Origin of the sequence: Hungatella hominis, from assembly GCF_014288005.1 — a bacterium.
GTDB classification, from domain to species: Bacteria; Bacillota; Clostridia; order Lachnospirales; family Lachnospiraceae; genus Hungatella; species Hungatella effluvii.
On sequence record NZ_JACOPB010000016.1, the window covers coordinates 1 to 115,343 of the forward strand.

Below are 115,343 nucleotides of genomic sequence, written 5' to 3' on the forward strand. Positions count from 1 at the left end.
GGCACCGTATTTAATGCCAGGACAAGATATATCATAATAATCAGATCCAGTACCAGTAATTGAGGTATGTACCGTCTTTGGCAGTGTGTTGATATCAGCCTTACCAGCTAAATCACTATTTACACGAACAAGAAACCTGCTTCCATTTTTTTCTGATATGTTATATGATTAAAGAAAAAGATGGAGGAGAACTATGGGAGAATTAACATCCGGAAGTTATAGGGTTATAGAAACGAACTCGGTAATACTTTATGATTCACAATCTGATTTGAAAATTAAGTTACAGCCGAGTTTGGTTTTTGCATTTACTGTTATTTTTAATTTTGAAAATAATGGAGAAGGTGAAAGAGACCTTGAAAAAATCACAAATGAAGAAAATCAGACAGTCACTTTAAAATGTATCAACTTTGATCGTCTTGGCGCAGGCACAACCGAACCGGTTGAATTAGCAACGGTAGGCGGAAAGAAAGTATTCATACATTTCTGGATATATATTCTATCTGAGAATGCAGATACGCGAAAAGTTGAATATACTGTGTATATGGAGGGGTAGGAAAATATGGGAGATGGATTAAGTCATAGACCTGTTTCTGATGAAACCGTAGCCACCCTGATAAGCTTAGATGGGTTTAACGATTTAAGTGAATCAACGCAGAAATTTGCGATATCAAGTATGAATACAAACAGGCAGAAAGAAGGGGGTTTAATGGGACGATTATTTGGAATCAAACCTGCTAATGCTGCTATGAATATTGCATTAATAATTTGTGTGTTATTATTAGTTATAGGATTAATTATTAATCAGTCTAATTATTGGGATAAAATTATTCCAATAGTAGCAGCAACAATAGGGTATTTGTTCGGAAAAGGCAAAGAGTAAAAAAAATAAATTAAAACCAACTATCATTAATCGGTAGTTGGTTTTTTATTGCCGAAAAGGCAGGAAGGAGTTTAATATGAAAGACACTATGATTTTGAAGAATGGAACAATTATTGAACTGGAGGCCGGCGCCAGCCTGAGCGCATTACAGGTAGCGGCCGCAGATCGTGCGGCCATGGTTGCCACCTGGGAGGCGCTGACGCTTGACAATCTCGCGGCGGTGCAGGTTAAGAATGGTGATGGGGTAGTGGTAGGTAATTATGCTGACCTCGTGCTTGTGTCTGAGACCTCCGTGGTGGCCGCTGACGGCACAGTGTTAACGACGTATAGCCTCCGCGAGAAAACACCGGAGGAAAAGCGTCTGGACGCACTGGAGGCAGGCATGGCAGTACAGGACGGTGCTATTAATGATCTTGGCGCGGCCGTGGGAACGCTGGCTGAAGGAGGTGCAGTATAATGGGGGCATTTTACGGGCTGCGGATCAGGCGCGGTGTTATTACGATTGATGAGATCCCTAATTTTTGGAGGGCCAAAACAGAAAAATGGTTGAAGGACAATCCGGAGGTGTAAGATGAGAAAAGCATATATTGCGATTCAGGGGGCAATGGCGGCAGCCGTTGCCTTCTTAAGTGACAAGTTGGGAATTCTTTTTCCGGTACTCTGTGCGCTAGCTACAATGATGATTGTGGACTACGTAACCGGCATGTTGGCAAGCAAGCGGGAAGCAATGGATTACCCCGAAGATCCCACTTATGGGTGGAGCAGCAAGAAAGGCGCGAAGGGAATCATTAAAAAGGTTGGATATCTATGCGTGATTGCCGTGGCTATGATAGTTGATTATGTGTTTACTACGGTATCCGGTACACTGGGCATGACTATGCCTGCAAGCACGTTTTTCGGGCTTTTAGTGGCCGTTTGGTATCTGCTTAATGAGTTGCTGTCCATCATCGAAAACGCCGGCAGAATGGGCGCTGACGTGCCTGAATGGCTATTAAAATATATATCTGTACTTAAGGATAAGATCGACAATACAGATTATCAGGGAGGCGGCCGTTAACGCCGGAGATGATCCGCGTATCTCCCGGCCGGCAGGGTTAGAGCCGGAGCTGTTGCGATATCGCAACGGTTGTAATATCACAACTTTTTCTGGGCCTGGGATTCCGGGCCCTTTTCTTTTTGAAGGAGGACGATTATGTTACCTATTACGAAACAGATCAAACAGATTAATTGCTATGCAAGTCAGAATCACCCAAAGTACATTGTAATCCATGAGACTGACAATTTTAACCGTGGCGCCGGGGCTGCCGCTCATTCCAGGGCGCATAATAATTGCAATCTGGCTACATCGGTTCATTATTACGTTGATGATGTAGCAATCTACCAGACACTCAACCATACAGACGGAGCATGGGCTGTCGGCAAGCAGTACGGCACGCCGCTGGTGGCTGGAGTCAATAACAACAACACGATCAATATCGAGATCTGCGTTAATCCGGACAGCAACTACGACAAAGCGCGGCTTAACTGTGTAGACCTGGTACGGCACCTGATTCAGGAGACGGGGATCCCCGCCGATCGGGTGATCCGGCATTACGATGCAAAGCGTAAATGGTGTCCGCGTAAGATGATGGACAGCCCGGAGTTATGGACGGACTTCTGCCTGAGGATTCGCGGACAGGCGGACGAGGTGAAGAGCTTCGAGGACGGCACCGGGAACTGGCATTTTACGATTAATGGCGAGTTGCAGAAAAACCGCTGGGTGAAATATAAGAATAAGTGGTTCTACGTGGACGATTACGGGAACATGGTTACTGGATACACTGTGATTGGCGGCCTGGCCTATGTGCTTAACCCATCAAAGGCTGATATGGAGACATATGGGGCGCTGATGGTAACGAATAACCTTGCACAGGGCAATCTTGAGGTGCAGTGGGTGGAATAGCAAACAACAGAATAATGATGTGACTGAAGCTCTGGGAGGAATCCTGGGGCTTTTTAAATTGAAAGGAAGGTATATTTTATGAAACTAAGACTTGTTAAACAGGGAGACTTTTTAGGAACGAAGTGTGATTTTTATGTAAATGAAACCGGTGATATCTTTATGAGCAGAACCCAGATAGGATACGCCTTGAAGTATAAAAATCCGAGCAAAGGTATAGAAGACATACATAACAGACACCATGACCGACTTGACACCATGAGCGTAAAAGTTGACCCCCTCAGTTTGCAGGGGTCAAATCCACATTACAGGAATGGCGAAAGAGCCTATATGTATCCCGAAAAAGGAATATACGAAATCTGTAGGTATTCCAGGCAAAAGGTTGCTGGGGATTTTTATGATTGGGTTTATGATGTTATTCAGTCCATCAAAAAGAACGGTTACTACATCGCTTCCGAGAAAGACGAGAAGTGGCTGGGAATCCGTCGTGAGACCAAAGAGGTACGCAAGGCCGAGACGGATCAGATCAAGTTATTCGTGGAGTATGCGAGGGCACAGGGCAGCCAGCACGCAGACAGATATTATGTGTCGCTGACCAAGCTCATAAACCGCAGATTAGGCATAGAGAGCGGCGGGAGGGACAAGGCATACCAGAGGACGCTGATGCACTTAAAATCAATGGAAACGGTGGTGGGGCTGCATCTGGCTACGCTGATGGCGGAGGGGCTGCCGTACAAGGAGATATATCAGGGCGTGAAAAAGTTTATCGAAGCGCTGTAGGAATCTCACGGCAGAACATTCCGCTGCCAGTTTGAGTGGTAAGAAAAGGGCGGTCCGCTTGGGCCGCCTGAAAACATGATCTGTATGTTATAAAATTTGTAATTGAAGCCATACTACTACTGTGCTTTGATATATAAATTGTAATCAGTATTTTATGCTTTACTGTAAAAGAGGGAAAATAGTTGAAAAGATATGATCCGATGATGGTGGGAAAAAGAATTAGGAGACAACGGATAATAATGGGATTGACCCAGGAAGAAGTGGCTGAGAAGATTGAACGGTCATATAAGTACTATCAAGATATCGAGCGAGGGACATGTGGAATGTCGATTAATACAATACTTAGTATTGCAGAATGTCTTCATATATCTATAGACTATTTAAATGAATAAGAAACTCGTTAATCAGAGCTGAAAGGCTCTTATTTTTATACCCGAAAAGGGAGAAAGGAGTCCGTATATGAAGGACACTATGATCTTAAAAAATGGAACTATTATTGAACTGGAGGCAGGCGCAAGCCTGGGAGCCTTACAGGTGGCGGCGGCTGATCGGGCGGCTATGGTGGCAACATGGGAGGTATTGACTCCTGACAATCTCACAGCAGTGCAGATTAAGAATGGTGATGGGTTAGTGGTAGGCAATTATACTAACCTTGTACTTGTGTCTGAAACGTCCATGGTGGCCGCAGATGGTACGGTGCTTACAACGTATAATCTACGTGAGAAAAACGACGAGGAAAAGCGCCTGGACGCCCTGGAGGAAGGAAAGGCGGTACAGGACGGGGCAATTAATGATCTTGGTGAAGTGGTTGGAACACTAGCAGAAGGAGGTATGATTTAATGGGAGCATTTTACGGAACGCGGATTAGACATTGTATTATTACAATCGATGATGTACCCAACTTTTGGAGGCCGAAAACAGAATCGTGGTTGAAAGAAAATCCGGAATAACTGACGGGAGAATGGCATGTACATAACTACAAACACAATCATTACGACAGCCAGTGTGATTACCGCGTTGGTTGTTATATTTTCAGCACTCTTCGCTGTTTATAGATGGTATCTTAGACAAGGACAGCAGGATCGGGAAATTAAAAATATCAAAGACGAACAGTGCCTTCTTGTTTACGGGGTTCTGGCCTGTTTGAAGGGAATGAAGGAACAGGGCTGCAATGGTCCGGTGACAGAAGCCATTAACAAGATAGAGAAGCATATCAATCAACAGGCTCATGAGTGAGCGGAAAGAGAGGGATCATTATGGATTTAGGAATTGCGTGTGTTGCAGGTATCACAGCGCTGTGCTATCTGGCCGCTATGGCGGCGAAAGCGACGGCGGTAGACAATAAGTGGCTGCCGGTAGTGTGTGGCGTTATTGGGGCAATCCTGGGCGTTGCAGGCATGTACACGATGCCCGACTTCCCGGCGGCGGACATCATCAACGCGGCGGCGGTTGGAGCTGTATCGGGGCTTGCGGCTACCGGTATCAACCAGGCGTACAAGCAGCTGACAAAATAAGCTGTTGCTAGATCGCAACGGTTGCAATATCACAACTTTTTAGGGCCTGGAATTCCGGGCCCTTTTCTTTAAGGAGGATTTATGATACCTATTACGAAACAGATCAAGCAGATCAATTGCTATGCAAGTCAGAATCACCCAAAGTACATCGTAATCCATGAGACGGACAATTTTAACCGCGGAGCAGGTGCTACAGCGCATTCCAGGGCACACAACAACGGCAATCTGTCTACATCGGTTCATTATTATGTTGATGATGTAGCGATCTACCAGACACTCAACCACACGGACGGAGCATGGGCGGTAGGGAAGCAGTACGGTACGCCGCTGGTGGCCGGAGTCAACAATAACAATACGATCAACATTGAAATATGCGTTAATCCTGACAGTAACTACGACAAGGCCCGGCTTAACTGCGTGGATTTGGTGAAACATCTGATCCAGGAGACGGGGATCCCTGCCGATCGGGTGATCCGGCATTACGACGCCAAACGCAAATGGTGCCCTCGTAAGATGATGGACAATCCGGAGTTATGGACGGACTTCTGCCTGCGGATCCGCGGCCAGGAAGATGAAGTGAAGAGTTTTGAAGACGGTGCTGGGAACTGGTACTTTACAATCAATGGTGAGCTGCAGAAGAGCCGTTGGGTGAAATATAAGAATAAGTGGTTTTACGTAGACGATGCCGGAAACATGGTTACTGGATACGCTGTGATTGGCGGTCTTGCGTACATGCTCAATCCATCTAAGGCTGATTTGGCAACGTATGGGGCGTTACTGGTTACGAATAATCTCAGTCAGGGCAATCTTGAGGTACAGTGGACAGAATAGTCATACTTGTCACCTTTGTCCCCTCTTTGCATATAATAAACTATAATTGATCATATATAAAAGAGGAAATAAATCATGTGTAATATATGTAGATGTCTCTGTGGTAACTGGCGTGGTTGTAGAAATAATTGCTGTAATAATTGCTGCAATAATTGCTGCAGATGCGTATGCAGCAATCCCTGTGATAATAATTGCAATAATAATTGGAATTGCAGCTGCAGCAATAACAATAATAATTGCTGTTTTGATCCATGTGCAAGAGAAAGAAAAGAAGCTTATGAGGCCGGATTTAGAGACGGCTGTAATAATGTTTTTTGCAGGCAGGATAACTGTGGTTGCTAATGATAGATACAAAAAAAGGCGGTCCATATGGGCCGCCTAATTGCTTTTTATTTTAAATATTTTAATAATTGGATTAAATATTCTCCGTCCAAATCTGTTTCGTCTCTGTCCAATGTTCTTTTCCCAAAAACGGTAAAGCCATTTGCTTTGTAAAAATCCAGCAGTTTACACTTTTCTTCACATTCTAAATATACGAATCTTCCACCAATTTCATTCTGAATTTCTCTAACTTTAGTAGTTGCCATTTGAAGCAAATCGGATCCTGAAATTAAATAATTATTTCCATCTGCAAAGTTTTTACCGAGTTGCGCTATTAATGGGGCTGGGACTATGTATTCCTTTGTAGCTGGATTAAACGAACCATGGTTTCCCATTCGCTTTGCGGTTGTATTGCTGATGGAATCTTTCGATACCCGAATATGCTTTGATGCTATGGTATAATAGCCGACCCAGCACTTTTCTCTTCCGTCATCGGACTTCCAATATACTAAAGTTGTACGTGATAGATATTGTTTTGAAAATTCAATGGCTTTATATTTTATAAATGTCTCCACATCTTTATTAACAGGGCACACAAAAGAGGAGAGAATAGATTTTACTTCATTCTCTCCCAGTTTAGATATCATATCGTTTAGTTTAATTTGAACAAACTCTGCCATAGTTATTGTACATCAAAGAATTCTTTGATTTTATCTCCTGTTAGTTCTGAACATTTTCTGCTGATCTGCACTTGCTCATAACTCATGTTTTTAGCATAATCCATTGCCTCCAAAAATGTATGAGCAAGACGCTGTTCTTTAATAGAGACATCTTTAAGAATGCTTTTCGTTGCCATACGTATCACCTCCCGAATATTGTTGGCACTGTTGCTATTATCTTATGTTAGATAACACAAAATCGTGTGTAATTGCATTATATGATACAATACACAACTATAAGAAACCTTATGTAATTTCATTATAACGTGTTTTAGCGAGAAGTCAACGGTTAAATATTGACAAAATGAGAAATTTATATTAATTTTTATTGATTTTACAGCAAAATGAGGAAATATAATAGTATTAGATAATTAAACGAACATACATTCGAGAATTAACTGATGTGATAACAAAACATAAGAATCTTGTGGTGTGGTGGCAGTGGTACTAACGCCTGGTTATGATGGGGCGCTACGCTGGCCGGGGCTGGCTGGATAATAGCAAAAATAATGTCGATAAATGTAGTGGTTTGACGATTGATTTCCATATTATTCCAATTTATCCTTAAGTTAGTAAAGATGCAGGAGGTTTATGCGATGAACAACAGAAAAATTAAGGAAGCTTTATGGGATTTGGGTGTTGGAAATAAATATAAGGGATTTCAATATTGCATCTATAGCCTGGAACTGGCGATGGAATCTCCTGACCGTCTAAACTACATAACAAAAAGCATATACCCAGATGTAGCGAAAAGGTATAAAACAGGGGTAAACTGTGTTGAGCGTGATATCAGAACAATTGCAGAGGTGGTATGGAAAAATGGGGGTAAGGAATTATTTATAAACGATTTGAATGGAGAGGTATTTGAGAAAAGACCTACAAATGCTAAGTTTTTGGAAATATTATTGCATTACATTTTATCAGATGCACCGTGTCAGAAATGCAAAGTAGCTGAGGATTACAAGGAACGGCTGATAAAACTGGAAGAAGAAAACAGAAGGCTGGAAGAAACAATAATGTGGATGCATGATCTGATATGGAAATTTATAAAAGAGTATAGAGGAAATAAATAAACAGCAAAAGGGCGGTCCATGCGGGCCGCCTGAAACTATATAATAGCAAGATTAGATATGGTTCTGTAAAAAGCCCCGGATTTCTCCGGGGCTATATCAGATTGTTATACACATCCAATCGGCTTAATGCGGTGGATTTTACAAAGGATAAAAATCATAAAATGACAGTTCACACAGCCGCCCACCGTTGTTGAAACCTTAAATTAAGGTATACATCATATCTCCACCTGCACTATCATTATATGTTGAATATAGAAATGTGTTAATGATCATTGACGCAACCTAAAAAGTCCTTTACAAAACTATATGTATGTGATATAATACGCTCGATTTTGCTTTTCTAATTTGCGGCTTAGCTGTATTGGCAGGCCGCATTTTGTGTAAAATTACAATAAAGTATAAAATGGTGTTGATTTATTTGTATATAGTGATATAATTCTTTTGTCAACCCTTCTCTTAGGTCGTCTAGGTATATCCCAATCCCCATACCTGGACGACTTTTATATGTGCATCGTACAACGTTATACCAGTCGGCTTCTGGTGTCTGGTGTGCGCTGTGTTAAGAACCACATGGCAGAAATATCCATGTTGAGGAGTATCTCGGCCATCTCGCGAGTCTCCTGATACTTTGCGTTTCTGACGGCCTGGGCGTGTCGCTGATATGTCACAATCATCTCAAAAAATAATTCGTCTGTTCGATTCATCTTTCACCTCCCATATTTTTTTGTTAAATATTCTGCCGCATATAATTTTGGCGGAAATTCACTATTGAATGGTTTACAGATATTTAAGAAAGGGCGCCTTTTGCAAACCATCTTAATACTCAATTAATTTTATACCTTTACTTGAAAGAAACAATGTAGTACTATATGATAAAGTCAGGACGAGAATACAAAGAGGGGGTTTGTTGATTTGAAAGAATGTATTAAACTGGTTGCCAACAACAAAAAGGCATACCATGATTATTTTATTGATGAGAAATACGAGACCGGCATAGAGCTGGCCGGCACGGAAGTGAAGTCCATCCGGATGGGCAAATGCAGCATCAAGGAAGCCTTTGTGAGAATCGACAAGGGAGAAGTATGGGTATACGGCATGAACATCAATCCATATGAAAAGGGAAATATCTTCAATAAAGATCCCTTAAGACCGAGGAAGCTGCTGATGCACCGGGCGGAGATCAGCAAGCTGGATTCCAAGATCGCGATCAAGGGCTATACCATCGTGCCTCTCCAGGTTTACTTTAAGGGCAGCCTGGTGAAGCTGGAGATCGGCCTGGCCCGCGGTAAGAAGCTCTACGACAAGAGGGAAGATATCGCAAAAAAGGATCAGAAACGGGAATTGGAACGTGATTTCAAGATAAGAAACCTATAATATGAGACGCAGTCTGCGTCCTGAAGAGCCCACGGGAGAAAACCGTGGCTTTTGGGGGTGCGGACGGCGTCTTTAGTCTTTCACGAATTTATTGTTTGTGGTATACTGTAGAAGACGAACATACAATAAGAGGAAAACTGAGAGGAGAATCGGTTATGGCGCTTTATGACTATTCAGGTGCTTTGAAAAAAGGAAGAAAACAGTATCAGGTTTCCGTGGCAAAGGGAGAGTATCCTTATCTTCCGGTGCTGGATGACATACTTTCCTACACAGATATCATTTCAGAAGTGAATCTGGGACTCATGGACGTCCCGCTTGATAAGATCGTGGGAACGAAAACAAAAGGCAGAACCAGTGCCTTTGCCAATAATTTTATGCCTCTGCTGGCAGAAAAATCGGAGTTTGGAGCAAAATGGGCGTATTTATACGACCATCAGATAGAAGAAGGGATTCATGACCCCATCGTTGCGTATGAGTTCATGAACCAGTACTATGTACAGGAGGGCAACAAGCGTGTCAGCGTGCTCAAATATGTGGGCGCGTTCAGCATTACGGCTTCGGTGACGCGCCTGATCCCCAAGAGAACGGATGACCTCGACAACCGCCTCTATTATGAATTCCTGGAGTTTTATCAGGTCTCCTTTAACTGTGATGTCTGGTTCAGCCAGGAGGGCAGCTACGACCGCCTGTTAAAGGCCATGGGAAAGGCACCGGAAGAGGTGTGGAGTGAGGATGACAGGATCTATTTTAAATCCGCCTATGACCAGTTTTCCAAGGCGTTTGGCGCATTTGGAGGAAATTCCTATGAGATGACGTGTTCTGATGCCTTCCTTGTCTATGTCGAGTTGTTCGGCTACGATGTGGTGAAGCTGAAGACAGAGGGCGAGATCACAAAGGATTTGACGAAGATTAAGGATGAACTTCTCCTGACCTCCAGAGGCAGCAAGATCGCCCTGGTAGAGCAGCCGGAGGAGGTGGAAGAGCTGGATAACAGCCCGTTAAAGATCATCAACTGGCTCCGCCCATCCCAGAACATTGAGCCGGAGATGCTGAAGATCGCATTTATTCACGCGAAGACCGCGGAGACCTCCAGCTGGACCTATGGCCATGAGCTGGGGCGTATGTACCTGGAGCAGGCCTTTGAGGGGCGGTTAAAGACGGTCGCATTCTTTGAGGCCGATACGGATGCGGAGATTGCGGGCGCCATCGATCTGGCGATCGCGGCCAGATGCAACATGATCTTTACGACGGCCTCCCAGATGATCGGTTTAAGCGTCAAGGCGGCTATCGAGCACCCGGAGGTAAAGATTTTCAACTGTTCCGTCAACATGTCGTACTCCTCTGTCTGCACCTACTATGCCAGAATGTACGAGTCGAAATTCTTAATGGGCGCGCTGGCCGCTTCCATGGCGCAGTGCGATAAGCTGGGGTATATTGCTGACTATCCGATCTACGGAACGATCGCCAATATCAACGCCTTTGCACTCGGTGCGCGTATGATTAATCCCTATGTCAAGGTTCATCTGGAGTGGGCGAGGGTAAAAGACAGGAGTGCCCGCGAGGAACTGGAGAAGGAAGGAATCACGTTCATCTCCGGGGAAGACATGATTACGCCCAAGACCGCATCGAGAGAATACGGTTTGTATAAAATAGAAGCGGATGGAGAACTCCGGAATCTGGCGACGCCGATCTGGCACTGGGGCAAATTCTACGAGAAAATCGTAAATACCACCTGCCGCGGCGGCTCTGATGTAAAGGAGATGAAGGGAAAGCAGGCCATCAACTACTGGTGGGGTATGTCCGCCGATGTCATCGACGTCATCTGTTCTCAGAATCTGCCGCACGGCACCAACCGGCTGATCACGTTTCTGAAGAACTCGATCCGGAGCGGAAGCTTCCAGCCGTTTGTGGGAACGATCTATTCCCAGGATGGAACGGTTCAGTGCGAGGAGGAGCAGAGGCTTTCTCCCGAAGAGATCATCACGATGAACTGGCTGGCTGAAAACGTGGTGGGTAAGCTTCCTGAGTTCGATGAGCTCACGGAGGAAGCACAGTCTCTGGTAAGGCTGCAGGGACTGACGATATACGACAATGCGGTGATGGAGGAATAATAGTTTGAAGATTCTGGTACTGGCTGATGAGGAGTCAAAATCCCTTTACGAGTACTTCTCACCCGAGAAGATCAAAGGGGTGGACTTAATTATATCATGTGGGGATTTGAAGGCCTCCTATCTGACTTTTTTTGCCACCTTCTCCCATGCGCCGCTTCTGTATGTGAAAGGCAATCACGACGGGCATTACGAGGAGCGGCCGCCGGAAGGCTGTGTCTGCATCGAGGATGACATCTTTGTGTTCCGCGGCGTGCGGATTCTGGGCCTGGGAGGTTCCATGGAGTATATTCCGGGAGCCGACAACCAGTATACAGAAAGAAGGATGGAGCGGAGAATTAAAAAGCTCTGGTGGAAGTTAAAGAAGAACAAAGGTTTTGACATTCTGGTGTCTCACGCGCCTGCATATCAGATTAACGATATGCAGGATCTGCCCCACCAGGGGTTTGAATGCTTTAAGGATCTGATGGACAAGTATATGCCGAAGTATTTTATTCACGGCCATGTTCACGCCAACTACGGCGGAGGGTTCAAACGCGAGGATACATACGGGAAAACCAGAGTAGTCAACGCATACGAGTATTATATCTTTGATTATCCGGAAAACGGAGAACAAGCGGCACAATAATTCCGGAAAGGGGGGAGATCCCATGGAGGTTTTTTACCGGCCTGAACTTTCTGTTCAGACGCTGTTGATGGATGCCAACTCTGTGCAGGAAACTGCGGAGAATCTGGCTGACTATATCAATCATCTGATGCACGCCGATTCGGTACTTTTAGTCCGTCTGGACAATCAGATGCGTTATAAGGAGGTTGGTTCCTGGAGAAGCAGAAAAGGCGAGGACACCGGTGCGGAGGCGGTCATGAGACAGTGGCTTCCCCAGCTGGTGGAAAGCTGGAATATGCGGGAGAAGCTTTCCGGTGAGGAGCTGGAGGCCTTTTTAAAGGCGCTCACACCTTTTACAGTGCCGGGAGGTTATCTGACGATTCTGCCGATCTGCAATAATATACGGTTTGTGGGATTTGCGGTATTTGGAAAAAAATCCGGGGAGGGAGACTGGACGGACCGGGAGCTGCCCATACTCCGGTTCCTGCTGTCCATTATCGCGGTGACATTTGCCAATAAGAACCTGTATGAAGACTATATGCTGCAGAACTGGGTATACAATACCATGATGGGCCGCATGCAGGCGAATCTGTATGTGACCGATATCCATACGGACCGGATTCTGTTCATGAATAAAACGATGCAGGAAGCGTTTGGCCTGGAGAATCCGGTGGGCAAGGTATGCTGGCAGATTCTTCAGAAGGGAAGCAGGGGAAGATGCCCCGGCTGTCCGGTACAGAGGCTGGCGGAGTCCGGGGAGGAAGGCGTTTACCGGCGGTGGGAGGAGTTTAACACTCTGACGGGCCGCTACTACGATAACTACGACAGCCTGATGAAATGGACAGACGGCTCCACCGTTCATTTTCAGCATTCTCTGGACATTACGGCTTCCAAAAAGCTGTCGAAGGAGGCCAGCACGGATGATCTGACCGGCCTTCTCAACCGGAGAGGCGGGAAGAACCGGCTGGCAGAGATGCTGAATACGGCGAGACATCAGGAGACGATTCTGACGGTCTGTATGTATGACGTCAATTCACTGAAGAAAGTCAATGATACGTTCGGACACCGGGAGGGGGACAACCTTCTGCGGATCATTGCCAACTCGGTGAAGAGCGTTCTGACCGAGGAGGACTTCGCATGCCGCTTAAGCGGAGATGAATTTCTCATAACGTTTGCAGGGAAGACGGAGCAGGAAGCCGCTGAAACGATCAAACTGGTGGAAGAGAGGCTGCTGGCTGTCCGCAGACAGGACCGGATTCCTTATGAACTGAGCTTCTGTACGGGAATTCTGGAACTGAGGCCGGAGCACACCATGAGTGTGACGGATATCCTGCGGGAAGTGGACGAGCGCATGTACGAGCAGAAGCGCCAGTATCACATGCAGCAGGGGAAGGAGTCGGTGCTGGCGGCAGCGGAGGCCCAGTGGCGGCTTTTAAAGCCGGAGGCATTTGACTACGATCAGCAGTACCTCTATGACGCGCTGGTGGAGAGTACGGATAACTATCTCTACGTGTGCGACATGGCGACCAATACCTTCCGGTACAGCAGGAAGCTGGTGGAAGAGTTTGCATTTCCGGGTGAGGTGATTCAGAATGCAGCCGATATCTGGCGCTCCATCATCCATCCGGCCGACTGGGAACGGTTCTGGGAATCGAACCAGGCAATCAGCGACGGGCGGACCGTGAGCCATGAGGTCGAATACAGGGCGAGAAACCGGAAGGGCCAGTGGATCAAGCTTCACTGCCGCGGTCATGTGGCTCAGAATTCCGCGGGAGAGCCCCGGGTATTTGCGGGATTCATATCGAATGAAGGCCAGTGGTTCCCGGAGTGGACCGAATAGAACGACGGGAGTAAAAGGATGGATTACAGATTTAAGCTGTGCTTTTGCAGGGATATCTATGATCATAAACAGAATAACAGAGCTTTTATGGAGGCAGTCCGCAGGAATGTGGACTGCCATCTCTTAAAGTGCGAAGATTACAGGCGAATTCTGGAGAGCCGGGGATTCTCGCGGGATGATGGAAAACGGATGACGGATGCGGGGGAGGTGCCGTGCATTCCGACCCTGTTTTTTAAGTACCACGATCTGCATTCCATGCCGGAATCCGCTATGGTGGTAAAGGCTACCTCCTCGGGGACAAAGGGAGTGAAGAGCCATATTGGATTTGACAAAAAGAGTCTTTTCTTCGGTGGAATCGCCGCATGCCGGGTCATCGCCCGCCACGGGCTGATTTCCCTGCGTCCTGTCCGCTGTGTGATTCTGGGGTTTCCGCCCGGAAAGGACAATCAGACGGCGATCAGCAAGACCCAGCGGCTCAGCACGATGTTTGCCCCGGCGCTGAGCCGGCGGTATGCGCTGCAAAAGGGAAAGAACGGATACCGGCCCGATTTTAAGGGGCTGATGGCAGCCCTCCGGCGTTATAGCGGAGGAAGGGCTCCGGTGAGGATTATCGGTTTTCCGGCATACCTCTATTTCCTGTTAAAGGAGATGGAGAGAAGAGAAATCTTTCTCCGCCTGCCCAGGCATTCCATGATTATGGTCGGCGGCGGCTGGAAGCAGTTTTACAAAGAGACGGTGGACAAGGCGGAACTATACCGGCTGTGTGAGAGGCATCTCGGTGTGCCGGAGAGTCATTTCCGGGAGTTTTTCGGAGCGGTGGAGCATCCGGGCGTATACTGTGACTGTCCGAACCACCATTTCCATGTTCCCGCCACCAGCCGCGTCGTAATCCGGGATGTGGATACGCTGGAACCAGTCGGCTATGGAAAGGCGGGACTGGTTAATCTAATCAGTCCGCTGGTTGAAAGTATTCCTCTGGTGAGCATACTGACCGATGATCTGGGCGTCCTGCACCGCGGCTGTGAATGCGGCTGCGGAATGGAGGCGCCGTACCTGGAGATCATCGGCAGGACCGGTGTCCCCGATATCCGGACCTGCGCGGCCGGTGCGGGAGAACTGTTAAAGGAGGTGGGACGTAGTGCATTCCATTGATCTGGAAAAAAAGACAGCGGCCGCACTGGAGAAGCCCCCTCTCTCCAGAACCGTGGTAATGAGAGCCTGCGGCCGGTTAGCCGGACTCTTGACCGGATGCGCGTATGACGGCGAGATCCGGGCGCGCGGGCTGGAGAAGCTTCTGACGAGAGAGAGAATCTGTCAGGCGGCTTCTTTCCTGCGGGAGGATACGCTGGAGAGAAGGGTGAAGACAGAGCTTTTGGGCCTTCAGAACCGTTTTCTCATGCCTCTGGGCGTCCTCATGCACGTGACCGCCGGCAATATGACCGGAATCGGAGCCTACAGCGTGCTGGAGGGCCTTCTGGCCGGCAATATCAATCTCCTGAAGCTCTCTTCCGAAGACGACGGGCTTTCGATGTTTCTGCTTCAGGAGCTGATCCGTATCGAGCCCGTGCTGGCGGACTATATCTATACCTTTCGGATTCCCTCCGGGGATCGGGAGAGGCTCTTAAAGCTCTTAACGCTCTCCGACGGCGTGTGCACGTGGGGCGGCGACGAGGCCATCCGGGGAATCCGGAGCCTGGCTCCCGCGGGGACGAAGCTGATCGAGTGGGGGCACCGCATCAGTTTTGCCTATGTCACCGAAGCGGGCCGCAGCAACAGAGAAGCGCTGCAGGCCATCGCGGATCACATGGTACGGACCAGCCAGCTGCTGTGCAGCTCCTGCCAGGGAATCTATGTGGAGGCAGAGGGGCGGGAGGCCGTGGATTTCAGCCGCCGTTTCTTGCGGCTGCTGGAACATTCCTATGAGGAGTATGGGAATAAAGAAGTGGGATTCCGGGGATGCAGCACCATCCGGATCTACCAGAAGGAACTGGAGTCCGCCATGACGGGGGAACGCATCTTCCGGGGACGCGGCGTCAGCGTCACCCTGTCGGAGGAGCCGGGGCTTCAGCTGTCGCTGATGTACGGCAGCTGCTGGGTGAAGCCGATGAACAGGGAGAAACTCCTAAAGACCCTGAGAAAGGACCGGGGACGGCTTCAGACCGCGAGGCTGGTCTGCCTGGAGGAAGAGGAAACGGAGCTGGTCCGGCTGCTGGCCGGAGCAGGGGTAAACAGGATTCTGACGGGACGGGATAAGGAGGCGGGAGAGCAGTTCGGAAGCCACGACGGCGAGTATCCGCTGATCCGGTATTCCCGGATTATCGAGACAGACGTTTCACTGTGAATCTGCCGGAGCAGGACGTTTGAGGCAAAACGCGGAAGGAAAGCCTTGTGACTTGAACCTAAAAAATTTTTAGGAGATCTAAAATATTTTTGTGCAATGTGATGATTTTTCAATACTATGTTAAGCTACAATGTCCATTGAAGTGTGCATTTTTTCGTGTTATGATAAAATAACAAAAAAAATTAGAAGACAAAAATAATTTTTAGGAGAGATGCGCGCATGGATCATCACGTGATAATGAAAAAGTACCGGATGTTTTTGTATGGAATGATTGTGGCCGCTTTAGGAATCAGCATGATCACAAAGGCGGAGCTTGGGACGTCTCCGATTACGAGTCCGTCCTATGTCCTGACGTTTATCTTTCCTTACAGCCTGGGAGTCTTCGTACTGGCGGTAAACAGTACCCTGTTTCTTTTCGAGTGCCTCGTTCTGGGGCGCAGTTTTAAAAAGATACAGCTGCTGCAGCTTCCGGCTACGCTGATCTTTTCCGCCTGTATCGACGGCTGGATGTGGGTGCTGTCATTCTGGACTCCGGTGTTCTATGTACAGAAGGTTCTTCTGCTTCTCGCCGGATGTGCGGCCCTGGGACTGGGGGTAGCGCTGGAGGTGGTGCCCGATGTACTGATTCTTCCGGGAGAAGGCCTCGTCCGCGCGATATCACGCAGGAAAAACTGGGATTTTGGCATTGTAAAGACATGCTTTGATATGAGCCTTGTCCTTACGGCCGTTCTTCTTTCCGTTCTGTGTCTGGGACATGTGGAAGGGATCAGAGAAGGCACAGTGGCCGCTGCCTTCCTGGTAGGCGGCATTTCCAAATTCTTTATCCGCCATATCACGGAATTCGACAGGAATCACAGAGCGCTTTTTGTGCGCGAGGAAGAGGAAATTCTCCTGGTGCCGGAAAAATAGAGACGGGCTGAAACGGTCCTTCGTATCCCATTGTGGAAGCGGAGGGCCGTTTACATTTTTCGGCTAATCCCCTTTATAATGTGACACCTGTCATATTACCGTCGGTTTTGTAATGGTATAATGATCCTATCGAATCAATGGAACATTTGAAAACAATCGGAAGCTTTAAGAAAGGACAGGATCATATGGAACAGAACCGGGTACTGGATGTGCTCACATCCAAAGAATTAACGTATGAGCAGAAGGTATTTTCACTGGCGAAGGAAGCGGAAGACAGCCTTTCCGTACTGGACATTCCGCAGAAGACCAGGCAGTATTTTGAGACGGGTGCTCTGAATGATTTGTTTGAGGGACATGCGCCCTACCGCCCGAGGTATATCATGCCGGACTATAAGAAATTTGTGAAACAGGGGAGCGAATTCCTGCGGGTAGAGCCTCCGAAGACGTTTGACGAGCTTCTCACGGGACTTCAGATCCTCTATCATCATGTGCCCTCCATCACGGGATTTCCCGTATATCTGGGAGAACTGGACACCATGATCGAGCCGTTTATCGAGGGAATGGCGGACGATGTGGTGAAGGAAAAATTGAGGCTGTTTCTGATCTTTCTGGACAGGACGATTACAGACAGCTTCTGTCATGCCAATCTGGGATCGAGACCGACCAGAGCGGGGCGCATAATTCTGGAACTGGAAAAGGATATTCAGAATACCGTTCCGAACCTGACTTTAAAGTACGATCCGGAGGTCACCCCGGATGAGTATGCGGAGTTGGCCGTCGCAACCTCACTTACCTGTGCCAATCCGGCGATCTGCAACGATGCAGACAACCGCACCACCTACCCCTGTGAATACGGGATATCCAGCTGCTATAACATTCTTCCGGTGGGCGGCGGCGCCTACACGCTGTCGAGGATTACACTGACCGAGCTGGTCAAGAGCGCGGAGTCCGTCGACCAGTTCTTACAGGAGCTGCTTCCCGACTGCCTGGAGGCGGTGGGAAACTATATGAATGAGCGGGTGAAGTTCCTCGTGGAGCGCTCCGGCTTTTTCGAGTCGTCGTTCCTGGTGCGGGAAGGGCTGATTGAACGGGAAAAATTCGTGGGCATGTTCGGTGTGACCGGACTGGCGGAATGTGTCAACGCTCTGATGGCCGACACGGGAGATCGGTACGGACACAGTGAAAAAGCAGATAAACTGGGACTGCAGATCATGGAGATCATTCGGAAATTCGCGGCGGATTTTCCGGCTGTTTATTCGGAGATTGGCCAGGGCCATTTCCTTCTTCACGCCCAGGTCGGCTTAGACAGCGACAAGGGAATCACCTCCGGCGTGCGTATTCCTGTGGGAGATGAGCCGGAGAACCTGCTGGATCACCTGCGTCACAGCGCCAGATTCCACGAATACTTCCCGACGGGAGTAGGCGATATCTTCCCCTTTGCCGTCACGGCCAGGAAGAATCCGGGAGCGCTGGTGGACATTGTGAAGGGGGCATTCCAGTTGGGCGTCAAATACATGAGCTTCTACGCGTCCGACAGCGATTTGGTCCGGATCACCGGCTTCCTTGTGAAGCGCAGCGAGATGGAAAAATACAGGAACCACGACGTCGTTCTTCAGAACACCACCGTGCTTGGCAGTAAGAATTACGACACCAATCACCTGGAGATGCGAAAGGAGCGTATGGCGTGAAAGCCCCGGTCAATAAGATCATCCCGGTCAGTGTGGTAGACGGCCCGGGCAGCCGGACCGCCGTGTTTCTTCAGGGCTGCAATATTTCCTGCGCGTATTGTCATAACCCGGAAACGCAGAAGTTATGCACAGGATGCGGTATCTGCGTGGACGGATGTCCGGCGGGAGCACTGGCCCTGAATGGTAAAATGGTGTCATGGGATGAGAAAAAATGTGTTTCCTGCGACCGGTGCATAGCCGTCTGTCCGAATTATGCCTCTCCGAAGATCCGGGAGATGAGCGCAGAGGAAGTCTATGAGGAAGTATCCGGAAATCTGCCGTTTATCCGCGGCATTACGGTATCCGGCGGAGAATGCTGCCTCTATCCGGAATTTTTAAAGGAGCTGTTTGGCCTCTGCAAAGGAGCCGGTTTGTCCTGCCTCATCGACAGCAACGGGATGGTGGATTTCTCCCTCTATCCGGAACTGCTGGAGCTTAGCGACGGCGTGATGCTGGACGTGAAGAGCTGGGATCCAGAGGTCTACCGGAGGCTGACGGGCGCAGACAATGCCGTTGTTAAAAAAAATCTGGAGCTTCTCTGGAGGAAAAATAAATTGGAGGAGATCCGCATCGTCTGTCTTTCCGGGGAAAGTGATTACGAGGAAGTGCTGAGAGGGATCGTCGGTCTCATGGGAAGCCCGGTCACAGCAAGAGTCAGGCTGATCCGGTTCCGGCCCTTCGGCGTCAGGGGCAGGCTGAGCGGCGCATCGGAGCCTGACGACAGGGTGATGCGGGAGCTGGCGGCATGGGCCGGCGAGATGGGATATCAGAATGTTGTGCTTACATGAGTCATGGATATACAGAAAAAAGGGGACTTTTCCTCGCAGTTTATGCGTGGAGAAGTCTCCTTTTTTATATACTTTATGCAAACCTGATAATCTCTATTTTCCAGATTTTACCTTATAGGATAAAGAGTCCGGCAAGCCGGACTCTCGCGCCGGAGCGCGGTCGCTTCAGCGGCCATATATCCTTAGCCCGGAGTGCACATCCTGCCCGGAGGGCTTTTGGTGTAACAGGAGTATTTTCCTGTTATACCATAATATAGCATTTAACATATACAAAATGCACAAAAATAGAGATAAAAAAGATACAAAATATAAAAATAGCTTAGGTATGACATGTGTCATAGCAGTAAAATTGACTGGCGTGTATGATAAAGCTACAGAAAGCAAGAAAAAATAAGCAGTTCGTTGTGATATAATGATGCAGACCAAAAAGGTACAGAAAGGAAGCCAGAAAATGAAGACAGAAAAAACATCTGGTCAGCTGAGAGAGCTTTTTCGAGTTGCATACGTAGAAAATCAGGACCAGGCAGTGAAACCCCATGAACTGGACCGGTTTTTAAATCCATGTATCACGATACGGACGGTGAAGAAGGGAGAGGATATTGTCCGGCCGACGGATAAGCTTCAGTCAATTATTATGGTTGTAAAGGGAGGGGCCCATTTCACCCGCGTTTCCACAGACGGAAACACCAATATGCTCGCGGCGGTCAACGCTCCGTTTTTTATTGGGATCACGCAGCTGGTATCAAACGATAAGGAGTACTATTCCCAGATCATTGCTGCAAAAAACTGTCTGCTCCTTTACATTGACTGCAACTACTTTTTAAAGGAAATCCGGGAGGACGGAGAGGCGGCCCTGGTGGTCATTCGGGATCTCGCCAAAGTGGTGGAGAGAAACCATACGAGGATGGACCGATTGGTATTTTTAAAAGCCTCCAACAATTTAATGGCATACATTGAAAGCAAATGGAATGAAGGCGAGATCAGCCGAAAGGACAGGCAGCTCATAATCAGGGAGCGCCACGGAGTGATTGCCGCGGATCTCAGCGTAAGCGTGAGAACGCTGTACCGTTCGATCAACAGCTTGAAAGACGAGGGACTTTTATCGGTACAGAAGGGCGGCGTTCTGTTAGTAAATGAAGCGCAGATGGAAGAGATGAAGCGCAGACTTGTAAAATTGGGAAAAATGTAATTAACATTTATAATTTATATAAGAGGAGAAGGAGAAAAGATTATGAGACATTACAAAAGGATCGTTTCAACATTACTGGCGGCAGGCATGGGACTGTCACTTCTGACCGGATGTCAGAGCGGCCAGCCGACAGGCGGAACTGCGGCAGCAGAAAAGACGGAAACAAGCGGAAAAGCGGAAGCGGCCTCCGAGGACGGCGAACAGGATAAGAAATCAGATCTGGTGGTCGGAATGATTGCCAGCGCGTTTGGAACACAGAGCTACAACGATGACGTACTCGCCGGAATGGAACTGGCCGAGAAGGAGCTGGGCGTGAAGGGAATTCCGCTGGAGGTTCCGGAGATATCCGACTCTGCAAACAGCCTGCGCACACTGATCAGCCAGGGCGCCAACTTCATCATGGTACCGTCTTCCGAATATAAGGATGGAATGCTGGAAGTAGCGGCTGAGAACCCGGAGGTCAAGTTCCTGTATCTGGCCGAAGCCATTGACGGCGGCGGAAACATCATGTCGGTTGCTTACCGTGAAAATGAAGCCGCATTCTTAGGCGGCGCGCTCTCAGGACTGATGACGAAGACCAACAACGTCGGCGCCGTTATGGCCGTTGGCGAGACACTGCAGTACCGCTATCAGTTCGGATTTACCGCAGGCGTCAAGGCCGTGAATCCGGAATGCGAGGTTCAGTCCGCATTTACCAACAGCTACACCGATGTGGGACAGGGAAGCGAGGTTGCGAAGATCATGTACAACAAGGGTGCGGATATCATCGGAACGTATTCCGGCGCGTGTAACCTGGGAGTCTTTAATGCAGCCAAGGATGCAGGAGAAGGAACGTACTGTTTAGGCGCAGCCAACGGACAGTTTGACAAGATGCCGGATAAGATTCTCGCTTCCGTAGTAAAACCGGCAGACCAGGCTATTTTATCCATACTGAAGGAATACCAGGAGACAGGCGTCTTCGATACGAGCGTACCGATGTCCCTGGGCCTGAAGGAGGGCGGCGTAAAGCTGTTATTTACAAACAATGAAGAGCTGTTAAAGCTGATCCCCGAAGATGTAAAAAGCACGGTCGACGAACTGAGTGAAAAGGTAGAGTCCGGAGAAATCAAGGTTCCTTCCAACGAAGAAGAGTTTAACAGTTTTACTTACCAGTATGCGAAATAGCCGCGTATCGAAAATCAGAGAACGGAGGTGCCTTTAGTGGGGAGCATCATTGAACTGAAGGGGATTACAAAACGGTTCCCGGGAATCGTTGCCAATGATCATATATCGATCAGCTTTGAAGAGGGAGAGATCCATACGCTCGCCGGAGAAAACGGAGCGGGAAAATCAACGCTGATGAACATCCTATACGGGCTGTACCAGCCCGATGAAGGGGAACTGCTGATCCGTGGGGAACCGGTTAAATTCAGCAATTCCAAGGATTCCATCAGACATAAGATCGGAATGGTTCATCAGCATTTCATGCTGATCCCAAAACTGACGGTGACGGAGAATATCATCGTCGGACAGGAGATCGGAACGGCCTTGAAGGTGGACCGGAAAAAGGCCGGTGAGACGATCGGCGCGCTGTCAGAGCAGTATGGACTGAAGATCGATCCGGGCAAGAAGGTGGCGGATTTATCCGTTACGGAACAGCAGCGTGTGGAGATTTTAAAGGTGCTCTACCGGGAAGCGGAAATCCTCATTTTCGATGAGCCGACAGCGGTGCTCACACCGCAGGAGATCGATGAATTCTGCGACATCCTGCTGAAACTGAAGGAAAAAGGAAAGACCATAATCTTCATCAGCCATAAGCTGGCGGAGGTGATGAAGATATCCGACCGGATCACCGTGATCCGGCTGGGAAAAGTCGTAGGAACCGTGGAAAAAAAGGAGACTGATTCGGCCGAGCTGACCAGAATGATGGTGGGGCGTGATGTAAACCTTGGAAGGCGCAGCCGACGCCAGTTTGAGAAGGCGGAAAACATCCTGGAGGTGAGGGATGTCAGCTATACGGTCGACAAAACAATTAAGAAACTGAAATCAATCAATCTGGAGCTGAGAAAGGGCGAGGTTCTCGGGATTGCAGGCGTGGATGGCAACGGCCAGGAGGAACTGGTAAATGTCATATGCGGGAAGCTGTTGCCCGACAGCGGAAGCGTTGTGATGAATGGGAAAGACATCACAAAGGACAAAATCCGGGACAGAAAGGACCACGGACTGGGGCTGATCCCGGAGGACAGGCACAGGGACGGTCTGGTTCTGGAATACAGCATTGCCAACAATCTGATTTTGGGCCTGCAGTACCATGAAACGTTTGCGAAAAATGGAATCTGGCTGAATTTCAAGAAGATTCACGACACGGCGGAGGAAATGAAGGAGCAGTTCGATATCCGCTGCGCCAGTGTCGATGTAAACGCCGGTACGCTGTCCGGAGGCAACCAGCAGAAGATCATCATTGCAAGGGAGGCCTCCAGGGATCCGGATGTGCTGATTGCGGTCCAGCCCACCCGCGGCCTGGACGTGGGTGCCATGGAATTCGTTCAGAAAACACTGCTGGAGCAGCGGGATAAGGGAAAAGGCGTGCTTCTTTTCTCGCTGGAACTGGACGAGATTCTTTCGGTCAGCGACAGGATTGCGGTTATCTTCAAGGGGGAGATCATCGACGTTGTGGACGCACAGAGCGTGACGCGCCAGGAATTGGGAATGATGATGCTCGGATCCGTAAAAGGAAAAGGAGGTGCAGAAGTTGGGACAGCAGGTTAAAACAGGAAAACAGATGCCGGCAAAGTTTCGGGAGGTAGGCCTTAATTTTCTGATCTCCTTGATTGCACTGGTTCTGGCAATTATAACAGGCGGAATTATCATCTGGCTGTTCGGCAACAATCCGTTCGAGGCGTATAAAGCGCTGATTCAGGGCGCCTTCGGCACACCGATGGCATTTACCCAGTCTCTGACGAAATCGGTTCCGCTTCTGCTCACGGGACTTGCGGTGGCTCTAGCCTATAAATGTACGGTATTCAACATTGGCGCCGAAGGACAGCTTCTTGTGGGAGCAATTGCGGCGGGCATTGCGGGAACCCTGTTTCCGATGCCGGGGATCCTAAATATTCCCTTCGTTCTGATCGTATCCATGCTGGCCGGCATGGTCTGGGCGTTTTTCCCGGCCCTCTTAAAGCAGAAGGCCAATGTCAACGTCGTAATCAGTACCATTATGTTCAACTATGTAGGCCAGTATCTGGTGCAGTACTTAATCCTGGGGCCGTTTAAGGCGGAGGGCGCTGCGTCGGCCACGAGACCGATTCAGGCCACAGCCATGCTTCCGAAGCTGCTGCCGTCGCCTTATGTGCTGAATCTGGGCATTGTGATCGCCCTGACAGCGGCAGTGGTCGTCTACTTCCTTTTAAACCGCACCTCATTGGGATATGAGATGTGTGCGGTGGGATTAAACAAAAATGCCTCCCTCACCAACGGTATTAACGTGGAGCGCAACATGTTCCTGGCCCTGCTGATGAGCGGCGCGTTAGCCGGTCTTGCCGGAGGAATTGAAGTAACAGGAACCATGGGAAAGGTCATCAACGGTTTCTCTGCAAACTATGGATTTAGTGGAATCCCGGTTGCCTTAATGGCGCGCAACAATCCATTTGCGATCATTCTCACGGCACTTTTAATGGGAAGCATGCGCAGCGGATCTCTGATGATGCAGTCCAGCGTAGGCGTCTCCAAAAACATGGTAGATATCATCCAGGGACTCGTAATCGTATTCCTGTGTGCGGAAAATGTGATTCGTTATTACATAAAGAAGGGGCGGGGAGGAAAATAATATGCTGAATTTCTTGATTTTTATGCTGGCTTCCACATTGCGAATGGGAACTCCGATCGCGCTTACCGCCCTGGGCGGGCTCACCTCAGAACGCTCCGGTGTTGTCAATATCGGTCTGGAAGGAATTATGCTGGCAAGCGCCTTCGGCGCGGTTCTGGGAAGCTATCTCACAGGGAATCCGTGGATCGGCGTGCTGACTGCCATACTGGTCGGTGTTTTAATCTCGGCGATACACTCGGTGATCTCCATTACCTGGGGCGGCAACCAGTCTGTCAGTTCCATGGCGCTGGTGCTGCTGGCAACCGGATTTTCCGGTGTGGGACTGAAGGCGGTCTTCGGGCAGCAGGGCAGCTCTCCGCAGGTTCCGAGCCTGGAGCATACGCCGATTCTTTCGTCGATTCCGGTGGTGGGAGGATTTTTATCCGATTTGTCCCCCTTCGTGTATATTGCGTTTCTGGCACTGATTCTGATTCACTGTATGTTTAAATACACCCCCCTCGGACTTCGGATCATCACTGTGGGTGAGAACCCGAAGGCAGCCGAGACGGCCGGCTTATCCGTTCACAAGATCCGGTATTTCTCCGTGATCCTGTCCGGTGTGCTGGGCGGGCTGGGAGGCGCGTTTCTCTCCCTCGGACAGATGAATTTATTCCAGGAGGGAATGGTGGCAGGCCGTGGTTATCTGGCTCTGGGAGCCGTTACTATGGGACGCTGGTCGCCGATCGGGGCCTTTGCCTCGTCCATGTTCTTCGGACTGTTCAGCGCGATTCAGCTCTACGTGCAGACAATCCCGGGAAATCCGGTGCCCAGTGAGTTTATCCAGATGATTCCGTATCTGGCCAGCCTTTTGGTTCTTGCCGTCAGCTTAAAGAAGAACAGCAGCGCAATGGGAATCGCTGCCAGCGGCAAGCCATACACCAAGTTCGTCCAGCAGCGGTAGCAAAAGTATTTATCAAAAAGACAAGGAGAATATGTTAAAATGTCACAAAAACCCAATATCATATTTATACAGAATGACCATCAGGCATATTACCATTGGGAATGGGAAAACGGTCCGGTACCGATGCGTCCGAACTTCATGAAGCTGGCTGCCGAGGGCGCCTGTTTCACTCATTCCTACTGTGCGACACCGCTGTGCGGCCCGACGAGGCGTACCATGCTGACGGGCCTGTTTGCCCATACCCACAAGCAGTATCACAACTATACGGACCCGCCATACGATCACGAGGTTTATCTCGATACGCTGGCGGAAGCGGGATACGACAATTACTATTTCGGCAAATGGCATGCAGGTCCAGGCGCGGCGAATGAACATCACTGCAGCGGATTCTCCAGAACCGATTACAGCAACCCTTATATTCAGCCGGAGTATAAGGAATATTTAAAGCGGTACAACTTACCGCAGGCGCTCCATCACATCGACCGTTACTTCGATATTCCTGAGATCAGCAGCCGCGGCGACTGGGCGGAATGCGCAGATGACGTGGATTACCAGTGCAAGGCCAACTGGTGCGGCGAGCACGCGGTGGGAAGCACACTCACTCCAAAGGAAACCCATGAGTCCTTCTTCCTGGCCACGCTGGCCTGCGAGCAGCTGGAAAAGCTGGCAAAGTCGGAGAGTGACCAGCCATTTTCCTTACGAGTGGATTTCTGGGGACCTCACCAGCCTCATTTCCCGACGCAGGAATTCCTAGATCTGTATCCGAAGGAAGATTTCGTTCTGCCGGAGTACGGCAGCTACCGGAACCGCCTTCAGGGAAAACCGGGCGCTTATCACCGGGAGAGAAGTTCACCATTCGGAAAAGATGACCAGTTAATCATTCCAAGCGCCGTAAAGTGGGATGAATGGACGGAGATTATCCGCCATGCCTTTGCACACATCACCATGCTGGATGCGGCAGGCGGTATGATCGTCGACAAGCTAAAGGAGCTGGGCCTGGATAAGAATACGATGATCATCTGGACAACGGATCACGGCGATGCGCTGGCCAGCCAGGGCGGCCACTTTGACAAGGGCTCCTATATGTCCGAGGAAGTCATGAGAATCCCCTGTGCGATTAAATGGGACGGCGTGATTCCGGCAGGCCAGGTTCGGGATGAACTGATCAGCACCATAGATTATCCGGTTACAATTCTCGACGCGGCAGGAACCGCCTTTACAAAGAATAAAGTACACGGCAGAAGCCTTTTGCCTCTGCTTACCGGAAAGACGGACCAGTGGGATGACGACCTGATGGCAGAGACCTTTGGCCACGGGTACGGAGAAGATATCAACAGCAGAATGCTGGTTCACGGCGACTACAAGCTCATCGCCAATAAGGAAAGCCTTGCGGAACTCTACAATCTGAGGACAGATCCGTTCGAGTTACATAATCTGTATGAAGATCCGGCCTTTGCCGATGTGAGGGCCGATTTGGAAAACAGGCTCCGCGTATGGCAGAAACGGACTGATGATCCGGTGGAGGTACTGTAGAAATGGATGAAAAAATCACGCAGATGCTGATTGAAGAGGCGGCGGAGGCCAGAAAACAGTCCTTTTCCCCCTTTTCCGGATTTGCCGTGGGAGCGGCGCTTATGACGGCAGAGGGGGCGGTCTACCGAGGCTGCAATATCGAGTGCAGCGGTCTGACTGCCAGCAACTGTGCGGAGCGCACCGCGTTTTTCAAAGCGGTCAGCGAGGGAGAACGGAATTTTAAGGCGATCGCCATAGTGGGCGGTCCCAGTGACAGGGATGTGGAAAGCCTGTGCTATCCATGCGGAATCTGCCGCCAGGTAATGGCGCAGTTCTGCGATCTGGATTCGTTCCGGATTATCGTTGCGGCAGACCGCACCCATTGGGAGGAGTGTACGTTAAGGGAGCTTCTCCCCCGGGCGTTCCGGAGACACTGTATGGCGGAAGGGAGCGAAGAATCATGAGAATGTATGATGTTATTATGAAGAAACGGGATGGAGGAGTCCTGACCGATGAGGAGATTGGGTACTTCGTAAATGGGTATACAGAGGGAGAGATACCGGATTACCAGGCATCCGCCCTGCTGATGGCCATCTATTTTCAGGGGATGAACGAGCATGAGACCGCTTGTTTGACTGGCTGTATGGCGGCATCCGGCGATGAGATCGATCTGTCACCCATTCCCGGAATCAAGGTGGATAAACACTCCACCGGCGGCGTGGGAGACAAGACCACCATGGTGATCGGGCCTGTGGCGGCTGCCTGCGGCGTTCCTGTGGCGAAGCTTTCCGGCAGAGGACTGGGACACACGGGCGGTACTCTGGATAAGCTGGAGGCCATACCGGGCCTCACAACGTCTCTGGACCAATCGAAATTCTTCGATATGGTGAAAGAGATCGGTATCGCCGTGGCCGGACAGACGGGGAACCTGGCGCCGGCGGATAAGAAGCTGTATGCGCTCCGGGACGTAACTGCCACGGTGGATAATATTTCCCTGATTGCGGCCAGCATCATGTCCAAGAAGATCGCCTCCGGTTCCGACCGCATTCTTCTGGATGTGAAGACGGGAAGCGGCGCATTTATGAAGACGCTGGACGATTCCATCGTGCTGGCCAGGGAGATGGTGGATATCGGCACGAACGTGGGACGGGAAGTCGTCGCCCTGGTCACCGATATGGACCGTCCTCTGGGCAGAAATATCGGAAATGCTCTGGAGGTCATGGAGGCGGTTGCCACACTGAAGGGCCATGGCCCTGAGGACTTCACGCAGATTTGTCTCGCCCTGTCGTCCAACATGCTGTATCTTGCCGAGATGGGAACCATGGAAGCGTGCACCGCCATGGCGAAAGAGGCGATTAAGTCCGGAAAGGCATTCGAGAAATTCTGCCAGATGGTGGAGGCTCAGGGCGGAGACGCTTCCTATGTGAGAAAGCCTGAGAAATTTACTGTCTCGCCGGTGGAATATGAACTGAAAGCAGAAAAAAGCGGCTATATTACCGCCATGGATACGGAGAAGATCGGGATGGCGGCCGTGGAGCTGGGGGCCGGCAGAAGAAAGAAGGAAGACTCCATCGATTACGGTGCAGGCATTATTCTGAATGCGAAGATCGGTGACCGTGTGGAAAACGGACAGACGATTGCCACGCTGTATACCTCGGCGGTAAGCCTCTTATCGGGAGCCATCAGCTTGTTAAAAGAGGCGGTCGTGATCGGAAAAGAGCAGCCGGAAGCGGAAAAACTGATCTATGCGAGAATCACAAAAGACGGCGTGGAACGATATTAGAGAGAGAGGATAGAATAACTATGACATATGCTGAGATGCTTCATTGCGTGGACCATACCCTGTTAAAGGCCTGTGCTTCATGGGAGGAGATATGCAGACTGTGTGACGAGGCGGTCGAATACAAGACGGCATCCATCTGCGTGCCGCCCTGCTATATTAAGAGAATCCGTGAGAGGTATCCCGACCTGACGATCTGTACGGTTGTCGGCTTCCCTCTGGGATACAGCGTGACGGCGGCCAAGGTCTGTGAAGTGAAAGAGGCTCTGGCGGACGGCGCGGATGAGATCGATATGGTGATCAATTTGACCGACGTGAAGAACGGAGAGTATCAGAAGGTTGAGGACGAGATCAGAGCCTTGAAGGAGGTCACAGGCGACCGTATTTTAAAGGTTATTATCGAGACGTGTTATCTCACGGAGGAAGAAAAGACTGCCATGTGCCGCGCGGTGACCAATGCGGGGGCGGATTTTATCAAAACCTCCACCGGTTTCGGAACCGCAGGCGCCCTGCTCTCCGATATCGGGCTGTTTAAGGCAAATATCGGGGAGAATGTTAAAATCAAGGCTGCCGGCGGCGTCAGAACGCTGGAAGACTTAAAGAATTATGTGGAAGCGGGCTGCAGCCGCGTAGGTGCCAGCAGTGTGGTAAAGCAGGTGGCAGAGCTTCAGAAGTAAAAAGTGGATCGGTGGTTCCTGTAAGAAAGTCCGGACCTGGCGAACGCGCCTGTATTTGGCGCGAACGAAGGGGCCGGACTTTTCTGCGGCTCACCATATTCCCTCAGTCATAAAACGGAAGTATAACCTGAATTTATAATACACATTACTTTTATGTAGTTGACAAATAGAAGCAAGGTTGTTATCATTAAAATTACTATACAAAAAGGCGGGGATATGAATGGAAAGAATCGTATTATCGTTGCTGGTTGACAATACTTCCGGTGTTTTGAGCCGTGTGGCAGGGCTGTTCAGCCGCCGTGGCTACAACATTGAAAGCCTTACCGTGGGTGTTACCGCGGATGAGAGATATTCCAGAATGACAGTGGTTTCCATCGGAGACCAGGAAATTTTGGACCAGATCGAGAAACAGCTTCGCAAGCTGGAGGATGTGCGCGACATTAAGGAATTGAAGCCGGGTCATTCCGTATACAGGGAGCTGATCTTAGTCAAGGTCCGGGCCAATGCCAGTGAAAGGCAGGCGGTCAGCGCTATCGCGGATATTTTCCGTGCCACCATCGTCGATGTCGGCAAAGATTCTCTGACAGTTATGCTGACGGGCGACCAGTCAAAGCTGGACGCGCTCATCAATCTGCTGGAAGATTATGAGATACTGGAGCTGGCGAGAACCGGTCTTACGGGTCTCTCAAGAGGGTCTGATGACGTCCGTTACTTACCATAGTTTTATGAAGTTAGCTAGAGGTATTGCCAAAGGCGGACAGAGAGTCGTCGGCATAGTTCCTTTAACAATAATAATATGAATACATATATGAGGAGGAAATAAAAAGATGGCAAAGATTTATTATCAGGAAGACTGTAACTTATCCTTATTAGAGGGAAAGACCATTGCAGTCATCGGATACGGCAGCCAGGGACATGCACACGCATTGAATTTAAAGGAATCCGGCTGTGACGTAATTGTAGGACTTTATGAGGGCAGCAAGTCATGGGCAAAGGCAGAGGCACAGGGCTTAACCGTTTATACAGCAGCAGAGGCAGCAAAGAAAGCCGATATCATCATGATCTTAATCAACGATGAGAAGCAGGCAGCCATGTACAAGGAATCTGTAGAACCGAATCTGGAAGAGGGCAACATGCTGATGTTTGCACACGGCTTCGCGATCCATTTCGGACAGATCGTACCTCCGAAGAATGTAGATGTTACCATGATCGCTCCGAAGGCGCCTGGCCACACCGTAAGAAATGAGTATGTGGTTGGCAGAGGAACACCGTGTCTCGTAGCGGTTCATCAGGATTATACAGGCAAGGCAAAAGATATGGCACTGGCTTACGCGCTGGCATTAGGCGGAGCAAGAGCAGGCGTTTTAGAGACAACCTTCAAGGTAGAGACAGAGACAGACCTTTTCGGCGAGCAGGCTGTATTATGCGGCGGTGTATGTGCACTGATGAAGGCTGGCTTCGAGACTCTGGTAGAGGCTGGATATGCGCCTGAGAACGCTTATTTCGAGTGTATCCATGAGATGAAGCTGATCGTAGACTTAATCTTCGAGAGCGGATTCGCTGGAATGAGATATTCCATCTCTAATACGGCTGAGTACGGCGATTACATCACCGGACCGAAGATCGTAACAGACGAGACTAAGAAGGCGATGAAGCAGATCCTGACAGATATCCAGGATGGTTCCTTTGCTAAGGACTGGCTGCTTGAGAACCAGGTGGGCTGTTCTCACTTCAACGCGATGAGAAGAAAAGAAGCGGAGCATCCGGCTGAGAAGGTTGGTGCTGAACTGAGAAAGCTTTACAGCTGGAATGACGGCGGCAAGCTGATCGATAACTAATTAGAATACGCGGGAGATGGAAGGTAACTGCCATCTCCCGCCTTTTTTTATTTCACAGGAAAGTTCGTCCTATGAAATAAAAACCCTCCGGGGGACAGCGTGCCCCGTTTTATCGGGCATGCGCACTCCGTGCTAAAGAAATATGGCCGCTGAAGCGACCGCGCTCCGGCGCGAGAGTCCGGCGAGCCGGACTATCTTGTATGGCGAATCGTAAGTATGTCTAAGGAGGCTGTGTGATGAAACATTTGGGAACGAAGAGAGTAGAGACAGAGAGGCTGATATTAAGACGGTTTACAATGGATGACGCGGATGCAATGTTCCGCAACTGGGCCAATGACCCGGAGGTAACGAAGTATCTGACATGGCCGGCTCACCCATCGGTGGAGGTTTCAAGAATGGTGCTGGAAAGCTGGGTGTCCCAATACGATGACAACGCAGTTTACCAGTGGGCGATTGTGCCCAGGGACATCGGTGAGCCGGTCGGAAGCATCGGCGTCGTCCATGGCAGGGATGAGATCGCAATGGTGCACATCGGCTACTGCATCGGGAAAAAATGGTGGCAGCAGGGGATCACATCGGAGGCGCTGGCCGCCCTGATCCGATTTTTCTTTGAGGAAGCCGGAATGAACCGGGTAGAGTCCCGCCACGATCCTCATAATCCCAATTCGGGCCGCGTGATGAAAAAGTGCGGAATGAAATATGAAGGGACCATGAGGCAGGCGGATATCAATAACCAGGGAATCTGTGATTTCTCTGAATACGGGATTCTGGCCGAAGACTATTTCGGCGGAAAGCAGGCAGAGAAATAGAGCGAACCACAGACAGTACGAGGGAATGGGGCCGGGCTATGCTTCTATCACAGAGATTCGTTCTCTGATATGGCTTCCGTTTACGGCCTCTTCGATCATGGCGGAAGCATAGTCCGCGTAGCTGATCACGCTTTCCCCCTTCGCATTCAGGAAAAGTTCTTCCCCGCCAAACAGATATTTTCCAGTCTCCCCGCCGTCCGCGCGGAAGTCACAGGCAGGACTCAAATAGGTCCATCTGACATCCCCACGTTTCCGGAGTTCATCGAGGGCCTGCCCCATGCTGCCCGCCAGAGGTACGAAGGCCTCGGGAAAGCCGGGTCCATCCATGACTTGCGCCGTATGATCGGGGGTGACGTAAAGGCTGCCGGCTCCGCCGACGACCAGCAGACGGGTCCAGGTACCGCTCAAAAGATCACATAGATGCTTTAAGGACGAGCTGTGCTGCGGCAGTGTTTCCGGAGTCCATGCACCGAAGGCGTCAATAACCGCGTCGAAGCCCGCCAGATCTTCCGGAACCAGGGAGAATAAGTCTTTCTGTATAACGTTTTGGGCCGAGCTTCTGTTTTCCTCTCGGACAACTGCGGTGACCTCGATCCCGCGTTCCACCGCTTTTTCAACAATCAGCCTTCCTGCTTTTCCGTTTGCACATACTACAGCCATTTTCATAGATTTCATTGATAAGATCCTCCTTAAAATGTAATTGGACTTGTTTTTTGGTGTTTATAGAATTATAATAGGACTGTACAGCAGAAATGTAAAGTAAGCACTTTTTTGTGCTATAGGTACCTAAAAGAAACTATGAATGAGTAGCCAAACAAAGCTGGAAATGGAGGAAACAATGGAAAAGACATTGCCGGCATGTCCGGTTGAGACGACGCTGATGCTGATCAGCGACAGATGGAAAGTGCTGATTATCCGAGATTTATTAGACGGTACGAAGCGTTTTGGGGAACTGAAAAAATCCATCGGTTCTATTTCCCAGAAGGTGCTGACCTCCAATCTGCGGGAGATGGAGGCGGATGGACTGGTGAACAGAAAGGTCTACGCGGAGGTGCCTCCCAGAGTGGAGTATACACTTACGGATACAGGCTACAGTCTGAAGCCTATTCTGGACGCGATGGTTGAGTGGGGGATGGAGTATAAGAGAAAGCTGAACTGAGTATAAAGATATGAAAAAAAGAGAAAATAGAGAAATAGAGAAATAGAGAAATAAGAAGGGACCGCCTGGGACAACAGATAACTGCCGTCTCCATGCGGTCCGAATTATGCAGATTTCGCAATATCCGGTTACGAGATCGGAAAACTGTCACAGAAGGATAAGAAATCCTCTAACGCTCTGGAAGTCCCCCCTGGATTATAGGCGAAGCCGATGGTACGCTTTTTGATCGGCCATTTCATGGGAATCGTGACCAGTGTCTTCTTGCCCAGCTCTTCCTGAACGAACTCCCGGATCACACAGCCGATTCCGAGGCCAATCTTGGCGAACTCGATCAGAATATCCATGGTGTTTACCTCCAGCACCTGGCCGAGGACGATCTGATGCTCGCTTAAGTATTCATCGATGTATTTTCTTGTCATGTTGTTCCGGTCCAGAAGCAGGATGTTGCCGGTCTGGAAGATATCTGTATTCCTGCCTTCCCGCAGGTATAAGTTGTCCAGATACGGCTTTGTGGATACGAAGATATCCTGAATGTTCATCACCGGGACGAAGATCAGCGGTTTCCTGCTGGACGGTTCGGCGATAAGCCCCAGATCGATGTGCTGCTGTTCCAGCATGGCGATGGTGTGGGTGGTGGACTGGCTCTCGATGGTGATCTTCACATGAGGATACTTTTCGATGAAGCCCTTTAAGTAAGGGAGCAGGATATACTTGCAGAGTGTGTTGCTCACTCCGATGCGCAGATGGCCGATATTAAAGTCCTTGATCCGCTTCAACTCATTTTCTCCACGGCTCAGTGCCTCGAAGGCGGATTCCGTATGGTGAAAGAGCAGTTCCCCCTCGCTGGTCAGCTGAACGCCTCTGGAATTCCGAGTGAAGAGGGAGACACCTAAACTGTCCTCCAGCTTGCTGATGGATTTACTGATGGCGGGCTGACTGATGTAAAGCTCCTTGGCGGCCTTGGAGATGTTTCCGGCCTTTGCCACTTCGTAGAAAATCTTATATTGCGAAAGGTTTTGTTCCATATATGCCTCTTTTCCTGGTATCCATTCCGGTTGGCTCTCTGCCTCGCGCGGCGCGCTCTGGTCCGTCTCCGTCCAGCCGGAACGGTATAACTGACTATTATATTAAGTATTCATATTATGTATTTCTATTATATCAATAAGTATGTTAGAATGTAAAGCAGAAAATGAGAACAGGGTTTGAAGGAGGATATAGATTATGGGAATGACAATGACCCAGAAAATTTTAGCGGCTCATGCGGGGCTTTCGGACGTGAAGGCCGGACAGTTGATTGAGGCGGATTTGGATCTCGTATTGGGGAATGATATCACCTCTCCGGTGGCTATCAACGAGATGAAAAAATTCGACACAGAGACAGTTTTCGACAAGGATAAGATCGCTCTGGTTATGGACCATTTTATCCCGAACAAGGACATTAAATCAGCGGAAAACTGCAAGTGCTGCCGTGACTTTGCATGCAGACATGAGATCAGCAATTACTTTGACGTGGGACAGATGGGAATTGAGCACGCGCTGCTTCCGGAAAAAGGACTTGTGGTAGCCGGTGATGCAGTGATCGGCGCCGACTCACATACGTGTACATACGGCGCGCTTGGTGCATTTTCCACTGGTGTGGGAAGTACGGACATGGCGGCCGGTATGGTGACGGGAAAAGCATGGTTTAAGGTACCATCCGCGCTGAAATTCGAGCTGGTTGGCAAACCCGGCGGCTGGGTCAGCGGAAAAGACGTCATTTTACATATTATCGGCATGATTGGCGTGGATGGCGCTCTCTATAAATCCATGGAATTCACCGGCGAGGGAATTAAGAACTTAACCATGGATGACCGCTTTACCATCTGTAACATGGCCATCGAGGCGGGCGGAAAGAACGGCATTTTCCCTGTGGACGACCTGGCGGTTCAGTACATGAAGGAGCACTCCAAACGGGAGTTCACCGTGTATGAGGCCGATTCCGATGCAGAGTATGACGAGGTCTACACCATCGATTTATCGGAATTGAAACCGACAGTGGCGTTCCCGCACCTTCCGGAGAATACAAAGACCATCGGTTCCTTCGGTGATATCATGGTGGATCAGTCGGTGATCGGTTCCTGTACCAACGGGCGGATCGACGATATGAGAATCGCTGCAAAGGTGATGAAGGGCAGAAAAGTGGCGAAAAATGTCCGCTGTATCGTAATTCCTGCAACACAGGAGATCTACCTGCAGGCCATGAGAGAGGGACTTCTGGAGATCTTTATCGAGGCGGGAGCGATCGTGAGCACACCGACCTGCGGACCGTGTCTGGGTGGTTACATGGGAATTCTGGCTGCAGGAGAACGCTGTATCTCCACAACGAACAGGAATTTTGTAGGCCGTATGGGCCATGTGGATTCTGAAGTGTATCTGGCAAGCCCGGCGATCGCGGCGGCCAGCGCCATCACTGGAAAGATTTCAGCGCCGGAAGAACTCGGCTTATAAGGAAAAAGGAGGACAGATTAATGAAAGCGACAGGTTCCGTTTTTAAATATGGGGACAATGTGGACACGGATGTCATCATTCCGGCCAGATATTTAAATATTACAGATGGATATGAACTTGCCAAACACTGTATGGAAGATATAGACAGGGATTTTGTGAAAAATGTAAAAAAAGGCGATATTATCGTAGCGAATAAGAATTTTGGCTGCGGCTCCTCCAGAGAGCATGCGCCGCTCGTAATCAAGTGCGCAGGGGTCAGCTGTGTCATAGCGGAGACTTTTGCAAGAATTTTTTACCGCAACGCCATTAATATCGGCCTGCCGATTATCGAATGCCCGGAGGCTGCTAAGGCCATCACTGCGGGTGACGAGGTGGAAGTCGATTTTGACAGCGGTATCATTACGAATAAGACGACGGGACAGTCCTATGAGGGCCAGGCATTCCCGCCGTTTATGCAGAAGATTATTTCTGCAGGGGGATTGATTCCATATATAAATCAGAAGTAGGGTACCGGAGGAGCCCGGATATACCAGAGACAGCATTCTGGCATATCCGGGCTTCTTTTTCATGATTTGCTTACTGCAGGCAGAATCTGCAGAGCGCGCTGCCCGTCACGAAGCGGGCTGAAATAATTTTTCCTATACACGGTGCGCAGGCAGTGCTATATTATATAGAAGAAACACATCAAAAACTGTCGAAAGGGAGGATATGCCGTATGACAATTCAATTTGCCGCGGAGGAAGACACAGGGCTGATCCTGCGATTTATAAAGGAACTTGCCGATTATGAAGGAATGCTTTCCGAAGTGGAGGCGACAGAAGAGCTGCTGCGGGAATGGATTTTCGAAAAGAAAAAGGCTGAGGTGCTGATTGGGAAGGAGGGTGGAGAACCGGTGGGATTTGCCCTGTTTTTCCATAACTTTTCCACATTTCTGGGCAGAGCCGGAATTTACCTGGAGGACCTTTACGTCAGACCGGAATACCGGGGAAAGGGCTGCGGAACCGCGTTCTTGAAGCGCCTGGCAGAGATCGCTGTGGAGCGGGGCTGCGGGCGCCTGGAGTGGTGGTGCCTCGACTGGAATAAACCGAGTATTGAATTCTACCGCGCCATGGGAGCCGTTCCCATGGACGACTGGACGGTTTACCGGATCGCCGGCGATCAGCTGAAGAAGCTTTCCGGACATGCCGGAGATTCAGAAAGGAGTGAATCAGATGGTGAAGACGAACGCCATGCGTATGCTGGACAAGGCGAAAATTGAATACAGAACAAAAGAGTACGAGGTGGATGAGAATGACTTATCGGGAAGCCACGCCGCGGACATGATGGGAGTGGATCACGGAAGCGTGTTTAAGACTCTGGTGCTGAAAGGGGAGAAGATGGGCTATTTGGTCTGCTGCATCCCTGTGGATGCGGAGCTGGATTTAAAGAAGACGGCCAGGGCGGCAGGCGATAAGAAGGTGGAAATGATCCACATGAAGGACCTTCTGGCCGTTACGGGATACATCAGAGGGGGATGTTCTCCCATTGGGATGAAGAAGCAATTCCCCACTTTTGTCGAAGAAAGTGCTGTTTTGTATGATGAGATCGCCATAAGCGCCGGATTAAGAGGCCAGCAGATCCTGATTTCCCCACAAACCCTGGTAACCTTCATCCGGGGAAAATTTGCTTCCCTGACGTTTAAATAGTTTACATAAAATAAAAACGCAAAAAAACACAAAATTTGCAACTTTAAATAAGTAACAGAAATGTAACAGATTTGTAAAAATTAAATAATAAATATAGATAAAAATATAGCTTACAACAAGCTTTTAAATGTAATATATATACAAAAAATATAAAAAGACCAGAAAACGCTCAAGGAAAATATCACAAAGATGTTAAATAAGTATTGACTTTGTTGACAAGACTCCTCTATAATACGCTCGTCACCCGGAAATGGCTGCAAAAGTCTGCGGCTTAGATGTATGAGAGAAAAGAAAGAGGAGTATGTATGCTGACATTGCGCTCAATTCTTCAGCATATCTGTCAGTTCTTTCGGGGACTGGCGGTGAAGGCCACAAAAAGGATGTATCGATCGTCGGCTGTCTTTATGGCAGGCGCTGCGGTGATCACCGTTGTGGCATTTACCTCGACCGGTTTCGGCAGCGGAGGAAAGAACGCCCTGACGGCGTTTGCGGAGACTCCGGGGCAGGAGACGGCGGCAGAAGAGGAAGATGCAGAAGAAGAGGAACCTGTTACGGAAGCAAAAGTACAAGTCCAACTTACCGAAATAAAGAAGCAGGGACAACTGTTAGCCGGTAATCTATTGGAAAAAGAAGTACAGCAGAAGCAGGAAATCCAACAGGAATCAAAAGAAGAGCTCGAACGTATCAATGAACAGATTGTCATGGATGCTAAGATAAAGGCGCTGGAGGCAGAAGAAAATGCCCGCCAGAAAGCTTTGGAAGAAGAAAGACGCAGGGAAGAAGAGAAGAAAGCGGCAAGCCGGAAGGCGGTTTCAGATGACGATTATCAGGTTCTGCTGCGGATCGTTCAGGCAGAAGCCGGAGTCTGTGACGAGAAGGGAAAGATTCTTGTGGCCAATGTGGTGCTGAACCGCGTGAAGAGCCAGGAGTTCCCGGATTCAGTTAGAAGCGTTGTCTATGAGCCTTCTCAGTTTTCACCGGTATCAGACGGTTCCATCAATTCCGTGAAGGTGACGGAGGAGACGAGGGAATGCGTGAACCGGGCGCTGGAAGGGGAGGACTATTCCGACGGGGCGTTATACTTCATGAACCGGAGAGGTTCCAGGAGCGGAGCTGTGAGCTGGTTTGATTCCCATTTAACGTATCTGTTCCGCCATCAAAATCATGAGTTTTTTAAATAAAAACATTGTAGAATATTCTGCTTTAGGTGTATAATATAGCTAAGAAATTTTATACATAAAGGAGAACAGGGCTATGATTTTTGACTCAGCGAAGAATCTTGATTTTTACAGAGGGCTTGGAATTGAAGGCAGATACGGCAAGGCAGTTGATTTCCTTCAGAATACCGATTTAGAGAACCTGGCACCGGGGAAATACGAAATTGATGGCAAGAACGTCTATGCGAATGTAACCGAATACACCACGATTCCGTGGGAAGAAGCGAAGTATGAATCGCACCATGATTACACGGACATCCAGTACATGATCACGGGTACTGAGACCATGACTTATGCACCGGTGGACGCACTGAATGTGACAGTACCGTATAACGAAGAAAAAGACTGTGTTTTATATGACAACGCAAATCCTGGATTAAAGGTAGTTGTCGGAGCAGGTGAATATATGATCTTTAATCCGTGGGATGGCCATAAGCCGAAAGCAGCAGACGGCGAGCCGGCCCCGATTAAGAAGGTAATTGTGAAAATTAAGGAAAATTAATGAGATATCTCATAACGGAGCGTTCCTTTCGCGGGAGCGCTCTTTTTTTGGTTTCATAGAGAAGTTCGTCCTATGAAACCAAAACCCTCCGGGGGAGGTGCACTCCGCGCTAAGGAAATTTGGCTGCTGAAGCAACCGCGCTCCGGCGCACGAGTCCGGCTTGCCGGACTCGTTGTGTGAAGGGAGGTTTTTGTTTCCGTAACCGTTCCAGCGAAAAATTCCCCCTGAATCAAAAAAATGTGGAGTTTTTCCCGGGCCATTTTCCAACTATAATGAAATTACAAAGAATTGAAACAGAGGAAAAATGAGGAAAATATAAAGGGGTGGAACCATGAAAAAGAAACGGCTGACATACAGTAACTTTTACTTTTACCTATTGCTCCTTGCGCCGATTCTGGCTGTCTATATCCTGTTTTTTGTTATTCCTGTGGTATCCAGCATGTTTTTCAGCCTGACGAATTTTAATGGAATCAGCCTGAAATTCAAGTGGGTGGGATTTAACAATTACGATGTGGCGTTTCATGACAAGGTGTTTAAGAAGGCCATGGTCAACACCTTTCTGTTCGCCCTGGGAGCGACAGTATTACAGAATCTGTTCGCAATCGTGTTCGCAATGGCGCTGAACACGAAAATCAAGTCCAGAAACTTCCTGCGGATGCTGCTTTTTGCACCGTGTATGCTATCCCCCGTGGTAGTGGCATTTATCTGGCAGTTTATTTATATGCCGGACGGCATGCTGAACCACCTGCTGGGAACCGACATCACCTGGCTGGGAAACAGAAAGACAGCGCTGTCCTGTGTGGTGATCGCTCATGTGTGGATGTGGATCGGATATTCTTCCACCATTTACATGTCCAACTTACAGAGTATATCGACGGATATTCTGGAAGCGGCGGCCATCGACGGAGCGGGGCCGTGGCAGAAATTTGGGAGCATCATCCTGCCGATGCTGGCTCCGGCCACCACCATCAATGTGACGCTTGCGTTTACCCAGTCCCTAAAGGTATTTGACATTGTCTACGCCATGACAGGCGGCGGACCGCTGAATTCCACGGAAACGGTGGGAACGTACGTGGTCGCCAATATGAACCGCGGCCTGCACGGCTACGCATCGGCTCAGACCGTACTTTTAACCATCGTGATAGTCCTGTTCGGGCAGGTTTTAATCGGAGTTCTGAAAAAACGAGAGGAGGCGATTTACTGATGAAAACCAGAAAGAAACCATTGCTTTTTCTGTTCGAACTGCTGATGATCGCCGCTTGCGTGCTGATGTTTTACCCGGTGATCATGATGGTTCTCGTGTCCCTGAAGGATGAGGCGTTGCTGGCGAGCGAGCCCTTAAGCCTGAAGACCAGCTTCGCCTTTAAAAACTATATAACTGCGGCGAAGGGAATGAAATACTGGAGGGCGCTGCTTAACTCTTCCGTATTGACGGTATTCAGCTCTTTGATCACCACGTTCTTTGGAGCCTGCGGGGCGTATGCCATTATGCGGGCGAGAAGAGGAAAGAAGCTCTTTCTCGTACTGAACGCGCTGTTTCTCATCGGTCTGGCGCTGCCGCAGCAGGTGGCCATGGTGCCTCTCGTCTTATGGATGCAGAAGCTTCACGTAGCCAATACGCTGTTCGGACTGATAATGGCGTTTATCGGAGCCAACGCGGCATACGGCGTGTTCTTTTTTTCCGGCTTTGTGAATACCGTACCCATCACCCTGGAGGAGGCGGCCTATATTGACGGAGCCAGCCCCTTTACGACATTTATCAGAATCGTGTATCCGCTGCTTAAACCACCCATGGTAACGCTTTTGATCGTGATCGCCTTAAGGGTCTGGAACAACTTTATGTATCCCCTGCTGCTGCTGCAGGGTCAGAATTCCAGGACGCTGCCACTTACGGTATTTTTCTTTAAGGGCGACTTATCGATCCAGTGGAATATTCTGTTTGCGGCGACAACTCTGGTGATCCTGCCGCTGATGATCGTCTATTTTATACTGCAGAAGCAGATCATTTCCGGCATGTTAAACGGGTCTGTGAAGGGTTGAATCAGTTAAATGCAATAGTAACAAAATCATATTAAGGAATAACAGGAGGAAGAAACATGAGAAAAAGAAGAACAGCAGCATGTTTCATGGCGGCAGCCATGGTAATGGGATCTCTGGCCGGATGCGGACAGAAGGCGGCGCCGGAGACGACGGCGGCACAGACCAGCGAGGCGAAGAAGGAAGAGACCGCCGCAGCGGAGGAAACGAAGGCGGAAGCGGAGAGTACGGGAGAACAGGTGGAGCTTAAGGTGTTCGGATTTAAGACCGGGGCGGAGGAAGGCGCGATTCCGGAACTGATCGAACAGTTCAACAAGGAGAATCCGGATATCAAGGTGGTGTACGAGGGAATCAGCAACGCGGGCGGTTATCAGGATGTACTCACCGCGAGACTGGCTTCCGGGCAGGGGGACGACGTGTTCTTTGCCAACCCCAATTACCTGCCGCAGCTTCAGGAAGCGGGCTATACCGAGGATCTGTCCGATATGCCTGTGGTGGAGAAGTACAGCGGCCTTGTAAAGGACTTGCTGACCATCAATGACAGCATTCCGGGTCTCGGCATGGAAGTGGCCGTATTTGGTATGTTTTCCAACCTCGATGTGCTGAAGGAAGCGGGCATCGATCACGCGCCGGCAAACTACAAAGAGTTTCTGGAGGATTGTGAGATCCTGAAGAAAGCCGGAAAGACACCGGTCGTGGCCGGAGCCAAGGACGGTACGGGCGTTGCTATTCTCTCACTGGCGAAGAGCATGGACCCGGTCTATCAGGCATCCGATAAGATGGACCAGATTGCCAAAATGAACAGCGGCGAGCTGAAATTCGGCGATGTGATGCAGCCGGGATTCGCACTGGTGGAAGACCTGATCTCCAAAGGTTATTTGGACGGAAGTAAGGCCCTCGTCTATGCGGCGGGTCAGGACGATATTGCAGAATTCGCAAAGGGAGGGGCCGGCTTTATGCCTGGCGGAAGCTGGTTTGTGGCAGGACTTGAGAGCGCAGCTCCGGATATGAACTATACTCTGGGCGGTATTCCGGTCGAGGATGACGATTCCCTGATTCTGATCAATGCCGGTGTCCGCGTCTGCATCAACAGCTCTTCTGAGAAGAAGGACGCAGCCCGGAAATTCGTGGAATTTTTCACCGGACTGGACAGCATGAACGCATATGTGGCAAGCCAGAACAGCTTCAATCCGCGCACGGATGGAGCCAGCACGAACAACGATGTGGTGGAGCCTGCGGCGGAGCGTCTGAGCGCGGCCCGCATGGTTCCGTGGGTGGATTCTGCCTTTGACATCGCGGTGGTCAGCCCATGGGCGGACGCCCGTACCTTTACGGCCAATGTGGCGGGTGGTGATTCCGTTGACAATGCGGTCAAGGACTTAAACGCACAGGTTGAGAATAATCTGAAACTGAAATAATGCAGGCTGGCAGCCGCAGGACTGAGTCTTGCGGCTGCCTTTTACCTATGTTAGAATAGCACAAGAGAGGGGGGACGGGGACATGTATCGGATACTGATTGCGGATGATGAGTTCTGGGTGGGCCGGTGGCTGAGCCAGGTCTTAAAGGAGAGCCCCTTTGAGGTGACGGTGACGGGAATCAGTGATAACGGGGAAGAGACGTTGAAAGCGCTGCTGAACACCAGACCCGATATATTGATTACAGATATCAATATGCCGCTGATCGACGGCCTCGATGTGCTAAAACGTCTGGAGGAAGCGGGGGAAAGGCTTCCGAAGACCATCGTCATATCCGGTTACGACGAATTTGACTATGCGAGGCGCGCCATTGAGCTGGAGGTTATGGCCTATTTATTAAAGCCGCTGGAGCGGTCGGCGGTCTACGAAGCCGTGGAGAAGGCTGTCGCGGCGCTGGAAAAGGAGCAGGAGAGAAAGGAACAGACCCGGGACGGTTTCACGGCAGGGGTGGAAAACATCCTGACGGAGTATCTGCGAAGTCCCGGCGACGAGACGAAGCGCCAGCTTCACAGCCTCCTGGTGTCCGGACAGGGGCAGAGCGGCTTCTTTGAACTGGCTCTGTTTCAGATGCGCCGTTTGGAAAAATCCGCTCTGACGAGGGAGGAGATGCGCGGACGTCTTGAGGAGGCCGCTGCCGGTAAGGACATCTACCTCTGCCCGCTGGACCGTTTCACCTGGGGCGTCCTGATCGCAGGCATTGTGAATCCTGCGGGCTTCCGGCTGGATGAGAGCGTGCTTGTTAGCCTGCTTCACAGCTATGAGTATGGGCTGAGCGAGGCGCATGAGGCGCTGGAGGAGATTGGCGAGGCATTTGCGGAGGCGAGGGAATCCATCATTCTGCGGCTGGGGAGGGGAGGGAAGACGGAGTCCTTTCCGGTGTCGGAATCCGATCTTCACGCGGATTTTCTGGCTGCGTTAAAGGCCGGCAACACGGAGCGGATCAGGGAGTGTACGAGACAGGCCTGCGGGCTCTTTATCCAGAAGGGGTACGACTTAACCAGCTGCTTAAATTTCTACTTTGTTCTGTCGGGCGAGGTGATCAAGCTGTTAAATGACCGGTATAAGGAACAGAGCCGGACGGAATATCTGGAACTGATCGAGGAGGGATACGATTTCTCTGTCCGGATCCGGAATTACTACAGCATCCGGTCCATCTGCCACCGGTTTGAAGAGTATATTGAAAAGGCCGCCTCCTGTCTGAAGGAAGAGGACTGCATGGATGTGGCGGCAATTGTCAAACGGATCCAGCGTGAGATCAGGGAGCATTACAGCACTGATATCAGCCTCGCCTGGGTGGCGGACGAATACGGAATCAATCCCAGCTATTTCAGCAAGAAATTCAAGGATGAGACGGGTGTTAATTTCATCGATTATCTGACGGAGGTGCGGATCGGACAGGCAAAGGAGCTTTTAAGCCACACGGGCCTTTCCGTCAGCGCCGTCAGCCTTCGGGTGGGATTCAAGGAAGCAAAGTATTTCAGCCGGGTGTTTGCCTCCATGACGGGGGAGAAACCGTCGGAATACAGGGAGAGGATGAGGCGGGAGGAGGAAAAACGTGAAGAGAGTGCGCATTAAGACGTGGCTGGAGAGCCGTCTGAACAGAAAAATATTTCTGAGCTTTCTGACAGTCTCCCTCATTCCTCTTTGTATTGTCTACTGCTATATTAACTCTGCCTATTCCGAGAAGCTGAGGAGCGATGCCTTCACCCAGAACCAGCTGACGGAACGGAACACGGCAGTTTTGCTGGAGGACTATTTGACTAAAATCGAATACATCTCCAATCTCTTCTTTGACAGCGATACCCAGGCCATGATACGCGGGGCCTCCGATTCGCTGAGCAGCTACAGCGCCCGCATGGCGTTGGAGAAAAAGGTGCGGGTGAATCTCGATTTGTTCAAGGTAATGGCGTACGTGGATCAGGTTACATTTTTAAAACAGGATGGAACGGCCATGGATGTGATGAATTCCTTAGGCTACGCGGACACCATCCTTTTTTCCGTACCGCCGGAGGAGGTGGGAAAACGGTTTAAAAACCAGAGGCTCATGCGGATCGAGGAGCTGAATGACAGTTATACGGATAAATACGTCTATCTGCGCCAGATCGATGATTTAGAGTTGAAAAACGGCACCCTGGGCTGGCTTTTTATCGTCTTTGACCGGGACCAGTTCGATCTGCTTCTCCAGGACTTGCGTACGGTGCTGAACACGGAGATCGCCATGGACGACGGAGAGCTGCTGCTCTATGACACGATGAGCGGCGGGCCGGAAGCGGTGAACCGTCTGCGGGCCGCCGCGGTCTCCTACTCGGCGCCGCCGAAGGAGAGGAGACGGGCGGAGAGCATCTCGTGGGACTACCGTATCGAAAATCTGGGAATCAGAGTCACATTTTTCGATGACATGAAGGGCGTGGAGAGCAATATCCGTGCGTTGAGCACCATGACAGGAACCGTGATCTTCATAACCGTGCTCATCATACTGGCGGCCTCATTCCTTTTCTCGGAGACCATCGTCCGCCCGGTGACCAGGCTCCATAAGAATCTGGTCCGGGTGAAGGAGGGCGATTACACGGTCCGTGTGCACGTCGAGACCAGGGATGAGGTGGGAGAACTCTGTGACGCGTTTAACGGCATGGCGGAGGAGATTGACCGCCTCGTCAACCGGGTGTATTCCGTGGAACTGAAGGAAAAGGAGGCGGCCATCAAGGCGCTTCAGGCTCAGATCAATCCTCATTTTCTCTACAACACCCTGGATATGATCAAGAGCATGGCGGAGCTTTACGGGGCTTTGCAGGTATCGGAGATGATCATGGCCTTATCGAAGCTGTTCCGCTACGCGACCCATACGGACGGTGTTCTCGTCACCATCAGGGAAGAGCTGGAGAACCTTTCCAGCTACATGACGATCGTCAATGCCAGATTCGGCGGGCGGATTGCGTTCGCCGTCAAGGTTCCGGAGGAGCTGCTTGCAGAGCCCATCGTAAAGGTCTGCCTGCAGCCGCTTGTGGAGAATTCCATCTCCCACGGGCTGGGCAGGGGCCGCTCTGGCGGCCGGATCGCGGTTACGGTAAAAAAGGAGGATGGAATCATGACGGTTACGGTGGAGGACAATGGCGGCGGCATACAGCCGGAGCGGCTGGCGGAGATCCGCGGCCGCCTGGAGCGGAGAGAACGGGTGGAAGAGGAGTCCGGCAGGGGCAATGTGGGACTGAAGAATATCCACGACAGAATCAGGCTTTATTATGGAGATGCGTATGGCATTGTGATTGACAGCTTTCCGGGAAAGGGAACCGTGGTGACACTGTCCTATCCGTCAGACGAGATTCCGGCCCCGGAGAAGATAAAGGAGGAACCGATTTGAAAGAGAGACCCAATCTATTATTTCTGATGACAGATGAGCAGCGTTACGACGCAGCCGGATGGGTGAACCGCCAGGTACATACACCGGCCCTTGACCGGATGGCGGAAGAAGCCGTGTGCTTTTCCCGCGCCTATACCACAAACCCGTCGTGCATTCCGGCGAGGGCAGCCATCTTTACCGGGCGCTATCCCTCCCAGTGCGGCGTACCGGGATTTGTCAGCAGCCTTCCCAAAAAGGAGACCACATTTATGAAGTATTTACAGGAGGGGGGCTACTATACGGCTGTCATCGGAAAACAGCATTTCTGGCGCTCTGAAATTGAGCGGGGATACGACTATGAGGATATTGTGGATGAACATTTTCCACCGGAGATAATCACGAAGGAGCTGGCCGACGGCGAATTCGGCCTTCCGGCCAACAAGACGGTCTCCGACCGCGTCTCCAGCTATGTGGAGTTTCTGGCCGACAGCGGTTTCACCAGGGGATCCCAGCTTTTCAGGGAGATAAACAGCAAGGGGATCTATGAATTTACAGGGGAAGAAAAGTACCACGTGGACGCCTACATCGGCGACCGGGGAAGGGAGTGGCTGGAGGAGAGCTGTCCCGATGACAGGCCCTGGTTCCTGACCCTTTCATTCCCGGGGCCGCACATGCCCTTTGACGGGATTGGGCTTCCGGATGAAGAGGCCTACGGGGAAATGGAGCTGGATTTGCCGGGAACGGAGCTTTCCGATCTGTTCCATAAGCCGCCCCATTATCTCGACATCGCTAAGAAATTCGGCAGTCTCGATTTAAAGAATCACACGTCGCCGGATGGGCTCACCCCGGATGAGATCCGGCTGATGAAGAAGGCCTACTATGCCAATATGACTCTGATTGACCGGAAAATCGGCCAGGTGATTGAGTTCCTTAAAAAGAAGGGGCTTTACGATAATACCCTCATCCTGTTTACCTCGGACCACGGGGACTTTATGGGAGATTTCGGTGTGGCCACCAAGGCCCAGTACTGCTCGGAGGCCCTGATGAGGATTCCGTTTCTGTTAAAGCCTCCGTTTTCCGGCTTTAAAGGCCGCAGAGAGGACAGCTTCATCAGTTCGGTCGAAATCGCGGCCACATGCCTCACGGCGGCGGGAATCGCTGTCCCGGATACCATGATGGGCCGGAGTCTGACGCAGTTTTACGAGGACGGCGCCAAAGAAATATGGCCGGACGTCTACATGGAAGCGAGAGACATCCGGGCCATACGGGATGAACATTATAAACTGATCTACTACCAGAACAGGAGCTACGGTGAGTTCTACGATCTCCAGAACGATCCGGAGGAGAAGTATAATTTATGGGATGATCCATTGCTTCAGGAGCGGAAATACGAACTGATGAAGCGGCTTCTGGACCGGATGATCGACCTCGGCGAGGGCGGGAAGACTGTCTGGAATATCGGCGCTCCCGTCATATAAGCGGTGAAGCTTTCCGCGTGCCCCTATTCCGGATCCCAGCCGTCATTTCCTGAGAGAACGGCGGCCTTTGTAAAGCGTCCGGCCTCTTCTTTCGTCAGGCGGCGGACCCATTCCGGGCGGCGGTCCATGGCGGCGCCCGGTCCAAAGCTCTCATACTCCGCATAAAACGCGTGCTCTCTGGCCTCCGGTTTGTTCCAGTCATCCCATCCCTCTTCGCAGATATGGGAATCCATGTAGCAGTACAGGAGAACCGTTTGGGCGTATTCGCGCCAGGCCCGCCCCAGGAAGGCGCTGTGCGGGGGACAGCAGCTCTCGAAACGGCAGTCCTTCATGACATAGCCGAATTCCTGGCCCTCAGGCGTGGAGGCCGCAGTGACGTAGCTGTTTACCGGGCTGTCCGTACACTTGGAAAACAGGGTGCAGCCTTCAAAATAGGCGGCCGCTCCGCCGAAGATGAAGTCGATATCGCCTTCGATGTAGCAGTTCCGGTAATAATGCCTTCCGCTGATGCGGGGGGCATTCTGCTTCGGCCCGGTAAATCCTCCCGGTTCAATCTCCCTCGGCGGGAGAGGCGCGGTAAAGAGAGTATCCTGGTTTCCCAGAAAACGGCAGGAGTCGAAGAAGAGGCGGTCCCCATCCGCATAGAGTGCCAGGGCCTGTCCGGCCTCGGTCCCTTTCCCGGCGCTGTTTTCAAAGGTGATGCTGCGTGCGGTGAAGTCGTGGGTGTCGATGAAGCATGTAAAGGTGCGGAACGTTCGGAGCGGCCCGCCCTCCGGTGCTTCCATGCGGGCAGAGAGGCAGCCGGTGATTATGGTGGAGCCGTCCTCTTCCCCGAGGAAGGTCAGATGCGGTATGCGCACGGTAATCTGTTCCCGGTAGATTCCGCTGTGCAGGAACAGCGTTTCTCCTTTTCCGGAATCCGGAGTTTTTGCAAGGCAGTCCAGCGCTTCCTGTATGGATGAAAAATCTTTTTTCCCGTTTTGATCGATCTCTATCATAGAATTCCTTCTTTCCAAATGGAGTGGATATTTTTACGATTCGTACTAAATATATCCATTTTACGACAAATTTGCAACAGAAATGATTGACTTCTAATTCACAAAGTGAGATAATACCTTAAACTGTGAATGGAATTAATTCAAAAATGCATATGGGGACGGGAGCTTGCCTTCCGTCTCCGTTGCATTCTTATCCATGGAGGAGAGAATGGAGAAGGAATATCTGTTATTTGATCTGGACGGAACGCTGACCGATCCAAAAGAAGGCATCACCAAATCCGTGCGCCACGCCCTGAAGGCTTATAACATCGAGGTGGAGGACTTAGATACGCTCTGCTGCTTTATCGGACCGCCGCTGAAGGACAGCTTCATTGAATACTACGGATTCAGCGAGGAGGATGCGGTGAACGCGATCGGTGTCTACCGGGAATATTTTTCCGACCGGGGAATCTTTGAAAATGAGGTCTACGAGGGGATCGAGGAGATGCTGAAGGCGCTTATTGCCTCCGGGAAAAAGCTTTTTGTGGCTTCCTCGAAGCCTGAGGTCTTTGTCAGAAAGATCATGGAGCATTTCGGACTGGATTCGTATTTCACCTTTATGGGCGGCGCCGATTTAGGAGAGACCAGAGTGAAGAAAGCGGATGTCATCCGGTACGTCCTCGCGGAAAACGGGATTACCGATCTTGAAAAAGTGATCATGATCGGTGACAGGAAACACGATATCTTAGGAGCCAGGGAGGTCGGAGTCGACAGCGTGGGTGTTCTCTACGGTTATGGAGACCGGGTAGAGCTGACCGGCGCACAGGCAGATTTTCTGGCGGAGACAGTTTTTGATTTGCAGAATCTCTTATAGTGTGATATGATACACAGTATTATGGCGCTTAAGGAATAGTTTTGGCTGACGGCGAAGAGGAACGCCTTAAGGAGGAGACGCATTATGATTGAACTGGGAAAAGAAAAGAGACAGATAATCAGAACGCTATGCGGACAGGCGGATCACGTTCTGGTGCATGGAGCGGTCCGGGGATATATGGGTCGTGTATGGGTGCCGGAGCTGACGAATCCATCGTACTGCCTGATACATCTGGGTGATTTCGCATACCTGTTTGGCATATGCCCAAAGGGTGAACAGGCCATGGAACTTAAAGCACAGCTTTACAGGGAATGCGGCCAGGATTATATCACCCCATCCGATGAGAGATGGGCCGAATGGCTGGAGGAATCCTTTCCGGGAGAATACAGGGTTCTATCCCGGTATTCCATGAGAAGGGACAGGAACCATTTTTCGGAGGAGGCACTGGAGTCCTACTGCAGGAATCTGCCCGCCGGAATACGATTAAAGAAAATCGATCGGAGACTGTACCAGACGGCGCTTAAGGAGGAATGGAGCCGTGATTTCTGCTCCAATTTCGAAACTCCGGAGGAATTTGAACAGAATGGTCTTGGCTTTGTGGCCATGGATGGCAGAAAGATTGTTTCCGGATGTTCCGCCTATGGGATCAGCCAGGGAATGTTTGAGATACAGGTTGAGACCCGGAAGGAGTACCAGCGGAAGGGGCTGGCCCTGGCGTGCAGCGCCCGGTTCATCCTCACGTGTCTGGAGCAGGGGATCTATCCGAGCTGGGATGCGATCAGCTTACAGTCAGTCGGGCTGGCGGAGAAGCTGGGATATATATTTGACAGGGAATACAAAGTTTATCAGCTCTACGATATGGAGAGCGGCCTTTTAATGGCGTAGCTGGCACCAGTACAGTATTTGGAGGAATACCAACGATGAAAAGAGTAAAAGTCGGATTCTGGGGAATTGATTCGATCCTGGAATTTGTAAAAATAACCGGCAGCAGCCGTCATAAGATGGAACTGGTCTGCGGGAGCACGGTGGTGGATGCGAAATCGCTGCTGTCGGTGCTGTCCGTAAAGGCGGCCCAGGCGGTGGAGCTGGTGATTCACGAGGAATGCTGCGAACGTCTGCTGGAGCGTCTGGACCCTTATATTGAGCATGGCAGCCTGCTGGACAGGGCGCACCATTTAAGCGCCTGAGGAACGAACAGCCGCCGCCGGTCTGGGCTGAGAGTATGTCCGCCGGGCGCGTCGTCTTCATAATTAAAACTGACAGGAAAAGGAACTTGAAAAATTGAGTAAAGTGGTGTATACTAATGCTATAAAAATAAGATGAATTGTAATTCCTGGAATGTTCGACACTCTTACCTACTTTGAACCTACATTTTGACATTCGGGATTCCAATATTTTTAAGCGGATGTCAGGCCTCCTATATTGAGTGGAAGGCAGAAGCTTAAGTGAGGTCGCCCACCTAGCAAGGCTAGGCGTCAAACAGTAAGAACCGGCATTTTGGGGTTACAAAAGAAAAAAGCAGCGAGAAATCGCTGCTTTAACTTTTTACAAAAGTATGATAATGTATACATAGGGCAAAGCCCGTATCTTAAAATACAGGAGAATAATATGAAGGAAACGAAATTCAGGAATTATATATGCTGGGGAGTGACCGCGCTGGCGGTGATCGCGCTGAGTATCGCGTTTGCTTTTTTTCTTACGAGATTTCAGGTGATGAAGGCTGGACTGAGGGCATTTATCGGCATATTGATGCCGGTGATCTATGGAGCTGTCCTGGCATATCTGCTTCTCCCGATTTACAACAGGACGAGAAGCCTTCTTGAAGGCTGGATTGCGAAGGGCGTAAAAAAGGAAAAGACAGTCAGGGGATTATCGAAGGCCGGAGCGACGGCTGTGAGCCTGATCGTCCTCTTTGTGATTGTTGCGGGTCTGTTCTGGATGGTCATTCCGCAGATCTACACGAGCATTATGACGCTGCAGGAGGGACTGGGAGAGAACATCAACAACCTGGCGCTCTGGCTTCAGAAGCTTCTGGAGGATAATCCGACCCTGGAACAAAAGGTAATCCCGATGTACGACGAGGTGACCAATCAACTGGAAACCTGGCTGACCACCTCCCTGGTACCGAACGTATCGACGGTGATAAGCGGCTTGTCCAGCGGTCTTTTGAGCGTTGTGCTGGCGCTTAAGAACATCCTGATCGGCGTCATCGTTATGGTGTATTTATTAAACATCAAAGAGACTCTTTCCGCACAGGGAAAGAAGATCATCTACAGCGTGCTGCCTCTGCGGATGGCGAATCAGTTTATCGAAGAGCTCCGTTTTGTCCACCGGGTGTTCGGCGGATTTATCACGGGCAAGCTTTTGGATTCCCTGATTATCGGTATCATCTGTTTCGTATGCTTAAACTGGATGAAGATGCCTTACGTTCTGCTTGTCAGCGTGATCGTGGGTGTGACCAATGTGATCCCGTTTTTCGGCCCGTTTATCGGAGCCGTACCAAGTGCCTTCTTAATTCTCCTGGTCAGCCCGATGAAGTGTCTGTACTTCCTGATTTTTATCGTACTGCTTCAGCAGTTTGACGGCAATATCTTGGGTCCGAAGATTTTAGGACAGTCTACGGGACTTCCCAGCTTCTGGGTGCTGTTTTCCATCCTGCTGTTCGGCGGCCTGTTCGGGTTTGTAGGCATGATCATCGCAGTACCGACCTTTGCGGTGGGCTACAGTATGTTATCCGGACTGGTGAACCGGGAACTCAGAAAAAAAGAACTTTCCCTTAATACAAACGACTACAAGGATTTAAAGCACATCGACGAAGAGAAGAAAACTTATATGAGATAAGAGGAGCGCATGAATAAAAGGAAATTTATCGCATTTGCAGCCGGAATTCCTCTTCTGGTTCTCATTTTAATTATCATCATCCTGGTCAGTGAGACGAAGCCGGGTGGGATATCGAGAGCGGCGGCCTACAAGTCAGCCGCCCTTCTTTTGACGGATGCCGAAAGCTGTGAACAGCTGCTTAAGGAGCAGGGCCAGAACTATTTTTCGGAGAAGGACAGGAATAACTGGTATGCGAAGTATTTGAATTATCTCTACGTGAACGGATACTTATCTCCGGACACGACCCCCTCGGACCCGGAATACGTACAGGGATATTTAACGTACCGGGAGGCGGAGGAACTGGCGGAGGCACTGGTCCCGGGACAGGGAGAGGCTGCTCACGTGGGGAAGAAAAAACAGGGCAAAACGTTTCCATCGGACAACTGGTGGTTTATTTACGACAGCCTTCGGAAGGAACTGGATCAGGAAGGCAGAATAAAGGAAGTGGACGTACTTCTTTACGGTACTCCGATGAACATCAGGAGCGCCCCGGCGTGGACCGCTTATACGAGCGAGGGCAAATTCCGCTTTGAAGGAATCAGCCTCGACAGCTACATAGACTGGGAACTGAAGGTCCTGGTAAAAGACGGTGAGATGATCGCGGTCAGGGAAACGGTGAGTGATTCCGTCACTTATAAGAATGTCTGGCTGACACGCGGCGAGGGGGAGACCTTTTCCGTACATCTGGATACAATTGAGAGAACGTTCCCCATGGAAGCCTCTCTGGGGCAGTCGGAGGAGTTTGCCGATAATCTGGCAGACCTGTCTTTGAAGAATGGCAAGCTTCAGAAGGTGACGTTGAAGAAAAAGAGGATTACCGGAAAGGTCCTGGCGGTAAAGGACGATTCCATTGAGATTGAAGGCTACGGTAAGATCAAGCTGGATAAGGATTTCAAGGTGTATAAGCTGTATGGCCAGTTTGAGGAGCAGTCCATCTCGGATATCCTGGTCGGCTACGACATTCAGGAATTTGTCGTGGCCCATGGAAAGCTGTGCGCGGCTTTGACCATGCGGGAATTCGATGCGAAGACGATCCGGGTCATGATCATGAATACGAATTTTCAGTCTGTCTTCCATCCGTCGGTCACCTTATCGGCAGAGAGCGGATTGAACATTGCCTACGGAGAGGAGAGCGTGCAGATCCCGGCGAAGGCCGAAGTGATTATCGATCCGTCAGATGAACGGCTGAAGGACGGTCGAATTGTCGTCACTCCCGTGGAGGCCGGCGATACCATCTCCGTCAATTCTATCCGTAGGTCCCTCGGCACGCCGACGTACAGCGGAAGCATTGAAATCCGGAAAGAGACAGAGGGGATTACTCTGATTAATGAACTGTATCTGGAAGATTATCTGACCAGGGTAGTGCCCAGCGAGATGCCTGACAGCTACGAGATGGAGGCGTTAAAGGCCCAGGCGGTCTGTGCGAGAACGTACGCCTACCGCCAGATTCAGAGCAACACCTACAGCCAGTACGGCGCCCATGTGGACGACAGCACCAGATTCCAGGTGTATAACAACCTAAAGACATCGGATAAGACGGAGCAGGCGGTCCGTGAGACGTATGGAAAGCTTCTGTTCTATCAGGATGCGCCCATTGAGGCATTTTATTTCTCCACCTCCTGCGGCCATACGACAGACGGCAGCATCTGGGGAAGTGATCCGGCCAAATATCCGTATCTGGACGGCTGCCTCCTGGAGACAGGCCGCAGCGTCTTAAATTTGTCCACCAATGCGGCATTTGAGGCATTTATCAAGAATAAGGAGTACCCATCCTATGATTCCTCCTTCCCGATGTACCGCTGGGAGACTACGGTCACGAATCGGCAGCTGGAGGAGGAGATTACCGCGGTGGGAACCATATTGAATATCTCTGTCACCGAGCGTGGTGTGGGCGGCATTGTGAAAAAAGTGCGTGTGGAAGGCTCCGATGGAATCATGACCATCAACGGGGAAGGCCAGGTGAGAGCAAAGCTTGGCAATCCCTACATGAAGATTACGAAGAATGACGGAAACGTCATGAAGGATATCGAGTCCCTGCCCAGCGCCTATATTGCCATCGAGAACGAGGGCGTGGATGATAATAATATCACCACTTTCCATATCTATGGAGGCGGATACGGCCACGGAGTCGGCATGAGCCAGAACGGAGCGCAGGCCATGGCGGCGGAGGGCAAAACCTATGAGGAAATCCTCCGGTTCTTCTATAATGGGGTGGAGATCCGGGAGGCTGAGAAGGAGACGGCAGGTTGACAGGAAAGAATCCGAATACACCCGTGCCGTGATGCGTATGATAGAGTAAAAGAATAACACAGAGAAGCATATGCAGAATCAGAAGCTGGAAAACCTCTTAAACCTCTCTCTCAGTGCCACGACAGAGGAACGGGAAAAATCGGAGTCCCTGAATGTGGGGTATAACTCCGAGCTGAATACATGGGAACTGATCGTTAAATATTCCGGGAGCCTGGCTGAGTTGACAGAACACGGGATCATTGTGGATGAGATGATCAACGAGTACGCCATTTTAACGGTGCCGGAGCCGGAGATCGACTATATCAGCAGTCTGCCGCAGATAGACTTTATAGAAAAACCGAAGAGGCTGTACTTTGCCATCAACCAGGCAAAGGCAGCTTCTTGTATTAATATCGTGCAGCAGGGGGAGGGGAATCTGTCCGGCAGAGGAGTTTTGACGGCGATCATTGACTCGGGAATCGATTATTACCACGATGATTTCCGAAAGGAGAACGGGGACACACGCATCGTCATGCTCTGGGATCAGACGCTGGACCGGGTGGTTACAGAAGAGGAGATCAACGAGGCGCTGGCCACAGGAAGCCGGGCGGCTGCACGGGCGATCGTGCCCTCTGTGGATACGAGTGGTCACGGAACCGCGGTGGCAGCCATTGCGGCGGGCAACGGAAGGGAGAATAACGGCCAGTACCGGGGAATCGCCTATGAGAGTGATCTCCTGGTGGTAAAGCTGGGCGTGCCGAAAAGCGACAGCTTTCCGCGGACGACGGAACTGATGCGGGCGGTCAATTTTGTGGTGAGAGAAGCGGTGCGCCGGAGACAGCCGGTGGCGGTCAATTTAAGCTTCGGCAACACGTACGGTTCCCATGACGGAACGAGCCTTCTGGAAACGTTTCTGAATGACATATCCAATTACGGGAAAGCGGTCTTCGTAGTGGGAACAGGTAATGAAGGGGCGGGAGACGGGCACAGCGCCGGGCAGCTGGTGATGAACCAGCCACAGGAGGTGGAGCTGACGATAGGAGCTTATCAGACCAGCTTCAGCGTCCAGCTCTGGAAGTCCTATACGGATATTTTCGATATCAGCCTGATTACGCCATCTGGCGAAACTATCGGTCCAATCAGCAGCCGCCTGGGGCCCCAGACGCTTTCTTTTGTGAATCTGACCATTCTTCTTTACTATGGAAAGCCGGGGCCGTACAGCGTAGCGCAGGAAATCTATCTGGACTTCATTCCCAAAGAAAGTTACGTTGATGAGGGACTCTGGAGAATCCGGCTGACGCCACGGGAGATCGTGGAGGGAAACTTTGATTTCTGGCTGCCTTCCGCCAGTGTGCTGAGCCGTTCCACTCGTTTCTTAAGGCCCACCCCGGAGACGACTCTGACCATACCTTCCACGGCGGCAGGAGTTATATCCGTAGGCGCCTATGACGACGCTTACCAGTCCTTTGCCGATTTTTCCGGCCGTGGATTCACGCGAAAGACTAATCAGGTTAAGCCCGATCTGGCGGCCCCGGGAGTCGGAATCATTACAGCCAGATCGGGGGGCGGCTATGAGTCCGTGACGGGAACCTCCTTTGCCACGCCGTTTGTGACGGGAAGCGCGGCGCTTCTGATGCAGTGGGGGATCGTGGACGGGAGGGACCCGTTCCTGTACGGTGAGAAAATTAAAGCCTATTTAAGGCGTGGAGCCAGGCATCTGCCCGGATATTCGCAGTGGCCTAATGCGGAGCTGGGGTATGGAACCTTATGTCTCTCGGACAGCATTCCGATATAAAATCGGCCTCCGCGGCAGCCTTCAGAGAACCTCCTTTTACAGCGATTCCATAACCGCAGGTGCGAAACATGGCAATGTCTTCCTTGGAATCGCCGAGAGCCGCCGTCTCACGGGCATCGATTCCCATTAGCGCACACAGTTCACGAACCCCGCTCCCTTTGTCAACCTCCCGGGAAACGATCTGAAGGTTGCCGCGCTCCGTGAAACAGCGGAACGCGCCGGGCGTCAGACGACCGGTGACCGCATTCAACTCTTCCTGCCTCCAACCGCGTTTTTCCGGTCTCGTGAGTGTAAGCTTATAAGGGCGGCCTTCGTGTTCAAAGAGGCGGAGGCGAAAGCGGGAGTCGGACTGAAGCGCCGAAAGCTGAGGGAGCCAGGGGGCGTCGAAGGTGTGGAAGATCTCAAGACGGTCGTTCCCCGAATGGTCTTTCGTTGAATGCCTATTTCCTGGCTGATTATTCCCTGACCGAAAGACCACATGCGCGCCTCCTGCAAAGACACCTCCTGATATATAGGGGAGTATGCTCCTGCATTTGGCGGCCGCCTCTTTCCAGGGCAGGGAAGTGGCCAGAAATAAGGACCTGGTCCGGGACTCGCGTTTGAAAAAGTCCAGCCATTCCATGCTGATCCCCGGATGGGACAGGAGGCGGTCCTCAACCAGGCCGTTTTCCGGAATAAGAGTCCCATCCACATCGATAAACACTGCCCTGGGACTCCAGGGGATGCGAAAAAGAGGCCAGCGCCCGAATGCGGTCCGCTCCACACAGTCCATCCGGCCGCCATAGGCCAGGTAGCAGGTACATGCTTTTTTCCTGCAAGGAAGCGTCTCTGTCCCTCCCGTATCGTACCAGTTTCCTTCCGGGGGAGCGGAGATGGTACAGCGCCTCATTCTTCCGTCAGACTCCACAAAAAGGCGTCCCGGGCATTGCTCCGGCATCGCCTTTTTTACGTGCAGTTCGCGGTAAAACCAGGGATCGATCCTGAGAAATGCCTGCTGTTCTTCCTCTGTGTAGCGGCGGTTCAGCCCATCCATGCGGTTAATCCAGAGGCAGCATCCGCCGGGAAGCGCCTCCTTTAAGCGTCGAAGAGTTTCCAGGTTCTCCGGCACGCCGACTGCCCCCGCACAGATGCGGATCCCGGCAGACAGCAGTTTTCTGCACTGCTCTGCAAAGAGGGACACGGTCGTCATCTCCGGATGAAAGGTGGCCCAGACGCGGAGCTTTTCTTTCATGCCGCCGCTTTCCTTGAAGATGGTAAGCTGGCGCCCGATATCAAAGCTTAAGTTGGTCTGCGCCCCAACGGCTTCCATTGTCCCCATGCGGCTCAGCCGGGCAAGCCCCTCCCAGTAGTAATCGTGGATCAGCGCCTCCCCGTAAGGAACCACCATGACGGCTCCATACGGTTCACTGAAAGTGTCCGTCTGTCCGCTAAGCGTTTCCAGCCGTTCGTTCTGCGTTTCCAGATGTCCGACAAACCGCATCCAGTTTTCCCTGTCCTTTAGAAGCTCAGACGGAGAAGACGGCCGTTTGGCGAAGGGGCAGTAGGAACAGCCGTAATTACAGCTCTTTAAACTCCCTCTGTATAGGATCATGTTTCGTGCCATGATGGGCCTCCCATTGATTCATTTTATCCTGGACTTCCTTTGAAATGAGCATGGGGCCTAGATAATCGGACAGCCCCATCCCTTTTTCCGTCAGTGCAAGACAGTCCCCCTGCTCTTTAAGAAAGCCCTGCTCCGTCCACTCATGAAGAATTGGAAAATCAGCGGCTGCGTCACCATGAAACGCTTTCCGGTAAGCCGTGAGAGGAAGTCCGGGAAGAATGAGCAGATGGCGTATGGCAAATCTTCGTTTCTGTTCCTCTTCCGACAGCAGAATCCCATGGGTGACTGCGCAGAAATCCGTGGTCTCTTCGTATTGGACCAGCTGCTCTAAGCAGCTTTCTCTTGTGACGGCATAGGGAGTACAGGAATGGAGGTTTCCCAGATAGCTTCTGCCGCCGCATCCCAGTGACAGCGTGCTCCCAAAGCCGCAGTCTGAAAATTCCCTGCTGCCCCCGGGCGATTCCGGCCTGACGAACCGGCGCATGGAATCCTGACGGTAACCGTGCGAGGCAAGCCATTCCGCAGCCGCTTCATACTGGCGGAAGGCCAGGTCCTCATCCAGAACGAGGCCGCGGTTTAATTCCTGTTCCAGCGCCGCGCCGTGTTTTACGTACAGAGGATAGAGAAACAGCTCGTCAGGGCCGAAGGATACCGCTTCTTTTACCGAGGAGAGGAAGGAGGAGACGCTCTGTCCCGGCACGCCGTAGATGAAGTCCGCATTGACCCTGGAAAAACCGCTGTTCATCAAAAGATTCAGCGATTCTCTGGCCTTCTCTGCCCGGTGGCTCCTCTTAAGGACCTTCAGCTCCTCATCGAAAAAGCTTTGAATGCCCATGCTGACTCTCGTGACACCGGCGTCCTTCAGCAGAGCATGCTTCGGCTTCGCTGTCTGATTCGGCGCGGTCTCGATGATGATTTCCGCGTCCCGGGTAAGCCGTGTATAACGCCGTATCATGGCAAAGCACCGTTCCAGCTGCGCTTCCGTCAGCAGCAACGGGGTTCCGCCTCCGATCGTAAGGCCGGTAAAAAGGGAGTTTGCAGAGGCAAAAAGCGGCTCATACTGGCGAAGCTGCCGTTCCACGGTGTCTAGATACCGGTCTATGGCCGTCTCCCCCTGCCCCGTGACGGAGAATAAGTTGCAGTAACCGCATTTCGTCTCGCAGAAGGGCAGATGGAGGTAGAGGTCATGCCCGGGACCAGCCAGATCAGGAAGATACTGATTCAGAGTAACTCCTTCCAGGGGACCGTAGGCCGTCTTATGGGGATAGCTGTACATATACTGCGTATATCGTTTCATATTCATGGGTGTCGAACTCCTGACCTTAAAGGATAAAATGCTTATAGGGAACCGTGGTTACGGCCGGGTGATTGATGCCGTGAAACTGGCAGCCGTCTTCCCCGTAACACGTTCCATGATCGGAACAGCAGATTACAAAGGTGCTGCCCCGCACCGCCTTCCAGCGCTCAAACAGCCGGCCCAGCTGGCCATCCACATAACGCAGAGCTGCGCCATGGCTTTCAAGGCTGTCATGAACGGCGCCATCCAGATAAAAGTAATTGGGGTAATGGATAGCGTCGATATTTAAGTAGAGAAAAACGGGAATGTCCCTGTCTGCTTTTTCGATCTTCTTTAAGAGAAAATCCACCTGATTGCCGGTGCTGTCCTTGACGGGACAGGCAAAGGAAGGATTCCAGTAGCTGCGGCGGAAATATCCGGGAAATACCCGGCCCAGGTCGGAGCGTTTGTCGAAAAATGCCACGCCGCCCACGCACCAGGTGTCGTAGCCGGCCTTCTCCAGCCCTTCCATGATGGTCGCCCCGGAAAATCCAAAGGCGCCGGCGGGCGCTTTCTTTCCCATACCCGCGTTTAACGGGAAGAAGAGCGGCTGCCGGTCCGCGATGCTTTTGGCCTCATAAGGGCAGGGCAGAAATCCGGCGAACATGGCGTGGTGGGAGGGATAGGTGAAATTGCCGGGAGCCTGGCATTTCTCCCAGGGGCCATACCGGTTCAGTACCGGCGTCGTACCTTTTGCTTCCTCCTCCACGGCCACATCGTAGCGCAGGGTGTCGAGGCAGATAAAAAGGAGGTCATGGCTGCCTGCGATTTTATTCATATCGACATCCGGCTGCACGGCGTTCAGCGTCCGGCCAAATAAGCCGGCCGGGACCTCGCGCAGTGCTTCTTGGCACGTAACATTTTCGTGCATCAAATTATCATTTATCAAATCATCATTCATCGAATTATCATTCATTGAATCATCATGTATGGCATCATCGCTCATAAAGTACCTCCCTGCTCCAGCCATGCCTTCATCATCCTGACTTGGTGGCTGTAAATTTCATTTTTATCGTAAATATCCTGGTAAAGCAGGTCGCCCTGTCCGTTCATCTCGATGATCCGTGGCTTTAAGCTGCCTTTTTCTAGGAGGATATCGATCCCGGCGCTGCGAAGGCCGGGGTAACAGCCGCAGGCCCTCCGGCAGAGCTCTTGTATGGTCGAAGTGACGTCTTCCGGCAGCGCCAGCCGGGAGGCCTCCAGCGGGTGATTGTTTAAATGGAGATTGGTGACAGGCCCTTTCGACAGCCGTGCCAGCAGAAAATCGAGGGCTCCATCCTGGCAGACCGCCCTCAAGTCGTAGGAAAATCCCTGAAAGTCCGCCTTCGGGTACCACCGTTCCACAATACACCCGAGGGAGAGCAGACTGTCTAAAAAATCCAGGATTTCTGCAGGCTCCGTGATGGTGTGAAGTCTCTTCGTATTGATAAGCGGCGGTCGGAAAGCAGAGGAACGCTCCGGTTTTAATGCCGCCAGATCGGGTGCGGCGCAGGAGTAGGCGGCCATGCGTCCGGTCTTTGGCTGGAAGCGAAATGCCGTGACCCCGGCCGCGCCGGATCCGGATACCGGTTTGATAAAGACCGAAAATATCCGCATGTCCTTCATGCGGGAGAGAAGCGTTTCGCTGTCCCCGATGCCTTCTCCCAGGCTTTGGGTAACGGGAAGACCGGCCTCCTTTAATACCTGCTTGCATCCGGTCTTGTCGAGCAGCTCCATGAGCGCGCGAGGCGGATTTACGAATTGGGAGACTGACGCCTCCTTTTCCAATGCCTTCAAATCACTGCGGTAGGAGCCGACCAGATCATTGAGGCCGGAGAGATGGCCATCGGTCCAGACCGGGGGATCGATCTTTACAAACAGTTCGCTGTCAGCGGGAAAACCGCAGCGCTTCCAATCTTCCCACTCCAGAAACAGAAAGGGCAGTCCGTTTTGGCGGGCCGCCTTTTCAAAGTAGATGGTTCGCTTCGTGTCCCGGTTTCCCAGCAGCACCGCGGTTCTCATTCTGTCAGCATGGCGTTCATCCAGACCTCGCCGCGGTAGTTATCCGGTTTGTTCTGTTCGGACAGCTCCGTCTCGATCGGAAGCGCGGCCAGACGCTGCATCATCCCGGTGCTTAAGTAGTGGTAGTGGGCATCCAGCTTCTGAATATTGGGATGCGCGGGCAGCGCTTCAAGAAGAAGGGCCCCTCCCTTGTCAGACAGAGTCCCGCATGACAAGTCCAGTGTGTGGATCTGGTCCATATAGCGGCACCCCAGTACGGTTTCCGTCATATCATCCTGCATCTCACTGTCAACAATCCCTAAATACTCCAGTTTCGGAAAATCCATGGTGTCAAGCAGAGAACGGATGGTCTCACAGTCGCCCTCAAAGCCGTAATTATCGCTTCCTATGTAGAGAATCAGCTTTTTTAAGCCGGGCAGACGCGCATTTTTCACGGACTCGATGACAGAATTCGGAAGTCCGCCGCAGATGATGGTGAGCGATTCCAGTTTCTCATGAGAGACAGCGCCCAGCTCCAGATCGGTGCTTCCCTTGATGGTCAGCTCCGTCAGCTCCGGAAGCGCCGCCCATAAGCCGCCATAGTTGCCCTGAATGATCCAGGATACCTCGCACTCCTCGAAATCCATGTCTCCGATAAAGAGGCTGCGGATATGGGAAAATTCTTTCGCGTGTGAAATAATTCCGTCGATGATTGGCTGGCAGCTTTCCTCCCAGCAGTCGCCCCAGTTTCCTATGGAAAGCTCTGTCAATCCGGAAAAATCAGGGTCGGCAAGAAGATCATCAATCAGAGTGTGGGCTCCCTTTGTCCCGTCTTCATATTCATCGTATTCGTAGCTGAAGGTTTTGCTTTTGTTCATTTGCAGATGTCCCCTTTCGTTTCATGGCTTTATTTTAACATAACCGGCGAGAGAAGTCATCCCCGGAATCGTAAAATATGCACAAAAATCGCTTGCGGCTCCCTGCCATACATGTTATACTTTACTCGTAAATTGAATATTCGGATGAAGAGTTCGGGAGAGACCGCCTTTACTGGCGGAGCCGAAGGTGAGAAAAACTCTCAGGCAAAAGGACCGGATTTGGACGAAACTCTGGAAAGGTGATGGACACCACCGACGAGGCAGCTTTCCAGCCGTATGTTCCTCAGACCGGACACAGCAGCCGTGGACTGGATCAGAAAAGGAACGGCGACGGCTGAAGGTAATCTTTCAGGTACGAAGACGGGGCATATGACAATTCTTATTTCTTGTTGTATGTCTTTTTTATGTCCAAAATTTAACGATCTTGATTGGAGGTAGGGAAACATGGAATGTAAGACAACTTTATATGATACTCATGTAAAGTACGGGGGAAAGATGGTGCCATTTGCCGGATTTCTTCTGCCGGTGCAGTACGGGACCGGAGTGATCGCGGAGCACATGGCGGTGAGGACGGCCTGCGGCCTGTTTGACGTGTCCCATATGGGGGAGATCCTGTGTGAGGGCGAAGCGGCGCTCGACAATTTAAACCATCTGCTGACCAATGATTTTACCAGCATGGTGGACGGCCAGGCCAGATACAGCCCCATGTGCAACGAGGAGGGCGGCGTGGTGGATGATCTGATCGTTTACAAGATCAGAGACAATCACTATTTTATCGTGGTGAACGCATCCAACAAAGATAAGGACTTCGCATGGATGATGGCCCATAAGCTTCCAGGCGCCGAACTGAAGGATATATCGGCGGGAGTCGGCCAGCTGGCGCTTCAGGGGCCGAAGGCGGAAGAGATTCTGCTAAAACTGACAGACAAAGAGAATCTGCCGGTAAAATATTACACCTGCCTTGCAGACCGTCCGGTGGCGGGAATCCGCTGCATCGTATCGAAGACCGGCTATACCGGGGAAGACGGATACGAGCTCTACATGGAGGCCGGGAAGGCGCCGGAGCTTTTTGAGGCACTGATGGAGGCGGGAAAAGAGGAAGGTCTGATTCCCTGCGGACTGGGAGCCAGAGACACGCTGAGACTGGAAGCGGCCATGCCTTTATACGGCCACGAGATGGATGACACCATCACTCCGCTGGAGACGGGACTCTCCTTTGCGGTGAAGATGAAGAAGGAAGACTTTATCGGAAAAGCGGCCATCGAGGCAAAGGGAGAACCCACACGGGTGAGAGTCGGCTTAAAGGTGACCGGCCGGGGCATTATCCGGGAACATGAGACCGTCTATGCGAATGGGGAAGAGATCGGCATCACCACATCGGGAACCCACGTTCCTTACTTAAAATGCCCGGTTGCCATGGCTTTGGTAAAGAAAGAGTATGCTGTGCCCGGTACGAAGGCAGAGGCGGACGTAAGAGGACGCCGGATTGAAGCAGAGGTAGTTCCGCTTCCTTTCTACAAAAGAACGAAATAGATATTCCACGAAAATATAAATTATAATATGGAGGAAAAAACAATGACATATCCAGAAAATTTAAAGTATGCAAAATCTCACGAATGGGTCGAATTTTTAGAGGACGGTTCAGCCAGAATCGGTATGACAGACTATGCGCAGGATCAGATGGGAGATCTCGTATTCGTTAATCTTCCGGAGCCGGAGGATGAGGTGACGGCAGGCGAGGCGTTCGGCGATGTGGAGTCCGTAAAGGCAGTTTCCGATGTCTATTCCCCGATCACCGGCGTGGTTGCGGAAATCAACGAAGACTTGCTGGACAGTCCGGAAAGCATCAATTCCGATCCGTATGGGGCCTGGATGATCCGTGTATCCGATATTGGGGATCAGGAAGAGCTGATGAGCGCGGGGGAATACGAGGAGTTCGTCAAAGAATAAGAACGTTAGATGCAGCTGTAAGAAGACAAAAAGGAGAATGCAAATGGGGTCTTACTTATCCAGTACCGATCATCAGCAGAAGGCGATGCTCGATGAAATCGGTTATAAAGATTACGATGATCTGTTCGGCTGTGTGCCGGATTCAGTGAAGTTAAAGGGGCGGTTCTCCATCCCGGAGGGCAAATCAGAGCTTGAACTGCGCAGGCAGATGGAGTCTTTGGCGGGAAAAAACCGTGTGTTTGACCATGTGTTCCGCGGAGCGGGGGCGTACCGCCACTACATACCGGCCATAGTTAAGGAGGTGGTCTCCAAAGAGGAGTTTGTTACCGCTTATACGCCGTATCAGGCGGAGATCAGCCAGGGGAATTTACAGGCTATCTTCGAGTACCAGACCATGATCTGTGAACTGACCGGCATGGACGCGGCCAACGCGTCGGTCTACGATGGGGCTTCAGCCGCCGCGGAGAGCGTATTCATGTGCCGGGAACGGAAGAGAGTCAGAGTCCTGGCGGCGGACACGGCTAACCCGGATGTGCTGGCGGCGATGGAGACGTACTGCCACGGCAGAGGCGCCCACGTGGAACTGGTTCCTTCAAAGGACGGAAGCGTCGATTTAGAGACGCTTAAGGAGATGCTTGATGGGACGACGGCCTGTTTCTATGTACAGCAGCCCAATTACTACGGGATTCTGGAGGATGTCACGGCCATGGCGGAACTGGTTCACGGAGCCGGGGCCAAGTTGATTGCCGGCTGTAATCCTATCTCCATGGCGGTTTTACAGACTCCGGCTGAATGCGGCGCCGATATCGCGGTGGGAGAGGGACAGCCGCTGGGGCTTCCGATGGCATTTGGCGGACCTTACCTGGGATTCATGGCGACCACGCGGGATATGATGAGGAAGCTGCCCGGACGTATCGTGGGGGAAACGGTTGACTCCGACGGAAAGAGGGGCTTTGTCCTGACGCTTCAGGCGAGAGAACAGCACATCCGCCGGGAAAAAGCCAGCAGCAACATCTGTTCTAACCAGGCGCTCTGCGCGCTGACGGCCTCGGTCTATTTATCGGCCATGGGGCCGGAGGGACTTCGGGAGGCGGCGCTCCAGTGCACCTCGAAAGCCCATTATTTGAGAGAAAAGCTAAGAGCAGCCGGTTTAAGTCCGGTCTATGACAAGCCATTTTTCCACGAGTTCGTGACAGACTGCCCGGCTGATACAGAGCGGCTGTCCGCCAAACTGGAGGAAGAAGGTTACTTAGGCGGTCTGTCTCTGCCAGGCGGACGCATGCTCTGGTGTACCACGGAGATGAATACGAAGGAGGAGATGGACCGTCTGGCCGATCTCGTAAAGGAGGTGTGCTGCGCATGAAACTGATATTTGAACGAAGTGTAAACGGGCGTCACTGCCAGATTCTGCCGCTATCCGACGTGCCTTACGTGATGCCGGAGTGCACGAGAGCGCTTCCGCTGCACCTTCCCGAGGTATCTGAAAATGACATAAGCCGCCATTATACGGAGCTGGCCAAAGCGACCCACGGTGTCAACGACGGCTGCTATCCCCTGGGTTCCTGCACCATGAAATACAATCCAAAGATCAATGATGAGATCGCCGGACTCCCCGGATTTACAGGAATTCATCCGCTGCAGCCGGAATCCACCGTTCAGGGCGCCTTGGAGGTCTTAAAGACTTCGGAGGAAATATTCTGTGAGATAACAGGAATGGACAGCATGACGTTCCAGCCGGCGGCCGGCGCCCACGGCGAATTCACGGGACTTCTGCTGATTCGTGCCTGGCATGAGAGCCGCGGGGATGAGAAACGGACGAAGATCATTGTTCCGGACTCCGCCCATGGGACGAATCCGGCCAGTGCAACCATGGCCGGCTACAAGGTAATCAATATTCCATCCACAGCCGACGGACTTGTAGATTTAGAGAAGCTTCGGGACGCTGTCGGAGAAGACACGGCAGGCCTTATGCTGACGAATCCCAATACAGTGGGACTCTTTGATCCCAACATTCTGGAGATCACGAAGATCGTCCACGATGCAGGCGGCCTCTGCTATTACGACGGAGCGAACTTAAATGCGGTTATGGGAATCACACGGCCGGGAGACATGGGCTTTGACGTGGTTCATTTGAATCTGCACAAGACCTTTTCCACGCCTCACGGCGGCGGCGGACCCGGAAGCGGTCCGGTGGGCTGCAAGCGTTTCCTGGAACCGTTCCTGCCGGGACAGAAGGTGGTGGAACGGGACGGCGTGCTTCGCATGGAGCCCTATGAAAAATCTATCGGCATGGTTAAGGAATTCTACGGAAACTTCCTGGTGGTGGTGAAGGCGCTCTCTTACGTGCTGACGCTGGGCCCCGACGGCATTGCCGACGCCTGTAAAAACGCGGTGTTAAATGCCAATTACGTCAGGGTAAAGCTGTCAGACTATTACCATATGCCGTTTAAACAGACGTGCATGCATGAGTTCGTCATGAGTCTGGAACAGGAAAAGGAAGAGATGGACGTGACGGCCATGGATATCGCCAAGGCCCTTTTAGATCATGGAATCCATCCGCCGACCATGTACTTCCCGCTGATTGTCCACGAGGCCCTGATGGTGGAGCCGACGGAGACGGAATCAAAGGAGAACTTAGATGAACTGATCGCCGTGTTCCACGAGATCTATGAGACGGCGAAGCGTGATCCCGAATATATCCGGAGCTCCCCCCACATCACCATGGTGAAGCGCCTGGATGAAGTAAATGCGGCCCGGAATCCGAAGCTGCATTACGCATTCGGGGAGGAATGCGCAGAGGGGGAAGAGGCGTGATCCGCCGACTGACCCTGGCCCTGGGGCCGGGGTCATACCCCTATCCCAATTTCGGCATGGAGGAGTATTTGCTTTACCATGTGGAAGAAGAGGAATGCATTCTCTACCTGTGGCAGAATGAGAAAACCGTGGTCATAGGCAGGAATCAGAACGCATGGAAGGAGTGCCGCAGAGAGGAACTGGAGGCCGCCGGAGGTCATCTGGTGAGACGGCTGTCGGGAGGCGGCGCCGTGTTCCACGACCTGGGCAATTTAAACTTTACCTTCATCACAAGAAAAGATAACTACGATGTCACAAAACAGACGGAGGTTATCCTAAGGGCGGCGGGGAAGCTGGGTGTAAACGCAGAACGGACCGGCCGCAATGATATCACAGTGGATGGCCGCAAGTTTTCCGGCAACGCATACTACGAGACCGGGGACTTCTGTTATCATCACGGGACCATTCTGCTCTCTGTGGACAAAGAAGAGATGGCCTGCTATCTAAACGTTTCCAGGGAAAAACTGAGATCCAAAAGCGTGGATTCTGTCAAAAGCCGTGTGGCCAATTTAATCGAATACGTGCCGGATCTGACGGTTAGACGTATGAGAGACAGCCTGGAGGAAAGCTTCGGCGAGGTCTACGGCCTTCCCGCAGACCCATTTCCTCCGGAACGGCTTTGCGAAAACGAGGTAAGGGAGCGGACGGAGCGGTTTGCCTCCTGGGAGTGGAAATACGGCAGGAAGATCCCGTTCAGCGATGAAGCCGCCGCCCGTTTTACCTGGGGGGAGGCCCAGGTGCTGGTCCATGTGGAAGAGGGGCGTGTCCAGGAAGGAAAGATATGGTCCGACGCCCTGGATACGGACTTTATTAAAGCCGCGGAAGACATTCTGACCGGCATGATCTGGAACAGAAAGGCAGCGGCAGACCGTTTTGCAGTCCTGTCCTGCGGCACTCCGGTTCAGGAGGCGATGCGGAAGGATTTACAGGATCTGGTCTGCGATATGATGTAGTGCTGTGCCGTCGATTCGCAGACGCACCTGAGAGAACAGGAGGATTGGATGGAAAAACATTATGATCTCGTCGTAATCGGCGCGGGGCCGGGCGGCTATATGACGGCCCTTTACGCGTCGAAGGCGGGGAAAAGAACGGCCGTGATCGAACGGTCCCATGTGGGAGGCACCTGTTTAAACTGCGGATGCATTCCTACGAAAACGTATCTCCACACCACCGGCCTTTACCGGGAGGTGAAGAAGACAGAGGCCGCCGGCCTCCATACGGAAGGCCTGCGCGTATCCATGGAGGAACTGAAGAAACGCAAAGACGCCGTGGTGGAAGAATTGCGCGCCGGCATTGAGAAGCAGCTGGCCGCCGCTAAGATCGATCTATACCGGGGTACCGGCGTAGTGTGCGGAGAACACTTAGTGAAAGTGATGCCGGGTGAGGAAGAGGTAACCGCAGATTATATTCTGCTGGCAGCAGGCTCCGAGCCTTCGTCCATTCCCATTCCGGGCATGGACTTACCGGGCGTGAAAAACAGTACCCAGATGCTGGAGGAGGAGTGTGTTCCGGACCGTCTCGTGATCATTGGCGGCGGAGTTATAGGAATGGAGTTTGCTACTGTCTATAACGACCTGGGATGTCAGGTCACGGTACTGGAAGCCATGGATAAGATCCTGCCCGGCATGGACAAGGAGATTTCCCAGAATTTAAAGATGATTATGAAAAAACGCGGCGTAGACATTCATACCGGGGCTACGGTTTCCTCCGTCGAAAAGATGGGAGACGGAACGTATCTCTGCCGCTATACGGAAAAAGAAAAAAACTGTGAAGCCCCGGCCGTGCTGATTCTGTCAGCCGTCGGCCGCCGTCCCTTAAGCCGCGGTCTGTTCTCGGAAGACATGCAGGAACGCATCGATATGGAGCGGGGCCGAGTCCTGGTAAACGAGCGCTATGAAACCTCGGTACCCGGCATTTACGCCATTGGAGACCTCGTCGGAGGCGTCTGCCTTGCCCACGTGGCTGCGGCAGAGGGCTGTCAGGCAGCTTCCGCCATGTTCCCGGAGCTGAAGGGAAAAGACATGACCGTCATTCCAGCCTGCGTATACACCGATCCGGAGATCGCCTGTGCAGGCCTCACCGCCGACGAGGCAAAAGCCGCAGGCATCGATACCGCCACAGGAAAATACATCATGTCCGTAAATGGAAAATCCATCCTGTCCATGCAGGACCGCGGTTTCCTGAAAATAGTTTCCGAAAAGGAGACCGGCCGTATCCTGGGCGCCCAGCTGATGTGTGCCAGGGCAACCGATATGATCGGCGAACTGGAACTGGCCATTTCAAAACGCTTGACGGCCGAAGATCTGGCGGCCGTCATCATGCCCCATCCAACCTTTTGTGAAGGAATCGGAGAGGCTGCAGAATCGATATTGATGTAATATGAAGTACAGGCAGAGTTATCATTACACAATCCCCACAGTTTATGGTGAAACTGTGGGGATTTTAAGATTCATATTACTTTTCTGATATGTATTTTTGGGCTAAGTTCTCCAGTTCTTTAAAATTTAAACATCTTCTGGACAAAGGAGCATCAGGATATTTATATTTTAGATTATAGATATATTGAGCCTTTGAAGATAAGTCTAAAGAATTTATTGCATGTAATTCTCTGTCTAATAGATCTATATATTTACTTTTTTCTTCTTTTGATTGAAAAGTCCTGTATGTATCTATTTTTCTTTTTTCAAATAAGGAAAATTCGGACTTTGGAATAGGAAACATATAATTTAAATTGATGACTGCGATCAATCTGTTTGAAATTGCAGGATCATAAATTTTATAAAAATCTTTTTGTTGTTTCATATTTTTATGTCTTGACTGGGCATGTGATATTTGTGTGATATAATACAAATTGTTCTTTTCAAACAATATGCCAAAAAATGGTTTATATCTGTCATCACCATAATCCGTTCTGGGAATTCTGCTTTCACTATTTCTTAAATAGTCTAAATACGATTCATTTACATTGATCCATTTCATCTTTTGTGTTCTCCAATTAAAAAAAGAACCGGTATCAAGTACCGGCTCTTTTTAATACGATTTTGATAGGCTTCGTAACCGCTATTAATACAGTATTTGGCAGGCTCTGTAACCACTATTAATACGATTTTGGCAGGCTTCGTAACCAACTGCTTTATAGAATACAATAAATATTCTACGTAAATATTATATAATAATTCCCTGCAAAATACAAGCGAAACATTAGAAAAATAAACTTTAAAATTGTTTTTTTATATAATATTATATGCTTTATTGCAGTTTTTGGCTACTGCGTTTATATGCGGCCTGATTTCTGTATCGGAACAGAGCAGTATCCGTTTACCATAGGAACAGAACGGGAAACAGAAGCCGCTCGAACGGGGAGCTGTTGCTCAGATGTCTTTGTGAAGTGAAGAACTGCTGAAGAACTTTAAATAGAGGGTATTAAAGTTACTGAAAATATGATATAATGTAACATAACTTTGGGTATTTATTTAAAAGAACAAATGTAACCCCTTTCCTCTTTGCAGATGGAAGGCGGAATCGACAAAAACAAGTAAAAAACAGGAAGGATGTGACATATGAATATCAGGGAATCCACGGAATCCTGGGAAGCAGAAGCTTTAAGCCCTTACGCCTCACTCAGCAGGAATTCGAGAGGAAGGGAAAGGGAGGAAGAACCGTGTGATATACGGCCCGTCTATCAGCGGGACCGGGACCGGATTATCCACTGTAAGACATTTCGCAGGCTGAAGCATAAGACGCAGGTATTTCTGGCGCCGGAAGGCGACCATTACCGGACACGCCTTACCCATACCCTGGAAGTATCTCAGATTGCAAGGACCATTGCCAGGGCGCTGCGCATGAACGAGGATCTGACTGAGGCCATCGCACTGGGGCACGATCTCGGACATACGCCTTTCGGCCATTCAGGGGAAGCGGTCCTGAACAAAATCTGTTCGGAAGGCTTTGCCCACTACCGGCAGAGCGTCCGGGTTGTGGAGGTCCTGGAAAAGAATGGAAGAGGCCTTAATCTAACCTGGGAAGTGCGCGACGGCATCCTAAACCACCGAACGAGCGGAAGCCCATCCACGCTGGAAGGAAAGATTGTACGGCTTTCCGATAAGATCGCCTACATCAATCACGATATCGATGATGCGATCCGCGCCAGGATGTTTGTGGAGGAAGATCTGCCGGAGTGCTATACGGAGGTTCTCGGGCACAGCGTGCGGGAACGCCTGAATAACCTGATACATGATATTATCCGAAACAGCTACGAGAAACCGGAGATTATCATGTCTCCCCACATGGAGGAAGCCATGCAGGGGCTTCGCACCTGGATGTTTGAGAACGTATACCGGAGCGACGTACCCAAGGCGGAGGAAGGAAAGGCTCAGCATCTCATTGTGATGCTGTTTAACTATTATATGGAGCATACGGATAAGCTCCCGGCGGAATACCACTATCTGATGGATGTACGCCGCGAAAACCGTGAACGCGTGGTATGCGATTACATAGCGGGGATGAGCGACAGCTACGCCATCGACAAGTTCGAGGAGCTGTTCGTCCCAAAGGCCTGGAAGGATATCTGACAGTTAAGGGAATCAGGGAGGTGTGAAATTTCATGCGATATCCGGAAGAAGTAGTAGAAGAAGTCAGAATGAAAAACGATATCGTGGATGTGATTTCAGGTTACGTGAAGCTGCAGAAGAAGGGGAGCAACTACTTTGGACTCTGCCCGTTTCACAATGAGAAATCACCTTCCTTTTCCGTGTCGCCCTCCAAACAGATGTATTACTGTTTTGGCTGCGGCGCCGGAGGCAATGTGATTACGTTTGTGATGGAATATGAGAATTATTCCTTTATGGAAGCGCTTCAGATGCTGGCCGACAGGGCCGGCGTGGCGCTCCCGAAGCAGGAGTACAGCAAGGAAGCAAAAGAGGCCGCGGATCTGCGGACGGCCCTGCTGGAGATTAACCGCATGGCGGCAAATTATTACTATTTCCAGCTTACGAATCCGCAGGGCGAGGTGGGGTACCGGTATTTGAGGGACAGGCAGCTGGCCGACGATACCATACGCCACTTCGGACTCGGCTTTGCCAATAAGACCAGTGACGATCTGTACCGGTATTTAAGGGCAAAGGGATACGACGACAAGATTTTAAAGGAGACTGGTCTGGTTACCATCGAGGAGCGCGGAGCCCATGACAAGTTCTGGAACCGCGTTATGTTCCCCATCATGGATGTGAACAACCGTGTCATCGGTTTTGGCGGCCGTGTCATGGGCGCAGGGGAACCGAAATACTTAAACTCTCCGGAGACGAAGCTGTTTGATAAGAGCCGGAATCTCTACGGCCTTAACTATGCAAGACTTTCCAGGGAAAAATACATATTAATCTGCGAAGGCTATATGGATGTCATCGCCATGCACCAGGCCGGCTTCACCAATGCGGTGGCGTCGCTGGGAACGGCCTTTACGACGCAGCATGCGGCGCTGCTAAAACGCTACACGGATAAGGTGGTTTTAACGTACGACAGCGACGGAGCGGGAACGAAGGCGGCCCTGAGGGCAATTCCGATTCTGCGCGACGTGGGTATGTCCATCCGGGTACTGAACATGCAGCCGTATAAAGACCCCGACGAGTTCATCAAGAACATGGGGGCTGAAGCGTTCCGTGAACGGATTGAGCAGGCGAGAAACAGCTTTTTATTTGAAATCGACGTTTTAAAGAGAAACTACGAGATGGATGACCCCGAACAGAAGACCGAGTTCTATAACCAGGTGGCGAAGAAGCTCTGTGAGTTTCCGGAGGCCCTGGAGCGGGAGAACTATTTAGAGGCCGTGTCCCGGGAATTTTTCATCAATTACGAAGATCTAAAACGTCTGGTAAACCGCATGGGAGCGAGACTGGGTCCGGTGGCTCCGCGGGAGGAAGAAGAGAATACTGCAGGAAAGAAGAAAAAGGACAGGGAAGACGGAAGAAATCAGTCCCAGAGGCTTCTCCTCACATGGCTGATCGAGAATCCGTTCCTGTTTGACAAGATAGAGGGAATTATCACTCCCGATGATTTTATTGAAGATCTGTACCATCAGGTAGCCAGGATGGTATTTGACGGACACGCCGCCGGGAATTTGAATCCGGCAGAAATCCTAAATCATTTTATTAACGATGAAGAACAGTACCGGGTGGTTGCGGGACTTTTTAATGCGAGCCTGAAAGAATCCCTGGATAATGAAGAACAGAAGAAGGCATTTTCAGAAACGATCATGAAGGTGAAAAAGAACAGCCTCGATTATGCCAGCCGCAACGCAGCGGGGATCGAGGAGCTGCAGAGAATCATAAAGGAGCAGGCGGCGCTGAAAAATCTGCATATTTCACTGGATTAGGGTGAACACTATAGGCAAGCTGTGGAAGGATGGAAGAACATGGGCGAGAATGTTAAGAGAACGGCAGAGAAGCTGTCATCATCAAAGAAGGTGGACGAGGCCAGGGAGGCAGAACTGAGGGCCGCAGAAGAACTGGCTGCTTTTGAGGAAAAGTTAAATCAGCTGCTTCTGCTGGCGAAAAAGAAAAAGAATGTTCTGGAAAATCAGGAAGTGCTCGATTTCTTTACTGGTACTACGCTGGATGCAGACCGGCTGGACCAGATTTATGATTTCCTAGAGACGAATAAAGTGGACGTTCTTCAGATCAATGAAGACGAGGACTTAGAGCTGGATCCCGATTTATTTATCGAGGAAGAGCTGGAGGAAGAAGAAGAAATCGATATGGAACATATCGATCTCTCTGTTCCGGAGGGCGTCAGCGTTGAGGATCCTGTCCGTATGTATTTGAAGGAGATCGGCAAGGTTCCGCTTTTATCCAGCGATGATGAGATTGAACTGGCCAAGAAAATCGAGCTTGGAGATGAACTGGCCAAGGAGAAACTGACGGAAGCCAACTTAAGGCTGGTCGTCAGCATTGCCAAACGGTATGTGGGACGCGGCATGCAGTTCCTTGATCTGATTCAGGAGGGGAATTTAGGGCTCATCAAGGCGGTGGAAAAGTTCGATTACAGGAAGGGCTATAAATTCAGTACTTATGCGACCTGGTGGATTCGTCAGGCGATCACGCGTGCGATTGCAGACCAGGCCCGTACCATCCGGATTCCCGTTCATATGGTGGAGACCATTAACCGTCTCGTGCGGGTTTCAAGGCAGCTTTTGCAGGAGCTGGGCAGGGAACCGTCACCGGAAGAGGTCGCTTTGAAAGTGGACATGCCGGTGGAAAGGGTGCGGGAGATCATGAAGGTATCCCAGGAGCCGGTATCCTTAGAGACGCCGATCGGCGAAGAGGAAGACAGCCATTTGGGTGACTTTATTCAGGACGATCAGGTGGCGGTCCCGGCGGACGCGGCTACCTTTACCATGCTTCACGAGCAGCTTATGGAGGTCCTTGACACCCTGACAGAGAGGGAGCAGAAGGTACTTCGCCTGCGGTTCGGTCTCGACGACGGAAGACCGAGGACGCTGGAAGAGGTGGGCAGGGAGTTCAACGTGACGAGAGAGCGAATCCGTCAGATTGAGGCCAAGGCCCTGCGGAAGCTCCGCCACCCAAGCCGGAGCAAAAAGCTGAAAGATTATTTAGACGACTGATATTGGAGCTGAATACATGAAATTATCAAAACGGTTAGAAACAGTTGCTTCCTTTGTTCCCAAAGGAAGCAACATTGCTGATATAGGGACGGACCACGGTTACGTTCCCATTTACTTAGTCAGGGAAGGTCAGGCGGAGCATGCGGTAGCCATGGATGTGAGAAAAGGCCCGCTGGAACGCGCCAGAGCCCATGTGGAGGATGCTGGACTCGGAAGCCGGATTGATGTGCGCTTAAGCGACGGCCTGGCGGGGCTTGAAACGGGGGAAGCGGACTGCGTCGTGATCGCGGGTATGGGCGGGGAACTGATCATACATATTCTGGAAGAAGGGCGGGGGCTTTGGGACACCATCGGATACTGGGTCCTTTCCCCGCAGTCAGAACTGGATAAAGTGCGCCGTTTCCTGGAAAAAGAGTCATTTTCCATTGTTCGGGAGACTATGATGAAGGAAGATGGAAAATACTATACGGTGATGGGGGTGACACGGGACGGCATTTCCTGGGATTATACCTCCGAGCCGCATTACCTGTACGGAAGACGGCTGATCCGTCAGAAGAGTCCCGTTCTCGCAGAATTTCTTAAGAAGGAACAGGAACAGCTGGAACAGATTCTGGATACACTGAAGGACAGCGACACGCCAGCGGCCTTAAAGCGCCGCGGGGAGATGGAAGCCATGCTGGCCTGGAACAAGGAGGCACAAGATGAAATGCTTGGAACTGATACAGAAGCTTGAGACACTGGCGCCGTCTGGCTGCGCCTGTGATTGGGATAATGTGGGCCTGCTCGTCGGATGGAAGGAGCAGGAGATTCACAGGATCTTAATCGCACTGGATGCCACAGACGAGGTGGTGGAGGAAGCCATTCGGATGCGGGCCGATCTTCTGCTCACACACCATCCGCTTATCTTTAAACCGCTAAAAAAGGTCAATGACGATAATTTCATTGCCCTCAGGGTGATGAGTTTAATCCAGTACAATGTGAATTATTACGCCATGCACACCAATTTCGACGCAGCTCCCGGCTGTATGGCGGATATTGCCGCCGGGCGGCTGGGCCTTATGGAACCGGACGTTTTAGAGGTGATGGGCACCATGGAGATCGACGGAAAGCCTGTTCCATATGGTATCGGCAAGGTGGGAGAGCTTCCTTATGCGATGACATTAAAGGAACTGGCCCTGTTCGTTAAGGAGCGGTTCGGTCTGCCGTTTATTACCGTTTATGGAGAACACGCCGTGGATGAGACGGTAACGCGAGTAGCGATTGCTCCCGGCTCCGGAAAGAACTCCATTGCCTATGCGGAAAAGGCCGGCGCCGAAGTCCTGATCACAGGCGATATCGGGCATCATGAAGGTATCGATGCGGCGGCGAATCATCTGGCGGTTCTGGATGCCGGACACTATGGACTGGAACATCTGTTTATCGGATTTATGGCGGATTACCTGGAACGGGAGTATGGAGACAGCCTGGAGATCCACAAAACAGCGGCGGCATTTCCTGCAGCCGTGCTTTGACAGCCTGGTACCGCATCGTGCAATCAACAAGGAGGTAAGAGATGGCATTAGTAACAATCGGTGATGTAACAAAAGAATATCCGAACGGGACGACGTACTTGGAGATTGCGGAGGAATATCAGCCGCAGTACGAGGACGACATTCTGCTTGTGCGGATCAATGGTAAGCTTCGGGAGCTTCATAAAAAGGTAAAGTTTGACTGCAGGCTGGAATTTTTCACAGGAAGAGACCAGCCGGGAATCCAGACATACCATAGAAGCGCTACGTTCCTGATGCTGAAAGCATTTTACGACGTGTTGGGAGCGGAGAAGATCGAGAAGGTCACAGTGGATTTTTCCCTCGGAAAAGGCTACTATATTGAACCACATGGAAGTTTTACGCTGACAGAAGAGCTGATTGACCGTGTGAAGGCCCGGATGCATGAGTACGTGGAAGAGAAGATTCCCATCATGAAGCGGAGCGAGAATACGGACGATGCGATTGAACTGTTTCACAGACACCGCATGTATGACAAGGAACGGCTGTTCCGCTACCGCCGTGTCTCCCGCGTCAACATCTACAGCATCGGCGGTTTTGAAGATTACTACTATGGCTACATGGTGCAGAACACCGGCTATATCAAGTATTTTGATCTGGTTTTATACGACGACGGTTTCATGCTGATGCTCCCTCAGAAGGAGAATCCCAAGGAGGTTCCCATTTTTGAGGCTGAGAAGAAACAGAAGCTTTTCCAGGTGTTAAAGGAAAGTGTGAAATGGGGCGAGCGCCTGAACGTCTCCCATGTCGGGGAGCTGAACGAGGTGATCGCGAAGGGAGACATAAGCCGGCTGATCCTGATTCAGGAGGCTCTCCAGGAAAAGAAGATTGCGGAGATCGCGGAGAAGGTCACGTATGAACGGGATAAAAAGTTCGTCATGATCGCAGGCCCGTCATCTTCCGGAAAGACCTCCTTTTCCCACCGACTGTCCATCCAGCTGAAAGCACAGGGGATGATCCCCCATCCGATCGGCGTGGATGATTACTTTGTCAACCGGGCAGACAGCCCTAAGAATCCAGACGGAAGCTATAACTACGAGGTGCTGGAGTGCCTCGACGTAGAACAGTTTAATAAGGATATGATGGCCCTTCTGGCCGGAGATACCGTCGAGATGCCGCGCTATAATTTCAAAACAGGGATGCGGGAATACCACGGAGACATGTTAAAGCTGGGCAGAGACGACATCCTGGTAATCGAGGGCATCCACTGCTTAAATGACCGGCTGTCTTATTCCCTTCCGGCGGAAAGCAAATTCCGCATTTACGTCAGTGCGCTGACGCAGCTCAACGTTGACGAGCATAACCGGATTCCTACCACCGACTGCCGCCTGCTGCGGCGTATGGTCCGGGATGCCAGGACGAGAGGCGCATCTGCTCAGGATACGATCCGCATGTGGCCGACGGTGAGACGTGGGGAAGAGCAGTATATCTTCCCGTTCCAGGAATCCGCCGATATGATGTTCAACTCCGCCACAGTATATGAGCTGGCGGTTTTAAAGCAGTATGCGGAACCGCTTCTGTTTGGAATCCCCAGGGATTCGGAAGAGTATATGGAAGCCAAACGTCTGCTTAAGTTCCTGGATTACTTCCTGGGCGTAAACAGCGAGACTATTCCCAATAACTCGATTATACGGGAATTTATCGGAGGAAGCTGCTTCCGTGTATGACAGCAGCCACCGAATACAAAAGAAAATGGATTGTAAAGTGAGGAAGTAAGCGTGGAACTGGCTGTTATTACTGCGGAAAAGATAAGCGTCATGTTTGTCATGGCGCTTATTGGGATAATTTGTTACCGGATTGGTCTGATAAGCGGACACACCAATGAGAAGCTATCGGATATTCTTCTTCTATTGGTGTCGCCGCTGCTTATTTTTACATCCTATCAGCAAGCCTTCGATCCGGAGAAGCTAAACGGGCTGCTGGCCGCGTTCTTTATGGCGGCGGTCAGCCACGCAGTGGCCATCGCGATCGCGTCCTTTCTAGTGAAAAAGGGAAGAACGGACTGGGAGGTTGAGCGGATATCCTCGATCTACTCCAACTGCGGTTTTATGGGGATTCCATTGGTGAGCGCACTGTTCGGAGCCGACGGCGTTTTCTATGCGACCGCCTACATAACGGTGTTCAACGTTCTGGTATGGACCCACGGAGTCATCCTGATGACCGGGAAACAGGATTTTAAATCATTTATGACGGCCCTTCGATCGCCCTGCATCGTGGCAGTGGTGTTGGGGCTGTTCTGTTACCTTGCGCGCATCCGGTTTCCCGCGGTTATTCTGGAGCCGCTCACAGCGATTGCCGATATGAATACGCCGTTGGCCATGCTGGTAGCCGGTGTCTCCATCGCAGGAAGCGATATCCGCGCCCTGCTCATGAAGGTGCAGATCTATTACATCTGTGCGATCCGTCTGCTCGTCATACCGGTCGCTGTCCTTCTGGTGCTGAAGGCTTTCCGGCTCGACGATATGGTCACGACGGTAGTTGTTCTGGCCACATCCTGCCCAACTGCCACCACCGGCACACTTTTCGCCCTGAAATTCCACCGGAATTCCGGTTACGCCTCTGAGATATTCGGTTTGGCCACAGCAAGTTCTATCGTGACGATCCCGGTTATGATGCTTTTGTGCGGTTTGATAACGATATAGAGAACTGGTCTTTACAAAATCCCAAATCTGTGGTAAACTAACAACGTTTTGAGTAAGACAAATGGCCGCAGCTGTAATGCCGAAAGGCTGCAGATGAGGAAAGTCCGGGCTTCACAGGGCAGGATGCCAGATAACGTCTGGCGGAGGCGACTCCAGGGAAAGTGCAACAGAAATATACCGCACCGGCATGCCGGTGTAAGGGTGGAAAGGTGGTGTAAGAGACCACCGCTCTCCTGGTAACAGGAGGGGTCCATGTAAACCCCATTCGAAGCAAGACCGAACAGAGAGCATAAGGCGGCCCGCCTGCTTTCGGGTAGGTTGCTTGAGCCTGCCGGCGACGGCAGGCCTAGATAGATGGCCATTCAACGACATAACCCGGCTTATCGTCTTACTCAAAATATGAATGAAAAAGCCCTCTGCCATGCGGGTCTGCATTCCGTTTTTTTGCAGGTCCATGCGGCAGAAGGCTTTTTTATTTCACAGGATTTTAATATTTAAGGTTTATAATAGTACTCAGTAAATCCTGGAAGGTTGTGACAATATTGAAACAAAAGAGAATGCATAAGAGGCAGATGCTGATCTGTCTGGCGGTTTTGGCGGTGCTGTCCTGGATGACGTTTCACATTCTGTTCAAGGACCACTCGCCGGAGGCGGTGTACGAAGTTTTTTCCAGGGCAGACTGGAGATTTGTGGGGCTTGGCGTGGCCTGTATGGCTGTCTATCTGATCTGTGAGGCAGAAAGCATCAGGACCCTGATGGGATCGTTTCAGACGAAGGTTCCGTTTTTTCGGGCGGCCGGGTATTCGTTCGCCGATTTTTATTTCAGTGCGATCACCCCGTCTGCAACCGGGGGACAGCCCATGCAGCTTTATTATATGACGCGGGATGGATTCGGCTTTGCCCAGAGTTCCTTTTCCCTCCTTACGCTGGCCGCGGTATACCAGCTGATGGTTCTGGTGTACGGCGTGGTCATGGTAATCGTGAAGTATCCGTATGTGCAGAGCCAGGGCCGACTGATCAAGTGGCTGCTCATATTCGGCATCGCAGTGAACGGCATCTGTTCCCTTGGCATCCTGCTGGTGATTCTAAAGAGGGCGCTGGTGGAGCGCATTGCAATGATTGGCATTACGATTGCGGTTAAATTGAGAATCATTAAGGACAGAAAGAAGATGGAGCGGAAGGCGGAGCACCTGATTGACGAGTACAGCAGGGGCGGCGAATGCTTCCGCAAATATCCGCTGGTCTTCGTGAAAGTGGTAATTTTGACGGCGCTGAGGCTGACGGCGCTGTTTATGATCCCATATTTTGCCTGTCTGGCTCTTGGGATCGGAGATGTGGGGCCGTTTGAGTTTCTGGCGGTTCAGGCAATTCTAAGCCTGGCGGTAACCGCGGTTCCGCTGCCGGGATCAGTCGGCGCATCGGAGGGCAGCTTCATGCTTTTATACAGCGGCATGGTGGCGGCAGGCAATGTATTTCCCATGATGATGCTGAGCAGGGGAATCAGTTTTTACGGCTTTCTGGCCGTCAGCGGCGCGGTGACCCTGATCCTTCAGTTCTGGAAGGCAGGATATACAAAAGAAAATACATAACGATCACTCGCACGCTCTGCGCATGAGTCACCGTGACAATCCATACAGTTGGCTGGGACAGGCTCCGGCCAGCTGCATTTTTTTGTTTCATTGGGAAAGTTCATCCTATGAAACAAAAAAACTCCGGGAGACAGCGTGCCCCGCTTTATCGGGTATGCGCACTCCGCGCTTAGGAAATATGGCCGCTGAAGCGACCGCGCTCCGGCGCGAGAGTCCGGCGAGCCGGACTCTTTAATCAGTAATAGAAAAATACATCTTACAGGCAAAAAAATACCACTCAACGCATTTGGTGAGACAAATCAGAAGGGGTGGTATACAATGACATCAGAAGGGAGGAAGAATATGAAAATTATCATCGAACCGGGAGACATGGAAGAGCCGGAGGTCATCATACGCGGACGAAGCGGAAGCGAGGAAGTCAGGCAGCTGCTGGAGCTATTAGGCGGCGCTGGAGGTATTTCCCAGATACCGCTGTATGCGGAAGAGAAGGAATATTTTTTCAGGCCGGAGGAGATCAGTTATTTTCTCACGGAGGGCGGAAAAGTCTGCGCATATCTGGAATCCGGAGTCTATGAGGCAAAAGGAAGGCTCTATGAGCTGGCCCGGCAGCTTCGCCACAGGGGATTTATTCAGATCAGCAAAAGTACCGTGATCAACGCAGCCATGGTCGCTTTTGTGGAGGTGGAGTTCAGCGGGAATTACACTGCATTTTTAAAAGATGGAAAAACAAAGCTGCTCATTTCCAGAAACTACATGAAGGATTTTAGAAAATATATTATGGAGGGAAGATAATATGAAACGATTGGAAGGATTTTTGACGTATCTGTTTACAGGCATTGGAATCGGGGCCGTTGTGTGTACGGTGTCCCTGGCAGTTATGGGCGGCATGGATGGAACGCTTAAGCAGATTCTCGTATGGCTGGCGGCGTCCGCGCTGTTTACGGTTATTTCCCATATTATGTGTATGGATTTTGGCAATCTGCTGATCCGCACCGTTATACATTTCTGCCTCTGTTTTGCCCTGGCGGTGACAGTTGGAACGTTTCTCAACTATTCCGCCAGCTGGATTTCCAGTGCCAGAGTGATGCTGCCCGCATTCCTTGTCATTTATGTGATTATCTATGTGGGAACATTCCTGGTGCGGCTGGCCGAGACGAAGGAACTGAATAAAAAGCTGGGCAGATAAGAAATAACAGGTTTTCAGAAAGTAAAAAAGAATCATGCCAGTGCCAGTTCCCCTGTCATGATTCTTTTTGTTTTATTTGGAGTACTTTTCCTCGCAGTACATGCAGCGGTAAGTCTCGGTCTCCGAATCCGCAAGATAGAAGATATGCGGCAGCTCCTGCTCGATGGAGGTGATGCAGCGCGGGTTCCTGCAGTGGATCACGTTGGTGATCTTTTTCGGAAGCTTCAAGGTCCTCTTTTCCGCAATCTGATTGTCGCGGATAATGTTGACCGTGATGTTGTGATCGATGTAGCCGAGAATGTCGAGATCAATGTGGTTTAAGCCGCCCTCGATCTTAATAATGTCCTTGCGTCCCATCTTGTTGCTTCTTGCGTTCTTGATAATCGCTACCTGGCAGTCTAACTTGTCCAGTCCCAGGTTATAGTAGATGTCCAGGCTCTTGCCGGCCTGAATATGGTCTAATACGATGCCTTCGTTTAATCCGCTGATATTTAACATGGTTTTTCTACCTCCAGTAATGTCATAATAAGGGCCATGCGCACGTATACGCCGTACTGGGCCTGTTTAAAGTAGGCGGCTCTCGGGTCGTTGTCTACTTCTACGGAGATTTCGTTGACCCTGGGAAGCGGGTGAAGAACGTACATGTCTTCCTTGGCAAGCTTCATCTTGTTCTTATCGAGAATGTAGCAGTCTTTCAAACGAATGTAATCTTCCTCGTTGAAGAAACGTTCTTTCTGTACGCGGGTCATGTAGAGAATGTCGAGAGAAGGCATGGCCTCGTCTAAGCTGTCCATTTCCACAAATTCGATATTGTTCGCTTTTAAAACGTCTTCCCTGATGTATTCCGGTACACGCAGCTCCGGCGGGGAAATGAGGACGAACTTGATGTTCTCATAGCGAACCAGGGCGTTGATCAGGGAGTGAACGGTGCGGCCGAACTTTAAATCGCCGCAGAGGCCGATGGTCAGGTCATGAAGACGGCCCTTTAAGGAACGGATTGACAGCAGGTCCGTAAGTGTCTGGGTCGGGTGCTGATGGCCGCCGTCACCGGCGTTGATGACCGGAATTCCGGAATGGGTGGCGGCAACTAACGGAGCGCCCTCTTTCGGATGTCTCATGGCGCAGATATCGGCGTAGCAGGAAATCACACGGATCGTATCGGCCACGCTCTCGCCTTTTGCTGCCGAGCTGGAATCGGCAGAAGAAAAGCCGAGTACGCTGCCACCTAAATTTAACATGGCTGCTTCAAAACTCAAACGAGTTCTTGTACTTGGCTCATAAAATAATGTCGCTAATTTTTTTCCGTCACATACGTGGGAATATTCCGAAAGGTGATGTTCAATGTTGTCTGCCAGATCGAGCAGCTGACCGGTTTCTTCCACACTAAAGTCTAATGGGTTTAATAAATGTCTCATAAGAATCTCCTTTATCCAATGTCTTAAAATCCTTTCCCCATTATATAGTATCTTATAAAATATTTCTATAGTTTTTTGCAAAAAAAGTGCCTGTAAGGAATATTTAAGGAACTTTAAGAAAATTAAGGAAGACCGGATGGAAAACCTGTTGTATAATGGCAGTATGAGAAAAGAAGGGCGCTAAGTGCTCATAGCGAGGAGGTATCTGCTTTGGCGGAAGAAAACAGGGAAGAGAAGAGTAAGAAGATACCTATGATTCAGGTAAAAAATCTCTACAAAGTATATAAAGTCGGCGACACCAAGGTCTATGCCCTGGGAGGGGTCGACTTTACGATATATAAAGGAGAATTTTGTGCGATTGTCGGACCCTCCGGTTCTGGAAAGTCTACTCTTCTTAATATGATGGCCGGATTGGAGAAGCCCTCGAAGGGGGAGATTATCATTGCCGGGAAGCATATTGAGAAGCTGACGGAGAACCAGCTGGTCGCCTTCCGGCGGAAGCATGTGGGCTTCATCTTTCAGTCCTATAATCTGCTTCAGACGATGAACGCCGTGGAGAATGTGGCTCTGCCGCTCTCTTTCCGGGGGGTCCCGAGGAAGAAGCGGAACGAGAAGGCAGTGAAGTATATTAAGCTGGTCGGCCTGGAGAAGCAGATGAAGCACATGGCCAACGAGATGTCCGGCGGACAGCAGCAGCGAGTAGGAATCGCCAGGGCCCTGGCCGTGGACCCGCAGATCATATTCGCGGATGAGCCTACCGGTAATCTGGATTCGAAGACGACGAAGGAGATTCTGGGGCTGATGAGAAAGATTGTGCGGGAGCAGAATCAGACGCTTGTCATGGTAACCCATGATAATTATATTGCCGGCTTTGCCGACCGGCAGTTACATATTGTAGACGGCAAGATCTTCAAGATCGAAGAACAACACCATGATGATACCGAGGAGGATACAGAGAATGAAGAAGACAGGTAATAGGGTACTGGCGGGGCTGCTTGCCGTACTGGTAGTGCTGGGGGCTGTGCCGCTTCAGTCGATGGGGGCGCAGTACGGGATACAGAAGAATAAGTATCTCGATGTCAAGAAGACTCCGACCGGAAAGACCGGTCAGAATATGACCATCAGCATGATATTTGACAACAGCAAGGGAAGCGAGGATTTACAGGGAGTGTCCGTGCGGTTTGACGACAGCGCAGTGGACAGTGAATACGACGCGGCGGAAGATCCGGATGAGGACACTAAGTATAATGGTTCCGTGTTCCCGTTTGAGATTACCTCCAGCATCTTTGATGCTAAGGTGATCGGCTCTGTAAAGGCAGGCGCTACCAAAACCGTTTCCTTATCTGCCAGGGTCAGAAGAGATATTGCCGAGGGCTATTATTCCGTACCGATCATCGTCAAGGCCAATGGCAGCGACGCTACGACCGACCACATCAACGTCTGGATCACAAAGTCCAGCGGGACCACGGAATCAGGAGACGACGACGGATCTATCCGTTTTGAGCTGGGGGAAAACCAGTCCACCCCATCTGGCCAGTATCCGGATGTGATGAATTTTACCGTAAACTTACGTAACGCGTCGAATATTACGGCATTTGATGTCAACGTTCGCATGGGATTAAGCGAAGACAGCACAAAATTCCCCTTTAACATCAATGACGGAAACTACGTGAGACATTTTGACCGGGTCGGCGGCGGTGAGAGCCAGGAGGTATCCTACAGTATGGCTATCCGCAAGGAGTCGTACACCGGATACTATCCGATCACCTTTACGATCGAATACAGAGACAGCAGCGAGGGAGATATTCAGAAAGCGGAATCCATCTTCTACGTACATGTTCAGAACAAGGACAAGGAAGAGGAGACGGGAGAGTTTAACGCCAACGACAGAACGAAGGCCAGACTGATCGTCGACGGATTTCAGACGATTCCAGAGGTGGTATACGCAGGCGATGATTTCGACCTGATTCTCCGCATGAAGAACGCATCCGAGAACGTGGCTGCCAGCAACATCTTATTTACCCTGGAATCCGAGAAGGTGACGGACAGCGCGGTATTTACCACAGACTCCGGTTCCTCCTCCATCGTGGTGAATTCCCTGGCGGCAGGACAGAGCACAGAGCTTAAGATCCGCATGAAGGCAGGGGCCTGGGTGGATCAGAGAACCTACGCCATTACGATCAATGAGAAATACGACAGCCCGGAATTCAAGAACGCCGAGGAGAAAGTAACGGTGGACATTCCGGTGAAGCAGATGGCACGGCTTAACACCGGCACCATCGATATCATGCCGGACTCCATCTCTGTCGGAGCGGAATCCAATGTCATGTTCCAGATCAACAACACAGGCAAAGTCCTTCTTTATAACGTGATGGTAACCTTCTTAGGCGATTCCGTCCAGAAGACAGACGCCTATGTAGGCAATATCAAGCCGGGAGAATCCGGCAGCGTGGACGCCATGCTGTCAGGCATCGCCCCCACTGCGGATGACGGCAAGATCAAGATTATGATTACCTACGAGGATGAGAACGGAGTAGTCAGCGACCCCATCGAAAAAGAGATGACGCTCATGGTAACGGAGGCTGTGGATCAGGACTTCGATATGACGGATGACATGGGCACGTTTCCGGCAGACGCGGAACCGACAGGCATTAAGAAATACCAGAAGTTCATAATTCCAGCGGTAATCGCAGTGCTTGTGGCCGGCACCGCGGCAGGCATTATCCTTGTTAAGAGACGGAAAAAGAAGAAGGCAGCAGAGGAAGAGGAAATAGACGATGAGATTTAGTGATTTGCTTTCCATGAGTGTGAACAATTTAAGACGAAGAAAGCTCAGAACATTCCTGACCGTTTTGGGGGTTGTAATCGGTACAGCCTCCATCGTGGTCATGGTCTCTTTGGGTATCGGTTTAAATGAACTCACTATGGAGCAGATTGCGTCCTACGGCAGCCTGACGGAGATATCCATTTATTCTGACGCCATGTGGGGAGGTTCCGATGACGGAAAGGATCCGAAGTATATGACGGATGAGGTCATGGACCAGTTTCGAAGGCTGGACCACGTGACTACAGTCTCGCCGATCCTGTCGACGTACGTTATCATGCGTCAGGGCGTCTACCAGGCGAATGTCAACCTTACCGGTGTGACAAAGGAATATATGGAAAAGATACCCTTAAAGGAGGGGACTGTGCCGGATACCAGCGGCAATGAGCTTCAGATGGTGGTCGGCAACATGGTGCCCAGACAGTTTTATAATCCGAAGTCCAGGAGCAACCGGTACGGCATGAGCGGAGACGACGTCCCGGATATCGACTTCATGAATAAGCCGATTTTCGTGATTTTTGATACGGATGCCTATTATCAGAGCCAGAACGGAAGCACGACGGAGGGAGGAACTCCGGTCAAGGCTCCCAAGAAGTATTTGCTGCCGACCTCGGGCCTGGTGGAAGGCGGACTGGAGGACTGGAACAACTACAGCTACAGTGTGTATGTGGACATCGACATGCTGAAATCCCAGCTAAAGCAGGTATTTAAGAAGAAACCGATTCCAAACCAGCCGACGAATAAGAAGGGGAAGCCCTTTAATTACTTCGTCTACGAGCAGGCGGTGGTGGAAGTGGATGATATGAAGAATGTCACCGAGGTGCAGAAGATCATCAACGATATGGGATTCCAGGCCAACAGCAACATGGACTGGCTGGAACAGTCCCAGAAGCAGTCCAACATGGTGCAGGCCGTGCTGGGCGGCATCGGCGCCGTGTCCCTGTTCGTAGCGGCCATCGGTATTGCCAATACCATGATGATGTCGATCTATGAGCGTACGAAGGAGATCGGTATTATCAAGGTCCTCGGATGCGACATGGGCAATATCAGGAACATGTTCCTGCTGGAATCCGGTTTTATCGGTTTCATGGGAGGTGTGATCGGAATTGTCTTAAGCTATGGAATCTCCTTTATTGCCAATAAGTTTTTATCCGGCCAGTTTCTGGTGGGCATAGAAGGAGATTTATCCAGAATTCCACCGTGGCTTTCGGTATCGGCAGTGGGATTTGCCATATTCGTCGGTATGGCGGCGGGCTTCTTCCCTTCACTGAGAGCCATGAAGCTAAGCCCGCTTGCGGCAATCCGGAACGAGTAGGAAGTACGGGAAAAAATACTTGCATTTCAGACCGGAATATTATATGATATGTGACAGAGTGACGTGCGACTGGCGGATAAGTGGAGAGATACCACGGGGAGCACGTTCGATAAGAAGCCGACCGCCTGGGCACCGCTTTTGGGGTATCCAGGCGGTTTTTTGTGTAATAGGAATTTCGGACGATACCACTATTTAGGAGGAAAGAAGATGAACATGATTTCACTGAAGGACGATTTGAAAGGCAATTCCTATCCAGGAAGAGGGATTATCATCGGAAAGACACCGGATGGAACAAAGGCGGTGGCCGCTTACTTTATTATGGGAAGAAGCGAGAACAGCCGCAACCGCGTATTCGTGGAGGACGGGGAGGGAATCCGTACCCAGGCATTCGATCCGGCGAAGCTTACCGATCCCAGCCTGATCATCTACGCACCTGTCCGTGTTCTTGGGAACAAGACGATCGTAACCAACGGAGACCAGACAGATACAATCTATGAGGGCATGGATAAGCAGATGACATTCGAACAGTCCTTAAGAAGCCGTGAGTTTGAGCCGGACAGCCCCAACTATACGCCCCGGATATCTGGAATTATGCATGTGAAGGGCTGTACGGAATGCGATGTCCAGGAAAAGGGCCATTATAATTATGCCATGTCCATCTTAAAGAGCAGCGACGGAAATCCTGATTCCTGCTGCCGCTATACATTTGCCTACGAGAATCCTGCTGCCGGAGAGGGCCATTTCATCCATACGTATATGCATGACGGCAATCCGCTTCCAAGCTTTGAAGGCGAGCCCAAACGGGTGGAAACCATGGACGACATCGACGCGTTCACCAGCCTGCTGTGGGAGAATTTAAACGAGGACAACAAGGTATCCCTGTTTGTACGGTATATTACGATTGCCACAGGTGCGTATGAGACACGCATTGTGAATAAAAACCAGTAATTCTTTATACAAAAGGAGAAAAAGCGATGAACGAATTAGAACTGAAGTATGGCTGCAACCCAAATCAGAAACCATCCAGAATCTTCGTGAAGAACGGAGATCTGCCGATCGAGGTGCTGAGCGGCCGTCCGGGCTATATTAATTTCATGGATGCCTTCAACGGATGGCAGCTGGTAAAAGAACTGAAAGAGGCGACAGGACTTCCGGCCGCGGCTTCCTTTAAGCATGTGTCTCCGGCGGGAGCGGCCGTGGGCCTTCCGCTGGACGAGACATTAAGAAAGATTTACTGGGTGGACGATATGGGAGAGCTTTCGCCCTTAGCCAGCGCCTATGCCAGAGCGAGAGGCGCGGACCGCATGTCTTCCTTCGGTGATTTCATCTCCCTGTCCGACGTCTGCGATGCGGATACGGCCAGGATCATCAAGCGGGAAGTCTCCGACGGCGTCATCGCTCCTGGATATGAGCCGGAGGCACTGGAGATATTAAAGTCCAAGAAGAACGGCAATTACAATGTCATCGCTATCGATCCCGCGTACAGACCGGAGCCGATCGAGCGCAAGTCAGTGTACGGCATTGTATTTGAGCAGGGAAGAAACGAACTGAAGATCAATGAGGAACTGTTAAAGGAAGTTGTGACTTCCAATAAAGAGATTCCGGATTCCGCGAAGATTGATCTGATTATCTCCCTGATCACCTTAAAATATACCCAGTCCAACTCTGTCTGCTTCGCAAAGGGCGGCCAGGCCATCGGCATCGGCGCAGGACAGCAGTCCCGCGTTCACTGTACGAGACTGGCAGGAAACAAGGCGGATAACTGGTTCCTGCGTCAGTGCCCGAAGGTCTTAAATCTGTCCTTTGTCGACAACATCCGCCGCGCGGACCGCGACAATGCGATTGATGTCTACATCGGCGAGGACTATATGGATGTGCTTGCAGACGGCAGATGGGAGAGTATTTTCAAGGAAAAACCAGAGGTATTTACAAAAGAGGAGAAGAGAGCGTGGCTGGACCAGATGACAGATGTGGCCCTCGGCTCCGATGCGTTCTTCCCCTTCGGTGACAACATTGACCGGGCGTATAAGAGCGGCGTGAAGTATGTGGCTCAGCCAGGCGGATCTGTCCGTGACGATCAGGTGATTGAGACGTGTGACAAATACGGCATGGCGATGGCATTTACGGGGATCCGTCTGTTCCACCACTAAGAATCTGCGTTTTAGCGGAGACAAAGTAAGACAAAAGAAAAGACAAAAAACGAGGCAAAGTATTGACAAATCGAAGATATTTGATAAAATATTAGTGGTTCATCGGAGGGATATAAATCGTTTGAATTTTATATGCCGGATAAGATGTCAGGTGGAAATCCTGATATTTTATCCGGCTTTTTTACGTAGTAAAGAAAGCTCAGGAGGTACCTTTATATGAATTCAACCACTCAAAACACACTGACAGAGGGAAAACTGGCCCCGGCGCTTCTGCGCTTTGCCGTTCCATTTCTCATCTCAAACTTTCTTCAGGCGTTATATGGAGCCGTCGATTTATTTGTCGTGGGACAGTTTTCGACTTCCGCGTCCGTATCCGCCGTGGCGATCGGCAGCCAGGTGATGCAGACAGTCACCTGGATCATCCTGGGAATATCCATGGGCGGGACTGTACTGATCGGTCAGAAGATCGGAGAGAAGAACGAGGAAGGCGCGGCGGAGGCTGTGGGCTGTGTCGCCGTCTTATTCGGCCTGATGGCCCTTGTCTTAACCCCGCTGATGCTGATTGCCGTTAATGGGGCTGTAGCCCTGATGAAAACCCCGCCAGAGGCGGTCAGTGCGGCGCGCAGCTATATCTTCATCTGTTCCTGCGGACTTCCGTTTATCACCGGATATAACGGCGTCAGCGGAATTTTCCGCGGGATCGGAGATTCACGGACTCCGGTAATCTTCATCGGCCTGGCCTGCATCGTCAATGTCATCGGCGATTTCCTGTTCACCGGCTGGATGGGCATGGGGGCTGCCGGAGCGGCTCTCGCCACGGTCATCGCTCAGGCAGTCAGCTTCCTGGCGGCCCTGGCATATATGTACAAAAAAGGATTTTCCTTCCCCTTTGGACGGCGTCACTTAAGACTCCGCAGGAAACCGGCCGCCGCCATCCTCAAGGTAGGATTTCCACTTGCCCTGCAGGACGCGCTGGTCAACGTCTCATTCCTGATTATCACAACGATCATCAACACCATGGGACTGACCGCGTCCGCCGCCGTGGGAGTCGTGGAGAAGATCATCTCTTTTGCCATGCTGCCTCCAAGCGCTATCGCATCGGCGGTGACCACGGTGACTGCGCAGAACATCGGGGCGAAGAAGCCGGAGCGGGCGAAGCGGGCGCTCTGGTACGGGATCGGCTTTTCCCTGATCTTTGGGATCGCAGTCTGTATTTTCGTCCAGTTTTCTGCGCCGCTGGTCACGGCGGTGTTCTCCAGGGACGAGGCCGTCATACTGGCGGCGGCCCAGTACCTCCGGTCGTACTCCTATGACTGCATCCTGGTCAGCTTCGTGTTCTGCATCAACTCGTATTTCAGCGGCAGGAGCAACGCGCTGGTCCCGTTTATCCACAGCATGATCGCGACCTTTCTTGTCCGGATTCCGGCGACCTACGGCTTCAGCCTGATCGCAGGGGACAGCTTATTTCCCATGGGACTTGCCGCGCCGATGGCTTCCTTCGTGTCCATCGTCATCTGTTTCGGCTATATGAGGTGGGAAGAGACGCGAAAAAGGTAAAAACGAGGGAAAATAAAAAGAAGTATAAGCCTATATTTTTTGTAAAAGCACTTTAAAAGGAAAGACGGCATAAAATGAGAGTAAGTAAGTTTTAAGGCGGCTTTCTTTGAAAACTTTTCCCAAACCTTTAACTGCGCGAGAGGAACGAGAGTGTCTGGAACGATACCAGGAAGGGGATCAGGAGGCGAGAGCCACACTCATCGAGCGGAATATGCGTCTGGTAGCGCATGTGGCCAAGAAGTATCAGAATACGGATTATGATATGGAGGACCTCCTGTCTGTCGGAACCATCGGTCTGATCAAGGCCGTCAATACGTTTCACACGGACAGGGGGTCAAGACTCGCCACCTACGCCGCGAAGTGTGTGGAAAATGAAATCCTCATGCTCCTTCGTGCTAATAAAAAATATTCAAAAGAGGTGTCTTTATTTGAGCCCATCGGAGTAGACAAGGATGGTGAGACCGTCAGCCTGGTGGATGTCATAGAGATGGAGAACAAGGAGGCTCTGGAGACCATCATCCTGAGCCAGGACATCAAGGAACTGTACGATGCGTTTGACCACTGTCTCAGAGACACGGAAAAAAAGGTGATCGGCATGCGGTACGGACTATACGGAGGAAAGGAGCACACCCAGCGGGAGATCGCTGATATGTTAGGAATATCCAGGTCCTATGTCAGCCGGATCGAGAAGAAATCCATTGAAAAATTACGTATGGAATTCGAGAAAAACAATAAAAAATCAGGAATTATTAAATAAGTATAAAATATGTCTAAATAATTTGTTGACTTTTTCCTAGAGTTCTGGTATAGTATGAATTAAGTTAATACGAGATGGATTGTTACTGGTAAGCAGGCAAAACCAATTTTGATCAATGAAAATATAATTTTATTTTCGCTGGCAAAATTGGTTTTTTTATTTGTAGGTGAAGTATGAAAATTGACAAGATTATCAACAATAACATTGTCAGTGCCATAGAAGCGGATGGAAAAGAAGTCGTTATCATGGGCCGGGGACTGGGGTTTGGAATGAAGCCCGGGAAAGAGATTCCAGAGGGAAAGATCGAGAAGGTCTTCCGGCTAGACAGCCAGAACAGCACGGATAAGTTTAAAGAGCTGTTGGCGAATCTGCCTCTGGAGCACATTCAGGCATCCACGGAGATCATCAATTATGCGAAAAGCGTGTTGAACCGGCGATTGAACCAAAGCATCTATATTACACTGACAGATCATATTAATTTTGCCATCGAACGATTTAAAGAGAAGATGATGTTTACCAATCCGCTGTTAAACGAGATCAAGACGTTCTACAAGGAAGAGTACTTAATCGGCGAGTACGCCGTGGCCCTGATTGAGCGAAGGATTGGAATTACACTTCCGGTGGACGAGGCGGGATTTATCGCACTTCATATAGTAAATGCGGAATATAATACAGCCATGCGGGACACGATTGATATTACAACCTTAATTCAGAATGTTGTAAAAATCGTGAAAGAATATTTTTCCATGGATTTAGATGAAACTTCGCTGAATTACCAGCGTTTTGTCACGCATCTTCGTTTCCTGGCTCAGCGGATTATCGGAGGTGAGATGCTAAACAGTGAGAATCCGGAATTCAACCAGCTGATCAGTCAGATGTATCCGGAAGAATACGCGTGCAGTCTGAAGCTGAAGGATTATATCCAGGTGACCTACCACCATGATGTGACCGAGGAAGAAACGGCATATCTGGCTGTCCATATTAAGAGAATAAGAATTTAAGGAGAAGAAAGGAGATTGAGGAAACATGTTTAGTTCATTGAAAAAGATGTTTTCAGGAGGCGAGAAGGAGAGAGAGAAGATCCTTGCGCCGGTAGAAGGAAAGGCGGTACCGTTAAGCGAGGTCAGCGATCCGACCTTCAGTCAGGAAATACTCGGAAAGGGTGTTGCTATCATTCCGGAAAAGGGAAGAATCGTGGCTCCGGCCAGCGGTGTTCTGACAGTTATGTTTGAGACAAAGCACGCAGTCAGCGTAACGACTGACGGAGGCGCTGAGATCATCGTCCATGTGGGCCTTGATACCGTAAATTTAAAGGGAGAGCACTATACCTCCTATAAGAAGCAGGGAGAGCATGTCAAGGCGGGAGAGCTCCTTGTGGAGTTTGACATCGACGCGATCAAGGAAGCTGGCTACGATGTGATCACACCAATCATTGTATGCAACACGCCGAATTATCCGGATATGGTATGCCATACCGGCATGCAGGTTAAGGAACTGGATCCGATTATCGAATTATAGGGCTGGAGATCTATGAGGGAGTTCTTATATGAAGTGAAAGACCCTATGGGCTTTCACGCAAGGCCGGCTTCACGGCTGTTCATGAAGGCGAGAGAATACGAATGCCGGATTGACGTTGCCGCGGAAGGGGAAACGGTGGATGGAAAGAATCTTCTGGCTCTGATGAGTCTCGAGATCAGAGAAGGAGAGATGCTTCGGTTCAGGTTCGAGGGAACCGATGAGGAAGAGGCAGAGAAAGCACTTTTAGAGGTGCTGGACCAGATATGATTTGAACCTGTGATGGGCACAGGATCAGATAAATAATGTCCGTTAGGACAAAAAAGAAAGGGGTTTCTTTATTATGATGAAGTATTTGCAAAGACTTGGTAAATCATTGATGCTCCCCGTAGCGTGTTTACCTGCAGCTGGTATCCTGATGGGTATCGGTTACTGGATTGACCCGAATGTAATGTCGGGACTCGGTACGCCAAGCGCGCTTTCGTTCTTCCTTGTGAAGGCAGGCGGTGCGCTGATTGACAACATGGCGATTCTGTTCGCAATCGGTGTTGCAATCGGTATGGCTGATGACAACGATGGTACAGCGGCTTTAGCCGGTATTGTATCATGGCTGATGATTCAGCAGATTCTTTCACCTGCAGTAGTAGGTTCCTTAAAGGGAATTGATGTATCAGAAGTAAATGCAGCATTCTCAAAAATTAACAATCAGGCTATCGGTATCTTAAGTGGTTTGATTGGCGCTACCTGCTATAATCGCTTCAAGAACACGAAGCTTCCGGATGCACTTGCATTCTTCAGCGGTAAACGCAGTGTCGCAATTGTAACGGCTTTGGTATCGATCGTTGCTTCTCTGATTCTGTTCTTTATCTGGCCGATTGTTTATTCCGCACTCGTAGCTTTTGGTGAGTCGATCATCGGTTTAGGCCCGATCGGCGCTGGTATTTACGGCTTCTTCAACAGACTGCTGATTCCGCTCGGATTACATCATGCGCTGAATTCCGTATTCTGGTTTGACGTTGCTGGTATTAACGATCTGTTCAAGTTCTGGGGAACTGTCGATGGTGCGGTTTACGGACAGACAGGTATGTACATGTCTGGTTTCTTCCCAGTCATGATGTTTGGTTTACCGGCTGCAGCTCTTGCTATGTATCAGACCGCAAAACCGGGTAAGAAGAAAAATGCTTATGGTTTATTATTCGCAGCCGCACTTTGTTCCTTCTTTACAGGTGTTACAGAACCTCTGGAATTCGCATTCATGTTCCTTGCACCAGGATTATACTTAATCCATGCTGTATTAACAGGTATTTCACTGGCAGTCACAGCTTTACTTCCAGTCCGTTCCGGTTTCTGGTTCAGCGCAGGTTTCGTTGACTGGTTGCTGAGCATGAAGGCTCCAATGGCTGAAAATCCATTGTTTATGCTTCCGTTAGGTTTAGTTTATGGTTTGATTTACTATGTGGTATTCCGTTTTGCCATTGTTAAATTCAACTTTAAGACTCCTGGCCGTGAAGATGATGATGAACTTGACATGGATGAGTCAAAAGTTACATTAGCCAACAATGATTATACCCAGATCGCTACAATCATACTGGAAGGTCTTGGCGGCAAAGAGAACGTAACAAGTGTAGATAACTGCATTACCAGATTAAGACTGGAAATCAAGGACTACACAAAGGTTAGCGAGAAGAAGATTAAATCTGCAGGCGTTGCAGGCGTAATCAGACCAGGAAAGACCAGCGTACAGGTTATTGTTGGTCCTCAGGTACAGTTCGTAGCTGACGAATTCAAGAAACTGTGTAAGTAATCACGATAGAGAGACAGCCGGGCGGGTGACCGTTCCGGCTGTTTTACTATGTAATAGGCCGGACTCTTTATTCTACCAAAAAGGGGATTCTCAGAATGTTTGCCAAAAATAAATGTTAATTTTATGTGAAAAGGCTGAACGAAAGGTAAATTTTGTGGTAGAATAGGAAAAGAAAACAGAACAGCAAAGGAAATGTGCAGACATGAGAGAGAAAAAAGAAAAGTTACAGGAACAGGAAGAGCCGTTTGATCTGAAAAAAGAAATATTTGAATGGGTGAAGATCATCATTGCAGCTGCGGCGATCGCGTTCTTCCTCAACACCTTCATTATAGCGAACAGCACGGTGCCCTCCGGTTCCATGGAAACGACGATCATGACAGGAGACCGGATTATCGGTTCCAGGCTGGCCTATAAGCTCGGCGGAGATCCTGAGCGGGGAGATATTGTTATTTTCGATCATGAGACAGGACCCGGCAGCGAGGAAACACGACTGGTGAAGCGGGTCATCGGTTTGCCCGGAGAGACGGTGGAGATCAGGGACAATCAGCTGTACATTGACGGAGCCCTGCAGGACGAGCCGTATTTGCGGGAGGCGATGGATTCCGATGATTATCATTTTGAAGTGCCGGAGGGCTGTTACCTGATGCTGGGAGACAACCGGAATTACTCCGCAGACGCGAGATACTGGCCGGATCCCTATGTGCCGGAGAAGAAGATACTGGCAAAAGTTCTTTTCCGTTACTATCCCAGAATTGGAAAAATTAAATAATTTTCAGAAATAACTTGACCTTCCAGTTGCTGGAAGGTCTATTTTATGTAATAGAAAAGAGCTTTGTTAATGTTACACAGACTGGGAGGAACTGGAAGATGAAACAGGAAAATAATCTGACGGAAGGAAATGTGTTCCGGGTTCTGCTGGAATTTTCGATTCCGTTTGTGATTGCAAATGTGATTCAGGCGCTGTATGGGGCCGTGGATCTGCTTGTGATCGGCAAATACTGTACGCCGGAGAGCGTCGCCGCGGTTTCCACGGGAACGCAGGTGACACAGATCATCACCAGCATGATTACGGGACTTACGCTTGGCGGAACCATCATGGTGGGTAAGTATACGGGGATGAATGCGAAGGAGGAGGTGAAGAAGACCATCGGGACGACGCTGTCCATATTCGGGGTGGCTGCGGTCGTACTGACGGTTCTGATGCTCTTTTTTACTCCGGCTATTTTAAGGCTGTTGAAAACGCCTGAGGAGTCGTTTGAACTGGCAAAGCTGTATGTGATCATATGCAGCTGCGGAATCCTCTTTATCTGCGGCTATAACGCCATCAGCGCGATCCTGCGGGGATACGGGGACTCCAAACGGCCCATGATGTTTATCGCCCTGGCCTGCGTGTTAAACATCGTGGGCGACGTGGTGCTCACGGGCCTCCTCGGCATGGGGGTGGCGGGAGTCGCCATTGCCACCATCGGATCCCAGGCGGTCAGCATGATCTGTGCGATCTGGTACTTAAACCGGAATCAGTTTATCTTTACCTTCCGGTTTGCCAATTTAAAAATCGACCGGGATAAGGCGCTGGAGCTGGCAAAGGTGGGGATTCCCATTTCCCTGCAGGAATGCATGGTGCGGCTCTCCTTCCTCTATCTGACCAGTGTGACGAACCGGCTGGGCGTCTATGCGGCGGCGGCCGTGGGCGTGGCAAGCAAGTATGATGTGTTTGCCATGCTGCCGGCCACCTCCATCGCCAACGCGCTGGCGGCCATCACCGCTCAGAATTACGGGGCGGGTAAGCCGGAGCGGGCAAAGCGTTCCCTTGCGGCAGGGCTTGCCTTTGCCGTGGCGGCTTCCGCAGTGTTCTGGCTGTGGGCCCAGGTGTCTCCGCAGACCATGATCGGGATTTTCTCAGATAACCAGGATATCATAGCGGCGGGGATTCCGTTTTTCACATCGTGCAGCTATGACTATCTGGCAGTCAGCTTCGTGTTCTGTTTAAACGGCTATTTAAATGGCAGGTCGAAGACCATTTTCACCATGATCAGCTGCTGCTTCGGAGCCCTGGCTCTGCGTATGCCTCTGATCTGGCTGGTCTACAGCCGCTGGCCGGATAATCTGTTCCGCATCGGAACCATCGCCCCGCTGGTGTCCGGATTTATGGCCTGTTATACACTTATTTACGTAATCTATGGCTTTTGGAAGGAGAGAAACGCAGGAAGGGTTTCCAAAACCGGTTAAGCGGAATATATTACTAGAAAAAGCAAAGACAGATGACTATGTTTCATATCCTGGTTTTAGTCCTGGCCCTCTGCATGGACACCTTTGTGGCCAGCATGGCCTATGGCGCAAATAAAGTGCATATTACATGGGAAAAAATCGTTGTCATGAATGCAATCTGCAGCGGTTGTCTGGGGATTGCGCTGGCGGCGGGAAGTGTACTGGACGGTCTGGTTCCGGAGAGCATGACCCGGATGGTGTGTTTTATCAGCCTTTTCCTTCTCGGCGTGGTAAAGCTTCTCGATTATACCATTAAGAAATACATTAACAGGCATGTAAGCCTGCATAAGGGAATTACATTTTCTTTCTCCGGCCTTCGTATCATTGTCAATATCTACGGAGATCCCATGGCGGCAGACTGGGACCATTCCCAGTCGCTGTCATGGAAGGAGGTTCTGTTTCTGTCCTTCGCCATGTCGATCGACAGCCTGATCGCGGGGGCACTCTCCGCATTTCTGGAAATACCGGTGGGACTGACGATGGGGACGGCGCTCATCATGGGAATCGTGATGATGTATGCGGGCCTTTTTTTAGGAAGAAAGCTGGCTTCCCGCTGCAAATGCGACCTCTCCTGGATCAGCGGCGTCCTGTTCATGATTCTGGCCGTGACAAAAAGCCTTTCATGAGTTATACTATGAGCACCTGGCAGGGTTTCCGAATGATCAGGTGACAGGAGATAAGAGAAATGAAGATAACAGTACCACATTATTACAGCCGGTTTCAGTGTGTGGCGGGCGAATGTCCGGATACGTGCTGCGCCGGCTGGCAGATTATGATCGATGACGCATCGTTAAAAAAATACAGGAAAAGAAGAGATCCCTTCGGCAGCCGGCTGAAGAATTCCATTGACTGGGAGAATTCTGCGTTCCGCCAGTATGACGGGCGCTGTGCATTTTTAGATGAAAATAATCTCTGCGACATCTATTCGGAGGCGGGGCCTTCCATGCTCTGCCGGACGTGCCGGGCGTATCCCAGGCATATCGAAGAGTTTGAGGGGGTGAGGGAGATATCTCTGTCGCTGTCGTGCCCGGAGGCTGCAAAGCTGATTCTGGACTGCGAGGAGCCGGTGCGGTTCCTGAGCAAAGAGACGGAGAAGGAGGAGACTTACCCTTATTTTGATTTCTTTCTTTATACGAAGCTCATGGACTGCAGAGATTTCATCATTTCCACGCTGCAGAACCGGGAGCTTGACTGGAACCTGCGCACGGGAATCGTGCTGGGGCTGGCTCATGACTTACAGCGCAGAATCGTGAATGACCGTCTGTATGAGACGGATTCCCTGCTGGAGCGTTACGGAAGGAAGGGGGCTGTCGGGAAGCTGGCCTCCAGGCTTTTGGCGTATCAGATTGACGGAGAGAGCCGTTTTGACGGGATGAAAGAACTGTTCGGCTTCTTTGACGAGCTGGAAGTGTTAAATGCCGGCTGGCCGGATTATATCGGGCGGATCAGGAAGGTTCTGTACGGAGCAGGGGAAAGTGCGTATGAGACGCAGAGACAGGAATTTTATGAATTCTTAGAGGTATCGGAGAAGCGGCGTGAGACATGGGAGCGGTGGTCTGAGCAGCTGATGGTCTACTTTGTGTTTACCTGGTTCTGTGGTGCGGAATACGATGAACGCCCCTATGAGAAGATGAAGCTGGCCGTGGTGAGTACGCTCCTGATCCGTGAAACGGCACAGGCCCTGTGGAAAGAGCAGGGCGGCGTACTGAATAAGAACGTGTTTTTTGAGGCCGCACGCCGCTATTCAAGAGAGGTGGAACACTCTGATCTGAACCTGGAACGCCTGGAGACCCTGTTCCGTGAGGAGAAGGTCTGCGGCCTGGACCGGCTGCTTTCGCTGGTCATGGGGTGAGATTAAAAGAAATGGCAGAGCAGAACCGGAAGAAACGGCGCCAGCAGGAAGTTGGCAACCTTGATGTCGGTTATTTTAAGCATATTGAAGCCGATGGCCATTATGATCAGGGAGCCAACGCACGTCATTTCATTGACGACAGGAGTTGTTAAGAGCGCGGATACGGCGCCGGCGGACAGCGTCAGCGCCGCCTCGTAGAGAAATACCGGGACGGAGGCCAGAGCGGCTCCGGGCCCCAGGGCGGCAGCCATAACCATGGTGGACACGAAATCGATTAAGGACTTGGCATAGAGAATCTCATGATTGCCGGACAGTCCGCTCTGGAGGGAGCCGACGATCGCCATGGCTCCCACGCAGACGAAGATCGTACAGCTGACAAAGCTCTCCGCAAAGGTGCTGTCCGAGGAACCGCGGATGAGTCTGGACTGAAGACAGTATCCGGCCCGGGTCAGCTGGCGGTCGATGTTGATGAGTTCTCCAAACAGCGTTCCGATCACCATGGAGAGAATGGCAATGATGACCTGTTCCCCCTTTAACGCGCCGCTTATTCCCACGAATACGACGCAGAGGCCCAGGCCCTGGGTCAGCGTGCGGTCGAGCCGCTCCGGGATTCCTTTCTTTAACGCACTTCCGGCGAGTCCGCCGGCGAGCACCGCGGCTCCATTGATCAGGGCACCATTAAGTATCATATCGTTTTACAATTTCCTTTCCTGTTTCGGACTGTCTGCCGTCCGTTTTATCCATTAGTATAGCAGAAAGCCCGGGGAAAGGAAACTGGAAATGATACTGTTTTACGTTTTACAACCATAATGGACTGTGATAGAATAAAAGAAAAAAGCAACCGGAGGTACAGAAATATGTCATTGGAAGGCAAGATGAAGAACGGCCGCTTATACTGCGAATTCGGCCACGAGATGGAAGAGAATAAGGCATATGAGAAGAAAATTGAATACCAGCGCGTGCATTGTAAGGAACTGGTCTATGATTATAATCAGACAAGACCGTCGAATGTAAAGGAAAAACGGAGGATTTTAGACGAACTCCTGGCGGAAGCGGGAGAGGAAATCTGGATTGAATCCCCCGCCTTTTTTTCATACGGATGCAATACGCATATCGGTCACCACTTTTATTCCAATTTTAATATGTGTGTCGTCGATGACTGTGAAGTATTTATCGGCAACTACGTGATGTTTGGACCGAATGTGACGCTTACGGTCACGGGACATCCTGTCTGGGGAGAGTACCGCCGCAAGGGTGCTCAGTTTTCCCTGCCTATCCATATTGGGGACGATGTATGGGTCGGATCGAATACAATTATTCTGCCGGGCGTGACGATCGGAAACGATGTGGTGATCGGAGCCGGCAGTGTGGTAACCCACGATATTCCATCCCATTCGGTGGCCTTCGGGACGCCGTGCAGAGTGGTGCGGGAGATAACAGAGGAAGACCGGTTGTCTTACCGGAAGGGTTGTCCGGTTAATGAGGACTGGGACAGAGACTAGAAACTGAAAAATCAGATTAAAGTTACAAAAAAACCGCTGAAAAGTCATAAAATAACAAAATGGTTACATATTAAAAAAAATAACTGGAAAAGTCTGTCATAAAAATGTAATATATCGTAATGATAAAGAAATTGAAAGATATTGGTTGTTTTACTATAATGAAGATAGAAAATAACTGGTGCATTTTTATGAGGAGGATTTGATATGAAAGGAAAGCGGTTAGGGTTTATTATGACACTGGTCCTGATCATGGCGCTGGCCATGCCGGCATGGGCCGCAGATACGAAGATTGATTCGGTGAAGCTGGACTTCTCGTACTCGGGAGAGGAACCGAAGTCAGGCAATGAGATCGGCCGAATTCACGTGAAGGCGCCGGATGGACAGCCATTTTCTGTTGAGTACGCGGAGTATTCAAACGAAGGCGACGTCTGGGTAGTCGGCGACCGGCCGCTGGTTCATGTAGAACTGACGGCGAAGAGCGGATACCGTTTCAGCTCCACATCGAAGAGCAGATTTACGCTAAACGGATGCAGCGCAGTCTATAAGAAGGCCAGAATCTATGACGACGGGACACAGATGGAACTGGAGGTATATTTAAAGAGAATAGGCGGAACCTTAAGCAGTGTTCAGAACCTGGAGTGGGGCGGAAACGTGGCTTACTGGGATCCGCTGGAAGGCTCGAAGGAATACGAGGTCCGTCTTTACCGCGACGAGAAATCGGTAGTGACCGTCAAGACAACAGACAGCAGCTATAATTTCGCGAACAATATGGACCGTGAGGGTTCCTATACCTTCCGTGTCCGTGCCATTGCAAGCTATAATTCCAGAGCAGGTGAGTGGTCCGACTATTCTGAGGATTACTACATTGACGAGGATGAGGTCTGGTACTACGGCGGCAGCGGAGCATGGCAGCAGAACGCCAGAGGCTGGTGGTACGCATATTCTGGCGGCGGATATCCGAGAAGCTGCTGGAAGCTGATAGACAACGCATGGTATTATTTCGACGGCGAAGGATATATGACGACAGGCTGGAGACGGATCGACGGCAATAACTACTATCTGGGACCTGACGGCAAGATGCGCACCGGATGGCAGCAGATCGACGGGGCGTGGTACTACCTGGACGGAAGCGGCGTGAGAACGACGGACTGGCAGTATGTGAACGGACGCTGGTACTACATGAATTCCAGCGGAGTGATGCAGGTCGGATGGCAGAGAATCAACGGCGACTGGTATTATCTGGATGGAAGCGGAGCCATGATGACGGGCTGGCAGTATATTAACGGAGCGTGGTACTATCTGGACGGAAGTGGCGTGATGTACGCGGGACGTTGGACTCCGGATGGCAGATATGTGGATTATAATGGAGTCTGGGTTCAGCAGTGATGCAGGTATCTGGCAGTAACGCGGGTATTTAGCAGCGGTGCAGATAAATGGGTACAGTGGAACTTTCCACTGTACCCATTTTTGACTCTTTTTTAAACTCAGAAATAGTGGTTAAATAAAATTCGCAAATACCGATGCGAACAACACCGTGCAAAGCCCGGACACGGCGATGGCGAGGCTGCTCATGGCTCCTTCGATTTCGCCCATTTCCATGGCTTTTGTGGTGCCGATGGCGTGGGAGGCAGAACCGATGGCAATACCCTTTGCGACCGGTTCTGTGATGTGGAAAAGACGGCAGACGGTCTCCGCGATGATGTTGCCGATGATTCCCGTGATGATAATGCAGGCCACGGTGATTGTGACAATGCCGCCCATCTCCTCCGATATGCCCATGCCGATTGCGGTGGTTATGGACTTTGGAAGAAAGGTGACATACTGTTCGTGAGTCAGCTTAAAGAGAAGCGCAAGTACCAAAACAGTCGCCATCGTGGTCAGAACACCAGTCACGGTTCCCGCCAGAATAGCCCTGGCGTGCTTTTTCAGCAGGCTTAGCTGCTGATAGAGCGGGACGGCCAGACAGACGGTGGCCGGAGTCAGCAGATAGCTTAAGTATCTGGCGCTTACATTATAGCTTTCATAGTCAATGTGGAAAACGGATAAAAATATCATGACTGCGATAATGGATATCAACAGTGGATTGAAAATCGGAAGTCTGAACTTCGCCTTGAGAAAGAGGCCCAGTTCATATCCCATGATGCTTACGGCTGCTCCAAAAAACAAAAACTCTTTTATCATCTCATTCATGTTCCGGTACCTTCTTCTTTTTGTCAGATCTTATAAAAAACTGTGTAATTTTCCCAGAGACGACCATAACCACCACTGTGGAGACCATGGTGATGACCAGAAAAGGGATGAGGATCGGCCGGAGCAGTCCCCAGGAATCGAGAAGTCCCACCGCAGCAGGTATGAACATCAGCGGCATAATGTCGATTAAGAAGTAACTGGCTTCCTGGACGCTGTCCAGAGGTATCAGCTTCGTCTGAAGCCCCGCGAGCATAATAAGCAGCCCGTAGATGCTGGCTGGAACTGGCAGAGGAATAAAGTAGTGAAGCGCTTCCCCAATCAGGGAAATTATCAGGATGATACTGAATTGTTTGATGAATTTCATGTCTTTTGCCTCCCTTTATGTATCATTCGTTTAACTACGGTTTATCCTAAACTCAAATAAGCCGCTTGTCAAATATTTTTTCAACTGTTATAATACCCATTACACCGAAAAAAACAGATTCATACCGGAAGGAGCTTATAAATCATGATAGAAGCGGAGTTTGGAATTCTTTATTTTCTGCAGTCCATCCATACGCCATGGCTGGATGTGGTGATGAAAAATATTACCCATCTGGGGGACAGCGGAATTTTCTGGATTCTCACGGGACTTGTGCTGTTCTGTTTTAAAAAGACGAGGAGGATGGGATTCTGCGTTCTTTTATCCCTGGCAGGCGGTTTACTGATCGGCAATATTCTCTTAAAGAATTTAGTGGCGAGAGACCGGCCGTGCTGGATCGATCCTGCCGTACAGCTGCTGATCGAAAATCCGGGGGATTTTTCCTTCCCTTCCGGCCATACCATGGCCTCCTTCGAGGCGGCTGTGAGCATCTTTCTCTATAACCGGCGCTGGGGAGCGGCGGCGCTCGTTCTGGCGGCGCTCATTGCATTTTCCAGGCTGTATCTCTTCGTTCATTTTCCGTCGGATGTTCTGACCGGACTCGTGCTGGGAGTCGTGATCGCGCTGGCAGTCCATAAGGGCGTGGAATGGCTGGTAAGACAAAAGAAAGAAAAGAATGGAGATGCCGAATGAAAAAATATTTGCATTTTCCGTATTCTGTGATATACTGAGTTCGTTACAAATTACAAATCAATATTAGCAGAGTAGGTTTGTGTGCGTTAAGTGCTGGTTGAACAGGGAGTTGTCAGCCGGACGAAAAGATTTCTCTTGCGGTACACGAATCGCATCCCGCTGCATCAGAAGATGATACGTTTATTATCTCCGGTTGTAGTAAGAGGTCTGCAAAGGAGGTATTTTTTATGAAAAAATTCGTCACTTTGTTCACCGATTCTTACAAAGAACTGAAATCTGTAAGGACCATCACCACCGCGGCTATGCTCGCGGCCATCGCCATTATTCTGGGCATGTTTTCCATCAATGTTGGCAGTACCATCCGAATCGGCTTTTCCGGCATTCCAAACGGCGTATGCGCCTATTTATTCGGACCTGTGGTAGGCGGAATCTTCGCCGGAGGTCTGGATGTGCTCAAGTATCTGCTGAAGCCTGCCGGACCATTTTTCCCGGGGCTTACGGCTGTCGTCGTACTGGCGGGCGTGCTCTATGGCTGCTTCTACTATAAGAAGCCCATCACCTTCTGGAGGGTGCTGTTAGCCAAGTTTGTAGTCATGCTGATCTGCAACGTGATCTTAAACACCCTGTGTCTGTCCGTCCTGTACGGCAAGGGCTTTATGGTGATCCTGCCGGCCAGAGTGATCAAGAACCTGATTATGTGGCCCATTGATTCCATGATCTTTTACAGTGTTTTGAAGGCATTAAACCTGCTTGGGATTTTAAAGGCGGTCCGTACGAATTTTGCGTAATTTTAACGGCTGCTCCCGGCAGTGGATTCTGATAAAAAGTTCCAGGCCGCCTGACGGATGAGCTCCATCTTCCGCCGGGTGGCCTCGTTGCTGTATGGGACCCGGTCGATGAGCTTATCGATGGTACCGCGACCGGCCACAATACGGCGGCTTTCCGGAAAGTTTAAGTCATAGATATAGCCGAGGTAGGAGATCCACATATCCATGTGCGTCACACGGTCGGCGTTTTTGATGGGACAGCGGTTTAAGAAGGACGTGAGGATATGGTCGGAGATGGCCTCCGCGCCCAGCTCTTCGGCTTCGACATCCAGCATCGCGTGGATGGAGTCCTGCTCCTTTACCCGGAAATTATCGAGTTTATCGGCATCCCGGATGAGCATGGAATGGAGGCGTTCCTTTCCGGTGAGGGAGTTGTCCATCTGGTAGAACCCATGATTCTTAATGGCCGTATAGATGATGGAATCGTAGGCGCGTTCCGGAATGAAGCTGCGGATCAGATGGTCCCCGAACAGAATCGAGAGGCTTAACTCCGCGTGAGGAACGATGGAATCGTCGAAGCTGTCGTATCTTTTCAGCTGTTCGAAGCGGCCGATGTCGTGGAGAAGCGCAATGTGCAGGGCCAGGTCGGTGTCCTCATCGGAGAGGCCAAGGCCTTTGGAGATCAGCCGGGCGGCGTCGGTTACGCCGTAGGTGTGTACGATTTTCAGCCGGATTTTCTCGTTTTTCGTGTCATACTGCTTTAAATATCCAGCAAATATTTTTTTTGCCTGTGTAAAATCCATAGACAGAACCCTTCTTTCATACTATAATCTTAAGTGTCTGCATTATACTACGAATCGCAGACGATGGCAACTTGTAAAGGAAGAGATGAGAATGAGCAAAAGGCAGATCAGAGCCATATTTTTTGATATAGACGGGACGCTGCGTGATTTCGAGACGAAGAGGGTTCCGGAAAGCACAAAAGAGGCGCTGCGGAAGGCGAAGGAGGCAGGAATCCTGCTGTTCATCGCTACCGGGCGCCATAAGCTTGAGATCGAGGAGGAGAATCTCCTGGAGGACATGGAATTTGACGGATTCGTTACGTTAAACGGGCAGTACTGTTACTGCGGCGGCCACGTTGTATACGATGATCCCATTGACGGCGCGGAAGTCGATGCCATGTTGACGCTTATCGGGAAAGATCCGTTTCCCTGCCTTTTCATGGAGGATGACCGCATGTATATCAACATGGTGGACGACATCGTGGAGAAGGCCCAGGCGGGAATCGGGACAAGAATTCCGCCCGTTATGGATGTGAGGCGTGCGTCAGAGCATCCGATCTACCAGATCGTGCCCTATATTGGCAGGACGCGGGAGGAGGAGATCCGGCGCGCGGTTCCCGGATGTGAGATCATCCGGTGGCATGATGAATACGCCGTGGATGTGATTCCGCGGGGCGGAAGCAAATGCATCGGAATCGAGAAGATGGCAGCCCATTTCGGCCTGTCGCTGGAGGAGATTGCGGCGGTCGGCGACGGAGCAAACGACGTTTCCATGGTGGAGATGGCCGGTCTAGGCATCGCCATGGGCAATGGAAAGGCTGTGGTGAAAGCCGTGGCGGATTATATTACGGATTCGATAGAAACGGATGGCCTTCTAAAGGCTGTCTTCTATATATTAGAGAATAATCATCAGGAGGAATGAAACATGAGTGAAACAAACTGTACTCATAATTGCAATACCTGTGGGGAGAGCTGCAGCAGCAGACAGACGGAGCAGACCAGCTTTCTGGAGCCGTTAAACCCTGCAAGTACGGTTAAGAAGGTAATCGGTGTGGTAAGCGGAAAGGGCGGCGTTGGTAAATCGCTGGTCACCACCATGATGGCGGTCCGCATGAACGCAAAAAATTATAAGACGGCAATTCTTGATGCGGATATTACCGGACCTTCGATTCCCAAGGCATTTGGCCTGGGAGACGACGGCGTCGGCATGACACCGACGGGACTCATGATCCCGGCGACCACTTCCATGGGCATCGAAGTGATGTCGGCCAACTTAATTCTTGATCATGAGACCGATCCTGTAATCTGGAGAGGACCTGTGATCGCCGGAGCTGTTAAGCAGTTCTGGCAGGAGGCCCTGTGGGAAGATATCGACTATATGTTCGTGGATATGCCTCCGGGAACAGGCGATGTTCCGCTGACGGTATTCCAGTCTCTGCCGGTAGACGGCATCATCATTGTCACATCGCCTCAGGAGCTCGTATCCATGATCGTGACAAAGGCTGTAAACATGGCGAAAAAGATGAACATTCCGATTCTTGGTCTGGTGGAGAATATGAGCTACTTATCATGTCCGGACTGCGGAAAGAAGATTTCCGTATTTGGAGAGAGCCGGATCGACGAAGTAGCGAAGGAGAATGAAATCCCTGTTCTCGCCAAGATCCCGATTGAACCCAAGATTGCCAAAGCTGTTGATGAAGGCGCTGTGGAGTATTTGGAAGCACCGTGGCTGGACGAGGCGGTTAAAGCCGTGGAGTCCATATAATATGCGTTTCGTGACAGCTTAAGGATAGGACAGCGAGGTAGAAATATGAATATAAATATGAACCCCAACAGCGAACTGCACCAGTCCATCGTTAATGTGCCGAATCTGGTACAGGTCCCGGACCCGCTCCTAAAGCAGGCGTACCAGTTTCAGGAAGCGATGATGATGTACACCTGTGCGATCAGGGAGATTAAGACGAAGCTGGAGGTCTTAAACGACGAACTGTCCGTACGCAATTCCAGGAATCCCATCGAGATGGTGAAATCCAGAGTGAAGAAGCCCCTGAGCATTGTGGAGAAACTGCAGCGTAGAGGTCTTCCCGTAACGATGGAATCCATGATGGAGAATCTCGACGATGTGGCGGGAATCCGTGTCATCTGTTCTTTTTTAGATGACATCTACGCCGTAGCCGACATGCTGACCCGTCAGGATGACGTGCATATCATCGCCATCAAGGATTATATCCGCCATCCGAAGGAGAATGGATACCGGAGCTACCACATGATCGTGGAGATTCCCGTCTTCTTTTCCGACCGGAAGAAGTGGATGCGGGTGGAGGTTCAGATCAGAACCATCGCCATGGATTTCTGGGCAAGCCTGGATCATCAACTGAAATATAAGAAAGAGGTCGGTGACAGCTCGGAGGAAATCAGCGCAGAACTGCGGGAGTGTGCAGAGGTAATCGCACAGACGGATGAACGGATGCTGAAGATCCGGCTGAAGATTGAATCAGAGGGAATTACTGTCAGTAAATAGTAAAGCGAATCAGAGGAAGTTTATTCTATGAAAATAAGAAGCTGATGCCTTAGATCCGGTAATACCGGAGGGCGTCAGCTTCTTATTTTATATCAATTCTTACTTTCACAGGATATTTTCACAGGATATGAGCGGTTATTGACCGTCTGGATGATCGTGAAGCTTCAGCGGCATGGTCAGATGGCGGATCATGATCTGATAGGCATCGTTTCCATTGCCCTCTCTGAGGGCGCGGTAGTAGAGCTCGTGTTCCTCCAGAGTTCCATCGACACGGCCTGTAACCGAGAGCGCGGTGGCCGACGTTAAGTGGATCAAATACAGCAGGCGCTGGAACAGCTGATTAAACTCATCATTCTCGGCATAACCGACGATGGCCAGATGAAAGGCGTGGTCGCTGTCAATAAAGGTCTGCAGGTTATCATCGAAATCTTTTGCCTTCTGCATCTGCTCAAGTATCTGTCCCAGCTCCTCCAGCAGCCGTTTCCCCTTTTCGGTGGAGATCTGTCCGGCTATGATATGGGTGCAGAAGCCTTCAATGGCACAGCGGACTTCGATGGTTTCCTGCATGTCCTTATCCGTCAGGTGGCGGAGCATAAACCCCTTACTGGGAACGATAGTAATATATCCATCCTGGCTTAAACACTGTAACGCTTCCCTGATGGGGGTTCTGGAAATGTCCAGCTCTTTGGACAGGCGCGCCTCAGAGTAGAGGGTGTCCGGCACCAGCTTTCCTTCCAAAATCTGTTCTTTTATGTAATCGTATGCCTTGGATTGTAAAAAGCTTTTTTCTTTCAATGTGATGCATCTCCTGTTTGTTTGACATACCATTATTCTAATATAGAAGTTGTTTTTGGTCAATCACTCTTTTAAAGGGCGCTTTATGGATTAAAATAATCGATGAAATTATAAGATTTTGTTTTGTCAGTGTTGACAGTATACCGGTATAGCGGTATACTGGATGTAAGAGGCAACGGGAGTTATTTATTATATTAAAATAGAGGAGGAAGACAGGATGTGCGTTTATAAGATGGGGAATTTGAGAGTGGTGGATTTAACGAAGGAGCTGGATCCGAAGACGGAGAGCCGGAGATGCCACATGTATCGGTTCAATACCGGGGGACCGATTCCGGATTTCCATACGATTATGGATCTTACCAGCCATCTGGGGACACACTGTGAGTGCCCTTACCATCATGATGACAACTGGCCGAGCGTGGCGGAGCTGCCTCTGACCACATTTATGGGCAGGGCTTTGTATGTGGATTTCAAGGAGGAGGTTGCGCCGGGAACCCACATTACGGCTGCGGATCTTGACAAGGCTACGGAAGGAAAGCTTAAGGAGGGGGATATTGTGATCATTGATTCCTCTTACAAGATTCCTCCGTTTACCCCGGCGACCAACACGGAGGCGGACAAGCGGCTTCTGGTAGGAAAAGAAAGCGCTGAGTGGTTCCGGGATCATAAGGTGAAGTGTGTAGGCTTTGGAGACGGCGTCTCGATTGAAAACTGCAATGAGGATGTCAAGCCATTTCATGATATACTGATGGCAGAGAATATCGTTTTCCTTGAGGTCCTGAAAAACCTCGAAAAGCTGGAGCAGGATGTGTTCTTCATGAGCTACGCCCCCCTTCCAATCCTCGGCCTGGACTCCTGTCCGATCCGTGCATATGCAATCGAGGGGCTGGCAGACTTTTCAAACTAAAAAGTCAGAAAGGCAGGAGGTCCAAATGAAAATAACAGTCATTGGCGCCGGAGCCATGGGCTCCGTCTACGGCGGCCATTTATCAAGGAAGCATCATGTATATCTGGTAGACACGAATCCGGATATTGTAACGCAGATCAACCGGGAAGGACTGAAGATCGACGAGGATGGCGAGACGAATACGTACTATCCGACGGCGGTAACCGACACGGAAGGGCTGGGGGAGATGGACCTGGTCATTCTGTTCGTGAAGTCTATTTATTCCAGGGCCGCGCTGGCGGGGAATCAGGGCGTGATTGGGGAGAAAACACGCCTTCTGACGCTGCAGAACGGCGCAGGCCACGAGGACATTTTAAAGGAATTTGTCCCCGAAGACCGTGTAATCATCGGTACGACGGAGGACAACGGCGCGGTACTGGCGCCAGGGCATGTGAGAAGAGGCGGAGTCGGTAATACGAATGTAGGGATGCTGACGGAGGATCGGGAAGAATTCCTGCCGCAGCTGAAAGAGGCGTTTGACAGCTGCGGATTTCAGGTGAAAATCCATGAGAATATTCAGTATCTCATCTGGGACAAGCTGTTTACCAACGTTTCCTTAAGCGCAGTAACCGGCATCCTTTTAGTGGATATGGGATTTATTGCGGAGAATGAATACGCATGGAATTTGACGAAGGCGCTGATTCATGAGGCGATTGCGGTCGCCGGTGCGCTTGGCCTTTCCTTCGATGAGGAAGCTGTAACGGAGCGGGTACGTCAGACCTCCATCGGGAATCCGGCGGGATGCACTTCGATCCGTGCGGACCTGCGCGATGGCAGAAGGACCGAGGTGAATACCATCAGCGGTTCCGTGGTGACTGCGGCAGGGCGGTGCGGCGTTTCAGTGCCGAGCCATGAATTTGTCGTGAATATGGTTCACGCGATGGAGATGAAAAAATAAGTTACAACAACAAACAGCCCGGGGCAGCTCTTGATATCAAGAACTGTCCCGGGCTTATTCGTCCCTCCATTAAGGAACCGGAAACATAACCGTAAACGTCGTTCCTTCCCCCAGGCTGCTGGATACGGTAATTTTCCCCTTATGTTGCTCTACGATCGTCCTGGCTATGGAAAGTCCCAGGCCATATCCGCCTTCTTTTCTCACCCGCGATTTGTCCGTGCGGTAAAACCGTTCGAAGATATGCTTCTGATCGGACGGAGGGATAAGCTCTCCCGTATTATTGACGGTCAGCACCGCGTGATGGGGGGAGGACTTTAAGGAGACGGAGACCGTTCCGTGGAGACCGGCGTATTTACAGGCATTGTCCAGAAGGATTGTGACCATCTGTTTGATCTGAGGCTCGCTGCCGCAGATGTGGATGCCGGGAACGATGTCGTTGTTTAAGGTGACCTTGTTCTCGAAAGCTACCGATTCAAAGAGCAGAACACAGTTCAGCACGCTGTCACTGTAATCGAACTCGGTATTCGCCGTGTGGGTGACTTCCACCGTGCCCGCATCGGAGCGCGCCAGAAAGAGGAGCTCTTCCACCAGCTGCTTCATACGGGATGCCTCCTCCTTCGTGTTGTCAACCCATTTGATCTGGCTCTTAATGGGTGAGTCCTGATGGGAGAGCAGAATCTGTAAATTGGCCAGGATGACCGTGAGAGGCGTTTTCAGTTCGTGGGACGCATCGGCGATAAACTGGTTCTGCTGTTTCCATGCCTGCTCCACAGGCTTTAAGGCCCAGCGGGACAGGAAGATGCTGAGCAGAAGAAACAGGATAGCGGCGATGAAAAACAGCAGGAGGCAGTTAAGGCGCAGCGCTCGGATGTTGTTCAGCTCAAAGCTCTGGTCAGCGAACGCGATGGTGATGCTGTCCGGCGTCTCGAAGCGGTTATAGCGAAGGGAGTAGTCTTTTAAGACGCCTCGCGGATCGCCGTTTTCCATGACAAGGTCTGCCAGAGTGGCCGCCATGTCATCGGATACGGAGAGATTGTTTGTGGTTACGTCCGTCACCGCCTGCCCAGCCTTTGAAAGGGTTATGACTGCGGTAGGAACGAAGGGCGGCGGCGTATCGTCGGTCCGGCGTCCCGGTTCCACTTTGTTCGGTTTTCCACTTAAGCGGGCCGAATCCTGGGCCTGTATCAGGGCCATCTCAGTCTGGCGTTCCAGCCGCCAGAGATTGGCATGATAAAAATTTCCCAGCACGATGATGAGAATCGTGATGACCAGGGACATGTTGATGATAATAAATTTTCCGCGAAGCTTATTCAGCATGACGGTTCCTCCAGACGGTAGCCTACTTTCCGGACGGTTACAATTTCAACCCTGGAACTTAAGAATGTAATCTTTTTCCTTAGAAAGGAAATGTAGGCTTCCACGTTATTGTCCTCCGCGTCGGAATCATTTCCCCATACCCTGGAAATCAGCATATCCTTGGAGATGATTTTTCCCGCATTGTTCATGAGCAGTTTCAGTACCTCAAATTCCTTATATCCCAGATGGATGGACTTTCTTCCGCGCACCAGGTCGTTGGTTGAAAGATTCAGGGTCAGATCTCCAAAATGAAGTTCTTCCACGACCACCTCGCCCTGTCTGCGGGAGAGGGCGCGTATCCGTGCCAGCAGCTCTTCGGGGATAAACGGCTTCGTCATATAGTCGTCGGCGCCGCGGTCCAAACCGGTCACCTTGTCGCTTATGTCGTCCCGGGCGGTCAGCATCAGAACTGGCGTCTGGACATGGGCCTTTCGAAGCTTCTTTACCACATCGAATCCATTTTCCCCGGGAAGCATCACATCAAGGATGATGACATCGTATTCGCCCGACAGGCCGCAGTAGAGACCATCTGTACCGGTATAAACGATGTCCGTGTGGTAATGCTGTTCCTCCATAATTTGTCCCAGCGCGTCGGCCAGCCTCACTTCATCTTCTACGATCAGTATATTCATGAATCATTTCCTTCCTTTTCCGGTATGGCCGAACGGCCGGTCCATATCCTTATCAATATTATAAAAGGGGTTTCCTCGTTTGGCAATCCCATTCCTTTTCCTGTATCCGCATTTTATAGATATTATTGTAACAGTTCAGACGGCGCCGTCTGAACTGTTACATATTATTATAGAAGGAGAAGCTGAAAATAGCCTGAAACCGGTTTTCAGGTTAATTTCAGGTATCCATGATAGAATGGGGCGAATGAAAAAGAGTGAAAAGAAGTTTCAGGTTAATTTCAGGTTGCTGACACAAAATGAACATAGGAGCCTGATAAACTGAACATGAATAACAGACAGAGTGCAGAGAGGAGCAAATCGGATGAATGGAAGAAGAATAGCCGCTTCCATGGCAGTGGTCATAACGGCCACGGCTGTGATGCCCATAACGGCGGAGGCTTCGACAAATATTGACTTGAGAAAAAAGGTGATCGGAATATCGGGGATCATGAGTGTGACCAACATGGATTCTGCCATTACGAGAGGGGAGTTTGCCAGCATGCTGGTGAATGCGTCTTCCTACAGGAGTACGGTCAGCAGTGTGAGCAATACCTCTGTATTTGCCGATGTACCGCGTGACCATACGTATGCAGCGTCCATTAGGATTGCGGCAGAACAAGGGTGGATGACGGGATACTTAGGAGGGAATTTTAAACCGGATGAGTATGTGACGCTTCAGGAGGCCGTAAGGGGAATGCTGGCGCTGCTGGGATATGAAAATACAGATTTTACCGGAGACCAGACCGGGGCCAGGCAGTCCAAATACCATTTCCTGGAGCTCGATGAAAATATGAATAAGAGCCCGGAGGAGGTCCTCATAAAGGAGGACTGCATCAATTTATTCTACAATCTTTTAAAGACCGATACGAAGGCGGGCACCATGTTCGGAAAGAGCCTGGGATGTGAGCTGACCTCCGACGGGGAGATCAATCCGCTTACCATGGTGGACAACAGCCTGAAGGGACCGAAGATCGTAAGGAGCAAGAGCCGCCTTTCCGATTATCTGCCGTTTAAGCTGAGCGCTGCCAGCGTATACCTCGATGGGTCGCCGATCTCCAACAGCAGCGAAGCCATCTCTGCGGCGCTGGAGAATGATAACGGCGTGCTGGTTTACTACCATCCGGTATCCAAAACAGTATGGTTGTATACAGTTGGAAGCGAAAATGAGAACGGGCGTTCCGCGGTATTCGGTGAAATCACAAATGTCATATACAATTCGGCCGATTTGATGACGCCGGATGCTATCATACTGGATGACGGCAATACGTATGAACTGGACAGCACCGAGATGAAGTTTGCATTTTCCACATATGGCGATATGCGGGTGGGAGATACGGTCACTCTGGTCTATTCCGTGACAACGGACAGCAACGGCGATGAGACGCGTACCGTGCTTGATTATATTGAAGACTGACAGGAGAGCCTGAGATGAAGAAAATAAGTTTTGGAAATAAGACAAGGAATGGAAAAAAGGGCGGCAGGAAGGGGAAAAAGCTTCTTCTGATTCTGATTCTCCTGCTCGTCGTCATCTTGGGAGTTTACACGGCGGTTCGGATGAAGGCGGAGAAAGCGGCCAGCGCGAACGTGAAAGAGGTCAGGACCGCGACAGTGGAGACGCGGGATATCACCTCGGAGCTGTCGTCATCGGGTACGATCTCTCCGAAGAATACATACGATATTACCTCTCTCGTGGAGGGCGAGGTGATTGCCGCCGATTTTGAAGAGGGAGATCAGGTGGAGGCGGGGCAGATCCTGTACCAGATCGATACATCCTCCATGGAATCGGAGCTGACCAGCGTCAACAATTCTCTGACGAGGGCGCAGGAAAATTACGAGGTCGCCCTGGATGACTATAACACGGCGCTCAGCGATTACAGCGGCAATACCTATAAATCAACAGAGGCGGGCTACATTAAGACTCTGTACATCAAAGAAGGTGATAAAGTGAGCTCCAATACGAAAATCGCCGACATTTACGATGACAAGGTCATGAAGATCAAACTGCCGTTTTTGTCTGGGGAAGCGGCTTTCATCGGAGCGGGCAGCGGTGCAACGCTTACGCTGACGGATACGGGAGAGCAGCTGACGGGAACGGTTACCGCGGTGAGCAACATGGATGTGACGCTGACAGGCGGCCGGATTGTCCGGTATGTCACCATCGAGGCGGCGAATCCAGGCGGTTTAACCACCGATATGGCTGCGACAGCGACGGTGGGAGACTTTATCTGCAGCGCGGAGGGCTCCTTTGAGCCGACGCTGGAGACTGTGATGAATGCTGACATTTCCTCCAGTGTGGAGGTGGGAAAGCTGCTGATCAACGAGGGCGATTACGTGGGCAAGGGGACCCCTGTTTTCACCATGGAATCGAAATCGGCGGAGAAGCTTCTCCGAACATATAAGGACTCCGTGGAAAAAGCGGAGGAAACGCTGGAATCCGCCAGGAACAAGGTGGAGAGCACGCAGGATAATTACGATAATTACACGATCACAGCGCCGATCTCCGGTCAGGTGATCACGAAAAATGTAAAGGCGGGCGACAAGGTGGCGAAGAGCACCAGCGGAAGCACGACGCTTGCCGTGATATACGATATGTCCGGCTATACCTTTGAGATGTCGGTCGATGAACTGGATGTAAAGGAAGTGGCCGTGGGACAGAGCGTAGTGATTACCGCAGACGCGGTGAGCGGAGAGACGTTCTCCGGTACGGTGACCAATGTGAGCCTGCAAAGCTCCTACTCCAACGGCGTGACCAACTATCCTGTCACCGTAACCTTAAACGACGGTATGGATG

Annotated in this window: 116 protein-coding genes, 2 other RNA genes and 3 riboswitches (1 of these 121 running past the window's edge); of the genes, 97 read left to right on the forward strand and 21 right to left on the reverse strand. The window is 50.7% G+C overall.

The annotated features are described in order from the left end of the window. Positions 1–193 precede the first annotated feature (193 nt). From H8S75_RS24810 to H8S75_RS24865, 12 genes are all read left to right on the forward strand, one after another. Positions 194–553 (forward strand): DUF6864 domain-containing function, encoded by a 360-nt coding sequence (locus H8S75_RS24810; RefSeq protein WP_187023819.1) that lies wholly within the window; start codon positions 194–196, stop codon positions 551–553. Between the two features lie 6 nt (positions 554–559). Beyond that, a complete protein-coding gene (locus H8S75_RS24815) occupies positions 560–880 on the forward strand; it encodes a hypothetical protein (protein WP_187023820.1) in 321 nt (106 codons plus the stop codon). A gap of 76 nt (positions 881–956) precedes the next feature. Continuing rightward, the gene (locus H8S75_RS24820; RefSeq protein ID WP_187023821.1) at positions 957–1,337 is read left to right on the forward strand and encodes a hypothetical protein; all 381 of its coding nucleotides are present in this window, start codon (positions 957–959) and stop codon (positions 1,335–1,337) included. 114 nt (positions 1,338–1,451) lie between these two features. Then, positions 1,452–1,937 carry a phage holin family protein gene (locus H8S75_RS24825; protein WP_187023822.1) on the forward strand — a complete coding sequence of 162 codons (486 nt, stop codon included), beginning with the start codon at positions 1,452–1,454 and terminating at the stop codon, positions 1,935–1,937. A gap of 135 nt (positions 1,938–2,072) precedes the next feature. Beyond that, positions 2,073–2,822: a peptidoglycan recognition protein family protein gene (locus H8S75_RS24830; RefSeq protein WP_187023823.1), complete on the forward strand. Its 750-nt coding sequence runs from the start codon at positions 2,073–2,075 to the stop codon at positions 2,820–2,822. 78 nt (positions 2,823–2,900) lie between these two features. Further along, positions 2,901–3,599, forward strand: coding sequence for a BRO-N domain-containing protein (locus H8S75_RS24835; RefSeq protein ID WP_187023824.1), 699 nt, complete (start codon positions 2,901–2,903; stop codon positions 3,597–3,599). 203 nt (positions 3,600–3,802) lie between these two features. Next, positions 3,803–3,991, forward strand: coding sequence for a helix-turn-helix domain-containing protein (locus H8S75_RS24840; RefSeq protein ID WP_187023915.1), 189 nt, complete (start codon positions 3,803–3,805; stop codon positions 3,989–3,991). A gap of 67 nt (positions 3,992–4,058) precedes the next feature. Further along, entirely contained in the window at positions 4,059–4,439 is a 381-nt protein-coding gene (locus H8S75_RS24845) for a hypothetical protein (RefSeq protein WP_187023825.1), read from the forward strand. 126 nt (positions 4,440–4,565) lie between these two features. Beyond that, the gene (locus H8S75_RS24850; protein ID WP_187023826.1) at positions 4,566–4,835 is read left to right on the forward strand and encodes a branched-chain amino acid ABC transporter permease; all 270 of its coding nucleotides are present in this window, start codon (positions 4,566–4,568) and stop codon (positions 4,833–4,835) included. A 20-nt stretch (positions 4,836–4,855) separates the two neighbouring features. Continuing rightward, the gene (locus H8S75_RS24855) at positions 4,856–5,113 is read left to right on the forward strand and encodes a phage holin family protein (RefSeq protein WP_187023827.1); all 258 of its coding nucleotides are present in this window, start codon (positions 4,856–4,858) and stop codon (positions 5,111–5,113) included. Between the two features lie 81 nt (positions 5,114–5,194). Further along, positions 5,195–5,944, forward strand: a complete 750-nt coding sequence (locus H8S75_RS24860; protein ID WP_187023828.1) for a peptidoglycan recognition protein family protein — start codon at positions 5,195–5,197, stop codon at positions 5,942–5,944. 100 nt (positions 5,945–6,044) lie between these two features. Beyond that, positions 6,045–6,326 carry a hypothetical protein gene (locus tag H8S75_RS24865; RefSeq protein WP_187023829.1) on the forward strand — a complete coding sequence of 94 codons (282 nt, stop codon included), beginning with the start codon at positions 6,045–6,047 and terminating at the stop codon, positions 6,324–6,326. 7 nt (positions 6,327–6,333) lie between these two features. Here the strand turns inward: H8S75_RS24865 and H8S75_RS24870 are convergent, their stop codons facing one another. Then, a complete protein-coding gene (locus H8S75_RS24870; RefSeq protein ID WP_187023830.1) occupies positions 6,334–6,945 on the reverse strand; it encodes an N-acetyltransferase in 612 nt (203 codons plus the stop codon). A gap of 2 nt (positions 6,946–6,947) precedes the next feature. Beyond that, the gene (locus tag H8S75_RS24875) at positions 6,948–7,121 is read right to left on the reverse strand and encodes a hypothetical protein (RefSeq protein ID WP_187023831.1); all 174 of its coding nucleotides are present in this window, start codon (positions 7,119–7,121) and stop codon (positions 6,948–6,950) included. 459 nt (positions 7,122–7,580) lie between these two features. Between H8S75_RS24875 and H8S75_RS24880 the strand changes: the two genes are divergently transcribed. Further along, on the forward strand, positions 7,581–8,057 hold the full coding sequence (locus H8S75_RS24880; protein ID WP_187023832.1) for a sporulation initiation factor Spo0A C-terminal domain-containing protein: 477 nt from the start codon (positions 7,581–7,583) through the stop codon (positions 8,055–8,057). A 521-nt stretch (positions 8,058–8,578) separates the two neighbouring features. On the opposite strand, the gene H8S75_RS24885 is transcribed toward H8S75_RS24880, so the two are convergent. Beyond that, on the reverse strand, positions 8,579–8,761 hold the full coding sequence (locus tag H8S75_RS24885; protein ID WP_187023833.1) for a GNAT family acetyltransferase: 183 nt from the start codon (positions 8,759–8,761) through the stop codon (positions 8,579–8,581). 208 nt (positions 8,762–8,969) lie between these two features. Here H8S75_RS24885 and smpB point away from each other — a divergent pair, with 208 nt between their 5' ends. The 21 genes from smpB to H8S75_RS24990 all read left to right on the forward strand — a co-directional run bounded on the left by smpB (position 8,970) and on the right by H8S75_RS24990 (position 32,301). Further along, the gene (gene smpB, locus H8S75_RS24890; RefSeq protein ID WP_187023834.1) at positions 8,970–9,431 is read left to right on the forward strand and encodes an SsrA-binding protein SmpB; all 462 of its coding nucleotides are present in this window, start codon (positions 8,970–8,972) and stop codon (positions 9,429–9,431) included. Between the two features lie 155 nt (positions 9,432–9,586). Continuing rightward, positions 9,587–11,542 carry a BMP family ABC transporter substrate-binding protein gene (locus H8S75_RS24895; RefSeq protein ID WP_187023835.1) on the forward strand — a complete coding sequence of 652 codons (1,956 nt, stop codon included), beginning with the start codon at positions 9,587–9,589 and terminating at the stop codon, positions 11,540–11,542. 4 nt (positions 11,543–11,546) lie between these two features. After that, positions 11,547–12,167, forward strand: a complete 621-nt coding sequence (locus tag H8S75_RS24900) for a metallophosphoesterase family protein (RefSeq protein WP_055652951.1) — start codon at positions 11,547–11,549, stop codon at positions 12,165–12,167. 22 nt (positions 12,168–12,189) lie between these two features. After that, positions 12,190–13,986, forward strand: a complete 1,797-nt coding sequence (locus tag H8S75_RS24905) for a diguanylate cyclase domain-containing protein (RefSeq protein ID WP_187023836.1) — start codon at positions 12,190–12,192, stop codon at positions 13,984–13,986. A gap of 18 nt (positions 13,987–14,004) precedes the next feature. After that, positions 14,005–15,138: a LuxE/PaaK family acyltransferase gene (locus tag H8S75_RS24910; protein ID WP_187023837.1), complete on the forward strand. Its 1,134-nt coding sequence runs from the start codon at positions 14,005–14,007 to the stop codon at positions 15,136–15,138. After that, positions 15,125–16,327 carry an acyl-CoA reductase gene (locus H8S75_RS24915; protein ID WP_187023838.1) on the forward strand — a complete coding sequence of 401 codons (1,203 nt, stop codon included), beginning with the start codon at positions 15,125–15,127 and terminating at the stop codon, positions 16,325–16,327. Before H8S75_RS24910 ends, H8S75_RS24915 begins: the two co-directional genes overlap by 14 nt. Before the next feature lie 219 nt (positions 16,328–16,546). Beyond that, positions 16,547–17,236 (forward strand): YczE/YyaS/YitT family protein, encoded by a 690-nt coding sequence (locus H8S75_RS24920; protein WP_117632563.1) that lies wholly within the window; start codon positions 16,547–16,549, stop codon positions 17,234–17,236. 137 nt (positions 17,237–17,373) lie between these two features. Continuing rightward, on the forward strand, positions 17,374–18,924 hold the full coding sequence (locus tag H8S75_RS24925; protein WP_432764202.1) for a YjjI family glycine radical enzyme: 1,551 nt from the start codon (positions 17,374–17,376) through the stop codon (positions 18,922–18,924). Beyond that, positions 18,921–19,751, forward strand: coding sequence for a YjjW family glycine radical enzyme activase (locus H8S75_RS24930; protein ID WP_187023839.1), 831 nt, complete (start codon positions 18,921–18,923; stop codon positions 19,749–19,751). The genes H8S75_RS24925 and H8S75_RS24930 overlap by 4 nt, the downstream gene beginning before the upstream one ends. 451 nt (positions 19,752–20,202) lie before the next feature. Then, on the forward strand, positions 20,203–20,940 hold the full coding sequence (locus tag H8S75_RS24935) for a Crp/Fnr family transcriptional regulator (protein ID WP_187023840.1): 738 nt from the start codon (positions 20,203–20,205) through the stop codon (positions 20,938–20,940). A gap of 42 nt (positions 20,941–20,982) precedes the next feature. Continuing rightward, a complete protein-coding gene (locus tag H8S75_RS24940) occupies positions 20,983–22,104 on the forward strand; it encodes a BMP family lipoprotein (protein WP_187023841.1) in 1,122 nt (373 codons plus the stop codon). A 36-nt stretch (positions 22,105–22,140) separates the two neighbouring features. Continuing rightward, positions 22,141–23,688: an ABC transporter ATP-binding protein gene (locus H8S75_RS24945; protein WP_187023842.1), complete on the forward strand. Its 1,548-nt coding sequence runs from the start codon at positions 22,141–22,143 to the stop codon at positions 23,686–23,688. Then, positions 23,663–24,745, forward strand: a complete 1,083-nt coding sequence (locus H8S75_RS24950) for an ABC transporter permease (protein ID WP_349768981.1) — start codon at positions 23,663–23,665, stop codon at positions 24,743–24,745. The genes H8S75_RS24945 and H8S75_RS24950 overlap by 26 nt, the downstream gene beginning before the upstream one ends. A gap of 1 nt (position 24,746) precedes the next feature. Beyond that, positions 24,747–25,685 carry an ABC transporter permease gene (locus H8S75_RS24955; protein ID WP_187023843.1) on the forward strand — a complete coding sequence of 313 codons (939 nt, stop codon included), beginning with the start codon at positions 24,747–24,749 and terminating at the stop codon, positions 25,683–25,685. A 39-nt stretch (positions 25,686–25,724) separates the two neighbouring features. Beyond that, the gene (locus H8S75_RS24960; RefSeq protein WP_187023844.1) at positions 25,725–27,218 is read left to right on the forward strand and encodes a sulfatase-like hydrolase/transferase; all 1,494 of its coding nucleotides are present in this window, start codon (positions 25,725–25,727) and stop codon (positions 27,216–27,218) included. A gap of 2 nt (positions 27,219–27,220) precedes the next feature. After that, positions 27,221–27,661 carry a cytidine deaminase gene (locus H8S75_RS24965; protein WP_002603811.1) on the forward strand — a complete coding sequence of 147 codons (441 nt, stop codon included), beginning with the start codon at positions 27,221–27,223 and terminating at the stop codon, positions 27,659–27,661. After that, positions 27,658–28,980 carry a pyrimidine-nucleoside phosphorylase gene (locus H8S75_RS24970; RefSeq protein ID WP_187023845.1) on the forward strand — a complete coding sequence of 441 codons (1,323 nt, stop codon included), beginning with the start codon at positions 27,658–27,660 and terminating at the stop codon, positions 28,978–28,980. The genes H8S75_RS24965 and H8S75_RS24970 overlap by 4 nt, the downstream gene beginning before the upstream one ends. Before the next feature lie 20 nt (positions 28,981–29,000). Continuing rightward, complete coding sequence (gene deoC / locus H8S75_RS24975) at positions 29,001–29,654, forward strand: deoxyribose-phosphate aldolase (protein WP_187023846.1); 654 nt, start codon at positions 29,001–29,003, stop codon at positions 29,652–29,654. 220 nt (positions 29,655–29,874) lie between these two features. Further along, entirely contained in the window at positions 29,875–30,375 is a 501-nt protein-coding gene (gene ilvN / locus H8S75_RS24980) for an acetolactate synthase small subunit (protein ID WP_002603814.1), read from the forward strand. A 106-nt stretch (positions 30,376–30,481) separates the two neighbouring features. After that, a complete protein-coding gene (gene ilvC / locus H8S75_RS24985) occupies positions 30,482–31,492 on the forward strand; it encodes a ketol-acid reductoisomerase (RefSeq protein WP_002603815.1) in 1,011 nt (336 codons plus the stop codon). Between the two features lie 236 nt (positions 31,493–31,728). Continuing rightward, complete coding sequence (locus H8S75_RS24990; RefSeq protein WP_187023847.1) at positions 31,729–32,301, forward strand: GNAT family N-acetyltransferase; 573 nt, start codon at positions 31,729–31,731, stop codon at positions 32,299–32,301. A 36-nt stretch (positions 32,302–32,337) separates the two neighbouring features. Here the strand turns inward: H8S75_RS24990 and H8S75_RS24995 are convergent, their stop codons facing one another. Continuing rightward, a complete protein-coding gene (locus H8S75_RS24995; RefSeq protein ID WP_349768982.1) occupies positions 32,338–32,976 on the reverse strand; it encodes an SDR family oxidoreductase in 639 nt (212 codons plus the stop codon). A 163-nt stretch (positions 32,977–33,139) separates the two neighbouring features. Between H8S75_RS24995 and H8S75_RS25000 the strand changes: the two genes are divergently transcribed. Then, positions 33,140–33,460: a winged helix-turn-helix transcriptional regulator gene (locus tag H8S75_RS25000; RefSeq protein ID WP_002603817.1), complete on the forward strand. Its 321-nt coding sequence runs from the start codon at positions 33,140–33,142 to the stop codon at positions 33,458–33,460. Positions 33,461–33,588: 128 nt separating this feature from the next. On the opposite strand, the gene H8S75_RS25005 is transcribed toward H8S75_RS25000, so the two are convergent. Then, the gene (locus tag H8S75_RS25005; protein ID WP_187023848.1) at positions 33,589–34,485 is read right to left on the reverse strand and encodes a LysR family transcriptional regulator; all 897 of its coding nucleotides are present in this window, start codon (positions 34,483–34,485) and stop codon (positions 33,589–33,591) included. Positions 34,486–34,681: 196 nt separating this feature from the next. Between H8S75_RS25005 and leuC the strand changes: the two genes are divergently transcribed. From leuC to H8S75_RS25065, 12 genes are all read left to right on the forward strand, one after another. Next, positions 34,682–35,947 (forward strand): 3-isopropylmalate dehydratase large subunit, encoded by a 1,266-nt coding sequence (leuC, locus tag H8S75_RS25010; protein ID WP_187023849.1) that lies wholly within the window; start codon positions 34,682–34,684, stop codon positions 35,945–35,947. A gap of 20 nt (positions 35,948–35,967) precedes the next feature. After that, entirely contained in the window at positions 35,968–36,453 is a 486-nt protein-coding gene (leuD, locus tag H8S75_RS25015) for a 3-isopropylmalate dehydratase small subunit (RefSeq protein ID WP_187023850.1), read from the forward strand. Between the two features lie 209 nt (positions 36,454–36,662). Further along, positions 36,663–37,205: a GNAT family N-acetyltransferase gene (locus H8S75_RS25020; protein ID WP_110324260.1), complete on the forward strand. Its 543-nt coding sequence runs from the start codon at positions 36,663–36,665 to the stop codon at positions 37,203–37,205. Beyond that, positions 37,159–37,632, forward strand: coding sequence for a Cys-tRNA(Pro) deacylase (ybaK, locus tag H8S75_RS25025; protein WP_187023851.1), 474 nt, complete (start codon positions 37,159–37,161; stop codon positions 37,630–37,632). The genes H8S75_RS25020 and ybaK overlap by 47 nt, the downstream gene beginning before the upstream one ends. 305 nt (positions 37,633–37,937) lie before the next feature. Next, positions 37,938–38,813 carry a cell wall hydrolase gene (locus H8S75_RS25030; RefSeq protein WP_110324259.1) on the forward strand — a complete coding sequence of 292 codons (876 nt, stop codon included), beginning with the start codon at positions 37,938–37,940 and terminating at the stop codon, positions 38,811–38,813. Positions 38,814–38,886: 73 nt separating this feature from the next. After that, entirely contained in the window at positions 38,887–39,351 is a 465-nt protein-coding gene (locus tag H8S75_RS25035; protein WP_110324258.1) for a NanQ anomerase/TabA/YiaL family protein, read from the forward strand. Between the two features lie 331 nt (positions 39,352–39,682). Then, positions 39,683–40,555: a carbohydrate ABC transporter permease gene (locus H8S75_RS25040; protein WP_110324257.1), complete on the forward strand. Its 873-nt coding sequence runs from the start codon at positions 39,683–39,685 to the stop codon at positions 40,553–40,555. Continuing rightward, the gene (locus H8S75_RS25045) at positions 40,555–41,391 is read left to right on the forward strand and encodes a carbohydrate ABC transporter permease (protein WP_187023852.1); all 837 of its coding nucleotides are present in this window, start codon (positions 40,555–40,557) and stop codon (positions 41,389–41,391) included. Before H8S75_RS25040 ends, H8S75_RS25045 begins: the two co-directional genes overlap by 1 nt. 56 nt (positions 41,392–41,447) lie before the next feature. Beyond that, complete coding sequence (locus H8S75_RS25050; RefSeq protein ID WP_187023853.1) at positions 41,448–42,806, forward strand: ABC transporter substrate-binding protein; 1,359 nt, start codon at positions 41,448–41,450, stop codon at positions 42,804–42,806. 82 nt (positions 42,807–42,888) lie between these two features. Next, a complete protein-coding gene (locus H8S75_RS25055) occupies positions 42,889–44,439 on the forward strand; it encodes a response regulator transcription factor (RefSeq protein ID WP_187023854.1) in 1,551 nt (516 codons plus the stop codon). Next, positions 44,420–46,222 carry a sensor histidine kinase gene (locus H8S75_RS25060; RefSeq protein ID WP_187023855.1) on the forward strand — a complete coding sequence of 601 codons (1,803 nt, stop codon included), beginning with the start codon at positions 44,420–44,422 and terminating at the stop codon, positions 46,220–46,222. Before H8S75_RS25055 ends, H8S75_RS25060 begins: the two co-directional genes overlap by 20 nt. Continuing rightward, positions 46,219–47,679 carry a sulfatase family protein gene (locus tag H8S75_RS25065; RefSeq protein WP_187023856.1) on the forward strand — a complete coding sequence of 487 codons (1,461 nt, stop codon included), beginning with the start codon at positions 46,219–46,221 and terminating at the stop codon, positions 47,677–47,679. Before H8S75_RS25060 ends, H8S75_RS25065 begins: the two co-directional genes overlap by 4 nt. Positions 47,680–47,702: 23 nt before the next feature. On the opposite strand, the gene H8S75_RS25070 is transcribed toward H8S75_RS25065, so the two are convergent. Then, complete coding sequence (locus H8S75_RS25070; protein ID WP_187023857.1) at positions 47,703–48,677, reverse strand: pectinesterase family protein; 975 nt, start codon at positions 48,675–48,677, stop codon at positions 47,703–47,705. 208 nt (positions 48,678–48,885) lie between these two features. Between H8S75_RS25070 and H8S75_RS25075 the strand changes: the two genes are divergently transcribed. The 7 genes from H8S75_RS25075 (at position 48,886) to H8S75_RS25105 (ending at position 56,434) form a co-directional block, all read left to right on the forward strand. Next, the gene (locus tag H8S75_RS25075) at positions 48,886–49,530 is read left to right on the forward strand and encodes an HAD family hydrolase (RefSeq protein WP_187023858.1); all 645 of its coding nucleotides are present in this window, start codon (positions 48,886–48,888) and stop codon (positions 49,528–49,530) included. 84 nt (positions 49,531–49,614) lie between these two features. Then, the gene (locus tag H8S75_RS25080) at positions 49,615–50,415 is read left to right on the forward strand and encodes a GNAT family N-acetyltransferase (RefSeq protein WP_187023859.1); all 801 of its coding nucleotides are present in this window, start codon (positions 49,615–49,617) and stop codon (positions 50,413–50,415) included. A 35-nt stretch (positions 50,416–50,450) separates the two neighbouring features. Beyond that, positions 50,451–50,717, forward strand: coding sequence for an HPr family phosphocarrier protein (locus tag H8S75_RS25085; protein ID WP_002603834.1), 267 nt, complete (start codon positions 50,451–50,453; stop codon positions 50,715–50,717). A gap of 140 nt (positions 50,718–50,857) precedes the next feature. After that, a non-coding RNA gene (gene ssrS, locus H8S75_RS25090) (6S RNA) lies at positions 50,858–51,038 on the forward strand. A gap of 100 nt (positions 51,039–51,138) precedes the next feature. Then, on the forward strand, positions 51,139–52,371 hold the full coding sequence (locus H8S75_RS25095) for an AI-2E family transporter (protein WP_187023860.1): 1,233 nt from the start codon (positions 51,139–51,141) through the stop codon (positions 52,369–52,371). A 9-nt stretch (positions 52,372–52,380) separates the two neighbouring features. After that, on the forward strand, positions 52,381–54,660 hold the full coding sequence (locus H8S75_RS25100; protein ID WP_187023861.1) for a SpoIID/LytB domain-containing protein: 2,280 nt from the start codon (positions 52,381–52,383) through the stop codon (positions 54,658–54,660). 70 nt (positions 54,661–54,730) lie between these two features. Then, positions 54,731–56,434, forward strand: a complete 1,704-nt coding sequence (locus H8S75_RS25105) for a S8 family peptidase (RefSeq protein ID WP_187023862.1) — start codon at positions 54,731–54,733, stop codon at positions 56,432–56,434. Here H8S75_RS25105 and H8S75_RS25110 read toward each other — a convergent pair. The 5 genes from H8S75_RS25110 to H8S75_RS25130 are packed head-to-tail and all read right to left on the reverse strand — an operon-like array spanning position 56,379 to position 62,231. Continuing rightward, a complete protein-coding gene (locus tag H8S75_RS25110) occupies positions 56,379–58,037 on the reverse strand; it encodes an STM4011 family radical SAM protein (RefSeq protein ID WP_187023863.1) in 1,659 nt (552 codons plus the stop codon). The genes H8S75_RS25105 and H8S75_RS25110 overlap by 56 nt on opposite strands. Further along, the gene (locus H8S75_RS25115; RefSeq protein ID WP_187023864.1) at positions 57,991–59,340 is read right to left on the reverse strand and encodes an STM4012 family radical SAM protein; all 1,350 of its coding nucleotides are present in this window, start codon (positions 59,338–59,340) and stop codon (positions 57,991–57,993) included. The genes H8S75_RS25110 and H8S75_RS25115 overlap by 47 nt, the downstream gene beginning before the upstream one ends. Positions 59,341–59,359: 19 nt before the next feature. Continuing rightward, positions 59,360–60,319, reverse strand: a complete 960-nt coding sequence (locus tag H8S75_RS25120; protein WP_207729214.1) for an STM4013/SEN3800 family hydrolase — start codon at positions 60,317–60,319, stop codon at positions 59,360–59,362. Then, entirely contained in the window at positions 60,316–61,362 is a 1,047-nt protein-coding gene (locus H8S75_RS25125; protein ID WP_349768983.1) for an STM4014 family protein, read from the reverse strand. The genes H8S75_RS25120 and H8S75_RS25125 overlap by 4 nt, the downstream gene beginning before the upstream one ends. Before the next feature lie 8 nt (positions 61,363–61,370). Beyond that, positions 61,371–62,231, reverse strand: a complete 861-nt coding sequence (locus H8S75_RS25130; protein WP_187023866.1) for an STM4015 family protein — start codon at positions 62,229–62,231, stop codon at positions 61,371–61,373. A 144-nt stretch (positions 62,232–62,375) separates the two neighbouring features. After that, positions 62,376–62,457: riboswitch (glycine riboswitch) on the forward strand. A gap of 218 nt (positions 62,458–62,675) precedes the next feature. On the opposite strand from H8S75_RS25130, the gene gcvT reads away from it, so the two are divergent. Genes gcvT through lpdA form a run of 6 tightly spaced genes read left to right on the forward strand, consistent with a single transcriptional unit; the run spans position 62,676 to position 69,412 of the window. Further along, positions 62,676–63,764: a glycine cleavage system aminomethyltransferase GcvT gene (gene gcvT, locus H8S75_RS25135; protein ID WP_187023867.1), complete on the forward strand. Its 1,089-nt coding sequence runs from the start codon at positions 62,676–62,678 to the stop codon at positions 63,762–63,764. Positions 63,765–63,806: 42 nt separating this feature from the next. Then, entirely contained in the window at positions 63,807–64,181 is a 375-nt protein-coding gene (gene gcvH, locus H8S75_RS25140; RefSeq protein ID WP_002603849.1) for a glycine cleavage system protein GcvH, read from the forward strand. Positions 64,182–64,224: 43 nt separating this feature from the next. Continuing rightward, positions 64,225–65,544 carry an aminomethyl-transferring glycine dehydrogenase subunit GcvPA gene (gene gcvPA, locus H8S75_RS25145; RefSeq protein WP_187023868.1) on the forward strand — a complete coding sequence of 440 codons (1,320 nt, stop codon included), beginning with the start codon at positions 64,225–64,227 and terminating at the stop codon, positions 65,542–65,544. Further along, positions 65,541–66,995 carry an aminomethyl-transferring glycine dehydrogenase subunit GcvPB gene (gcvPB, locus tag H8S75_RS25150; RefSeq protein ID WP_187023869.1) on the forward strand — a complete coding sequence of 485 codons (1,455 nt, stop codon included), beginning with the start codon at positions 65,541–65,543 and terminating at the stop codon, positions 66,993–66,995. The genes gcvPA and gcvPB overlap by 4 nt, the downstream gene beginning before the upstream one ends. Then, positions 66,992–67,987 (forward strand): lipoate--protein ligase, encoded by a 996-nt coding sequence (lplA, locus tag H8S75_RS25155; RefSeq protein WP_349768984.1) that lies wholly within the window; start codon positions 66,992–66,994, stop codon positions 67,985–67,987. Before gcvPB ends, lplA begins: the two co-directional genes overlap by 4 nt. A 48-nt stretch (positions 67,988–68,035) precedes the next feature. Next, a complete protein-coding gene (gene lpdA / locus H8S75_RS25160) occupies positions 68,036–69,412 on the forward strand; it encodes a dihydrolipoyl dehydrogenase (protein WP_187023871.1) in 1,377 nt (458 codons plus the stop codon). A gap of 76 nt (positions 69,413–69,488) precedes the next feature. Here the strand turns inward: lpdA and H8S75_RS25165 are convergent, their stop codons facing one another. After that, positions 69,489–70,013, reverse strand: a complete 525-nt coding sequence (locus H8S75_RS25165; RefSeq protein ID WP_187023872.1) for a type III toxin-antitoxin system ToxN/AbiQ family toxin — start codon at positions 70,011–70,013, stop codon at positions 69,489–69,491. A gap of 581 nt (positions 70,014–70,594) precedes the next feature. Between H8S75_RS25165 and H8S75_RS25170 the strand changes: the two genes are divergently transcribed. From H8S75_RS25170 to H8S75_RS25220, 11 genes are all read left to right on the forward strand, one after another. After that, positions 70,595–71,605 (forward strand): deoxyguanosinetriphosphate triphosphohydrolase, encoded by a 1,011-nt coding sequence (locus H8S75_RS25170; RefSeq protein WP_187023873.1) that lies wholly within the window; start codon positions 70,595–70,597, stop codon positions 71,603–71,605. Positions 71,606–71,637: 32 nt separating this feature from the next. Beyond that, complete coding sequence (gene dnaG, locus H8S75_RS25175; RefSeq protein WP_187023874.1) at positions 71,638–73,401, forward strand: DNA primase; 1,764 nt, start codon at positions 71,638–71,640, stop codon at positions 73,399–73,401. 39 nt (positions 73,402–73,440) lie between these two features. Beyond that, the gene (rpoD, locus tag H8S75_RS25180) at positions 73,441–74,649 is read left to right on the forward strand and encodes an RNA polymerase sigma factor RpoD (protein ID WP_002603857.1); all 1,209 of its coding nucleotides are present in this window, start codon (positions 73,441–73,443) and stop codon (positions 74,647–74,649) included. Positions 74,650–74,665: 16 nt separating this feature from the next. Then, a complete protein-coding gene (locus tag H8S75_RS25185) occupies positions 74,666–75,382 on the forward strand; it encodes a tRNA (adenine(22)-N(1))-methyltransferase (protein ID WP_187023875.1) in 717 nt (238 codons plus the stop codon). Next, complete coding sequence (locus tag H8S75_RS25190) at positions 75,351–76,160, forward strand: Nif3-like dinuclear metal center hexameric protein (RefSeq protein ID WP_187023876.1); 810 nt, start codon at positions 75,351–75,353, stop codon at positions 76,158–76,160. Before H8S75_RS25185 ends, H8S75_RS25190 begins: the two co-directional genes overlap by 32 nt. Positions 76,161–76,201: 41 nt before the next feature. Then, complete coding sequence (locus H8S75_RS25195) at positions 76,202–77,863, forward strand: nucleoside kinase (protein ID WP_187023877.1); 1,662 nt, start codon at positions 76,202–76,204, stop codon at positions 77,861–77,863. Positions 77,864–77,914: 51 nt separating this feature from the next. Continuing rightward, complete coding sequence (locus H8S75_RS25200; RefSeq protein WP_187023878.1) at positions 77,915–78,838, forward strand: AEC family transporter; 924 nt, start codon at positions 77,915–77,917, stop codon at positions 78,836–78,838. 49 nt (positions 78,839–78,887) lie between these two features. Next, an RNA gene (rnpB, locus tag H8S75_RS25205) (RNase P RNA component class A) lies at positions 78,888–79,237 on the forward strand. Between the two features lie 134 nt (positions 79,238–79,371). Beyond that, positions 79,372–80,427: a lysylphosphatidylglycerol synthase transmembrane domain-containing protein gene (locus tag H8S75_RS25210; RefSeq protein ID WP_349768985.1), complete on the forward strand. Its 1,056-nt coding sequence runs from the start codon at positions 79,372–79,374 to the stop codon at positions 80,425–80,427. Positions 80,428–80,769: 342 nt separating this feature from the next. After that, positions 80,770–81,219, forward strand: a complete 450-nt coding sequence (locus H8S75_RS25215) for a LytTR family DNA-binding domain-containing protein (RefSeq protein WP_187023879.1) — start codon at positions 80,770–80,772, stop codon at positions 81,217–81,219. A gap of 1 nt (position 81,220) precedes the next feature. Next, positions 81,221–81,613, forward strand: a complete 393-nt coding sequence (locus H8S75_RS25220; RefSeq protein ID WP_187023880.1) for a DUF3021 family protein — start codon at positions 81,221–81,223, stop codon at positions 81,611–81,613. A 72-nt stretch (positions 81,614–81,685) separates the two neighbouring features. Here H8S75_RS25220 and H8S75_RS25225 read toward each other — a convergent pair whose 3' ends face one another. Next, positions 81,686–82,111, reverse strand: a complete 426-nt coding sequence (locus H8S75_RS25225) for an aspartate carbamoyltransferase regulatory subunit (protein ID WP_187023881.1) — start codon at positions 82,109–82,111, stop codon at positions 81,686–81,688. Further along, entirely contained in the window at positions 82,105–83,028 is a 924-nt protein-coding gene (gene pyrB, locus H8S75_RS25230) for an aspartate carbamoyltransferase (protein WP_002603866.1), read from the reverse strand. Before pyrB ends, H8S75_RS25225 begins: the two co-directional genes overlap by 7 nt. Positions 83,029–83,280: 252 nt before the next feature. On the opposite strand from pyrB, the gene H8S75_RS25235 reads away from it, so the two are divergent. The 15 genes from H8S75_RS25235 (at position 83,281) to fliB (ending at position 99,070) form a co-directional block, all read left to right on the forward strand. After that, entirely contained in the window at positions 83,281–84,003 is a 723-nt protein-coding gene (locus H8S75_RS25235; RefSeq protein ID WP_187023921.1) for an ABC transporter ATP-binding protein, read from the forward strand. Then, positions 83,987–85,816 (forward strand): COG1361 S-layer family protein, encoded by a 1,830-nt coding sequence (locus tag H8S75_RS25240; protein WP_187023882.1) that lies wholly within the window; start codon positions 83,987–83,989, stop codon positions 85,814–85,816. Before H8S75_RS25235 ends, H8S75_RS25240 begins: the two co-directional genes overlap by 17 nt. Next, a complete protein-coding gene (locus H8S75_RS25245) occupies positions 85,806–87,167 on the forward strand; it encodes an ABC transporter permease (protein WP_002603869.1) in 1,362 nt (453 codons plus the stop codon). Before H8S75_RS25240 ends, H8S75_RS25245 begins: the two co-directional genes overlap by 11 nt. Positions 87,168–87,222: 55 nt before the next feature. After that, a riboswitch (ZMP/ZTP riboswitch) is annotated at positions 87,223–87,305 on the forward strand. Positions 87,306–87,374: 69 nt separating this feature from the next. Beyond that, the gene (locus H8S75_RS25250; protein WP_110324225.1) at positions 87,375–88,115 is read left to right on the forward strand and encodes an IMP cyclohydrolase; all 741 of its coding nucleotides are present in this window, start codon (positions 87,375–87,377) and stop codon (positions 88,113–88,115) included. Between the two features lie 26 nt (positions 88,116–88,141). After that, a complete protein-coding gene (locus H8S75_RS25255) occupies positions 88,142–89,317 on the forward strand; it encodes a phosphoribosylaminoimidazolecarboxamide formyltransferase (protein ID WP_110324224.1) in 1,176 nt (391 codons plus the stop codon). A gap of 216 nt (positions 89,318–89,533) precedes the next feature. Beyond that, entirely contained in the window at positions 89,534–90,874 is a 1,341-nt protein-coding gene (locus H8S75_RS25260; RefSeq protein ID WP_187023883.1) for an MATE family efflux transporter, read from the forward strand. A gap of 106 nt (positions 90,875–90,980) precedes the next feature. After that, positions 90,981–91,631: an RNA polymerase sporulation sigma factor SigK gene (gene sigK / locus H8S75_RS25265; RefSeq protein ID WP_002603873.1), complete on the forward strand. Its 651-nt coding sequence runs from the start codon at positions 90,981–90,983 to the stop codon at positions 91,629–91,631. A gap of 173 nt (positions 91,632–91,804) precedes the next feature. Continuing rightward, a complete protein-coding gene (gene licT, locus H8S75_RS25270) occupies positions 91,805–92,632 on the forward strand; it encodes a BglG family transcription antiterminator LicT (RefSeq protein ID WP_117632602.1) in 828 nt (275 codons plus the stop codon). Positions 92,633–92,657: 25 nt separating this feature from the next. Continuing rightward, positions 92,658–93,149, forward strand: a complete 492-nt coding sequence (locus H8S75_RS25275; protein ID WP_002603875.1) for a PTS sugar transporter subunit IIA — start codon at positions 92,658–92,660, stop codon at positions 93,147–93,149. Positions 93,150–93,161: 12 nt separating this feature from the next. Then, entirely contained in the window at positions 93,162–93,416 is a 255-nt protein-coding gene (locus tag H8S75_RS25280) for an HPr family phosphocarrier protein (protein WP_002603876.1), read from the forward strand. A 73-nt stretch (positions 93,417–93,489) separates the two neighbouring features. Beyond that, on the forward strand, positions 93,490–94,950 hold the full coding sequence (gene nagE / locus H8S75_RS25285) for an N-acetylglucosamine-specific PTS transporter subunit IIBC (protein ID WP_187023884.1): 1,461 nt from the start codon (positions 93,490–93,492) through the stop codon (positions 94,948–94,950). A gap of 202 nt (positions 94,951–95,152) precedes the next feature. Beyond that, the gene (lepB, locus tag H8S75_RS25290; protein WP_187023885.1) at positions 95,153–95,719 is read left to right on the forward strand and encodes a signal peptidase I; all 567 of its coding nucleotides are present in this window, start codon (positions 95,153–95,155) and stop codon (positions 95,717–95,719) included. A gap of 98 nt (positions 95,720–95,817) precedes the next feature. Then, on the forward strand, positions 95,818–97,179 hold the full coding sequence (locus H8S75_RS25295; protein ID WP_187023886.1) for an MATE family efflux transporter: 1,362 nt from the start codon (positions 95,818–95,820) through the stop codon (positions 97,177–97,179). A gap of 38 nt (positions 97,180–97,217) precedes the next feature. Further along, on the forward strand, positions 97,218–97,844 hold the full coding sequence (locus H8S75_RS25300) for a manganese efflux pump MntP (RefSeq protein WP_187023922.1): 627 nt from the start codon (positions 97,218–97,220) through the stop codon (positions 97,842–97,844). Between the two features lie 59 nt (positions 97,845–97,903). Beyond that, complete coding sequence (gene fliB / locus H8S75_RS25305) at positions 97,904–99,070, forward strand: flagellin lysine-N-methylase (RefSeq protein ID WP_187023887.1); 1,167 nt, start codon at positions 97,904–97,906, stop codon at positions 99,068–99,070. Positions 99,071–99,072: 2 nt separating this feature from the next. Here the strand turns inward: fliB and H8S75_RS25310 are convergent, their stop codons facing one another. Further along, entirely contained in the window at positions 99,073–99,759 is a 687-nt protein-coding gene (locus H8S75_RS25310; protein WP_187023888.1) for a DUF554 domain-containing protein, read from the reverse strand. 168 nt (positions 99,760–99,927) lie between these two features. On the opposite strand from H8S75_RS25310, the gene H8S75_RS25315 reads away from it, so the two are divergent. Then, entirely contained in the window at positions 99,928–100,572 is a 645-nt protein-coding gene (locus H8S75_RS25315) for a sugar O-acetyltransferase (RefSeq protein ID WP_187023889.1), read from the forward strand. A 204-nt stretch (positions 100,573–100,776) separates the two neighbouring features. Further along, a complete protein-coding gene (locus tag H8S75_RS25320; protein WP_187023890.1) occupies positions 100,777–101,958 on the forward strand; it encodes an N-acetylmuramoyl-L-alanine amidase family protein in 1,182 nt (393 codons plus the stop codon). A gap of 111 nt (positions 101,959–102,069) precedes the next feature. Here the strand turns inward: H8S75_RS25320 and H8S75_RS25325 are convergent, their stop codons facing one another. Further along, on the reverse strand, positions 102,070–102,762 hold the full coding sequence (locus H8S75_RS25325; protein ID WP_187023891.1) for an LrgB family protein: 693 nt from the start codon (positions 102,760–102,762) through the stop codon (positions 102,070–102,072). Then, on the reverse strand, positions 102,755–103,126 hold the full coding sequence (locus tag H8S75_RS25330; RefSeq protein WP_002603885.1) for a CidA/LrgA family protein: 372 nt from the start codon (positions 103,124–103,126) through the stop codon (positions 102,755–102,757). Before H8S75_RS25330 ends, H8S75_RS25325 begins: the two co-directional genes overlap by 8 nt. A 144-nt stretch (positions 103,127–103,270) precedes the next feature. Between H8S75_RS25330 and H8S75_RS25335 the strand changes: the two genes are divergently transcribed. Continuing rightward, entirely contained in the window at positions 103,271–103,816 is a 546-nt protein-coding gene (locus H8S75_RS25335) for a phosphatase PAP2 family protein (RefSeq protein ID WP_187023892.1), read from the forward strand. Positions 103,817–103,881: 65 nt separating this feature from the next. Continuing rightward, a riboswitch (THF riboswitch) is annotated at positions 103,882–103,980 on the forward strand. Between the two features lie 63 nt (positions 103,981–104,043). Continuing rightward, a complete protein-coding gene (locus H8S75_RS25340) occupies positions 104,044–104,604 on the forward strand; it encodes a folate family ECF transporter S component (RefSeq protein WP_002603887.1) in 561 nt (186 codons plus the stop codon). 2 nt (positions 104,605–104,606) lie between these two features. Here H8S75_RS25340 and H8S75_RS25345 read toward each other — a convergent pair whose 3' ends face one another. Beyond that, the gene (locus tag H8S75_RS25345; protein ID WP_187023893.1) at positions 104,607–105,386 is read right to left on the reverse strand and encodes an HD domain-containing protein; all 780 of its coding nucleotides are present in this window, start codon (positions 105,384–105,386) and stop codon (positions 104,607–104,609) included. Positions 105,387–105,477: 91 nt separating this feature from the next. Here H8S75_RS25345 and H8S75_RS25350 point away from each other — a divergent pair, with 91 nt between their 5' ends. From H8S75_RS25350 to H8S75_RS25360, 3 genes are read left to right on the forward strand one after another with little or no spacing between them, the layout of a single operon-like run. Continuing rightward, complete coding sequence (locus H8S75_RS25350) at positions 105,478–106,287, forward strand: Cof-type HAD-IIB family hydrolase (protein WP_187023894.1); 810 nt, start codon at positions 105,478–105,480, stop codon at positions 106,285–106,287. A gap of 3 nt (positions 106,288–106,290) precedes the next feature. Beyond that, entirely contained in the window at positions 106,291–107,130 is an 840-nt protein-coding gene (locus tag H8S75_RS25355) for an Mrp/NBP35 family ATP-binding protein (protein ID WP_055652894.1), read from the forward strand. A 45-nt stretch (positions 107,131–107,175) separates the two neighbouring features. Next, on the forward strand, positions 107,176–107,886 hold the full coding sequence (locus H8S75_RS25360) for a GTP pyrophosphokinase (protein ID WP_187023895.1): 711 nt from the start codon (positions 107,176–107,178) through the stop codon (positions 107,884–107,886). A gap of 135 nt (positions 107,887–108,021) precedes the next feature. Here H8S75_RS25360 and H8S75_RS25365 read toward each other — a convergent pair whose 3' ends face one another. Next, complete coding sequence (locus H8S75_RS25365) at positions 108,022–108,681, reverse strand: GntR family transcriptional regulator (protein WP_187023896.1); 660 nt, start codon at positions 108,679–108,681, stop codon at positions 108,022–108,024. Between the two features lie 217 nt (positions 108,682–108,898). On the opposite strand from H8S75_RS25365, the gene H8S75_RS25370 reads away from it, so the two are divergent. Both H8S75_RS25370 and H8S75_RS25375 read left to right on the forward strand, forming a co-directional pair. Beyond that, positions 108,899–109,588: a cyclase family protein gene (locus tag H8S75_RS25370; protein ID WP_055652891.1), complete on the forward strand. Its 690-nt coding sequence runs from the start codon at positions 108,899–108,901 to the stop codon at positions 109,586–109,588. A 25-nt stretch (positions 109,589–109,613) separates the two neighbouring features. After that, on the forward strand, positions 109,614–110,525 hold the full coding sequence (locus H8S75_RS25375) for a ketopantoate reductase family protein (protein ID WP_187023897.1): 912 nt from the start codon (positions 109,614–109,616) through the stop codon (positions 110,523–110,525). Positions 110,526–110,594: 69 nt separating this feature from the next. On the opposite strand, the gene H8S75_RS25380 is transcribed toward H8S75_RS25375, so the two are convergent. Together H8S75_RS25380 and H8S75_RS25385 are read right to left on the reverse strand one after the other, a co-directional pair. Further along, positions 110,595–111,842, reverse strand: coding sequence for a sensor histidine kinase (locus H8S75_RS25380; protein WP_187023898.1), 1,248 nt, complete (start codon positions 111,840–111,842; stop codon positions 110,595–110,597). Next, complete coding sequence (locus H8S75_RS25385; protein ID WP_187023899.1) at positions 111,836–112,513, reverse strand: response regulator transcription factor; 678 nt, start codon at positions 112,511–112,513, stop codon at positions 111,836–111,838. Before H8S75_RS25385 ends, H8S75_RS25380 begins: the two co-directional genes overlap by 7 nt. A gap of 361 nt (positions 112,514–112,874) precedes the next feature. Here H8S75_RS25385 and H8S75_RS25390 point away from each other — a divergent pair, with 361 nt between their 5' ends. Together H8S75_RS25390 and H8S75_RS25395 are read left to right on the forward strand one after the other, a co-directional pair. Beyond that, complete coding sequence (locus H8S75_RS25390; protein ID WP_187023900.1) at positions 112,875–113,966, forward strand: S-layer homology domain-containing protein; 1,092 nt, start codon at positions 112,875–112,877, stop codon at positions 113,964–113,966. 14 nt (positions 113,967–113,980) lie between these two features. Then, positions 113,981–115,343, forward strand: partial view of an efflux RND transporter periplasmic adaptor subunit gene (locus H8S75_RS25395; RefSeq protein WP_187023901.1) — the 5' portion only. Its footprint extends 401 nt past the window's final position; only the first 1,363 of its 1,764 coding nucleotides appear in the window; its start codon is at positions 113,981–113,983; the stop codon falls past the right edge of the window.

Bases quoted from the DNA above. Each gene is read 5' to 3' on its own strand.
- lpdA (WP_187023871.1), top strand. From the start codon at position 68,036: ATGGAAAAACATTATGATCTCGTCGTAATCGGCGCGGGGCCGGGCGGC.
- H8S75_RS24925 (WP_432764202.1), top strand. From the start codon at position 17,374: ATGGAACATTTGAAAACAATCGGAAGCTTTAAGAAAGGACAGGATCAT.
- H8S75_RS25070 (WP_187023857.1), bottom strand. From the start codon at position 48,677: ATGATAGAGATCGATCAAAACGGGAAAAAAGATTTTTCATCCATACAG.
- H8S75_RS25130 (WP_187023866.1), bottom strand. From the start codon at position 62,231: ATGAACAAAAGCAAAACCTTCAGCTACGAATACGATGAATATGAAGAC.
- licT (WP_117632602.1), top strand. From the start codon at position 91,805: ATGAAAATTGACAAGATTATCAACAATAACATTGTCAGTGCCATAGAA.
- H8S75_RS25190 (WP_187023876.1), top strand. From the start codon at position 75,351: ATGAAATGCTTGGAACTGATACAGAAGCTTGAGACACTGGCGCCGTCT.
- H8S75_RS24850 (WP_187023826.1), top strand. From the start codon at position 4,566: ATGTACATAACTACAAACACAATCATTACGACAGCCAGTGTGATTACC.
- H8S75_RS25340 (WP_002603887.1), top strand. From the start codon at position 104,044: ATGAAAAAATTCGTCACTTTGTTCACCGATTCTTACAAAGAACTGAAA.
- H8S75_RS25020 (WP_110324260.1), top strand. From the start codon at position 36,663: ATGACAATTCAATTTGCCGCGGAGGAAGACACAGGGCTGATCCTGCGA.
- H8S75_RS25370 (WP_055652891.1), top strand. From the start codon at position 108,899: ATGTGCGTTTATAAGATGGGGAATTTGAGAGTGGTGGATTTAACGAAG.
- H8S75_RS24995 (WP_349768982.1), bottom strand. From the start codon at position 32,976: ATGAAATCTATGAAAATGGCTGTAGTATGTGCAAACGGAAAAGCAGGA.
- H8S75_RS24895 (WP_187023835.1), top strand. From the start codon at position 9,587: ATGGCGCTTTATGACTATTCAGGTGCTTTGAAAAAAGGAAGAAAACAG.
- H8S75_RS25095 (WP_187023860.1), top strand. From the start codon at position 51,139: ATGAAGGAAACGAAATTCAGGAATTATATATGCTGGGGAGTGACCGCG.
- gcvT (WP_187023867.1), top strand. From the start codon at position 62,676: ATGGAATGTAAGACAACTTTATATGATACTCATGTAAAGTACGGGGGA.
- H8S75_RS25115 (WP_187023864.1), bottom strand. From the start codon at position 59,340: ATGAATATGAAACGATATACGCAGTATATGTACAGCTATCCCCATAAG.
- H8S75_RS25170 (WP_187023873.1), top strand. From the start codon at position 70,595: ATGAATATCAGGGAATCCACGGAATCCTGGGAAGCAGAAGCTTTAAGC.
- H8S75_RS25050 (WP_187023853.1), top strand. From the start codon at position 41,448: ATGAGAAAAAGAAGAACAGCAGCATGTTTCATGGCGGCAGCCATGGTA.
- H8S75_RS25350 (WP_187023894.1), top strand. From the start codon at position 105,478: ATGAGCAAAAGGCAGATCAGAGCCATATTTTTTGATATAGACGGGACG.
- gcvPB (WP_187023869.1), top strand. From the start codon at position 65,541: ATGAAACTGATATTTGAACGAAGTGTAAACGGGCGTCACTGCCAGATT.
- H8S75_RS25000 (WP_002603817.1), top strand. From the start codon at position 33,140: ATGGAAAAGACATTGCCGGCATGTCCGGTTGAGACGACGCTGATGCTG.
- H8S75_RS25320 (WP_187023890.1), top strand. From the start codon at position 100,777: ATGAAAGGAAAGCGGTTAGGGTTTATTATGACACTGGTCCTGATCATG.
- H8S75_RS24965 (WP_002603811.1), top strand. From the start codon at position 27,221: ATGGATGAAAAAATCACGCAGATGCTGATTGAAGAGGCGGCGGAGGCC.
- deoC (WP_187023846.1), top strand. From the start codon at position 29,001: ATGACATATGCTGAGATGCTTCATTGCGTGGACCATACCCTGTTAAAG.
- H8S75_RS24880 (WP_187023832.1), top strand. From the start codon at position 7,581: ATGAACAACAGAAAAATTAAGGAAGCTTTATGGGATTTGGGTGTTGGA.
- fliB (WP_187023887.1), top strand. From the start codon at position 97,904: ATGAAGATAACAGTACCACATTATTACAGCCGGTTTCAGTGTGTGGCG.
- H8S75_RS25245 (WP_002603869.1), top strand. From the start codon at position 85,806: ATGAGATTTAGTGATTTGCTTTCCATGAGTGTGAACAATTTAAGACGA.
- H8S75_RS24860 (WP_187023828.1), top strand. From the start codon at position 5,195: ATGATACCTATTACGAAACAGATCAAGCAGATCAATTGCTATGCAAGT.
- H8S75_RS24885 (WP_187023833.1), bottom strand. From the start codon at position 8,761: ATGAATCGAACAGACGAATTATTTTTTGAGATGATTGTGACATATCAG.
- H8S75_RS24910 (WP_187023837.1), top strand. From the start codon at position 14,005: ATGGATTACAGATTTAAGCTGTGCTTTTGCAGGGATATCTATGATCAT.
- rpoD (WP_002603857.1), top strand. From the start codon at position 73,441: ATGGGCGAGAATGTTAAGAGAACGGCAGAGAAGCTGTCATCATCAAAG.
- H8S75_RS25235 (WP_187023921.1), top strand. From the start codon at position 83,281: ATGATTCAGGTAAAAAATCTCTACAAAGTATATAAAGTCGGCGACACC.
- H8S75_RS24840 (WP_187023915.1), top strand. From the start codon at position 3,803: ATGGTGGGAAAAAGAATTAGGAGACAACGGATAATAATGGGATTGACC.
- H8S75_RS24825 (WP_187023822.1), top strand. From the start codon at position 1,452: ATGAGAAAAGCATATATTGCGATTCAGGGGGCAATGGCGGCAGCCGTT.
- H8S75_RS25085 (WP_002603834.1), top strand. From the start codon at position 50,451: ATGAAAAGAGTAAAAGTCGGATTCTGGGGAATTGATTCGATCCTGGAA.
- H8S75_RS25030 (WP_110324259.1), top strand. From the start codon at position 37,938: ATGCTGACATTGCGCTCAATTCTTCAGCATATCTGTCAGTTCTTTCGG.
- H8S75_RS25310 (WP_187023888.1), bottom strand. From the start codon at position 99,759: ATGATACTTAATGGTGCCCTGATCAATGGAGCCGCGGTGCTCGCCGGC.
- H8S75_RS25220 (WP_187023880.1), top strand. From the start codon at position 81,221: ATGAAACGATTGGAAGGATTTTTGACGTATCTGTTTACAGGCATTGGA.
- H8S75_RS25040 (WP_110324257.1), top strand. From the start codon at position 39,683: ATGAAAAAGAAACGGCTGACATACAGTAACTTTTACTTTTACCTATTG.
- H8S75_RS25195 (WP_187023877.1), top strand. From the start codon at position 76,202: ATGGCATTAGTAACAATCGGTGATGTAACAAAAGAATATCCGAACGGG.
- H8S75_RS24920 (WP_117632563.1), top strand. From the start codon at position 16,547: ATGGATCATCACGTGATAATGAAAAAGTACCGGATGTTTTTGTATGGA.
- H8S75_RS25280 (WP_002603876.1), top strand. From the start codon at position 93,162: ATGAGGGAGTTCTTATATGAAGTGAAAGACCCTATGGGCTTTCACGCA.
- H8S75_RS25355 (WP_055652894.1), top strand. From the start codon at position 106,291: ATGAGTGAAACAAACTGTACTCATAATTGCAATACCTGTGGGGAGAGC.
- ilvN (WP_002603814.1), top strand. From the start codon at position 29,875: ATGGAAAGAATCGTATTATCGTTGCTGGTTGACAATACTTCCGGTGTT.
- H8S75_RS25315 (WP_187023889.1), top strand. From the start codon at position 99,928: ATGTCATTGGAAGGCAAGATGAAGAACGGCCGCTTATACTGCGAATTC.
- H8S75_RS25345 (WP_187023893.1), bottom strand. From the start codon at position 105,386: ATGGATTTTACACAGGCAAAAAAAATATTTGCTGGATATTTAAAGCAG.
- H8S75_RS25260 (WP_187023883.1), top strand. From the start codon at position 89,534: ATGAATTCAACCACTCAAAACACACTGACAGAGGGAAAACTGGCCCCG.
- H8S75_RS24970 (WP_187023845.1), top strand. From the start codon at position 27,658: ATGAGAATGTATGATGTTATTATGAAGAAACGGGATGGAGGAGTCCTG.
- H8S75_RS24875 (WP_187023831.1), bottom strand. From the start codon at position 7,121: ATGGCAACGAAAAGCATTCTTAAAGATGTCTCTATTAAAGAACAGCGT.
- H8S75_RS25055 (WP_187023854.1), top strand. From the start codon at position 42,889: ATGTATCGGATACTGATTGCGGATGATGAGTTCTGGGTGGGCCGGTGG.
- H8S75_RS24855 (WP_187023827.1), top strand. From the start codon at position 4,856: ATGGATTTAGGAATTGCGTGTGTTGCAGGTATCACAGCGCTGTGCTAT.
- H8S75_RS25100 (WP_187023861.1), top strand. From the start codon at position 52,381: ATGAATAAAAGGAAATTTATCGCATTTGCAGCCGGAATTCCTCTTCTG.
- H8S75_RS25215 (WP_187023879.1), top strand. From the start codon at position 80,770: ATGAAAATTATCATCGAACCGGGAGACATGGAAGAGCCGGAGGTCATC.
- H8S75_RS25110 (WP_187023863.1), bottom strand. From the start codon at position 58,037: ATGGCACGAAACATGATCCTATACAGAGGGAGTTTAAAGAGCTGTAAT.
- H8S75_RS25250 (WP_110324225.1), top strand. From the start codon at position 87,375: ATGAACATGATTTCACTGAAGGACGATTTGAAAGGCAATTCCTATCCA.
- H8S75_RS24820 (WP_187023821.1), top strand. From the start codon at position 957: ATGAAAGACACTATGATTTTGAAGAATGGAACAATTATTGAACTGGAG.
- H8S75_RS25380 (WP_187023898.1), bottom strand. From the start codon at position 111,842: ATGCTGAATAAGCTTCGCGGAAAATTTATTATCATCAACATGTCCCTG.
- H8S75_RS25185 (WP_187023875.1), top strand. From the start codon at position 74,666: ATGAAATTATCAAAACGGTTAGAAACAGTTGCTTCCTTTGTTCCCAAA.
- H8S75_RS25385 (WP_187023899.1), bottom strand. From the start codon at position 112,513: ATGAATATACTGATCGTAGAAGATGAAGTGAGGCTGGCCGACGCGCTG.
- H8S75_RS24905 (WP_187023836.1), top strand. From the start codon at position 12,190: ATGGAGGTTTTTTACCGGCCTGAACTTTCTGTTCAGACGCTGTTGATG.
- gcvPA (WP_187023868.1), top strand. From the start codon at position 64,225: ATGGGGTCTTACTTATCCAGTACCGATCATCAGCAGAAGGCGATGCTC.
- H8S75_RS25225 (WP_187023881.1), bottom strand. From the start codon at position 82,111: ATGTTAAATATCAGCGGATTAAACGAAGGCATCGTATTAGACCATATT.
- H8S75_RS25325 (WP_187023891.1), bottom strand. From the start codon at position 102,762: ATGAATGAGATGATAAAAGAGTTTTTGTTTTTTGGAGCAGCCGTAAGC.
- H8S75_RS25255 (WP_110324224.1), top strand. From the start codon at position 88,142: ATGAACGAATTAGAACTGAAGTATGGCTGCAACCCAAATCAGAAACCA.
- H8S75_RS25390 (WP_187023900.1), top strand. From the start codon at position 112,875: ATGAATGGAAGAAGAATAGCCGCTTCCATGGCAGTGGTCATAACGGCC.
- H8S75_RS25335 (WP_187023892.1), top strand. From the start codon at position 103,271: ATGATAGAAGCGGAGTTTGGAATTCTTTATTTTCTGCAGTCCATCCAT.
- H8S75_RS24960 (WP_187023844.1), top strand. From the start codon at position 25,725: ATGTCACAAAAACCCAATATCATATTTATACAGAATGACCATCAGGCA.
- H8S75_RS25005 (WP_187023848.1), bottom strand. From the start codon at position 34,485: ATGGAACAAAACCTTTCGCAATATAAGATTTTCTACGAAGTGGCAAAG.
- H8S75_RS24935 (WP_187023840.1), top strand. From the start codon at position 20,203: ATGAAGACAGAAAAAACATCTGGTCAGCTGAGAGAGCTTTTTCGAGTT.
- leuC (WP_187023849.1), top strand. From the start codon at position 34,682: ATGGGAATGACAATGACCCAGAAAATTTTAGCGGCTCATGCGGGGCTT.
- gcvH (WP_002603849.1), top strand. From the start codon at position 63,807: ATGACATATCCAGAAAATTTAAAGTATGCAAAATCTCACGAATGGGTC.
- H8S75_RS25165 (WP_187023872.1), bottom strand. From the start codon at position 70,013: ATGAAATGGATCAATGTAAATGAATCGTATTTAGACTATTTAAGAAAT.
- pyrB (WP_002603866.1), bottom strand. From the start codon at position 83,028: ATGAGACATTTATTAAACCCATTAGACTTTAGTGTGGAAGAAACCGGT.
- H8S75_RS24955 (WP_187023843.1), top strand. From the start codon at position 24,747: ATGCTGAATTTCTTGATTTTTATGCTGGCTTCCACATTGCGAATGGGA.
- H8S75_RS25075 (WP_187023858.1), top strand. From the start codon at position 48,886: ATGGAGAAGGAATATCTGTTATTTGATCTGGACGGAACGCTGACCGAT.
- leuD (WP_187023850.1), top strand. From the start codon at position 35,968: ATGAAAGCGACAGGTTCCGTTTTTAAATATGGGGACAATGTGGACACG.
- H8S75_RS24835 (WP_187023824.1), top strand. From the start codon at position 2,901: ATGAAACTAAGACTTGTTAAACAGGGAGACTTTTTAGGAACGAAGTGT.
- H8S75_RS24990 (WP_187023847.1), top strand. From the start codon at position 31,729: ATGAAACATTTGGGAACGAAGAGAGTAGAGACAGAGAGGCTGATATTA.
- H8S75_RS24940 (WP_187023841.1), top strand. From the start codon at position 20,983: ATGAGACATTACAAAAGGATCGTTTCAACATTACTGGCGGCAGGCATG.
- H8S75_RS24810 (WP_187023819.1), top strand. From the start codon at position 194: ATGGGAGAATTAACATCCGGAAGTTATAGGGTTATAGAAACGAACTCG.
- H8S75_RS25035 (WP_110324258.1), top strand. From the start codon at position 38,887: ATGATTTTTGACTCAGCGAAGAATCTTGATTTTTACAGAGGGCTTGGA.
- H8S75_RS25275 (WP_002603875.1), top strand. From the start codon at position 92,658: ATGTTTAGTTCATTGAAAAAGATGTTTTCAGGAGGCGAGAAGGAGAGA.
- H8S75_RS25080 (WP_187023859.1), top strand. From the start codon at position 49,615: ATGATTGAACTGGGAAAAGAAAAGAGACAGATAATCAGAACGCTATGC.
- H8S75_RS25295 (WP_187023886.1), top strand. From the start codon at position 95,818: ATGAAACAGGAAAATAATCTGACGGAAGGAAATGTGTTCCGGGTTCTG.
- H8S75_RS24845 (WP_187023825.1), top strand. From the start codon at position 4,059: ATGAAGGACACTATGATCTTAAAAAATGGAACTATTATTGAACTGGAG.
- ybaK (WP_187023851.1), top strand. From the start codon at position 37,159: ATGGTGAAGACGAACGCCATGCGTATGCTGGACAAGGCGAAAATTGAA.
- H8S75_RS25330 (WP_002603885.1), bottom strand. From the start codon at position 103,126: ATGAAATTCATCAAACAATTCAGTATCATCCTGATAATTTCCCTGATT.
- nagE (WP_187023884.1), top strand. From the start codon at position 93,490: ATGATGAAGTATTTGCAAAGACTTGGTAAATCATTGATGCTCCCCGTA.
- H8S75_RS25105 (WP_187023862.1), top strand. From the start codon at position 54,731: ATGCAGAATCAGAAGCTGGAAAACCTCTTAAACCTCTCTCTCAGTGCC.
- H8S75_RS24830 (WP_187023823.1), top strand. From the start codon at position 2,073: ATGTTACCTATTACGAAACAGATCAAACAGATTAATTGCTATGCAAGT.
- H8S75_RS25045 (WP_187023852.1), top strand. From the start codon at position 40,555: ATGAAAACCAGAAAGAAACCATTGCTTTTTCTGTTCGAACTGCTGATG.
- H8S75_RS25360 (WP_187023895.1), top strand. From the start codon at position 107,176: ATGAATATAAATATGAACCCCAACAGCGAACTGCACCAGTCCATCGTT.
- dnaG (WP_187023874.1), top strand. From the start codon at position 71,638: ATGCGATATCCGGAAGAAGTAGTAGAAGAAGTCAGAATGAAAAACGAT.
- ilvC (WP_002603815.1), top strand. From the start codon at position 30,482: ATGGCAAAGATTTATTATCAGGAAGACTGTAACTTATCCTTATTAGAG.
- H8S75_RS25240 (WP_187023882.1), top strand. From the start codon at position 83,987: ATGAAGAAGACAGGTAATAGGGTACTGGCGGGGCTGCTTGCCGTACTG.
- H8S75_RS25120 (WP_207729214.1), bottom strand. From the start codon at position 60,319: ATGAGCGATGATGCCATACATGATGATTCAATGAATGATAATTCGATG.
- H8S75_RS25300 (WP_187023922.1), top strand. From the start codon at position 97,218: ATGTTTCATATCCTGGTTTTAGTCCTGGCCCTCTGCATGGACACCTTT.
- H8S75_RS24815 (WP_187023820.1), top strand. From the start codon at position 560: ATGGGAGATGGATTAAGTCATAGACCTGTTTCTGATGAAACCGTAGCC.
- lepB (WP_187023885.1), top strand. From the start codon at position 95,153: ATGAGAGAGAAAAAAGAAAAGTTACAGGAACAGGAAGAGCCGTTTGAT.
- H8S75_RS24870 (WP_187023830.1), bottom strand. From the start codon at position 6,945: ATGGCAGAGTTTGTTCAAATTAAACTAAACGATATGATATCTAAACTG.
- H8S75_RS25375 (WP_187023897.1), top strand. From the start codon at position 109,614: ATGAAAATAACAGTCATTGGCGCCGGAGCCATGGGCTCCGTCTACGGC.